99 protein-coding genes are annotated in these 115,343 nt (G+C 43.2%); 55 read left to right on the top strand and 44 right to left on the bottom strand.

Annotated features, from left to right (window positions below):
- The first annotated feature begins 509 nt into the window (after nt 1–509).
- A complete protein-coding gene (locus IQO02_RS17275; protein ID WP_010431397.1) occupies nt 510–773 on the top strand; it encodes a YrhK family protein in 264 nt (87 codons plus the stop codon).
- Between the two features lie 424 nt (nt 774–1,197).
- Here the strand turns inward: IQO02_RS17275 and IQO02_RS17270 are convergent, their stop codons facing one another.
- Nucleotides 1,198–3,291, bottom strand: a complete 2,094-nt coding sequence (locus IQO02_RS17270) for a TonB-dependent siderophore receptor (protein WP_016784301.1) — start codon at nt 3,289–3,291, stop codon at nt 1,198–1,200.
- Between the two features lie 716 nt (nt 3,292–4,007).
- On the opposite strand from IQO02_RS17270, the gene rpiB reads away from it, so the two are divergent.
- The 3 genes from rpiB to IQO02_RS17255 all read left to right on the top strand — a co-directional run bounded on the left by rpiB (nt 4,008) and on the right by IQO02_RS17255 (nt 6,206).
- Nucleotides 4,008–4,469: a ribose 5-phosphate isomerase B gene (gene rpiB / locus IQO02_RS17265; RefSeq protein WP_010431394.1), complete on the top strand. Its 462-nt coding sequence runs from the start codon at nt 4,008–4,010 to the stop codon at nt 4,467–4,469.
- Nucleotides 4,470–4,824: 355 nt separating this feature from the next.
- Complete coding sequence (locus tag IQO02_RS17260) at nt 4,825–5,688, top strand: DMT family transporter (RefSeq protein ID WP_016784300.1); 864 nt, start codon at nt 4,825–4,827, stop codon at nt 5,686–5,688.
- Nucleotides 5,682–6,206 carry a MerR family transcriptional regulator gene (locus IQO02_RS17255; RefSeq protein WP_010431390.1) on the top strand — a complete coding sequence of 175 codons (525 nt, stop codon included), beginning with the start codon at nt 5,682–5,684 and terminating at the stop codon, nt 6,204–6,206. The genes IQO02_RS17260 and IQO02_RS17255 overlap by 7 nt, the downstream gene beginning before the upstream one ends.
- 96 nt (nt 6,207–6,302) lie before the next feature.
- Here the strand turns inward: IQO02_RS17255 and IQO02_RS17250 are convergent, their stop codons facing one another.
- The 4 genes from IQO02_RS17250 to kdgR all read right to left on the bottom strand — a co-directional run bounded on the left by IQO02_RS17250 (nt 6,303) and on the right by kdgR (nt 10,631).
- Entirely contained in the window at nt 6,303–7,088 is a 786-nt protein-coding gene (locus IQO02_RS17250; protein ID WP_016767874.1) for a phytanoyl-CoA dioxygenase family protein, read from the bottom strand.
- A gap of 128 nt (nt 7,089–7,216) precedes the next feature.
- On the bottom strand, nt 7,217–8,098 hold the full coding sequence (locus tag IQO02_RS17245) for a DMT family transporter (RefSeq protein ID WP_010431385.1): 882 nt from the start codon (nt 8,096–8,098) through the stop codon (nt 7,217–7,219).
- Nucleotides 8,099–8,221: 123 nt separating this feature from the next.
- Complete coding sequence (locus tag IQO02_RS17240; RefSeq protein WP_102282487.1) at nt 8,222–9,553, bottom strand: MFS transporter; 1,332 nt, start codon at nt 9,551–9,553, stop codon at nt 8,222–8,224.
- A 292-nt stretch (nt 9,554–9,845) separates the two neighbouring features.
- On the bottom strand, nt 9,846–10,631 hold the full coding sequence (gene kdgR, locus IQO02_RS17235) for a DNA-binding transcriptional regulator KdgR (RefSeq protein ID WP_010431377.1): 786 nt from the start codon (nt 10,629–10,631) through the stop codon (nt 9,846–9,848).
- 246 nt (nt 10,632–10,877) lie between these two features.
- Between kdgR and kduD the strand changes: the two genes are divergently transcribed.
- The 7 genes from kduD (at nt 10,878) to IQO02_RS17200 (ending at nt 18,993) form a co-directional block, all read left to right on the top strand.
- The gene (gene kduD / locus IQO02_RS17230; RefSeq protein ID WP_010431375.1) at nt 10,878–11,639 is read left to right on the top strand and encodes a 2-dehydro-3-deoxy-D-gluconate 5-dehydrogenase KduD; all 762 of its coding nucleotides are present in this window, start codon (nt 10,878–10,880) and stop codon (nt 11,637–11,639) included.
- Nucleotides 11,640–11,657: 18 nt separating this feature from the next.
- The gene (locus tag IQO02_RS17225; protein ID WP_016784296.1) at nt 11,658–12,182 is read left to right on the top strand and encodes a YgjV family protein; all 525 of its coding nucleotides are present in this window, start codon (nt 11,658–11,660) and stop codon (nt 12,180–12,182) included.
- Between the two features lie 7 nt (nt 12,183–12,189).
- A complete protein-coding gene (locus tag IQO02_RS17220; protein WP_016784295.1) occupies nt 12,190–12,510 on the top strand; it encodes a cupin domain-containing protein in 321 nt (106 codons plus the stop codon).
- Nucleotides 12,511–12,582: 72 nt separating this feature from the next.
- The gene (locus IQO02_RS17215; protein ID WP_016789899.1) at nt 12,583–13,221 is read left to right on the top strand and encodes an RpiB/LacA/LacB family sugar-phosphate isomerase; all 639 of its coding nucleotides are present in this window, start codon (nt 12,583–12,585) and stop codon (nt 13,219–13,221) included.
- A 405-nt stretch (nt 13,222–13,626) separates the two neighbouring features.
- Nucleotides 13,627–15,393: a sodium:solute symporter family protein gene (locus IQO02_RS17210; protein ID WP_016791079.1), complete on the top strand. Its 1,767-nt coding sequence runs from the start codon at nt 13,627–13,629 to the stop codon at nt 15,391–15,393.
- Nucleotides 15,394–15,552: 159 nt separating this feature from the next.
- Nucleotides 15,553–16,977: a glucuronate isomerase gene (uxaC, locus tag IQO02_RS17205; protein WP_016767881.1), complete on the top strand. Its 1,425-nt coding sequence runs from the start codon at nt 15,553–15,555 to the stop codon at nt 16,975–16,977.
- Between the two features lie 9 nt (nt 16,978–16,986).
- Complete coding sequence (locus tag IQO02_RS17200) at nt 16,987–18,993, top strand: heparinase II/III domain-containing protein (RefSeq protein WP_016767882.1); 2,007 nt, start codon at nt 16,987–16,989, stop codon at nt 18,991–18,993.
- A gap of 180 nt (nt 18,994–19,173) precedes the next feature.
- Here the strand turns inward: IQO02_RS17200 and IQO02_RS17195 are convergent, their stop codons facing one another.
- Together IQO02_RS17195 and IQO02_RS17190 are read right to left on the bottom strand one after the other, a co-directional pair.
- On the bottom strand, nt 19,174–20,685 hold the full coding sequence (locus tag IQO02_RS17195) for a DUF1214 domain-containing protein (RefSeq protein ID WP_016798917.1): 1,512 nt from the start codon (nt 20,683–20,685) through the stop codon (nt 19,174–19,176).
- 111 nt (nt 20,686–20,796) lie between these two features.
- Nucleotides 20,797–21,585: a hypothetical protein gene (locus IQO02_RS17190; RefSeq protein ID WP_010431353.1), complete on the bottom strand. Its 789-nt coding sequence runs from the start codon at nt 21,583–21,585 to the stop codon at nt 20,797–20,799.
- A 129-nt stretch (nt 21,586–21,714) separates the two neighbouring features.
- Between IQO02_RS17190 and IQO02_RS17185 the strand changes: the two genes are divergently transcribed.
- Entirely contained in the window at nt 21,715–22,641 is a 927-nt protein-coding gene (locus IQO02_RS17185; RefSeq protein WP_016792245.1) for a LysR family transcriptional regulator, read from the top strand.
- A gap of 274 nt (nt 22,642–22,915) precedes the next feature.
- Entirely contained in the window at nt 22,916–23,191 is a 276-nt protein-coding gene (locus tag IQO02_RS17180) for a hypothetical protein (protein WP_010431347.1), read from the top strand.
- A gap of 112 nt (nt 23,192–23,303) precedes the next feature.
- Here IQO02_RS17180 and luxN read toward each other — a convergent pair whose 3' ends face one another.
- Nucleotides 23,304–25,913 (bottom strand): quorum-sensing autoinducer 1 sensor kinase/phosphatase LuxN, encoded by a 2,610-nt coding sequence (gene luxN, locus IQO02_RS17175; protein WP_016799457.1) that lies wholly within the window; start codon nt 25,911–25,913, stop codon nt 23,304–23,306.
- Complete coding sequence (locus IQO02_RS17170) at nt 25,906–27,141, bottom strand: acyl-homoserine-lactone synthase (protein ID WP_016767888.1); 1,236 nt, start codon at nt 27,139–27,141, stop codon at nt 25,906–25,908. The genes luxN and IQO02_RS17170 overlap by 8 nt, the downstream gene beginning before the upstream one ends.
- A 439-nt stretch (nt 27,142–27,580) precedes the next feature.
- Between IQO02_RS17170 and IQO02_RS17165 the strand changes: the two genes are divergently transcribed.
- Both IQO02_RS17165 and IQO02_RS17160 read left to right on the top strand, forming a co-directional pair.
- A complete protein-coding gene (locus IQO02_RS17165; RefSeq protein WP_016792246.1) occupies nt 27,581–30,022 on the top strand; it encodes a M9 family metallopeptidase in 2,442 nt (813 codons plus the stop codon).
- A gap of 297 nt (nt 30,023–30,319) precedes the next feature.
- Entirely contained in the window at nt 30,320–30,694 is a 375-nt protein-coding gene (locus IQO02_RS17160; RefSeq protein WP_010431338.1) for a cystatin domain-containing protein, read from the top strand.
- Nucleotides 30,695–30,858: 164 nt separating this feature from the next.
- Here the strand turns inward: IQO02_RS17160 and IQO02_RS17155 are convergent, their stop codons facing one another.
- Both IQO02_RS17155 and IQO02_RS17150 read right to left on the bottom strand, forming a co-directional pair.
- Nucleotides 30,859–31,437, bottom strand: coding sequence for a hypothetical protein (locus IQO02_RS17155; RefSeq protein ID WP_010431336.1), 579 nt, complete (start codon nt 31,435–31,437; stop codon nt 30,859–30,861).
- Nucleotides 31,438–31,646: 209 nt separating this feature from the next.
- A complete protein-coding gene (locus IQO02_RS17150; protein WP_016799456.1) occupies nt 31,647–33,245 on the bottom strand; it encodes an isocitrate lyase in 1,599 nt (532 codons plus the stop codon).
- 130 nt (nt 33,246–33,375) lie between these two features.
- On the opposite strand from IQO02_RS17150, the gene IQO02_RS17145 reads away from it, so the two are divergent.
- Together IQO02_RS17145 and IQO02_RS17140 are read left to right on the top strand one after the other, a co-directional pair.
- Nucleotides 33,376–34,329 carry a LysR family transcriptional regulator gene (locus IQO02_RS17145; protein WP_010431332.1) on the top strand — a complete coding sequence of 318 codons (954 nt, stop codon included), beginning with the start codon at nt 33,376–33,378 and terminating at the stop codon, nt 34,327–34,329.
- A 155-nt stretch (nt 34,330–34,484) separates the two neighbouring features.
- The gene (locus IQO02_RS17140; RefSeq protein ID WP_010431329.1) at nt 34,485–36,668 is read left to right on the top strand and encodes a malate synthase G; all 2,184 of its coding nucleotides are present in this window, start codon (nt 34,485–34,487) and stop codon (nt 36,666–36,668) included.
- 241 nt (nt 36,669–36,909) lie between these two features.
- Here the strand turns inward: IQO02_RS17140 and IQO02_RS17135 are convergent, their stop codons facing one another.
- Nucleotides 36,910–38,331, bottom strand: coding sequence for an NAD-dependent succinate-semialdehyde dehydrogenase (locus IQO02_RS17135; protein ID WP_016792247.1), 1,422 nt, complete (start codon nt 38,329–38,331; stop codon nt 36,910–36,912).
- Nucleotides 38,332–38,478: 147 nt separating this feature from the next.
- Nucleotides 38,479–39,261: an IclR family transcriptional regulator gene (locus tag IQO02_RS17130; RefSeq protein ID WP_010431325.1), complete on the bottom strand. Its 783-nt coding sequence runs from the start codon at nt 39,259–39,261 to the stop codon at nt 38,479–38,481.
- Nucleotides 39,262–39,414: 153 nt separating this feature from the next.
- Between IQO02_RS17130 and pta the strand changes: the two genes are divergently transcribed.
- Both pta and IQO02_RS17120 read left to right on the top strand, forming a co-directional pair.
- A complete protein-coding gene (pta, locus tag IQO02_RS17125) occupies nt 39,415–40,488 on the top strand; it encodes a phosphate acetyltransferase (RefSeq protein ID WP_016793784.1) in 1,074 nt (357 codons plus the stop codon).
- Nucleotides 40,489–40,554: 66 nt separating this feature from the next.
- Nucleotides 40,555–41,322, top strand: coding sequence for a TSUP family transporter (locus tag IQO02_RS17120; RefSeq protein ID WP_010431321.1), 768 nt, complete (start codon nt 40,555–40,557; stop codon nt 41,320–41,322).
- A 100-nt stretch (nt 41,323–41,422) separates the two neighbouring features.
- Here the strand turns inward: IQO02_RS17120 and IQO02_RS17115 are convergent, their stop codons facing one another.
- Both IQO02_RS17115 and IQO02_RS17110 read right to left on the bottom strand, forming a co-directional pair.
- The gene (locus IQO02_RS17115; protein ID WP_016792250.1) at nt 41,423–43,141 is read right to left on the bottom strand and encodes a cobaltochelatase CobT-related protein; all 1,719 of its coding nucleotides are present in this window, start codon (nt 43,139–43,141) and stop codon (nt 41,423–41,425) included.
- A 3-nt stretch (nt 43,142–43,144) separates the two neighbouring features.
- Entirely contained in the window at nt 43,145–44,128 is a 984-nt protein-coding gene (locus tag IQO02_RS17110) for an AAA family ATPase (RefSeq protein ID WP_193838622.1), read from the bottom strand.
- Nucleotides 44,129–44,390: 262 nt separating this feature from the next.
- Between IQO02_RS17110 and xsc the strand changes: the two genes are divergently transcribed.
- The 10 genes from xsc (at nt 44,391) to IQO02_RS17060 (ending at nt 56,625) form a co-directional block, all read left to right on the top strand.
- A complete protein-coding gene (xsc, locus tag IQO02_RS17105) occupies nt 44,391–46,202 on the top strand; it encodes a sulfoacetaldehyde acetyltransferase (protein ID WP_010431312.1) in 1,812 nt (603 codons plus the stop codon).
- A gap of 354 nt (nt 46,203–46,556) precedes the next feature.
- Nucleotides 46,557–47,372 (top strand): FRG domain-containing protein, encoded by an 816-nt coding sequence (locus tag IQO02_RS17100; protein ID WP_016792251.1) that lies wholly within the window; start codon nt 46,557–46,559, stop codon nt 47,370–47,372.
- Between the two features lie 264 nt (nt 47,373–47,636).
- Complete coding sequence (locus tag IQO02_RS17095; RefSeq protein WP_016793782.1) at nt 47,637–48,074, top strand: nuclear transport factor 2 family protein; 438 nt, start codon at nt 47,637–47,639, stop codon at nt 48,072–48,074.
- A gap of 48 nt (nt 48,075–48,122) precedes the next feature.
- On the top strand, nt 48,123–49,589 hold the full coding sequence (locus IQO02_RS17090; RefSeq protein WP_016767900.1) for an NAD(P)/FAD-dependent oxidoreductase: 1,467 nt from the start codon (nt 48,123–48,125) through the stop codon (nt 49,587–49,589).
- A 117-nt stretch (nt 49,590–49,706) separates the two neighbouring features.
- Nucleotides 49,707–50,708, top strand: coding sequence for a TRAP transporter substrate-binding protein (locus IQO02_RS17085; protein ID WP_016793781.1), 1,002 nt, complete (start codon nt 49,707–49,709; stop codon nt 50,706–50,708).
- A 164-nt stretch (nt 50,709–50,872) separates the two neighbouring features.
- Nucleotides 50,873–51,415 carry a TRAP transporter small permease gene (locus IQO02_RS17080; protein ID WP_009845769.1) on the top strand — a complete coding sequence of 181 codons (543 nt, stop codon included), beginning with the start codon at nt 50,873–50,875 and terminating at the stop codon, nt 51,413–51,415.
- A gap of 37 nt (nt 51,416–51,452) precedes the next feature.
- Entirely contained in the window at nt 51,453–52,793 is a 1,341-nt protein-coding gene (locus IQO02_RS17075; RefSeq protein ID WP_009845768.1) for a TRAP transporter large permease, read from the top strand.
- A gap of 11 nt (nt 52,794–52,804) precedes the next feature.
- The gene (locus IQO02_RS17070) at nt 52,805–53,725 is read left to right on the top strand and encodes a cache domain-containing protein (RefSeq protein WP_102282452.1); all 921 of its coding nucleotides are present in this window, start codon (nt 52,805–52,807) and stop codon (nt 53,723–53,725) included.
- Nucleotides 53,726–53,961: 236 nt separating this feature from the next.
- Nucleotides 53,962–54,534, top strand: a complete 573-nt coding sequence (locus tag IQO02_RS17065) for a malate synthase (protein ID WP_010431291.1) — start codon at nt 53,962–53,964, stop codon at nt 54,532–54,534.
- 483 nt (nt 54,535–55,017) lie between these two features.
- Entirely contained in the window at nt 55,018–56,625 is a 1,608-nt protein-coding gene (locus tag IQO02_RS17060) for a BCCT family transporter (RefSeq protein ID WP_010431283.1), read from the top strand.
- A 249-nt stretch (nt 56,626–56,874) separates the two neighbouring features.
- Here IQO02_RS17060 and IQO02_RS17055 read toward each other — a convergent pair whose 3' ends face one another.
- Nucleotides 56,875–57,801: a M14 family metallocarboxypeptidase gene (locus tag IQO02_RS17055; RefSeq protein WP_016789645.1), complete on the bottom strand. Its 927-nt coding sequence runs from the start codon at nt 57,799–57,801 to the stop codon at nt 56,875–56,877.
- 174 nt (nt 57,802–57,975) lie between these two features.
- Between IQO02_RS17055 and IQO02_RS17050 the strand changes: the two genes are divergently transcribed.
- The gene (locus IQO02_RS17050) at nt 57,976–58,881 is read left to right on the top strand and encodes a DUF808 domain-containing protein (protein ID WP_016789644.1); all 906 of its coding nucleotides are present in this window, start codon (nt 57,976–57,978) and stop codon (nt 58,879–58,881) included.
- Between the two features lie 153 nt (nt 58,882–59,034).
- Here IQO02_RS17050 and pyrC read toward each other — a convergent pair whose 3' ends face one another.
- A complete protein-coding gene (gene pyrC, locus IQO02_RS17045; RefSeq protein ID WP_016788098.1) occupies nt 59,035–60,063 on the bottom strand; it encodes a dihydroorotase in 1,029 nt (342 codons plus the stop codon).
- 190 nt (nt 60,064–60,253) lie between these two features.
- Nucleotides 60,254–60,412, bottom strand: a complete 159-nt coding sequence (locus IQO02_RS17040) for a YqaE/Pmp3 family membrane protein (protein WP_008215717.1) — start codon at nt 60,410–60,412, stop codon at nt 60,254–60,256.
- 217 nt (nt 60,413–60,629) lie between these two features.
- On the opposite strand from IQO02_RS17040, the gene IQO02_RS17035 reads away from it, so the two are divergent.
- On the top strand, nt 60,630–62,486 hold the full coding sequence (locus tag IQO02_RS17035) for a hybrid-cluster NAD(P)-dependent oxidoreductase (RefSeq protein ID WP_016784271.1): 1,857 nt from the start codon (nt 60,630–60,632) through the stop codon (nt 62,484–62,486).
- Between the two features lie 140 nt (nt 62,487–62,626).
- Here IQO02_RS17035 and nadE read toward each other — a convergent pair whose 3' ends face one another.
- On the bottom strand, nt 62,627–63,457 hold the full coding sequence (gene nadE, locus IQO02_RS17030; RefSeq protein ID WP_010431261.1) for an ammonia-dependent NAD(+) synthetase: 831 nt from the start codon (nt 63,455–63,457) through the stop codon (nt 62,627–62,629).
- Nucleotides 63,458–63,566: 109 nt separating this feature from the next.
- On the opposite strand from nadE, the gene IQO02_RS17025 reads away from it, so the two are divergent.
- On the top strand, nt 63,567–64,088 hold the full coding sequence (locus IQO02_RS17025) for a nicotinate-nicotinamide nucleotide adenylyltransferase (RefSeq protein WP_010431259.1): 522 nt from the start codon (nt 63,567–63,569) through the stop codon (nt 64,086–64,088).
- Nucleotides 64,089–64,110: 22 nt separating this feature from the next.
- Entirely contained in the window at nt 64,111–64,602 is a 492-nt protein-coding gene (locus tag IQO02_RS17020; protein ID WP_010431257.1) for a hypothetical protein, read from the top strand.
- A gap of 192 nt (nt 64,603–64,794) precedes the next feature.
- Here the strand turns inward: IQO02_RS17020 and IQO02_RS17015 are convergent, their stop codons facing one another.
- Nucleotides 64,795–65,421, bottom strand: a complete 627-nt coding sequence (locus IQO02_RS17015; RefSeq protein WP_016767905.1) for a hypothetical protein — start codon at nt 65,419–65,421, stop codon at nt 64,795–64,797.
- Between the two features lie 175 nt (nt 65,422–65,596).
- Between IQO02_RS17015 and IQO02_RS17010 the strand changes: the two genes are divergently transcribed.
- Nucleotides 65,597–66,703 (top strand): 1-acyl-sn-glycerol-3-phosphate acyltransferase, encoded by a 1,107-nt coding sequence (locus IQO02_RS17010; RefSeq protein ID WP_010431252.1) that lies wholly within the window; start codon nt 65,597–65,599, stop codon nt 66,701–66,703.
- 162 nt (nt 66,704–66,865) lie between these two features.
- On the opposite strand, the gene IQO02_RS17005 is transcribed toward IQO02_RS17010, so the two are convergent.
- Complete coding sequence (locus IQO02_RS17005; RefSeq protein WP_010431249.1) at nt 66,866–67,465, bottom strand: hypothetical protein; 600 nt, start codon at nt 67,463–67,465, stop codon at nt 66,866–66,868.
- Nucleotides 67,466–67,569: 104 nt separating this feature from the next.
- Here IQO02_RS17005 and IQO02_RS17000 point away from each other — a divergent pair, with 104 nt between their 5' ends.
- Entirely contained in the window at nt 67,570–67,872 is a 303-nt protein-coding gene (locus IQO02_RS17000) for a DUF1496 domain-containing protein (RefSeq protein ID WP_102282451.1), read from the top strand.
- 37 nt (nt 67,873–67,909) lie between these two features.
- Here IQO02_RS17000 and IQO02_RS16995 read toward each other — a convergent pair whose 3' ends face one another.
- Entirely contained in the window at nt 67,910–68,209 is a 300-nt protein-coding gene (locus IQO02_RS16995) for a YfcZ/YiiS family protein (RefSeq protein WP_010431242.1), read from the bottom strand.
- Nucleotides 68,210–68,740: 531 nt separating this feature from the next.
- On the opposite strand from IQO02_RS16995, the gene IQO02_RS16990 reads away from it, so the two are divergent.
- Nucleotides 68,741–69,202, top strand: a complete 462-nt coding sequence (locus IQO02_RS16990; protein ID WP_010431239.1) for a TetR/AcrR family transcriptional regulator — start codon at nt 68,741–68,743, stop codon at nt 69,200–69,202.
- Nucleotides 69,203–69,595: 393 nt separating this feature from the next.
- Here IQO02_RS16990 and IQO02_RS16985 read toward each other — a convergent pair whose 3' ends face one another.
- The 6 genes from IQO02_RS16985 to IQO02_RS16960 all read right to left on the bottom strand — a co-directional run bounded on the left by IQO02_RS16985 (nt 69,596) and on the right by IQO02_RS16960 (nt 74,490).
- Nucleotides 69,596–70,378 carry a heme ABC transporter ATP-binding protein gene (locus IQO02_RS16985; RefSeq protein WP_016768807.1) on the bottom strand — a complete coding sequence of 261 codons (783 nt, stop codon included), beginning with the start codon at nt 70,376–70,378 and terminating at the stop codon, nt 69,596–69,598.
- Nucleotides 70,378–71,415 (bottom strand): FecCD family ABC transporter permease, encoded by a 1,038-nt coding sequence (locus tag IQO02_RS16980; protein ID WP_016768806.1) that lies wholly within the window; start codon nt 71,413–71,415, stop codon nt 70,378–70,380. Before IQO02_RS16980 ends, IQO02_RS16985 begins: the two co-directional genes overlap by 1 nt.
- Nucleotides 71,416–71,540: 125 nt before the next feature.
- On the bottom strand, nt 71,541–72,431 hold the full coding sequence (locus IQO02_RS16975; protein WP_102282450.1) for a heme/hemin ABC transporter substrate-binding protein: 891 nt from the start codon (nt 72,429–72,431) through the stop codon (nt 71,541–71,543).
- Nucleotides 72,432–72,587: 156 nt separating this feature from the next.
- On the bottom strand, nt 72,588–73,001 hold the full coding sequence (locus tag IQO02_RS16970) for an ExbD/TolR family protein (protein WP_010431228.1): 414 nt from the start codon (nt 72,999–73,001) through the stop codon (nt 72,588–72,590).
- On the bottom strand, nt 72,998–73,693 hold the full coding sequence (locus IQO02_RS16965) for a MotA/TolQ/ExbB proton channel family protein (RefSeq protein ID WP_102282449.1): 696 nt from the start codon (nt 73,691–73,693) through the stop codon (nt 72,998–73,000). The genes IQO02_RS16970 and IQO02_RS16965 overlap by 4 nt, the downstream gene beginning before the upstream one ends.
- 2 nt (nt 73,694–73,695) lie before the next feature.
- Nucleotides 73,696–74,490 carry an energy transducer TonB gene (locus IQO02_RS16960; RefSeq protein ID WP_065100048.1) on the bottom strand — a complete coding sequence of 265 codons (795 nt, stop codon included), beginning with the start codon at nt 74,488–74,490 and terminating at the stop codon, nt 73,696–73,698.
- A gap of 160 nt (nt 74,491–74,650) precedes the next feature.
- Here IQO02_RS16960 and hutW point away from each other — a divergent pair, with 160 nt between their 5' ends.
- From hutW to IQO02_RS16940, 4 genes are all read left to right on the top strand, one after another.
- Complete coding sequence (gene hutW / locus IQO02_RS16955; protein WP_016789885.1) at nt 74,651–76,060, top strand: heme anaerobic degradation radical SAM methyltransferase ChuW/HutW; 1,410 nt, start codon at nt 74,651–74,653, stop codon at nt 76,058–76,060.
- A 49-nt stretch (nt 76,061–76,109) separates the two neighbouring features.
- Nucleotides 76,110–76,631: a heme utilization cystosolic carrier protein HutX gene (hutX, locus tag IQO02_RS16950; protein WP_010431218.1), complete on the top strand. Its 522-nt coding sequence runs from the start codon at nt 76,110–76,112 to the stop codon at nt 76,629–76,631.
- Between the two features lie 140 nt (nt 76,632–76,771).
- Nucleotides 76,772–77,302, top strand: a complete 531-nt coding sequence (gene hutZ / locus IQO02_RS16945; protein WP_010431215.1) for a heme utilization protein HutZ — start codon at nt 76,772–76,774, stop codon at nt 77,300–77,302.
- A gap of 114 nt (nt 77,303–77,416) precedes the next feature.
- Complete coding sequence (locus tag IQO02_RS16940; RefSeq protein ID WP_016788095.1) at nt 77,417–77,959, top strand: ATP:cob(I)alamin adenosyltransferase; 543 nt, start codon at nt 77,417–77,419, stop codon at nt 77,957–77,959.
- 85 nt (nt 77,960–78,044) lie between these two features.
- Here IQO02_RS16940 and IQO02_RS16935 read toward each other — a convergent pair whose 3' ends face one another.
- Entirely contained in the window at nt 78,045–78,959 is a 915-nt protein-coding gene (locus tag IQO02_RS16935; protein WP_046209095.1) for a chemotaxis protein, read from the bottom strand.
- Nucleotides 78,960–79,228: 269 nt separating this feature from the next.
- Here IQO02_RS16935 and ppiC point away from each other — a divergent pair, with 269 nt between their 5' ends.
- Together ppiC and IQO02_RS16925 are read left to right on the top strand one after the other, a co-directional pair.
- Nucleotides 79,229–79,507, top strand: coding sequence for a peptidylprolyl isomerase PpiC (ppiC, locus tag IQO02_RS16930; RefSeq protein WP_010431207.1), 279 nt, complete (start codon nt 79,229–79,231; stop codon nt 79,505–79,507).
- A gap of 282 nt (nt 79,508–79,789) precedes the next feature.
- The gene (locus IQO02_RS16925; protein WP_010431206.1) at nt 79,790–81,178 is read left to right on the top strand and encodes an alpha-amylase family glycosyl hydrolase; all 1,389 of its coding nucleotides are present in this window, start codon (nt 79,790–79,792) and stop codon (nt 81,176–81,178) included.
- Between the two features lie 125 nt (nt 81,179–81,303).
- Here the strand turns inward: IQO02_RS16925 and IQO02_RS16920 are convergent, their stop codons facing one another.
- From IQO02_RS16920 to IQO02_RS16905, 4 genes are all read right to left on the bottom strand, one after another.
- Nucleotides 81,304–83,175, bottom strand: a complete 1,872-nt coding sequence (locus IQO02_RS16920) for a methyl-accepting chemotaxis protein (protein WP_010431204.1) — start codon at nt 83,173–83,175, stop codon at nt 81,304–81,306.
- Nucleotides 83,176–83,602: 427 nt separating this feature from the next.
- Nucleotides 83,603–84,973, bottom strand: a complete 1,371-nt coding sequence (locus tag IQO02_RS16915; RefSeq protein WP_010431202.1) for a YjiH family protein — start codon at nt 84,971–84,973, stop codon at nt 83,603–83,605.
- Between the two features lie 228 nt (nt 84,974–85,201).
- Nucleotides 85,202–85,876: a YoaK family protein gene (locus IQO02_RS16910; protein ID WP_010431200.1), complete on the bottom strand. Its 675-nt coding sequence runs from the start codon at nt 85,874–85,876 to the stop codon at nt 85,202–85,204.
- 140 nt (nt 85,877–86,016) lie between these two features.
- A complete protein-coding gene (locus IQO02_RS16905) occupies nt 86,017–86,499 on the bottom strand; it encodes a GFA family protein (RefSeq protein ID WP_171341986.1) in 483 nt (160 codons plus the stop codon).
- Nucleotides 86,500–86,531: 32 nt separating this feature from the next.
- On the opposite strand from IQO02_RS16905, the gene IQO02_RS16900 reads away from it, so the two are divergent.
- From IQO02_RS16900 to IQO02_RS16890, 3 genes are all read left to right on the top strand, one after another.
- A complete protein-coding gene (locus tag IQO02_RS16900) occupies nt 86,532–87,185 on the top strand; it encodes a hypothetical protein (protein WP_010431197.1) in 654 nt (217 codons plus the stop codon).
- 124 nt (nt 87,186–87,309) lie between these two features.
- Nucleotides 87,310–87,609, top strand: a complete 300-nt coding sequence (locus tag IQO02_RS16895; RefSeq protein WP_010431194.1) for an isoamylase early set domain-containing protein — start codon at nt 87,310–87,312, stop codon at nt 87,607–87,609.
- Between the two features lie 334 nt (nt 87,610–87,943).
- Nucleotides 87,944–89,236: a peptidoglycan DD-metalloendopeptidase family protein gene (locus IQO02_RS16890; protein WP_010431192.1), complete on the top strand. Its 1,293-nt coding sequence runs from the start codon at nt 87,944–87,946 to the stop codon at nt 89,234–89,236.
- Nucleotides 89,237–89,402: 166 nt separating this feature from the next.
- On the opposite strand, the gene IQO02_RS16885 is transcribed toward IQO02_RS16890, so the two are convergent.
- Nucleotides 89,403–91,250, bottom strand: a complete 1,848-nt coding sequence (locus IQO02_RS16885; protein ID WP_102282448.1) for a putative bifunctional diguanylate cyclase/phosphodiesterase — start codon at nt 91,248–91,250, stop codon at nt 89,403–89,405.
- 141 nt (nt 91,251–91,391) lie between these two features.
- Entirely contained in the window at nt 91,392–92,306 is a 915-nt protein-coding gene (locus IQO02_RS16880) for a LysR family transcriptional regulator (protein WP_010431185.1), read from the bottom strand.
- 109 nt (nt 92,307–92,415) lie between these two features.
- Between IQO02_RS16880 and IQO02_RS16875 the strand changes: the two genes are divergently transcribed.
- The 3 genes from IQO02_RS16875 (at nt 92,416) to IQO02_RS22390 (ending at nt 94,488) form a co-directional block, all read left to right on the top strand.
- Nucleotides 92,416–93,621 (top strand): multidrug effflux MFS transporter, encoded by a 1,206-nt coding sequence (locus IQO02_RS16875; protein WP_102282447.1) that lies wholly within the window; start codon nt 92,416–92,418, stop codon nt 93,619–93,621.
- Nucleotides 93,622–93,719: 98 nt separating this feature from the next.
- The gene (locus tag IQO02_RS16870; RefSeq protein ID WP_010431179.1) at nt 93,720–94,070 is read left to right on the top strand and encodes a hypothetical protein; all 351 of its coding nucleotides are present in this window, start codon (nt 93,720–93,722) and stop codon (nt 94,068–94,070) included.
- A gap of 283 nt (nt 94,071–94,353) precedes the next feature.
- Nucleotides 94,354–94,488 (top strand): hypothetical protein, encoded by a 135-nt coding sequence (locus tag IQO02_RS22390; protein ID WP_010431176.1) that lies wholly within the window; start codon nt 94,354–94,356, stop codon nt 94,486–94,488.
- A 133-nt stretch (nt 94,489–94,621) separates the two neighbouring features.
- Here the strand turns inward: IQO02_RS22390 and IQO02_RS16865 are convergent, their stop codons facing one another.
- The 3 genes from IQO02_RS16865 to IQO02_RS16855 all read right to left on the bottom strand — a co-directional run bounded on the left by IQO02_RS16865 (nt 94,622) and on the right by IQO02_RS16855 (nt 97,355).
- Complete coding sequence (locus IQO02_RS16865; protein ID WP_016797253.1) at nt 94,622–95,242, bottom strand: glutaredoxin domain-containing protein; 621 nt, start codon at nt 95,240–95,242, stop codon at nt 94,622–94,624.
- Between the two features lie 74 nt (nt 95,243–95,316).
- Nucleotides 95,317–96,201, bottom strand: coding sequence for a DMT family transporter (locus IQO02_RS16860; protein WP_010431171.1), 885 nt, complete (start codon nt 96,199–96,201; stop codon nt 95,317–95,319).
- A gap of 155 nt (nt 96,202–96,356) precedes the next feature.
- Complete coding sequence (locus tag IQO02_RS16855) at nt 96,357–97,355, bottom strand: porin (protein WP_010431169.1); 999 nt, start codon at nt 97,353–97,355, stop codon at nt 96,357–96,359.
- A 373-nt stretch (nt 97,356–97,728) separates the two neighbouring features.
- Here IQO02_RS16855 and IQO02_RS16850 point away from each other — a divergent pair, with 373 nt between their 5' ends.
- Complete coding sequence (locus tag IQO02_RS16850; RefSeq protein ID WP_016793776.1) at nt 97,729–98,745, top strand: succinylglutamate desuccinylase/aspartoacylase family protein; 1,017 nt, start codon at nt 97,729–97,731, stop codon at nt 98,743–98,745.
- A gap of 313 nt (nt 98,746–99,058) precedes the next feature.
- On the opposite strand, the gene IQO02_RS16845 is transcribed toward IQO02_RS16850, so the two are convergent.
- The 4 genes from IQO02_RS16845 to IQO02_RS16830 all read right to left on the bottom strand — a co-directional run bounded on the left by IQO02_RS16845 (nt 99,059) and on the right by IQO02_RS16830 (nt 103,751).
- Nucleotides 99,059–99,778 carry a DsbA family protein gene (locus tag IQO02_RS16845; RefSeq protein ID WP_010431163.1) on the bottom strand — a complete coding sequence of 240 codons (720 nt, stop codon included), beginning with the start codon at nt 99,776–99,778 and terminating at the stop codon, nt 99,059–99,061.
- A gap of 93 nt (nt 99,779–99,871) precedes the next feature.
- Nucleotides 99,872–100,441, bottom strand: coding sequence for a protein disulfide oxidoreductase (locus IQO02_RS16840; protein WP_010431161.1), 570 nt, complete (start codon nt 100,439–100,441; stop codon nt 99,872–99,874).
- Nucleotides 100,442–100,444: 3 nt separating this feature from the next.
- Complete coding sequence (locus tag IQO02_RS16835) at nt 100,445–102,508, bottom strand: protein-disulfide reductase DsbD family protein (protein ID WP_016768793.1); 2,064 nt, start codon at nt 102,506–102,508, stop codon at nt 100,445–100,447.
- A 994-nt stretch (nt 102,509–103,502) separates the two neighbouring features.
- Nucleotides 103,503–103,751 carry a hypothetical protein gene (locus IQO02_RS16830; RefSeq protein ID WP_010431154.1) on the bottom strand — a complete coding sequence of 83 codons (249 nt, stop codon included), beginning with the start codon at nt 103,749–103,751 and terminating at the stop codon, nt 103,503–103,505.
- Between the two features lie 252 nt (nt 103,752–104,003).
- On the opposite strand from IQO02_RS16830, the gene IQO02_RS16825 reads away from it, so the two are divergent.
- The gene (locus IQO02_RS16825) at nt 104,004–105,608 is read left to right on the top strand and encodes a mechanosensitive ion channel family protein (protein WP_016769344.1); all 1,605 of its coding nucleotides are present in this window, start codon (nt 104,004–104,006) and stop codon (nt 105,606–105,608) included.
- A 195-nt stretch (nt 105,609–105,803) separates the two neighbouring features.
- On the top strand, nt 105,804–106,637 hold the full coding sequence (locus tag IQO02_RS16820; RefSeq protein WP_010431150.1) for a RecX family transcriptional regulator: 834 nt from the start codon (nt 105,804–105,806) through the stop codon (nt 106,635–106,637).
- Nucleotides 106,638–106,676: 39 nt separating this feature from the next.
- Here IQO02_RS16820 and IQO02_RS16815 read toward each other — a convergent pair whose 3' ends face one another.
- Nucleotides 106,677–107,471 (bottom strand): response regulator transcription factor, encoded by a 795-nt coding sequence (locus IQO02_RS16815; protein WP_010431147.1) that lies wholly within the window; start codon nt 107,469–107,471, stop codon nt 106,677–106,679.
- A 260-nt stretch (nt 107,472–107,731) separates the two neighbouring features.
- On the opposite strand from IQO02_RS16815, the gene IQO02_RS16810 reads away from it, so the two are divergent.
- The 3 genes from IQO02_RS16810 to IQO02_RS16800 all read left to right on the top strand — a co-directional run bounded on the left by IQO02_RS16810 (nt 107,732) and on the right by IQO02_RS16800 (nt 110,144).
- Nucleotides 107,732–108,490 (top strand): DUF3187 family protein, encoded by a 759-nt coding sequence (locus tag IQO02_RS16810; RefSeq protein ID WP_016784256.1) that lies wholly within the window; start codon nt 107,732–107,734, stop codon nt 108,488–108,490.
- Nucleotides 108,491–108,647: 157 nt separating this feature from the next.
- Nucleotides 108,648–109,682: a porin gene (locus IQO02_RS16805; RefSeq protein ID WP_010431141.1), complete on the top strand. Its 1,035-nt coding sequence runs from the start codon at nt 108,648–108,650 to the stop codon at nt 109,680–109,682.
- Nucleotides 109,683–109,832: 150 nt separating this feature from the next.
- Nucleotides 109,833–110,144: a hypothetical protein gene (locus IQO02_RS16800; protein WP_010431139.1), complete on the top strand. Its 312-nt coding sequence runs from the start codon at nt 109,833–109,835 to the stop codon at nt 110,142–110,144.
- A 92-nt stretch (nt 110,145–110,236) separates the two neighbouring features.
- Here the strand turns inward: IQO02_RS16800 and IQO02_RS16795 are convergent, their stop codons facing one another.
- On the bottom strand, nt 110,237–112,084 hold the full coding sequence (locus IQO02_RS16795) for a M3 family metallopeptidase (RefSeq protein ID WP_102282446.1): 1,848 nt from the start codon (nt 112,082–112,084) through the stop codon (nt 110,237–110,239).
- 254 nt (nt 112,085–112,338) lie between these two features.
- On the opposite strand from IQO02_RS16795, the gene IQO02_RS16790 reads away from it, so the two are divergent.
- The coding region (locus IQO02_RS16790; protein ID WP_228006064.1) for a beta strand repeat-containing protein at nt 112,339–115,343 on the top strand (3,005 nt) is incomplete at its 3' end.

The following is a 115,343-nucleotide window of genomic DNA, read 5'->3' as shown; positions in this document are numbered from 1 at the left end:
ACTTGTACTTCGATTAGGAGAAAATAGATCAATATAAGAAGAGGGGATAACGATTGAAGGGCAATTTGGACGGCTTATAACTTGAGATTCGAGGGCCGTGCTGGCTTGGTGAATGCTTGAACTAGGTTTTTATATCAAGTCATGAGTTAGCTTCTAGCTCAGATCTGCCCCAAAGTTAGCTGAACACTCATAAATGAGTTGAGTTTACCACTGTTGTTATGCCATTGGTGTAGCCAGCACTGTATAAATCAATAGGACATAATAATTTTCAATTACGCCTGGTTTACACTCTGTAATTGTTTATGTAGGCTCTAAAGAGAAGCGTTTATATCGGGTACTACTTGGAAAGGTGAGTGTGTTATTAATGTCGGTAATCTACCGATAATTGATACTCTCTGAATAACTTCCAACACTTGATGGCTTCAATGAAAGTCTTGATAGGGCAATTAACATATTGATGAGCTAATAGCCCTTTGTATCTTTAACTGTAGTTCGATTTAGGAGAGTTTGTGAATCAAGGTGTAGAGTTGGATGTAGATATTGGTAAAAAACATATAGTGATTCAGCGTCGTTATGAGGCTTTAGGAGCATTCAATGATTTATTAATTGCAGTTTGGTTTTTGGTTGGTAGCTTCTTCTTTTTAAATGAGTCTCTGATTGAAAGTGGTACTTGGTTATTTATAGTAGGTAGTGCGCAGCTAATCATCAAACCATCAATTAAGCTAATGAGCTTAGTTCATGTTAGTCGAGTGTCCAAAGCATTGACACAATAGCTATTGTTATGCACCAAGGTTACTGACAAAACCAATTAATAGACTAGATCTAAACTCTTCTACAAATAAAATTGTTCTTCATCGTTTCTTTGTTTTATATCGACTTACGAAAGTCGCTCTGCCAATTCGTTTTAAGAGATATTCTGGGTAGGTATCTGATAGATGGAGTTAAATACTGGCTTCTGATTGCCTCTAGGTGTCGCAGGGGAAAGGAGCACTTAAATCTAGGCAAGTTCTTCCTTGGTAAGAAGCCTAAAAGTAAGGTCGGTATTAAATGAATCCTGATATTATAGCTAAAGCTATAAGCTGAAAGGTAAAAACCAATCAGCTTATAACTTAACCTAAAATCAGAAAAGCCATCGCGAACATCACACCTATTGAAAAACGGTTTTGGTTGCAATGGCTTAAGCTGAGAGCCAGCTAATTAATATTCAAATTGGATGCTAGCCATATAATTTCGACCCTCACCAATATCAACATCCTCACCACCTAATTGAGTGCTTCTTGTATTGCCGCCTCCATCTAGATAATCAGTATCAAATAGATTTTCAATATTGAAGCGAGCTACGATGTTGAGGTCGTTGTACTTCTGAGTGTAAGAGATACCGGTATCAATACGCGTATATGCATCTTTCTTGAAAGTGTTACCTGAGTCACCGTAGCGGCTTCCGACATGGACAACGCCTAGATTTAGATTGGTGTCATCTCTAAGTTTGTAATTTGACCATATTGACGCTGAAAACTCAGGTGTATTCGCTGGTACATTACCCTCGTAAGAAGCGCTGTTTGTTATCTCTGCATCAAGATATGTAGCAGATCCTGAAAGACTTAACTTACTACTAACGAGCCCCTGTGCTGCGAATTCAGCTCCTCGATGAACCTGTTCGCCATCTTGAGTCAAAATATCTTCATCTGCATTATCTGGGTTTTCAACGCTTAGTTGAATGTTCGATAAAGTTGTCTCAAACAAAGCCCCAGTCAAAAATAAGCGACGATCAAATAGCTCCCATTTGGTTCCGACTTCATAAGATTTACCTAATTCAGCGTCGAGTTTTTCACCTTCGTTTATATAAGATGTACCCACTTCACCTTGAGGAATGAAACTTTCTGAGTACTGGACATAAATAGAGCTATTATCTGAAGGGTGGTAAATAACCCCTGCTTTTGGTGAAACTTGGCTTTCAGTAATATCATCATGTTTCTCGTCATAACGAACACCCACTAGAAGATGCCATTGATCATTGAATTTTGTTAAGTTTTGGATGTAAGTACCCCAAAGATCGTAAGAAGACGCTCTTATGCTAGTATTCAACGATTCAGGGAAGTCGACAGACTCTCCAACACTTGCACTAACTACATCACCTGTATGATTTATACGGTCGAAAGAATACCTCAAGTAGTTCGCACCAATTAATAGAGTATTCTCAGTTCCAACTAAATCGAAGTTGTGAGTAAGATCAACATAAGCGGTATCATGGTTCCACTCGTCATACTGTTCACCGGGGGTCAGAGTGACAGTCCCATTTTCTTCATAGTTGCTAAAGTTAGTCCATGTGTAACGATAATCACGTTCATATCTTTGGGCGTTGTATCCCGTCTTGATGTTGGTGTCATAACTTGGTGATAGGAGAAGGTCAAAACCGTAGTTTTGAACTTTAATATCAGTATTAGCCCAATCAGCGTCCCAAATATATTTGCTGCCTGCAACTGGCTTACCATCCACAATGTAAGAGCCAGTATCAACATCACCGTCATAATCAAAATAGTCATAATGCAGAGATAACATCGCTTTTTCATTGATGTCATAATCAACCATTAGTGCACCGATCATGCGTTCTGTTTGAGGGTTGCTTCCATCTGCATATTCGCGCCAAGAGCTGTAGCTATCCTTTACTAGGATAGTTCTTGCGCGCAAAGATTGATCTTCGGTAAGTGAGCCACTGAGATCTATCATAGTTTTAGATTTATCGTTAGAGCCAATGTCTTGGCGCAAAATGAGTTGCGTCTCAGACGTTGGCTTTTTTGTCACCATGTTAATTAGACCGCCAGGCTCTGATTGACCATAAAGTAAACTTGATGGACCTTTTAACACCTCGACTCGTTCTAGTAGCTCGGTCGGTTGTGGGTAATACGACCAGAGTTGATGACCATCTCTCATGATCCCGCTACCACTACCAACATCAAAACCACGCATGGTAAAGTATTCAATGTTGTGCCCTTTGGTATTCCCTGTTGTTACACTTGACTCATACTCTAAAACTTCTCCAAGACTACTTGCCCCTTGCTCTTCGAACATTGAACTGTCTATGACCGTAATTTGCCCCGGAGTTTCTAATTGAGTCATCTCCATACGCATAGCGGTGTTGTTGGTATCATTCTTATAATGAGCAAACTCGCTACCCACAATTGTCATTGTTTCAGCTGGCACCATTGGCTCTTCAGTCGTATGACTTTCTGCAAATGCTTGATTCGCTAATACTGCACTGATTAGTAGCGATACCTTTGTTTTGAAAAACACTGTACTTTTAACTCCTATTTATTATTTTTTATCATCGTTAGATTTTTTTTCGCGTAACCAGTTTCGCCAATACCAAAGATTGACCGTATTGGCTTCCATAGACCCTGTCGTTGTTTAAGCGATGGAAGAAACAAATTATCCGTAACCTGAACCGCGCTCATTCTTTGATGACGTCTAACGAGTCGTTTATTCCTCCGCAAGGTAAATGACAATGATTTACATTTGCATTGAATTTACATTATTTACATTTTCTTACACTTTCCGTGTTTAAATCACAGCTCTCTGGTTGGTGTAAATTTGTCCAAAAAGACATAACAACTAATCAATGGGAAAAGGAACACGTTATTAATGTCGCATGGTTTAGAGGTAAACTAAGTAAGCAAAGGGACCGGAGACAGTAAAAAATGTCGTCGCCTAACGCTCCCAATCATGTTGATGGGCAGTTTGTAATAGCTCAATGAATTGACTACTTGATTGGAGATTTGTAATACTTGAAATTATCCGTGAGATGCTAATTTAGTCCACTCATTGATACGTTGCTGTGCAGAAGAGAGGAGGGGGAACATCGTAACGCAGAAATATTCCGTTCTTTGTTTCGGCTGATTCAATATATGCTTCACTCTGGCATCATTTGGTATATTTTTTCATCGAGCTATGTGGCTAAATTTAATTGTCCACTACATTTATATAAAACCTATGAGGTAGAAAGTAATTGTATGAAAGTTGCAATAGGTAATGACCACGCTGGACTTGAATTAAAGCAGAAGCTTGTCACTCATATTGAAAATAAAGGCCATACCGTTATTGATATGGGTACAGGAAATAAGGAACGTACACATTCAGCGCTCTATGCAGATAAAGTAACCAAATTGGTTAAACTTAAACGCGTAGATATGGGCATATTAATCTGTGGGACAGGTGTAGGAATGAATATTTGTGCTAACAAAGTTAATGGTATAAGAGCTGTGATGGGCTTTGAATCCCATACTGTTGAGCAGGCTAGGCGACATAATGATACTAATGTACTTACTTTGGGAGCCTTGACTATTGAACCGACACTAGCAATAAAACTAGTTGATATTTGGCTGGAAACTGAGTTTGACGATAGTGAAACTAGGCGTTATAGGTTGCATTTAATCGAAAAAATTGAAATCGATCAAAATGAGAGTGACATATAAGAGCTAAGGCTGATAGACAACGGTTTTTAAAGGCCCTGCATAAAATAACGCAAACTACCTCTGTCACTTTGAGTAAGCAATTTGAAAAACAGGACGAGCTATTATTTTGTCCAAAACCTTGTCACTTTAAATCTTAACCAACGTCAATTTTTAACTCAGAATTACCATTTTTCATGTTTCAAAGAGATTACTTTTATCCGTTAACAACTCATATCACTTGACCTGTCTACAGGTAACGACTTTAGAATGATTAGCCTTATACTTATCATGACTAAAGAGGCACATTTCGTTGTACCAATTACGAGACTTACAGCAATCAAAGATACTTCAGCTCTTTAACCACCTTTCATCGACAATGAAAGGGATCACTCTTGCCCTTATATCTACAGCACTGTTTACTATAGTTGGGGTATTTGTTCGACAACTCAGTACAGACTATGACACATTTCAGATCCTGTTCTTTCGCCAGCTCATCTTTATGCTCTTGCTCCTGCCTGCGATCAGAAAAAATATTGGTGTGCTGCTTAAGCCCAACAAAATATCGCTTCACCTACTAAGAATACTAGGCGCTTTTACCGCTCTATATTTTGGCTTTATTTCAGTGAGCAACATTCCATTTTCTGACGCAACAGCACTCGGTTTTCTGCAGGTACTTTTTGTGGCTCTAATCGCTCATTTCGTATTGGTAGAGCAGATCACCAGCAGTCGAATTTTCACGATTGTGGTTGGATTTATCGGGGTAATGACGGTTGTTCGACCGACCTTTGCAAGCCATAACCTTTATGTTTTATCTGGCGTGATTGCCGCACTAGGCGCGTCGGTAGCGGTAGTGTGTGTTAGGAAAGTGGCACAGAGCGAACCAAAGATAACATTGATGGCATACCAAGCTCTGGCAATTGGTTTGATGACATTAATACCAACCCTTTACTTATGGCGCACACCAACAGTCGAAGACTTTATGCTACTGCTGTTAGTTGGCATCATCTCTTCGTTTGCTCAGTATGTTGGTATCTCTGCATATAAATGGGTGCAAGCCAACATCATTGCCAATGTTGAGTATGTAAAGATTATCTATTCACTTATTATTGGCTTAGTTGTCTTTTCTGAAATTCCTGATTTATGGTCAATGATTGGCGCACTGATTATTCTTATCAGTGCATTGATTCCATTGATTTGGTCTCACTATCAAACAACCAAAGAGGATAGCCCTAAGTGTTGAGCATCAAACAATTTTGTGAGCAACTTGAGGTATGTCGAACAACGGTTCTCTACTACGAGCGAAAGGGGCTAATTACTCCCGCAGCTAGAGCATCTAACGGTTATCGCCAATATGGAGAGCGAGAACTTGATAGGTTTAGATCAATACTTGCCTATCGCTCTTATGGTATTCCCGTCAGTGAGATTGAGAGCCTGCTACAGCAATCTCAGGATGAAGACCGAGATGTGGTACTAAGACAACAGTTTGCTGCCCTCGATCTAGAAATTCAAAAATTGCGCCAGCAGCAACAGTCCATAATGGCGTTACTCAAAGACCCTGAACTTCTTAATCAAGGCCTACTCACCAAAGAGCGTTGGACAGAAATACTTAAAGAATCAGGAATGGATGAACAGGGTATGATCAATTGGCACAAACGCTTTGAGCAGATGGAGCCGCTAGGACATCTCAAATTCCTGCAATCTTTAAATATCGATGAAGATGAAATTGCGCAGATAAGGGCGTGGTCTCGCCAATCATAAATCAGCGATCTGGGATTAGATATTTCAACTCTAAGCCGTAATATGTGCGATATTCTCTACTCTAGTTTGTTAAAAATTCGCGATGTTAATTGATTGCTAGCACAGCATCGATTTTAACTGTAGCGTGTTCATAAACAATCTAGGATCGTTAAACTTGTTCAACATTGATGGAGTTGGCAAGCAATCGTCATCGACGTAGTCTACATAATCGGCCGCAGAATCAAAGATCAATATATCCAAAGCCAACCGATCCAGCCCGTATCGGCCTCGATGGATCATATCCGCCGAAAATACCAACAAGTCGCCTGCAGCTAACGGTATTTGCTTCCCGCCAGAGATGTCATCACTGCTCTCTTTACCATTCACTTCTTGGCGAACATTGTATTCCTCTTCATTGTCCCATCGCTTGTGTGTTCCGGGGATGAGCTCCATTCCGGGTTCATCAAATAAGGGGACGCGTAGGTGTAATACTTGCGTTTCTAGTATTACTCTCATCTGGTCATCAATGTCATAATCGTATTGACAGTCACGATGCCAAAAGTCTTTCTGCTCCGGGTTTACAGGGTTGAAGAATAGTTGCGTGTTCATGAATGCAGGGTTGTTCGGAATTACCGCATCAACGACATCCATGACTTTTTTTGAGCTAATGAAATCAAAGAGTGCAGTTCTATCATCAGTAGGTAAATATTGGCTTCCCGTAATTAGAGACGAGTTAAACGCTTCTTCTTGATAGAACTCTTCGTTGTCGGCCTTCCACGATTCATGGAATTTAAGTACGACTTTTCTAAGCGATGCAATTTGAGCTTCATCGAAATAATTTCTGAGAACAAAGTAACCCTGCTCGTCGTATTGGTTACTTAATTGTTGGTTGTTTTCTAACACTGACTACCTTCGTGCTATCTATACCGTGAATGTGCACGGATTTCTCGAGCGCATAATGCCAGACTGTAGTGATTCAACCAAGTAAGGAATGAGGGAATGATTAAACACCACGGTATGACGTAGTTCAACTACTGCCACATTACCAACACAGCTGCGATAGAAAGTAAGATCAGCGCAAGAATGTCTTTGCGAGCAATACTTTGCCCCAACCAGAAGTAAGAGATCAATACCATAAAGACTACTTCGATTTGCCCTAATGTTTTTACATAAGGCACGGCTTGAAGTGACATCGCGCTAAACCAGCCAAGAGAACCAATTACACTTGCTAGGCTTGTCATTACCACCAGTTTCGACTTGGTAAAGATCTGGCGCAATGTGTCGCGTTCTCTGAAAAAAAGATACGTACAGATAATCACTGTCTGAAGGGAAATGACGAGAAACAGCACCCATGCGGCGCTATGAGGGAAGGGCAGGCCAATACTCAAGCTAGCTTCACGTACCCAAAGAGACGTTAAAGCAAAGGCTGTGCTGCAAGCCATACCTAAGAGAAAGACTTTGGGAGAGAGGCTTCGCCAACCGGAAGAGCTGCTCATTATTAGCACGCCTAACGTGCCAATAAGTACTCCTATCCAACCTGTCACCGTTAACGCGGTACCAAAGAACAACACAGAAAGCACTGCCGAAACGGGAGCCTCACACTTAGCGAGTCCGGCTCCAATCGCGTAGTTTTCGAGTTTAAATAGCATCACCATTAAACCGGTCGCGAGGATCTGCATAATGGCTGCTGCAACGATAAAAAAGCCAAACTTGCCGGAAAAACTAGGAACAGCGACTGGCTGCCATTGATAGAGCGCGCATAGGTAAATAAGTGCAATAGGGCCAGCCCAAATAAAGCGAGCCAGCGTCACTCCCGCCACACTCATTGTGCCACTTAATTTGCTTTGAAATGCATTACGCCAAGATTGGCTGAAGGCAGCAAGAAGAGTAAAAGCTATCCAACTAAAAGACATGACGCTTCCATGTGTTATATAAATTAATGATTATACTAACAAACCATACCAATATAAGAAGCGACTTAGTCTTGTTATAGCCAGAGGTGAAGCTTTAATTTCGACAAAATACAGCTAACCCCTTCAAAAAATGGGTCCTTTTTTGTTTTTGAAATAGAACAGTACGCTGATCGAAACGAACAATAAGGTGAAGTAATAGAAGAACGAAGACAGTGAAGCTAAGAAGTCGAGGTTTTGTTCTATCTCTTGTGCGGTGTAGCTCTGAGACACCAATTTATAGTAGTAGGCATACAAAATACCGATCAAGCCATACCCAAGGTTAAACATCAGGCCTTTGAAACTGAGAACGGTCGCTCGGTTGTGTGATTCCGTCTTTTTGTTCAGATGGTAGCTAATGAATATGTTCATCGTCATGATGATAAAGATCAGTACCAACGCGGGAATTACGCCATAAATCGACCAACCTAAACTGATCCAATAGTAGGTCGCCATGCTTGCTAACCCCATGAACACAATAAAGGTTTTGGGCTTGATGCTTTCTGCCAATCTTCGGCTTTGCCCTGCCAATATAATCTTAAGCAAGCTGATACCCGCGCCAATAAAACCAAAGTAGATAATTGGAATATCAATGGCCAGATAGTATTGGCTGTTCATGGTTAGGAACATTCGCGAGGTGTGTTCGAATAGGCTGTAGTAGAGCAAGATGAACAGCACGTAAGGCGTAGCAAATACCCATTTACCTGCATCGATCGTTAACTTGAGGCTTGCGATGGTGGTTGCTAATTTGGTTTGGTCGCTTGGCATCACCTTTTTCTCTTCGCGCATATTAATCGCGGCATAGATGGCGATCGTCGCAACAAATAAGGTGGTGAACACGGGAATACGCATCAGGTCTTTAGTGCTTTCTGGCTCCGCTAGTCCAAAGAAATGAAAGATGTTCGCCATAAAGTTCACATCGTACATCGCCGCACCAATTAGAGTGACAAAGATACCGACAGTTGAGGCGACACGAAGCTGGATTTGCAGCACTCGGGGCCACAACTCTTCATTGCCTTGTTCTTTTAAGGTGTCGTAAGCTAATGCCTCGTCGGCGCCGCTCGCCAGTGCCATCGCTAAGCCACTGAGAATCCGATTAATTAGAAAGACAATGAACACCAAGTTAGGGGTTCCGGTTGGCACTAAGGCGATCATCGCGATCTCAACAAACATCACAATCGAAGATAGCACCACCAGTTTCTTACGGCCTAAGGTATCGGCGAATGCGCCCGACGGTACTTCAGCAAGCACAATGGTGGCTGCCCAGACTACGTTTAGCATGGCAAACTGAGACAGGGTTAAGCCGTAATCTAAATAGAGTAGGGTGAAAATAGGGTAATAAAAACGCGCAAAGTAGCTACTTCGAAACATTAAGAAGTAGCGGACATTGGGAGTTTTAAGGATCTCTGTGAGCGTCATGATATTTTCAGTCATTTAGATAACACATCATTATGTATAACCCTTTTACTCTTTTAAATCATGGGATTGTTTCTAAATCCCTAGAATATCTGGTTTAGGGGATCTTTGAGAACATCGTTCATGGTGGGTTATAGGTTTGCAGGTCTTCGTGCGATCTGATGACGGTGGAAGCTATTTATCTGATCTATAAGTCTTTCTATTTACACATAGCATGGCTTGTCATGATTCTTGGGCTGGTAATCGATGGGACAACGCGTAATAAAAAAGGCAGCAATAATTGCTGCCTTTTTTATTATTTGATTGGGTAATCATTAAACCCTAATTGCTTGGATATATTTCTGCCTGCGTTGTGCAGTAACTCCACATAGTGAGCTTTTTTCTCTTCATCAAATCGAATAGTAGGAAATGAAATTGAGACACCGGCAATTACGGTACCAAAGCGGTCGTAAACTGGAGCTGCGATACAACGTAAGCCTGGCTCTTGTTCTTCATTATCTTCGCCAAAGTGCTGTAGCTTAACCGCTTTAAGTTCATCGACAAGTTGGTCGACATTTTCAAGGGTATTTTTTGTACTTTTCACAAATTCGGCGTCTGCCAACTGAGTGCGAACGAATTCTTCGTCACGTTCTGCCAATAATACTTTACCAATCGCAGTCGTATGCAGAGGATTTCTTCGACCAACGCGTGAGTGCATGCGTAGGGCGAAGCTAGAATCGATTTTGTGTATGTAGATGATAGAGCCATGGTCCAACGCACCTAAGTGAATGGTTTCATTGGTCTCTTCTGAAATCACACGCATCTCTTTCTCGGCGATTGTGATCATATCAACCCATTCGAGTGACTTTGAGCCAAGCTCAAACATCTTTAATGTAAGTGAGTATCTGTCAGCTTCGCCTTGTTGAGATACATAGCCAAGCATTTTCATGGTTTGTAGAAAGCGGTAGGTAGTGGCCTTAGACATCATTAGACGTTGTGAAAGGTCTGATACGCCTATTTCCTTCTGTTCCCCCAGAGATTCAAGAATATTAAAAACTTTTAATACCGATGAAACGGCTTCTGGCTGGGTGGACTTCTCCATTTTTCTTCCTTTGAGCTATCTAATATCAAGACAAAATACCATTTTTCGTAATTTCTAAAAAGCCTTTTCAAAAAAATAAAAAAAGATAACGATCAACTTCAAACTTTTAGGATAAGTAGAAATTATTTTTGAAATGTCGTTTCAAAAATAATTGTCAGCAATGATTTTATGTTTTATTGTATGACTAAATCGAGTGGGCGACATTACAGAAATGCCACAACACTAAACGTAATTGAGGAAGCAAACATGATGTTAGAGTCATTCAATCTGGAAGGTAAAGTAGCGATAGTGACGGGTTGTGATACTGGCCTTGGTCAAGGTATGGCAATTGGTTTGGCTGAAGCTGGATGTAAAGTGGTGGGCGTTAATCGTGTTGAGCCAGTAGATACCATTGAAAAAATGAATAAAGCGGGTCATACGTTTTTAGACGTACGTGCCGACCTTCTAAAGCAAGAAGAGATTCCTGGAATTATAGATAAAGCGCTGACTGAATTTGGTCGCATCGACATCCTTGTTAATAATGCCGGCATCATTCGTCGAGAAGATGCGATTGAGTTTTCTGAGCAAAACTGGGATGACGTAATGAACATCAATACTAAGACTGTTTTCTTTATGTCTCAGTCGGTTGCGAAGCAGTTTAAAGCGCAAGGTACTGGCGGCAAGATCATCAATATCGCATCAATGCTCTCTTTCCAAGGTGGTATTCGTGTTCCTTCGTATACAGCGTCTAAGAGTGCTGTAATGGGTATCACCCGCGCGATGGCGAACGAATGGGCGAGCGATAACATTAATGTCAATGCGATTGCACCTGGATATATGGCAACCAACAATACTCAAGCACTGCGTGAAGATGCTGATCGTAACCAAGCTATTCTTGAGCGCATTCCTGCTGATCGCTGGGGTACACCTAAAGATGTCGCTGGCCCATGTGTGTTCTTAGCATCATCTGCATCGGATTATATTAATGGTTATACCATTGCTGTCGATGGTGGATGGTTAGCACGCTAACGATTTTTGTAATATAAGATGGTTAACGAGATCGTTGCACAAGCTGTAGGGCTACTAAGTTTCCTTCTGGGCCTTTCGACCTTTTACCAGAAGGACGACAAAAAGCTCAAAGTGGTCATGTTGATGTTGAACGTTAACCATCTTATCCACTTTTTATTATTGGGTTCTATTACATCGGCAATCGGTGCTTTGATTTCAGCACTCAGGACTTGCACTGCTATGTACACAAAATCGCTGTGGGCTGCAGGGTTCTTTATTGCCCTCGCAGTTGGTAGCGGAATCGGTTTTGCTCAGTATTGGTATCAACTTCTGCCTTTAGCCGGAACGATTATTGGAACGTACTCAATATTTAGATTGAATGGTATTGCACTAAGAGTCGGCTTTTTATTGGGAGCTGCATGCTGGCTAACTAATAATCTGATTATTGGTTCAATTGGTGGCTCGCTGATGGAAATATCAGTGATAGGGATTAACCTCGTTACTATTTTTCGTCTATACCAAGATAACGCCAAGTGCAAAATTACGCCGCAACAACAGGAATAAAAACGACATGTTTGTGTATAACGAAGACGTGAAAATGGAAGATCTTGGCGCGGGAGTTTCCCGCAAGGTGCTTGCTCATAGCGAGAACGTGATGGCTGTAGAAGTTCATTTCGAAACAGGCGCAGTTGGTGCGTTGCATACCCATCCTCATGAGCAGCTCACATACGTTTTGTCGGGATCCTTTGAGTTCACGATTGGCGATGTAACGAAAGTGGTGCGCGCAGGCGACACTATGTACAAAGAGCCGGGTATCGAACATGGCTGTGTTTGCCTAGAAGCCGGCGTATTAATTGATAACTTTACGCCAATGCGTAAAGACTTTGTTTAAGCTCTAAATTTTTTAGAGCGAACACTTGAGCACTAATTTTTAAATTTGCAGTAATGCTGCGGGAGAAAGTAAATGAAAATCGCATTAATGATGGAAAACAGTCAAGCAGGCAAAAATGCAATGGTATCAGCTGAACTAGAGTCAGTTGCTGGTGGTTTTGGTCACGATGTTTTCAACCTAGGAATGACAGATGAGAACGATCACCACTTAACGTATATTCATCTAGGTATTATGGCGAGCATTCTGATTAACTCAAAGGCTGTTGACTTTGTTGTGACAGGATGTGGCACTGGTCAAGGTGCTTTGATGTCGCTGAACTTACATCCAGGCGTGGTTTGTGGTTACTGTTTAGAACCTTCTGATGCGTTCTTGTTCAACCAAATCAACAACGGCAACGCTATCGCGCTCGCTTTTGCGAAAGGTTTTGGTTGGGCTGGTGAACTGAACGTTCGTTACATCTTTGAAAAAGCTTTCACAGGTGAGCGTGGTCAAGGTTACCCGTTAGAGCGAGCAGAGCCACAACAACGCAATGCCGCGCTTCTTAATGAGGTAAAAGCAGCGGTAGTGAAGGATAATTTTATTGATTCACTGCGCGCTATCGATCAAGATCTAGTGAAGACTGCTGTGGGTAGCCCTCGTTTCCAACAGTGTTTCTTTGATAATTGCCAAAACCAAGCAATTGCTGATTATGTCCGTTCGCTTTTGGACTAATTGAAACGCTTGATTTCAGAGAGCCAGCCCAATGAGGCTGGCTTTTTTATATCAGGAGTTTGGATAACTAATAGCTGATGTTTAGTTAATACAAAAGCAATCGGCGCCTGAGTCATGGCTTGGTATACCTCCTAGACGCGTAATTTGGTCGCTATACCCCTAGGTTACTTGATCTATTTTCGCCCCTTCTCGCCACGATGTATCTAAATATCCATCAATGATCTTTTTAAATTAAAAAGCGCAGAACTCAATAATCCAAACTCGATCTCATTTGTATGACTTTTGCATTGTTTGGATCACAAAAATCACAGGAAACCCTTAAATAAAATATCGTTAATGTAATAATGAAACGGTATTTTAAAAATTAAATCACTTAAACGGAACAATAATGAAAAGGGGTTCGTAATGAATATCGACATGCTCGTTGTTGGTGTCTACTTTATCTTTATGATAGCGATTGGCGTCATCTTCAAACGTTTTGCAGGCAGTTCTACCAGTGATTACTTTCGTGGAGGAGGCAAGATGTTGTGGTGGATGGTTGGCTCTACCGCATTCATGACGCAGTTTAGTGCCTGGACATTTACTGGCGCTGCGGGTAAAGCTTTTACCGATGGTTTCCCAATCATGGTTATTTTTATGGCGAACGCATTTGGCTTTCTACTTTCGTGGTTGTTCTTTTCATACCGCTTTCGACAAATGCGTGTTGTTACACCTATTGAAGGTGTGCGTCGTCGCTTCGGTGCAACGAATGAACAAGTGTTTACGTGGGCAACAATGCCGACAAGCGTGGTCTACACCGGTATTTGGCTAAATGGTCTCGCACTTTTCGTTAGTGCTGTGTTTAAAGTTGATATCGAAACCACGATCGTTGTGACTGGCTTGATTGTTCTCTTCATTTCAGTACTGGGCGGAGCATGGGGGGTTGTTGCTTCAGACTTTGTACAAATGGTTGTGATCATGGCGGTGACGGTGGTTTGTGCTGTGGCTGCATTGGCAAAAATTGGTGGTCCAGCGAATCTTATCGAGCAATTCCCAGCCGACAGTGTCATGGGCTCTGATATGAACTATCCATTGCTGTTCGTATCTTGGTTTATCTTCATGTTCGTTAAGCAGCTGCAAAACATCAACAACATGCAAGATTCATATCGTTTCTTAACGGCGAAAGATTCTGTTAACGCACGTAAAGCGGCACTCCTTGCGTTTGTATTGATGCTGATTGGACCTGCAATTTGGTTCTTACCACCTTGGGTAACGGCAATTATTTATCCTGAAGCGGCAACTGTGCACGCGGCTGAACTTGGTAGTAAAGCAGCGGATGCAGTCTACTTAGTGTTTGTCGAAAACGTCATGCCGGTTGGTATGGTGGGACTGCTTATGTCGGCTGTATTTGCAGCAACAATGTCTTCGATGGATTCAGGTCTAAACCGAAATTCAGGTGTGTTCGTGCGTAACTTTTACGCACCAATCATAGACAAAAACGCGGATGACAAGAAGTTGATGCGAGTGAGTCAATTCATGACTATGGTCTTCGGCATATTGATCATCATGGTGGCTCTGTTCATTAACTCTCTTCGTGGCTTGAGCCTTTTCGACGCAATGATGTACGTAAGTACGCTGTTACAGATGCCGATTCTAGTGCCGTTATTCTTCGGTATGTTTATTAAGAAAACGCCCGACTGGGCAGCCTGGGCGACATTGGCTGTGGGCATGTTGGTGTCTTACATCGTGAGTTTTGTGCTTACAGCAGATGTCGTTGCCAATCTATTAAACCTAGAAGTTCCGTTCACAGGACGTGAAGCGAGTGACCTAAAAGTTCTACTTGGGGTTATTGGTCACCTTGTGATCACGGGTGGTTTCTTCTGTCTAACAACTAAGTTCTACAAAGAGCCAGTGGGTGAACGAAACACAGAACTTAAAGAGTTTTGGAGTGATGTTGCGACTCCTGTTATCGAAGAGGAAGGACAAGATGAAATGGATCGCCAACAACGCGACATGCTAGGCAAACTCATTCTGGTTTTCGGTGCACTTGTAACGGCGATGGTACTAATCCCGAATCCGTTCTGGGGTCGCATGGCCTTTATCTTCTGTGGCGCAGTGATTGTTACTGTGGGTTCTCTGTTATTGAAAAGTGCGAGGAAAACGCCTCGTTTAGAAATGTCTACATCCAAGTAATCGGCAATAGCTAGCCATGTAAAAGTAACAAGGGTATAGGCCAGAGGGGACACTCTCTGGCTTATATGAACCACCTCGTAGAGGGGCTTTAGGAAACAATTTCATGAATGAATTTTTCCCTAAAGTTTATCAATACAGTTTTCTACAAGAGTTTGAATTATGTCTTCATACATACATAAAGATTTTCTATTGCAGGGGGACACTGCCAAGCGTTTATATCACGATTACGCGGCAGGGCTTCCCATTATTGATTATCACAACCACTTAGATGCCAAAGAGATTTATGACAACCATCAATACGACAATATTGCTCAGGCTTGGTTGAGTTGCGATCACTACTTGTGGCGTGCATTACGAAGTAACGGAGTCAATGAGTATTACATCACAGGTGATGCGAGTGATTATGAAAAGTTTCAAAAGTGGTGTGAGACCATGCCGTATCTTATCGGCAATCCGCTGTATCACTGGTGTCATTTGGAGCTTAAGAAATACTTCGGTCTCGATTTACTACTCAACTCAGAGAATTGCGCGGTTATTTGGCAACACTGTAATCAAAAACTCAGCCAAGAGTCTCACCGATTCCAAAGCCTGCTTAAAGAGAGTCGAGTCGATACCTTGTGCACTACGGATGATCCACTTAGCGATTTGAGTTATCACGATAAACTGAATCGTTCAGAATTTTCTGTACAAGTCTTGCCGACATTTCGTGCTGACAGTCTGATTGAAATAGAGAATCAAAGTAATTTTCAAAAGACACTCAATTCACTGGCGTTCATCACTGACATTAATGTCGTCGATTTTGCAAGCTACGCTCAAGCAATAACGTCTCGTGTGGACTATTTTGCCCAGCATAACTGTCGATTATCTGACTTAGGGTTAAAAGTTGTAGATTTTTCACACTATCACCCTGATGTACTTGATCAAGCTATAGCAAAGGTCAAACGTGGTGATGCGCTGAATAGTGAAGAAATCTCGCAGTTTAAGACGGCCGTTTTTGAAGTGCTTGGCAAGGCTTATCATAAGCATGGTTGGTCGATGCAAATTCATATTGGAGTGTTAATTAATGTGAATAAGCGGCGCTTTGATGATCTAGGTGGCGGTACGGGTTTCAGTGTTATCAGTGACAACCCAATTGCAGAAAACCTGAGTCATTTATTGAGTTTGTTAGATCAAGACCGCCAACTCCCTCAGACTATCGTATATAGCCTTAACCCGAAAGATAGCTCAGTGCTTGGGTCAATCATAGGCGCCTTTCAAGACAGTGATGCGCAGCCAGGTAAAGTCCAGCTTGGTTCTGCGTGGTGGTTTAACGATCATAAGGCGGGTATGGAAAAACAACTTCAAGATCTAGCAAATTTAGGGGCTCTAGGACGCTTTGTCGGAATGTTAACCGACTCTCGCAGCGTATTGTCACTCTCTCGTCATGACTATTTTCGTCGCATTTTATGTAACTTACTCGGTAAGTGGGTCGATGACGGGGAATTACCGAATGATGAGCCTTTGCTTAAACAGAGTGTCGAGAATATCTGTTATCAAAATGCCAAACAATACTTCAATTTTCATCCATCTAAAGATTTAGTATAGGTATCCATTATGCTGCAGTTTACCTCTCAGGAAATGGCGGTCATTCGTCAAAATGCCAGCCAAGAGATAATCGAACAAATTATTCAAGATAATCAGGTTGTGCTTACTTCAGACACTCTCGTTCCACCTGATGCCCGCGCAACATGGAATTTATATTATTTTTGCCCCACGCATGGGGTTCGCTTAAGTTGGGATAGAGACCGACCCACTGAACATGTATGCCCTGTTGATGGCGAGGTGCTTACTGGGGAACCTTATGACGGAGCATGGTGGCGTTGGCTTAATGGGCTCAATTCGAAAGCGTGTAATGACCTAGGCTTGCTTTGGCACATTACTCAAGACCGCAAATACTTCGAAAAAGTTCGTGAGATCTTATTAGGTTATGCTGAATACTACCCGAATTACGAAGAACATGGCGGTATTCCATACAATGGTCCAGGCAAAGCAAACGCGCAGACTCTTTGCGAAGCGAATTGCAATATTGATTTTGCCCGAGGCTATGATTTCGTTAAAGATCAGTTGAATACCGAAGAGCAATTGTTTATTGAACAGCGCTTGTTACGCGAAGGCGCTGAATTCCTGATGCAACATCGAGCTGATCAATTGCATAACCATGAAATGAAAATTTCTGCGACTATTGGTGTGATAGGCTTGATACTTGGTGACCGAAAATTCATCGACTTTGCGGTGAGCACGCCTTATGGCTTGAAGTATCAGTTAGAGTATGGTGTAAAGGGGGAGGGCTTATGGTTTGAAGGTTCTATCCATTATCATTACTACGCTTTACAAGCACTTCTGAATTTCGAAAAAATGGCATGTAAAACAGAGTACTCACTACAATCGGTACCAAACTTCCATACCATGTTGGCGTTCCCGCTCAAGCTACTCATCAATACGGGTGACTTTCCACGTCTGAACGACTGTATTGCGGGTCAAGAGAAGTTAACTCATAGCCACTTGTTCGAATTCGGGTATCGTGAGTTCAGAGACCCTTTATTTGCATCGGCGTTGCAGAGCATCTATCAAGATAAGCCACGCAACAATATCGACGCACTGTTGTACGGTGTTGATGCATTACCTGTGGCAGAGCTGCTCATGTGCCAGTCTATTCATGCAGAACAATCAGGCGTCACGATCATGCACGATCGAGAGCACGATAACATGCTATTAATTAAGCACTCTCCGTATGGTGGTGAGCATGATCACTATGATCGACTAGGGATGATCGTTACTCGAAATGGTAAAGAAATTTTGCCTGACTTGGGAACAACAGGGTACGGTGCTGAACTGCATTATGGGTATTATAAAAATACGGTGACGCACAACACCTTGGCGGTGAATCAGAAGAATCAACCGCCAGCCAACCCTCAGGTGAATACGTTTGTAAAAGAACAGTCCTACGAATGGTTAGACACACAAACAGATTGGTGTGGTGAGTTACCGACGGTCGATAGCCATACTATTGTTCAGTGGGATTTAGCCGCGTACAAAGACGTTGTGTTTCGTCGTCAAATTCTGTGGTTAGGGGATGTGGCGATTGAATTCAATACCGCGGAAAATCCTCACCAACAACAGTTGGATTTGGTCTGGCATATCAGAGGACAACACTGTGCTTTGGCAGAGGCACAAGGTTGCGACAATCCACTAGATGGGCCTTTAGCAAGAATGACGAGTTGCCATGAGATGCCTCTTAAAGCGTCCACTAATTTACGTTATTCGATTGATGGACAAACCGAATTTAATCAGCAGCTGATAACGGATAGTTCAGCGACTCTGTTGTTGGGGTATGCGCCAGACAACCCTGCAACCAGTGATTTAGCTTACACGATTTTGCGTAGCCAAGAAGCGGTTCTTAAAGTTGCCACGGTACATAATTTGACGCAAAACGATGAGGTTCGAGTTTCTGATATCGAGTGGTGCTCGGATGTTATCAGTCTAAGGTTGATAAGAAATGGAGTAGCGCAATCCATTTCAATTAACCAAGAAACGGGTGTTACTTTATTCGTCGCTGATTAACTTGTTAGCTACTTTCCATCGACTCTTCACCTTGGGTTAGGTTCCTAAGACGATTCCCTTAGTTTTTACTATTTAGCCAAAGTAAAAAAGAGGAACCCTGAGGCTCCTCTTTTGTTTTGATCTGTAAGCCTGATAGTTATTTGTGGCGTGAACAGATCATATGTGACTCGCTTTTGATGATCAGTTCACACGCTTGAAGTTAGGCAATAAGGTTTCTGGCTGCTGCGTTACAAACGCTTTACTTGGTGAGTAGGCACGGAAGTAAACAAACCAGTTTTCGTCTTCTCGGGTTTGCACCCAGTTAGCCTCATTCACACCTGCTGGTTTAGTTGGCGAGAAGTGGAAGGTGTAATTACCTTGTGCGTCTTTGACCGTTCCTTCGATGTTTGAACCTACATCGGCACGCTCAATGTCGTTGTCGATGATGGCGCGGTTCTCAACGTTATAAACAGTGATCGTCCAGAACAAATCGGCGAAATTAACATCGCCATCCAACGTCAAAGTATAGTGATTGCTGCCATTAAGCCCATTTGCATTGTCATCACGGTAGTTGTCTAGGTAGATCTGACCCCAACCGCCGTTTTCAAAACCGTGCATGGCAATATCGTTGGTCACCGCTTCATAAAACCAAGCCGCACGTCCATCGAGATCCATACCGTAGTCACGATCTTGGTTCGGAGTCGAAGCGGTTGCTATTTCCCACGAATTACCTTCATTACCGTAAGCTGCGTGTGGCAAGCGTTCCGTTTTGTTGAAGTCGATGTTCTTAACCATAGCTTCACCCATGACGACAGCTTGCTCTAAAATGTCACGCTGCTGAGCTGATGGGGCAAATGCTTCGTCTTTCTCAATACCCAGTGGGCGTAGCATGTCGTGCATCATGCGATCACGCTCTGCTACCGGCTCAGCTTGAATGGCTTCATTCAGCGTATTCCAAAATGCCATGCCTCTTGGGTGTTTGGCATCTTCACCACGCTCAGGGAAGTTTACGCCGTTATCACTCAGTGGCTTACCGTTGAGGTCTGTAATTTTGAGAGCCTCTAAGTCTTTCATACGTTGCTTATCTGACTCTGCCATTAAGCGAACACCGAAGAAAACGTAGTTGGTATCCGATTCAAATACCTTAGCGCCTTTTGGCAGATTACTCGGTGTTTCTGCTCCTTTGGCTTTTACCACGTAGACGCCTGGCTCTGTCATCTGAGAAATACCAATTTGCCACATGGTGTGTACTGCGCCGCGCAATTCATCTGTGGGAATTTCTATAACAACGGGCTCTTTCTCTACGTTAAACCAAGTAATCGCGTAAGGCGTAGAGGTGTTGTAAGTTAAGCCTCCTAGCTTAGATTCGTGAGACTCAACATAAGTAATTTGGCCGTCCTCAGCACCCATATCAGCATAGGCTTGTTTCCATGCGTAGTTTGAAACTAAAGGTACCGACCAAATGTAAGCTTGTGACGCACGCTGATAGTCCATCAGTTCAAACAATTGTGCTGAGCTTTCTTGTGTTGGAATACCGTGAAGAAAGTCGGTTTCGAAAGTGAAGTCTCCCGCGCGTGTTTGAAGAGTTTCTGTTGGGTTATCACTTCCTGCAATCGCTGTTGCTGAAAACAAGGCCGTTACAGAAACAAGCATCGCTGTCGATCGTAGTGGGCAAGTGAGAGTGCCGGCTATTGCTTTAGATAAAATGTTCATGTTGTGTCCTCAAAAATTCGAAGCTTGTTTTTTTTATTTGAAGCTTCTCGCTGAATTTGAAACCGTTCGTTAGAAATGCTCAGTTAAAACTGCTTTGTTAGAAATGTTTAGTTAAAACTGATAGTTAAATTCGATGCGGTGATCACCGTCTTCGATACTGGTGTTTTCAGTCCAGTTTGCGAAATAACGAACGTTGGCTCTTGGAGTGATCTGATAGCTCGCTGCAAACTCATGTGCGAGTACAGAATCACTGCCCTCAAAGCCAAAATCTTTGAATGTTGAAGACCCCGACATTGTGCCTAAATACATTGGGTTATAGTTCAGCCAAATCTTGTCAGTCAGTTGCATCTTGGCGTACATACCTGCGACGTAGAAAGTACCGTGCATGTTGTAGCGGTCGCGAAGCTGATCGGCGTCGAGATTGCCTCCAGTGCCTTCAACCAATTCTTCACCTGCAGCAACACCGACACCCGCAAGCGGGTAGAAGTTAAACATGCCCATTTGTGGTAATGCTTGAATAAAGCTGTAAGACGCACTGCCTTGGTTGCTATCGAAATCCCAAGACATATCAACCTGAGTGCCTCGGCCGTTAGTTAGGTCTACACCAAAGTTTCTAAAGCGGATGGAATCAATACTGTCGTCTGCATCTCGACCGTTCCAACCAATAGCCTCACCAGCGATACCTTTGATTTCGAACACATTCATGCCCATGGTTGTATCACTACCAGTGTCGTAGGTTTGTCCAACTTTTAGGTTTAAGCCCTTGTCGGTGTAGCCGAAGCCGGCTTGTGTGTAGACCGCCAATGGGTCTGACATATCTTGAACTTCTGTTTCTTCAGCGATAGCACCGCTAGCCAACAAAAGAGGGGTTAGAGAAAGGATCGAACGTTGTAATAACATAGCTGCCTCATAGAGTTATCTCACTACATCCGTGTACTTCGTGAAGGTGGGATAACTATACAAAGTGGACTTTGTTAAGTTAATTCATATAAACTTAACCATTCGTTAAGTAATGCTTTATGGTGTCTCATGAAACTGAACAATGTCGATCTGAACTTATTGAAAGTGTTTGTGGTGGTGTATCAGGAAAAGAGCTTGAGAAAAGCGGCTGAGAAGTTGTTTGTCTCGACACCTGCAGTTAGCCAAAGCATCAAGAAACTTAAAGAATCCTTAGGTGAAGAATTGTTTGTGCTGTCCCATCAGCAGTTTTTACCCACGCCTTATTCGGACGACCTGTATCGGCGCGTTTTTCCGTTATTGGATGGATTGGTCACGGCGATAGAAGAAGGAAAACAGTTTAATCCCGTGGACCTCAGTGGAGATTTTAAAATTGATGCGAATCCTCATGTTCTGCCTTGGTTGACTCCCGCACTGTTTCATCAGCTATCAGTAGAAAGTCCATTTTCAAGACTGATAAGCCATACTAGCTCCCAAAATTCCCTAGAAAGACTTAAGAGTGATGAGATTGATTTTGTCATTCATTTCGAAGCTGAGAATTTGCCTGCTGAGATCATTGCCGTACCTCTCGTGACCTTAAAGTTTGTACTGGCAGTAAGAGAAGGTCATCCTTTCAAGGCGTCCATCGCAACGATTGATGATTTGTTGGCGTTCCCTTTCGCTCATGTTGACCTCGCTTACTTCGACCAAAACAAGCACTCGCGATTGGAAGAGGAAGTCATAAGCCAAGGTAAATCGATTAACATGGCGCTTCGGACGACTTCTATCGTTGGGTTAATTGAAACGATCAAGCACTCTAATATTATCGCCCCTTGTATGCCTCCTGTGATTGAACAACATAAAGGTGTATTGCGCTCAATCGCGATTGAGGGATTGGAAGAGGGAACCGAGGAGATGGAGGTGTTCGCCTATCTTCATAAGAAAAACCAACATTCAGCTAAATACAAATGGCTGCTGGATTTGATTGAAACGGCGATGGCAGAGGCTAATCACCAGTAAGGGCGAGCTTTGTTTTCTACTTTTTAGAGGCCCTAGCCTCTGAATACCTCTTCGATACATGATTCCAACCAGCGCATTTTCGGTTGATTGCGATGTTTACGCCCGATAGTCATGCCTATGTCGCCATTTGGCATGTTGGGCATGTGAGGAAACTGCACAAAGGAAAATTCATTTGAAAGCGAATTGGCCAGTAGCTTTGAGCATGGGAATAATACGTCGCTCTGTTTCACTATAGACAATAAGCTGCCAAGAATGGAGGATTCCAACACCAAACTTGGACTTTGTAGGGCGTGGTGGTTATTACTCTTTGACAACCTATGGTGCGGACGGTTGGATTGATTCTGAGCATTTCTATGCGTCGGGCGAGTCCATGCGTGATAACGGTGATGGCACGGTGTCAGTGACATTTAACTGTGGCTCAGGTGAAGCTTATGATTTTGAAGTGTCTGAAGGCTGGGCGGGAGTGTTGCACTTATATGAGCCAGTCGATGTGGATGAAACTTTGGAGTACATGGAAACGCTGCGTCAGATCGAGATTAAAGAGCTTTAGTATTTCTTCTAATTCCTGAAATATCCCCAAATAAAAATCCCCTCAAGAACCTTTCTTGAGGGGATTTTTTATCAGTCGTTGATTAACTTGTTAGCCATTAGTCATTAGCCATCTACTCTTCACCTTCGGCTTCTTTGGAAGCATTTGACGCCCAGCCTTTATCAAGCCAGTTATCGAGCACGTGTTGCAGTGCATTCAAAGAGGTTGGTTTCTCTAGGCGACCATCCATCAACTGGCTGATCATATCTAACTCGTTCTGTCCTGATTCGCCGGACAAAGCAATGATTGGCGTTTGAGGAGAGCGTGCCTTGATGATTTGGCTTGCGTCAAAACCATTCATTATCGGCATTTGTACGTCCATTAAGATCAAATCGACCTTGTGTGTTTTGAACAGCTCAACGGCGTTCTCACCGTTTTTGGCTTGTAAGCTATTTACACCAAGTCGACTCAGGTACATCTGAACAAGCGTGCGTTGTACTTCTTTATCATCGACGATAAGCACGGTTGGAGCCAAATGGTTTTCTGGGGTTACTGTACTTGTTGGTTCTGAATGTTGCGTTTCCGCTTGGTTATCTGGCTTAACCTTGGCGTTGGTTTTGTTTTCAGTTGCGGTTTGATTACTTTTCCAATCATTGAAGTAAGGCGTACGAAGCGCATCTGCTTTGGGTGCATTTGGCACCACAGGGAAGTAAAGGTGGAATTCTGTAAACTCACCAAGTTTAGAGTGGCATTCAACTTTGCCGCCAAATGAACGCATCACGCGTTGGCAATAACCTAATCCTAGTCCACTACCTCCACTTTTTTGATAAGAGAAGAAGTCATCAAAGATCTTGTGAGCTATGGTTTCGTCAATGCCCGGGCCTGTATCTCGGAAGATCAGAACGTTCTCGTATGATCCGGCTTTAGTGCTGATCTCTATTTGGCTTTCTGGATAAGAATCAAAGTAATAGATCGCATTCCGTATCAGGTTGAAAATGACAAAATTGAACAAGGTTTCATTGAGTTTTACTACAAAATCAGCATGTTGTGGTAAACGAATTCGCTCAATAATCTTCTCATTCTCGAAACCGTATTGGCTTACCGCCTGATCCACCGCTTTGTGAATAGAGGTCATGGTAACGGGACCGTGCTCCGGAGAACTGTCACTGACTTCGCGTAAGATGATATCAATCAGCTGACGCCCACGCTGAATAGCCGCTTGGCCATTCTCGATATCGAGTAATATCTGTTTAGCCGGTGCTTGGTTATCAATATGCTGCTTTAGCACTTCAAAATGTAATTGTACTTGAGCGAGAGGATTACGCATTTCATGAGCAATCGAGTTAGCTAGTGCTCGGCTTTGGCGAATACGACGATCGGCTTCGATGGTACTTTGCACACGAGTTAATAAGGTTTGCAGTGCTAGGATCTCTTCATTAGAGAACATCTGGTCGTTATTCTTGTGTGACGATATCAATAAGTGCGAAACAGACTGGCCTTTGCCGAATAGAGGCATAACCAAGGCGGTGTTATTCGAGCTCATTTTGTCATAAAGCGCCTTGATAGAGCTTTTCGTAGGCTCTGAGTAATCGAGTTCTTCAGAAAGTTCATCGAATAACAATACGGACTTATTGGTTGAAAGGTACTCTTCGTAAAAAGTCTCGTTGTAGTTGCTATTGACGAGGCGCAGTTTGTCTTCTGGTATCTGCAGCAGGTTACCTAAACGACGCATCGCATCATCAATCGAAAGTTTGAAATCGTCTTCCAAAGCAAGGATTTGTTGTACTGGCGTTTTCTTGTTTCTGTAAACCAAGAGGGAGGCGTAGTGGCTCACGCGTTTGTAGAGTACATGCCAAGTAATGCCTATCAGCGCACAGATAGGAATGGCTACTAGCCACTGATTGTCATCGGTCAGTGGGATGAAGATTGCACCGAAAGGTATCACTAGAATCACGCAGACTAACAGCGCGTTGAGACTCATATAAGCGAGGTATTTCACACTGTAAAAGCGTGAAGTAAGCAGGGCATAACCAACGAACATCATCTCACTAATCGATAAAGCAGGTGGTAGCCAGGTCAGTGAGAAATCACGCATGAAGTAGGTCATGCCAAGGTGAATGGTCGCAGTTGAAAGCATGAAAACTAAGATGCCCGCAATCATGTAATTTGTCTTGGCGAGTATGAGTTTGCTGCTATTGGTTCGCATAGCGACAAGGTTGGTTAAGGTTAGGACAACAAAGCTCACCAGTCCGATAAAGAAGTATGGCGTATGAGGACCAAACTCAATAACGAATTGGCTTGGGCCGGTAATATCGACGTGTTCAACGGTTAATCCTGGACTTAAATTAATAAACAGGGAATAGACAGATGAGCTGACGAAAATGGCTTGTTGCCATAAGTGTACTTTGCCATTGCGTTGCTCGGCTGCGAGCTGACACGAGAAGTAGTAGGCGAAGGCAAACGCAAAGAAAGATGCAAGGTTGGCAAATTTTGCTGCAAACACAGCGGCCGAAGCGCCAAGTTCCGGTAACAACTCAGTATGGAAATAAGCATTGCTACCAATCCAAGCAATGATGCAGACGGAATAAGCAATGTAAGGTACATGATGCGTGCCTGCGATTACTTCTCTTTTTTGTTTAAGGCGATAGCAATAGTAGAGCAACCACATTACGACGATTGCTGCCGTCATTAGGAGCGTTATTGCTTTGGCATAAGCGATCGCCTCTAGGCCGAAATCAAACATGTTCATCTCTTTTTACTGAACTGGATTTATCTACTGAGCTTACTTTTTCTATAGAACTGAGCTTTCTATTGTCCCGCACTGTGCGCTTGTAGCGACGAAAATCGGTGTTATTGAATACTTTGGTCATCACTTCGAAATTCCAGAACCCACGATAAATGGTTGTACCGTCGTCATTCAACTCGCAATATCCAGAATGGAAATACGCTTTGGGATCGGTAGCTTGATAAAATTGGAGCATGAAAGGTTGCTCGATAATAGTGAAGCCGACTTTGTACTCTATTTGATGTAAGGCATTCATCAATTCTTTCTGAGCAAGGTAGAGAAAATAGAGTTTTTGTTGAGTATTGCCACTTACTGTCAAGCGCAACACTTCACACACAGCGTTTTTGTCAGACAATTGTAACTGGAAGTGATTATCAAATTCTACGAGAGAATGACATTTCGGCAGTTTTGGTGGTGTGAAAAGTTGTAATCCTGCTAAATCATCGTAACCCTGCTTAGGTAAACAGTATTGCCATTGTTCATTGCTAAATGGTGGCGCGTAACTTAGCCATGTTTCATTCTTCGACCAATCTTGAATTAAGGCAGATGAGACCAGCGTAGTGTGTACTTCACCAGTTGGATGTTTGAGTAAGACAAAGTGTTTACCTGTTTGTGATAGGTGCAGTAAAGGTAACATTTCAAACCATTTCTCACCTTTGATGAAAACCTCAAGGTTGCATAAAGCAATGGCATCACAGATTGGCATGGCTTGAGGGTGGCTGGGTATTTGTACCACAAGTGAAGAAGCTTCTATCTGTTCAATAATTGCACCGTAATAAGCACTGTCTTTGATAGGTAGTTCTACATGAAGTGTCTCGTTCACATCGATGGGTGCCTTTGCTTTTATCCAGGCAATTTCACATTCACACCAAAAATCTAACCAATGCTTATAACAGTGGCCAACGATGGCTTCCAGCGAAGCCATTTCTATCGACAAAGTGTTTGGATATCGTTGTAGGAGATCGCGGTAGCTCATCAATTCAAATAATACAGATAAGCTTTTGTTTTGATGTTTAGGGAAGAGCGATTCTAATTGGCTTCTGCGATAGTCTGTAATGGTTTGGAAAAGCACAGTACGTTCTTGAGGCAGATAGGCGTTGAGCATGATCTCGATCAGCGTTCGCTGTTTCTTTTCGATAGGCAGACTGCTAGCCAACAGTGAGTCTAAAGACAACTTTAATTTCATGGAGTTAACTTAGCCTAGGTTTATATAATAGTTATTATTTGGTCTGCACGAGTCATGATTTACGAGCACTAATTTTAGTATTGATATGTGGTACGCCACTAACAGGGTAATAGTGACTTTACCTGTGCTCGCACTGTATAAAACATGTTGCACAATTGGGCGCAAGTTTACTACTTGTGCTCGTCCTTAACAATATAGCTTTATCATATCTGTTTTAATTAACATGAAAATAAACTGTCTTACTATCAACAGTTTGTATGTGTTAGTTGTAGTTTTAATATGATCTAATCAGGTGAGCATAAGCTTTTAAATTTATAAAATTATGAAAAATATCTATTTTTTGAACCAATCTCATAAATCATAAGCAACTAGATTCACCTTGATAATCGCAAGGAATATAACGGCGAGCCAAAATATATAATTAACTAATGAGTGTAGTATGTCTCATACCCGTTTATTCCCGCGTCATCGTTTGGCGATCGCTTGCATCCTTGCCAGTGTTTCCAGCTTCTCTTTTGCCGAACATCAATGTGATGTCATTGATCTTCAACAGGCCGCTGATCTTGCTCTTTCTGTCTCTGCTGCAAATAATAGGTGCTATGGATCTTGGTTCTCTGCACCGGAAAATGCATTAAATAATATTTATAGTGAAGCGAGTCTTAGCCGCATTCAAATCGCGCTGAGCTTGGAAGTTGCCGGCTATCGAGGGGAAGAACAACAAGCCCGTAAAATCGAAAACCTTGGTGAGTTTGTTCGTGCCGCTTATTACGTTCGCTATAACGCGCAAGCTGAAGATTTCTCTAAAGCCTTGAGTCAACGTTTTGCTCAATCGACCAATGCTTTTCTTGCGAATACAAATGCATTAGACCAAGGTCGCGAACAAGTCGGGGCAATGAAGAGCCTGACGTTAATGGTCGATAACGTTAAGCAATTGCCACTAACAATGGATGCTCAACTTGCGGCATTACGTCACTTTAATCAAGAAACGGCGCAAGACTCACAATGGGTCGACGGGTTAAACAACCTGTTTCGAGCAATGGCAGGGCACGCAGCTAGAGATGACTTCTACGATTACATGGCGAGCCATACCCAGCACATCGATACGTTGGCGGTATTCGCTCGTGATAACACGTGGGCTTTAGATACTGATGCGAGCTTCCTTGTTTATAACGCCGTGCGTGAAACAGGTCGTTTGCTGGCAAGCCCAGATAAATCAACGAAAGACAAAGCGCTGCGTTTTATGCAGCAAGTGATGGTACAAAACCCACTTGGTAGTGAGCATGACAAGCTTTGGTTAGCGGCGGTTGAGATGATGGGGTATTACGCGCCAGACGGCTTGAATGGATTGGATTTAGAGCAAGCAAAGCGTGATTTATCAATGCGTGTACTTCCCAATCGTCATGAGTGCCAAGGACCTGCGATTATTCGTTCTCAAGATTTAACGCAAGCACAATCACAAGAAGCGTGTGATGTACTCGCGGGGAAAGAGGCGGACTTCCATCAAATAGCGAACACAGGTCAACAACCTGTCGCCGACGATAATAACGAGCGAGTTGAAGTCGCGGTGTTTGGCAGTAAAGGTAGCTACACTGATTACTCTGCATTCTTGTTTGGAAACACCACAGACAACGGTGGTCAGTACTTAGAAGGAAACCCATCAGAAGTGGGTAACGTCGCTCGCTTTGTAGCTTACCGTTACGCTAACGGCGATGACCTTTCAATTCTCAATTTAGAGCATGAGTACACTCACTATCTCGATGCGCGCTTTAACCAATACGGGTCGTTTAACGACAACTTGGCACATGGTTACGTTGTGTGGTGGCTAGAAGGTTTTGCTGAGTTCATGCATTACAAGCAAGGTTACGATGCCGCTGTTGGTTTGATTCGTAGCGGGAAGATGAGTTTGTCGGATGTGCTTGCGACCACTTACTCCCATGATTCTAACCGTATCTACCGATGGGGCTACTTGGCGGTGCGCTTTATGATAGAAGAACATCCTCAAGAGGTACAAAGCTTATTGGCACTGTCTCGTGCTGGCAAATTTTCAGAATGGGCACAACAAGTGAAAGTGCTTGGGCTGCAATACAATGGTGAGTTTGAGCGTTGGCTAGACACTGTTTCAAGTGAACCAACAAAGCCGACTGATCCCACAGAACCGACTGATCCTACAAATCCAACAGACCAAGCCATAGTGCTTGCAGCAAACCAAGGTGTGGTGTTGAGCGGCGAGGCGTACAGTGAGCAGTTGTTCTACGTCGATGTACCAGAGAACACCACGCATTTTGAGGTTTCGATTGAAGGTAGTGCTCTGGGTCAAAGTGATGCAGACCTTTATATGAGTTACAACAAAGAGGCGCATTATTATGATTTCGAGTTCAGCCAATACGGTAACGGCAGTAATGAAGTTGTGACGTTTGAGCCAGAAGCGTCGGGTTACATCCAAACAGGTCGTTACTACATGAGTATCGCAGGGCGCACCGATTTCAATGACGTGAAACTGTTGGCATCGTTAGAAACAGAAACGCTACCACCACCAGCCCAAGAACAAGATGATTTAACACCAATAATCTTCGAGTCAGGTCAGCCACAAATAATTACTGTTCATCAACGCCGCTATGCTGCGGTGTATGTTCCTGAAGGTGTGCAGGAGGTGCGAGTGTGGTTAACGGATAAAAAAGCGACTCAATCAGATACCGGTAATGTCGATCTGTTTGCTAGTCGCTCATATTGGCCAACCGCAGGGAAATACGAGTATACGTCGAACTACACAGGTAGTAATGAATATCTGCAAATTCCGGTGAGCGAGGTGGGTTATTTGCATTTCTTACTCAGCGCAGACTTAGAAGGGGATGATGTTGAGATGTTGGTGTACGTTCACTAAGTAGAGAGCACCAATAAGACGCATTAAGTCAATAGTATTAATAAAAGGGCATCAGCCCAACTAGAAATGACGAAAACGTCCCCCTACCTAAATGGTCTAAATATAAGCTCAATAGCAGAACAAAAAGTCGGGCATAAATGTCCGGCTTTGTTTTTTGACACTGCTCTGTGATTATGGGTTTGGTACACCGTAATTTCTGATGAAGTGATGACATTTGAGGTTTAATCTTGACAGCATATGAAACATTGTTGCGAGTAATTGCTTGTTACTAGAGGCTTGACCTATTAGAGAGGGTTTATGAAAAAAACATTACTGGTTACTTTGGTAGGCGTTGTGGTTTTGGCTGGGTGCAGTCAGAAGGGAGAAGCTATGAACCAATCACAAGAGAATACGAATCCAATCTGTAGCACTCAAAACCTTACCGGTGGTTGGTCGAAAAGTGATATCACGCCTCAGGCAGAGCAAGCTTTAGACGCAGTTCTTGGTCAAATGAACACTGCAGCTGAGCTCAAACAAATTCTGAGTGTTCGTACTCAGGTCGTTGCTGGCTTGAACTATGCTATTGAGTTTGAAATGGATAATGGTGAGGTATGGAATACTATCGTCTATCGTTCGTTACAAGGTGATATCGAGATGATGGAAGTCGCGCAACAAGGCCGTTTGTGCCAATAAACAAGTTTAACAAATTCGGCTGTTAAGTTGGGTTGCACAGCTCAACAAGTGGTTAAAAAAATGGCTCTCAACGGAGCCATTTTTAATGTCAGTAGGAGCGGTTTAAACGTTATTAACTATTAACTAGCTAGTAGTTAATAGTTAGCTGTTATTAGCTAGCTATATTAGTTAGCCAGTTCGGGTTCCGATAACTCTTTCACGCAAGCGCGACTTATGTCTTCATCAATGTATGCCATCCCAAGTTTGTTGAGGTAGTCCATACGATCGGCATTACGTAGTTCTATGTTTGGGCCTTCAATGTTGTTCTCTTGATAGATCTGAGCCAAGTGTTCCATGAACTGCTCTCCAGCACTCATCATTAGTAGGCTCATTGCACCAACGTCAGGCCTTACTTTTTGACGTTGTTTTTCTGGTAGGTTCACTGCTAAAACGACAGGGAGTTCTGTGCCTGCAAAACGAACCGTGCGTTCTCGAACCGTTTGCTGAGCCCAGTAATACGCGAGTTCTTTACTCTGAGTAAGAAAGATAGGTTGAACGGATTCTGTGTAGTCGTTTCCAATAGTCGCCATGGTTTTTAAGGCGGCTTCGGTGAGTGATTTATCGCCAGAGCGTTTTAGCCCTTGACCTTGGATTGAAGCAAGTAAGGCTGAAGATGTACCGTGATACCAAGTATCCCCCGTCGCGAAACCATTTTCTGATAGCAGTGTTTTTGCATCTTGTAAGTGTGTAGGAATTGAAGTCATAGGCACTCTCAATAAATAGGAAAGTCAACGAACGGGAATGTAATTAGCTTAAACAGAAGTTGTTCAGTTAACCGTGGTGTGGAACACAAATCTGAGGCTTTGAGATGAAGCTTATAATAAATACAATCTTCATTTCAAAACCTCCTCCCTCCGAAAACCTAACAGGGAATGGGGAAGGAGGAGATTTTATTGGGGAAAACGGTTAGCGATTAATCAAATTGATTTGATGTATTCGCTTCACCTGCTGCTTTCAATGCATTTTCACCAGCAAAGTATTCTTTGTGGTCATCGCCCATATCTGAACCAGACATATTTTGGTGCTTAACACATGCGATACCTTGGCGAATCTCTTTACGCTGAACATTTGCAACGTAGCCCAACATGCCTTGGTCACCGAAGTACTCTTTTGCAAGGTTGTCGGTAGACAGTGCAGCTGTGTGGTAAGTCGGCAGAGTAATCAAGTGGTGGAAGATACCCGCTTCGCGAGATGCGTCCGCTTGGAATGTACGAATCTTCTCGTCAGCGCTTGCAGACAGTTCCGTTTCGTCGTATTCCGCACTCATTAAGTTTGCACGGTCGTAAGCTGATACATCTTTACCTGCTGCTACCATTGCATCGTACGCTTGCTGACGGAAGTTTAACGTCCAGTTGAATGATGGTGAGTTGTTGTATACCAGTTTAGCGTTAGGATGCACTTCACGTACGCCATCCATCATCTCTTTGATTTGACCTATGTGTGGTTTCTCTGTCTCAATCCAAAGTAGGTCAGCACCCGCGTTGATTGCTTCAATACAATCAAATACACAGCGGTCTTCACCAGTACCTTCACGGAATTGGTACAAGCCAGATGGTAGACGCTTAGGACGAACTAGCTTGCCGTCGCGGTTAAAGCAAACATCACCTTCAGCCATATCTGCAACATCGATCTCTTCAACATCTAGATATGAGTTGTAGATATCGCCTTGGTCGCCTGGCTCTTTCACTACTGCGATTTCTTTTGTCAGACCAGCGCCTTGTGAATCGGTACGAGCAACAATGATGCCGTTGTCGATACCTAGCTCAAGGAATGCGTAACGAAGTGCGCGAAGTTTTGCGTGGAAGTCAGCGTGTGGAACCGTTACTTTACCGTCTTGGTGACCACATTGTTTCTCATCGGCTACTTGGTTTTCGATTTGTAGACAACATGCACCAGCTTCAATCATCTGCTTAGCCATTAGGTAAGTCGCTTCTGCGTTACCGAAACCTGCATCGATATCTGCAATGATTGGTACTACGTGTGTCACGTGGTTGTCGATTTTGTCTTGGATAAGATTCTGTTGATTAACATCGCCGGCTTCACGTGCTGCGTCTAGCTCACGGAATAAACCACCCAGTTCACGTGCATCAGCTTGGCGCAAGAATGTGTATAGTTCTTCTACTAGGCCTGCAACCGATGTTTTCTCATGCATTGATTGGTCTGGAAGTGGACCAAAGTCTGAGCGAAGTGCTGCAACCATCCAACCTGATAAGTATAGGTAGCGTCGGTCTGTTTTACCATCAAAGTGCTTCTTAATAGAAATCAGCTTTTGTTGGCCGATGAAACCATGCCAGCAACCCAGAGACTGAGTGTATTGAGAGCTGTCTTCGTCGTAAGCCGCCATATCCGCACGCATGATATCTGCTGTGTATTGCGCGATATCTAGACCTGTTTTGAATTTGTTTTGAGCTCGCATACGAGCAGCAGATTCAGGGTTAATTGCATCCCATGGTGCACCTGCAGCGCTTTTTGCAACTTCTATCATTTCGATATCTTGTGTAATTTGCGACATAACTATTCCTTAGTTTCACGTGGGGTATGGTTGCCAAATTGGCTTGGATTAAAACTTTGCTATGGACAAAGAATAACCACGCATGTGATAATTTTGTTAATTTATAGTTATTATATTCGGTATTTTTCTTATGAATATTGCTCGTATAGACCTTAATTTACTTGTGTATTTAGACATGTTGCTACGTGAAAGAAACGTAACACGAGCAGCAAATCAATTAGGAATAACTCAGCCAGCCATGAGTAATGGCCTGCGTCGACTACGTGATCTGTTTGAAGACCCACTGCTGGTGAGAACAAGTGAAGGAATGGTTCCTACCGAGCGAGCGCACAAATTACAGCCGCTGATTCGCAACATACTGGCCAATGTAGAGAAGACGCTACAACCGACCACTGAGTTTAGTGCGGAAGACAGTGAACGTGTGTTTCGTATTATGGCGAGTGATTATGCTGAATCGACCATCATTCAACCATTGCTAAAAAAGTTGAGTGAGATCGCGCCGAAAATACGCCTGGATATCATGACGCCAAGTGACGTGAGTTATCAGGATGTAGAGCAAGGAACTGTTGATATTATTATCAATCGTTTTGACGATATTCCACAGTCGTTTCACCAGATGAGCCTTTGGCACGACGGGTTTTCTTGCTTATTTAGCTGTGACAATCCAATAGCCGACAACTTTGATATTTTGTCTTATTTAAAGGCACAACATATTTGGGTGAGTAAAACCGGAATGGGAACCGGAGTCGGGATCAATCCGAGTGAAGCACAAAAGCTGGGTTGGATAGATGAAGCACTAATGCGTATTGGTAAAACACGAAATATTACGGTGTTTACTCGACACTACTTGTCGGCGATTTTGTTCGCTCAACAGAAAAATTTGATTCTTACCATTCCAACCAAAGCTGCACAATTGCAGCGCAATAATCCTAGGTTGTTGATCAAACCTGCGCCATTTGCGATTGAGCCCTTTGAGGTAAAAATGGCGTGGAGTCCATTATTACAAACCAATCCCGACCACCAATGGATGCGCCGCTTAATTAAAAGTGTTGCCAACGAGATAGAGAGTGGAGTGACGGGATAACACAGCTTGTAGGGTATTTTTTATATGAATATCCAGTATAACTGGCATAAATTAGCTAAATTTACGCCCGTTAAGTAAGTTTAAACTAGTTATTTAGATTTAAGTCAGTTAAGTAAATATATTGAGTAGTCATCAGTTAGCTTGAGAGAGATTTTATGAGCAGTCGTATTCAACAGGGAAGCTTGAACATTGATAGCACCCTCTACCAATTAATTAATGATCAGGTCATTCCTGGAACAGGCATTGTCGCTGAAGACTTTTGGCAATCATTTGCAACCATCCTTGAAGACTTGGCTCCAAAGAACCGCGCATTGCTTATTAAGCGCGACGATCTTCAACATCAAATTGACGTTTGGCACCAAGAGCGTGCTGGACAAACGCTAGATGCGGCAGAGTACAAACAGTTCTTGCAACAGATTGGCTACTTAGTGCCTGAGGGCGAAGACTTTCAAGTAACCACCGCAAGCGTTGAGCCTGAAATTGCAACACAAGCGGGCCCGCAGCTTGTTGTACCTATTATGAATGCACGTTTTGCACTTAACGCGGCTAATGCGCGTTGGGGCAGTTTATACGATGCGCTCTACGGAACCGATGTGATCAGCGAAAGTGACGGCGCGGAAAAAGGTGGAAGCTTTAACCCTGTGCGTGGCGCTAAAGTCGTGACTTATGCTCGTGAGTTCCTTGATGATGCTGCGCCACTAAATGGCGTTTCTCATAAAGACGTAACCAAATACAGCATCAGTAACGCTAGTATCGGTAATAAGCTGATAGCGACACTGGATAACGGTGAGGAAGTCACTCTAATTGATAGCGACCAGTTCATTGGCTATCAAGGCGACGCAAGTTCCCCTTCGTGCATTCTGCTTAAACACAATAATCTGCATATCGAAATTCAAATTGACCCGAGCGCACCGATTGGTAGCGTTGATGTTGCTGGTATTAAAGATGTATTAGTCGAAGCTGCCTTGACGACCATTATGGATTGTGAAGACTCGGTTGCTGCGGTTGATGGTGAAGATAAAGCGCTTGCCTATAGCAACTGGTTAGGTTTGATGAAAGGTGACCTGAAAGAGTCGCTAGAGAAAAACGGCAAAACCATCGTTCGTAGTTTGAATCCAGATCGCCAATACACCAGTGTCACTGGCGGTGAGATCTCGCTCAAAGGCCGCAGCATGTTATTTATACGTAACGTGGGTCACCTAATGACCAACCCTGCGATCATTGACGCCGAAGGTAATGAAGTACCTGAAGGCATTATGGATGGTATGATCACCTCGCTAATCGCGATACATGATTTAAAAGGCAATAGCGCTTACCAAAACTCGACCGCAAACAGTATCAACATTGTAAAACCTAAGATGCATGGCCCTGAAGAAGTGGCGTTTACCAATGAGTTGTTTGGTCGCATTGAAGATGCTTTAGGTTTAGACCGCTACACCATCAAAGTTGGCATTATGGATGAAGAGCGTCGTACTTCGGTCAACCTGAAAGAATGTATTCGTGCGGCTAAAGATCGTGTTGTGTTCATTAATACCGGTTTCTTAGACCGAACGGGTGATGAGATTCACACGAGTATGGAAGCTGGGCCATTTGCGCCTAAAACACAGCTGAAAACTATGACTTGGATTGGCGCATACGAAGATCAAAACGTTGATCTTGGCCTAGCTTGTGGCCTGCAAGGTAAAGCTCAAATCGGTAAAGGTATGTGGCCAGAGCCAGATAATATGGCGAAGATGATGGACGCGAAAATCGGACACCCACAAGCTGGCGCGAATACGGCTTGGGTACCTTCTCCAACTGCTGCGACTTTGCATGCTCTGCACTATCACAAAGTGAGTGTACCAAGCCGCCAGAAAGAGCTTCGTGAGCGAGTGAGAGCCAATGTAGACGATATCCTTACTATTCCGCTATTAGGTAATCAAAAGCTAACAGCTCAAGATATCCAAAACGAATTGGATAACAACACGCAAGGTATTCTAGGTTACGTGGTTCGTTGGATTGACCAAGGCGTAGGGTGCTCTAAAGTACCTGATATTAACGATGTAGGTTTGATGGAAGATCGCGCAACACTGCGTATTTCAAGCCAACACATCGCTAACTGGCTACGTCACGGTATTTGCGATGAAGCCCAAGTAATGAAAACTATGAAGCGCATGGCAGCAGTGGTTGATGAGCAAAACGCTGGCGACCCTAGCTACCGTAATATGGCTCCTAACTTTGAAAACAGCATTGCATTTTCAGCAGCTTGTCAGTTGGTATTCGAAGGTTGCGCCCAACCAAGTGGTTACACAGAGCCAGTGCTACATGCGATGCGATTGAAGTTAAAAGCACTTGCATAAAACAAGGTTGCTAAATAGGCCACAGAACAAAATAGCAAAGTAACGTAACTGTGTTACGGAGTAGCTAAATAACAACGTCACTAAATAACAACGTCACTAAATAATAAAACCACTAAGAAAAGAAACACCCATTTAAACCGAGCCCAAGGTGCCGCGCTTTATAGCGCGGCTTTTTTTTGAGGGGTTATAGAAAGAGAATAGCTGAGTCAGTGAGGAAACTTAGTGACTACCAACCCTATTTTCAACCAAAGCAAAGATACTTAATATCCATATACTCATCGATGCCTTCCTTTGCGCCTTCACGGCCAATACCTGATTGCTTAACACCACCGAAAGGGGCGACTTCAGTCGAGATCATACCGTCATTAATGCCGACCATACCGTACTCAAGTGCCTCTGCTATGTTCCATACTCGATGAATGTTCTGACTGTAGAAGTACGACGCTAATCCATAAATGGTGTCATTTGCCATCTCAATAAGCTCTTCGTCTGTCTCGAATCGCATCACAGGAGCGACAGGACCAAAGATCTCTTGCTGAACAATGTCCATGCTGTGTTTTACATCTTTAAGAACAACGGGTTGAAGGAAGAGTCCATCAAGTTGTTGAAGTGGCGTCACAGGTGTCGCGCCTTGTTCAATAGCTCGGTTTATCAATCCTTGGATGTTTTGCTTAGCACCTTCATTGATAACAGGGCCAACCGTTACACCCTCATCTAAGCCGTTTCCAATTTTAAGCAGCTGTACCGCTTGGTCGAATTTAGCCACAAACTCATCGTGTACTTTACTGTGTACGTAGAAACGGTTTGCACAAACACAGGTTTGGCCTGCATTACGGAATTTTGAAGCCATTGCGCCTTGAACGGCCGCGTCGATGTCTGCATCGTCAAACACAATAAAAGGTGCGTTGCCGCCCAGTTCCATTGAAGTGCGCTTAATGCTTTTCGCAGCTTGAGCCATCAAGATACTGCCGACTCGGGTAGACCCAGTAAAAGAGATTTTTTTAATCAGTGGGTGTGAGGTGAAAAGACCACCCACTTGCTCTGGGCTTTCACCGAGTACGACTTGAAGTAGATCTTTAGGAATGCCCGCTTGATATGCCAGCTCAACCACAGCAAACGCAGACAGTGGTGTCTCGTCTGAGGGCTTCACAATAAAACTACAGCCAGCAGCAAGGGCAGGGGCGGCCTTACGAGTGATCATTGCAATCGGAAAGTTCCACGGCGTAATGGCACACGCGACCCCAATCGGCTGCTTGATTGTTACTAAGCGTTTGCCAGCGACTGTGCTAGGAATGGAGTCACCGTAAGTGCGCTTGGCTTCTTCGGCGAACCACTCAATGAAACTCGCGCCATACACCACTTCGCCCGTCGCTTCTGCTAACGGCTTACCTTGTTCGATGGTCATTAGGCGAGCAAGATCTTCTTTGTTTTCAAGGATCAGTTGATGCCAACCACTTAGCAATGCAGCACGGGATTTAGCGGGAATTTTTGCCCACTCTTTCTGCGCAACATGAGCGCGTTCGATAGCGCTCTCTAACTCTGCCTCAGATGAGATTGGTGCATGCCCAATAAGCTCACCCGTTGCTGGGTTTGTGACTGCAACTGCGTTGTTCGCTTCTGTCACCATAAAAGAGAGTAAGTGCTGGTTCTTAATGTTTAGCATCGTGATTCCTTTGTTGTGATTACTTTAGACGTGTTGCTTATGTGCGGGTTGGCGTGTGTTGAAATGACTTCGACCAAATGTTCATTGGTCGAAGGGCATGGATGTTAAGTCGCTAATCTTGGTTATTCTCTGAGATAAATCTTCTCACTAGCCCCAGTTATCAGACTCTATCTTCGCGAGCGCTTTGGCTGCTTTTTGAAGAGCTGGCAGAAACTTGATCGCTTCGTCTGGTTTTACTCGAATCACTGGAGCTTGTATTGCTAAGCCAAGATTGGATTGGCCAGTAGAAGACGGTATTAATACGGCGATACAGACTAACCCTGGTAAGAACTCTTCATCATCAATAGCAAAACCTTGGATCTTCGCTTCTTCGATGTCTTTCTCTAACGTCGAATAGTCAGTAATGGTTTTCACTGTGTACTGAGTCAGTGGCACGTTTTCAATCAGTCTTCTGCGCTGTGATTTCGACATGTGCGCCAAAAACAGTTTGCCTGTAGCTGAGCAATGCACGGGTACGCGAGAGCCTGGCTGTAGATGGAAGCGCAGCGGGGCTTCAGTTTCTGCGCGATCAAGATAGATGATCTCACCGCTCGACAGTGCCGTTAGGTTGCAGCTCTCGCCGACTTCTGCTCGAAGGTTTTCAAGAATAGTGCGTCGTGCGCTGTGCATGGTGCTATTCAACAGCAGATTTTCAGCAAGCTTTCTGAGTCGAATACCAGAGCTGTAATGCTTCTCATCGCCGTCTCGTTGAATGATGCCTGCTGCTTCTAACTGCTGAAGCATTCGGTGCAGGGTCGGTTTTGGTAGTCCAGTTTCTTCGACTAATCCCTGAAGAGAAATAAACTCGTCTTTTTGCGCTATCACCTCTAATAGTGCAAAAAGTCGGAGAGTCGGTGTATCCCCTTGAACTGGTGGTATTTCTGTTTGCATATAATGATCCATCCTTGCGATATGTCTATGCCTAAGAGTGTACATACCAAATCATTATTCTTCAATTATCTGAATAAAATTTGACCTTTTTTATTATTCCAATAATATAAATATAAATTATGGAACAATTAATCTCAATAAGTGGAATTTAAGATGAAGGCGATTGAACGGATTATTGATAAGGCTCACTTAGATCGTAAGCTAGTGGTTTTGAGCGAAGCAGAAGACCCTCGTGTACTCAAAGCGGCGCGATTGGCGATAGATAAACAGCTCGCTTACATCACGCTGGTCGGTGATGAAAAGGCGATTATCGAAGCAGCGCAGTTGAACCACATTAATCTCGCCGGCATTCATATTGTTTCACCTGATGCATCCGCGCTTAAAGAGGTGTTGGCCGAACGGCTTCATCAGTTAAGGAAAGCCAAAGGCATGTCGTACGACGATGCTTTAGAAATGGTCAAAGACCCGCTAATTTTTGCCAACTTGATGGTGAGGGAAGGGTTAGTTGACGGCACGGTTAATGGCGCGGTTTATACCACGTCTGATGTAGTGCGAGCTGCGCTTCAGATTATTGGGCCAGCACCAGACAGTGAATTGGTGTCCAGTTTCTTTCTGATGATGTTGTGTGAGCCTTTCCATAATCTCAAAGGCGGCATGATTTTCAGTGACTGTGGTTTGGTGATTAACCCCAATGAAACCGAGTTGGCATCGATTGCAGTGGCTGCATCAAACAGTGCACAAACGCTGTTGATGGAAGAACCGAAAGTGGCAATGTTGTCGTTTTCGACCAATGGTAGTGCGAAACACGAATCGGTCGATAAGGTTCGTAATGCCGCTCAGTTAGTGAAGCAACGCTGTCCCGGAATCGCCGTCGATCAGGACGTTCAACTCGATGCCGCGATTGTGACTGAAATTGCCGCGAAAAAGCTGCCCGATTCAGAAGTGAAAGGCCAATCTAACGTATTGATATTCCCTAATTTAGAAGCGGGGAACATAGGCTATAAACTTGCAGAAAGGTTAGGAGGCGCGGTCGCGATTGGCCCGTTACTGCAAGGATTGAATCAGCCTGCCAATGACTTATCCAGAGGGTGTAGCGCGCAAGATATCTTTAACGTAATTGCGGTGACTGCCGTACAAGCGCAGCAAGGGAAAGTGTCTAGCTCTAAGGCTGATACTGAAGCTGATGTTGAAGAAAAAGAAGAATCAGAATTTGAGTTCCGGTATTAACATCTAGCTCTCGTATCTAGTACTCAGATTCAAATCAAACCCAAAACAACCTAATTAGGATAGCTAATGGAGTTACCTATTTTACTCGCCATTCTTGCCACCATCGCGGTAGGTACCTATTTCCAAACCGTTACGGGGTTTGGGCTGGGTATCATCGTGATTGGTTTGACGGTCAGCCTTAATCTGGTCTCTTTACCCGTTATAGCCGCTGTGGTCAGTATTGTGACCTTGTTCAATTGCTTGGTCGCTTTGATGGGTAAGCCACTGCTTGGGGAGCTCAAAATTCTGGTGGTGTTAATCATCGGTATTATTCCCGGTGTGTCGATGGGGGTGTTCTTGCTGGACGAGTTGAGTGACTCTGCGACCAATATCCTGCGAGGACTATTGGGTGCGATGGTGCTATTCGCAGGTGTGAGCTTTATGTTCAAACCTAAAACCAGAAAGGATCGTTCGGCAACGGTATCATTCCTTATATCAGGATTTAGCTCTGGTTTAGCGGGCGGGTTATTTGGGATGGCGGGCCCTCCGATTGTTTATCATCTCTATCGGCAACCTTTTACACTCGATCTGGTGCGAAGCACACTGCTGATGGTGTTCGCTTGTACGTCGATGTCGCGTACTGTCAATGTCTACGTTGCAGGCGACATGGAACCGAGCATACTGTGGCTATCCGCTATTGCTGTCCCCTTGGTGGCGCTTGTCACGATGTTTGCTCGACGTTTCCCGCCACCGTTGTCTAATGACCAATTAAGAAAGCTGGTGTTTACGGTACTGATGTTGATTGGTGGGTATCTGATGGCTGTGTCTGCATGGTCGTTGCTTGCTGTCTCTTAGCTACTTGTTATATATCAGCTTCTTGCTACCTATTAAGAACATTCCGATAAAAGGCTAGCGGTCTGCTAGCCGATACTTCACTGCTCACGACTTATATCTCCTAACGCTTTAGCATCTCGAAGATGTTCCTAGATAACCCAAACAAACAGCTCTCCTGCACATCTAAAGTGATATTACTGCGGTAGTACGGGCTTAAATCGACGCCCATTCCTACACCATGAATTTCGATATGGTTTTTGTTTGATTCACGCTCAATCACTTGTTTGAGATGGTTATCCAAATAGAACTGGTCGTTGGCTGTGCTGGTGGCGGTATCCATCGGGCAGCCGTCTGAGAACACGATTAAAACCTTTCTTTTTGCACTGTGCTGTTGCAACCGCTGACTAGCGAACTGCACCGCTTCGCCATCAATCCCTTCTTTAAAGGTGTCTGCTTTACGAAGGCTCGCAATGCCAAGGCGAGAGCGTCTCCAATGTGTATCAAAATCTTTAAACACAATATGTCGAACTTCGTTTAAGCGGCCTGGGTGTTTCGGTTGGCCTTGTTTAAGCCACTGTCGATAAACTTTTCCACCGTTCCAGTTATTGGTAGTGAAGCCAATAATCTCAAATGGAATGTTGGCCAGTCCAACGGATTTGAGAATTGTATCCATCAGTAGGCTTAGCTTGTGACTGTGTTTCTTCATTGAACCTGAACAATCCATCAAAAACGTGATGGCACATTGATGAGACGCGCCGATGTCAGGTTGATAAAAGACAGTACGATCCAATGGCGAAGTGATGAGCTTGGTGATGGTCGTGGCGTTAACAATGCCTTCTTCAAGATGATCCTGACGTCGACTCTTTTGTGGCGTCGCAACAAAGCTGGTGAGCATAGCGGCTAAACGGCGAGTGTTTACTTGTCTCGGCATGATGTCATCGGTGAGCTTTTGCCTCAGTTCGAGTAACAGGGCGCGCCTGACGAGTTTGTCTGCCGCGATGACTTGATCAAATTCTGAATTGAAGACCTGATAATTGGCGCCTGACAGCTCGAATACCTTACTACTGCCCGTTATGTCGCTATCGACGTCTTCATCTTGAATGTCACCATCAACAATCAAGGCTAGCTGCGCAAGGATCTTAATGTCTTCTTCGACCGTTGGAGTGGGCGAGTTATCACTTTCTTGTTCTTGGATGATTAACTTTTGTGCAAGGGCCGCAAACTCATTGGCGCAGTGCGCAAACTGCTCTTGGTCGGCTCGATGTTGCTTTAAGCGTTTAAGGCAGTGACCAAAAGTAGGCACGATGCCGGCGCGAGTCGATTCAATGGTTTCAGCGATAGGCTCCGAAACTGGAACGCCAGTTAAGCGGGTGTGGATGACCTGCATCAGTGTAAACAGCAACATGCCTATTCGTGATTCGGTAAAGCCATTTTGATGATATTGGTCGCTCCAATACGCAAAGTTGAATTGAATACTCTTAGTGACGCCTTTTAGGTAAGACGGGACTTGTGACTCGATTCGTGCCTGTTCGCAGAAATCATATAACAGACGTTCGACTTCGTTTTTCGGTCGCAATGAGTAATGAAGAACAGCATCTGAAAGCAAGAGTCGTAATGCTGATGAATCGATCTTGCCTTGCATCGAAAGCTTGCTGTTTTTCAACTCGTGGCGAGAAACAAAGGTGAGATCGTTAGTATGTGCGGACTGGTAATAACAGGGGCTATTGCCTTTATAGAGACGTTTTCCCCGATAATTCAGACTCAACTCACCGCTGATCGCTCTGGCGACAGACACGCCAAGATCGAGGATCTTTTTCTGCTGGGAAGAAACATTGGCCATGGTTTACGACTCCGAATGCGAATAGTTTTGAGTAGGCGTTTCTAAATCTTCACCAAAGCAACGGAAATAATATTCGCTAACCAGTTCTTTCTCTTCGTCTTCGCAGCGATTTAAGAATGACAGTCTAAATGCCGTTGCTACATCGTCGAATATTTGGATGTTTTCGGCCCAAGTGAGTACCGTTCTCGGAGACATCACCGTCGAAAGGTCACCAGCCCGAAACCCGTTACGCGTTAATCCGGCGGTCGCGATCATTTTCTCAACCAACTGTCGGCCACTCTCATTATTCAGCTCTGGAAGCTTGGATAACACGATCTTAGTTTCATGCTGTGGATCTAAATAGTTAAGCGTGGCGATGATGTTCCATCTATCTAACTGACTGTGGTTAAGCACTTGAGTACCCGAATACAAACCTGAAAAATTACCCAAGCCAAGCGTATTGCAGGTAGCAAACAGGCGGAAAGAAGGGTGAGGAGTGATCACGCGGTTTTGTTCTAAAGAGGTGTATTTACCGTCTTGCTCTAATAGCTGTTGAATCACAAACATCACGTCAGGACGACCAGCGTCGTATTCATCTAATACCAGTGCGATGGGTTGTTGAATGCTCTGAGGAAGAATGCCTTCTTTAAACTCTGTTACTTGCATTCCGTCTCTAATGACGATGCTGTCTTTACCTATGAAATCCAAGCGACTTAAGTGTCCGTCTAGGTTGATCCTCAAACACGGCCAACTCAATCTTGCGGCAATTTGCTCAATGTGAGACGACTTACCCGTTCCGTGTGTGCCTTGTATCAATGTGCGACGATTGGAGGTGAACCCCGCCAATATAGCCAACGTCACTTCAGGATCAAAACAGTAATTTGGATCGACTTTAGGAACATATTCGCCCGCATGTTCAAATGCCATCACGGTTAGGTTGCTGTCGATCCCAAAGCGTTCTCTCACGCTTACTGGTTGCGTTGGTATCAATTCCGCCTCATTCATCATTTTTCCCTCTATATAACTCATCACTTGTCGCTGCTATCGCGATATGTCCTCGATTATTAACAGCTCCGCTTAAGTTAACGGCACTTTTTGTACGAAAAACTACCAATAATGTGATCTGGTTTTATTAATTAGAATGATTTGTTCCAATTTAATATAAAAAGTTGACGCGCAAAAATTCTACTACTAAGGTGAAAATGAATTCGAAAAAGAGACAATTCATTCCGAAAAATGAAATTTTGGTTAACTCAAGGAGAATGGAAGAATGAGCGAGCAAGAAAAACGTACGGTTGTTTCCGGCACAGTAACAATGACACCATCAGAAGCGTTCGTTGAAACTATGGTTGCTAATGATGTTACCGATATGTTCGGCATCATGGGGTCGGCATTTATGGACGCAATGGATATCTTTGCTCCTGCTGGCATTCGATTGGTCCCAGTAGTACACGAGCAAGGCGCTGCTCACATGGCAGATGGTTACTCTCGTGTATCGGGTCGCCATGGCGTGGTTATTGGGCAAAATGGCCCGGGTATTAGTAACTGTGTGACTGCGATTGCAGCGGCGTTCTGGGCACATAGCCCTGTCGTAATTGTGACGCCAGAGACAGGTACAAAAACAATGGGCTTAGGCGGTTTCCAAGAGTGTAACCAGCTTCCAATGTTCCAAGAGTTCACTAAGTATCAAGGACACGTAACGCACCCAGATCGTATGGCTGAATACACAGGTCGATGTTTTGACCGTGCGATGAGCGAAATGGGCCCGACTCAGCTGAACATTCCACGTGACTACTTCTATGGCGAAACTCAAACTGAGATCCCTAAACCCGCGCGTTTAGACCGTGGTCCAGGTGGCGAGAAATCTCTAAATGAAGCGGCAGACCTGATTGCTGAAGCGAAATTCCCAGTCATAATTTCTGGTGGCGGCGTGGTAATGGCAGATGCAGTTCAAGAGTGTGCGGCATTGGCAGAAAGATTAGGCGCACCCGTAGTGAACAGCTACCTACATAATGACTCTTTCCCTGCGAGTCACCCATTATGGTGTGGTCCTTTAGGCTACCAAGGTTCGAAAGCAGCAATGAAATTGATGGCTCAAGCGGACGTGGTTATCGCTTTGGGTACACGTCTCGGTCCATTTGGTACTTTGCCTCAACATGGCATGGACTACTGGCCGAAGAACGCGAAAATCATTCAGATTGATGCCGACAACAAGATGCTAGGTCTGGTTAAGAAGATTTCGGTTGGTATCTGTGGTGATGCGAAAGCCGCTGCGGTTGCTCTATCCGAAAGATTGGAAGGCCGCGCACTGTTGTGTGATGACAACAAAGGCGCTCGTCAGGATACAGTCGCAACAGAGAAAGCACTTTGGGAAAAAGAGCTTGATGAGTGGACACACGAACGTGACTCTTTCAGCTTAGATATGATTGAAGAAAACTCTCAAGAGACTCCGTTCTCTGGCGGTGAATACCTACACCCACGCCAAGTACTGCGTGAGCTAGAAAAAGCGATGCCTGAAGACGTAATGGTCTCGACGGATATCGGTAACATCAACTCAGTGGCAAACAGCTACTTACGCTTTGAAAAACCACGTAGCTTCTTTGCTGCAATGAGTTTCGGTAACTGTGGTTATGCGTTCCCGACCATTATTGGTGCGAAAGCAGCGGCACCTCATCGTCCAGCTATCTCTTATGCAGGCGACGGTGCGTGGGGCATGAGCTTGATGGAAACCATGACATGTGTTCGCCATAACATTCCAGTGACAGCCGTGGTATTCCACAACCGTCAATGGGGTGCTGAGAAGAAGAACCAAGTCGACTTCTACAACCGACGCTTTGTTGCTGGTGAACTTGAGAACCAAAGCTTTGCAGAGATCGCACGAGCAATGGGCGCTGAAGGTATCACAGTTGATAAGCTAGAAGATGTAGGCCCAACTCTGCAAAAAGCTATCGACATGCAAATGAACGAAGGCAAAACAACCATCATTGAAATCATGTGTACTCAGGAATTGGGCGACCCGTTCCGCCGAGATGCACTATCAACACCGGTTCGTTTCCTAGATAAATATAAAGACTACGTATAAGTCATAGGAAGTTTGTCCGGCCACCGCATTATAAAGAACGTGGTCGGGCAATATTAACGGGTATTGGCAAAGTGCTTAAGTGAAGAACGTAAACGCTTAGTTCAATAATTTCTACTTAAACATTAGAACACTAATTAAATGTTCCATCGGTACATAAGTGGTTCTAGCTATATAAATTTTGTCACTCATTATTATTGTTCGATCCGTAACTAATGGATCCATAAATGGTCATCTTTGACGAAGATATATACCTATTATCATTTTTCAATAATTACAACTATACCAATTGAACAATTTATTAACGTGATTATTAATACTTTAACTTTACCGAATATAAACTAAATGACTTATTGTATGAATGTTGTGAAAAATAAACGTTATATAAGCTCACTCGAAGAGCTGTATGAAATAATCGATTCACTCATTGCTGAGTGTAGTGGACATCGTGATTTGATTTATAACGTGTGTGATTATGAAAATAATAACTTGATGCCGAGCTTAGGCCGATCAAATCGAAAGAATATTCGCCGTGTCGAACAAGAGCTTCTCTCGACCGTGAGAGTTTATGGTGGGCATTCGTTGAGTGCACACGAGATAAACGATTGGTTACTGATGTGTTTAGCCAAGAAACAGGGGTTTCCAACCCGTTTACTTGAATGGACAGATAACCTGATTAATGCGCTGTGGTCTGTATGTCATAGCCAAAGTAAAGACTGTATCAATATTATTAAAGCCATTGATTATCATAAAGTTAGTGTTTTCAACTCACCATGTGACCTCAATAGGACTCAGATATTCAATGTGGCTGATTGTGATCAGCAAGAGCAACGAAAAGATAAGTGGTATTCCATTCACCCATTTAAGGAAGGTGGCAATGATGCCATTCAGCCTTTGTACGATGAAAAAGAATATTCAAACGGTCTAGTATCCGTTCATATTCTTCCATCAGCGAAAGTAAACCTGATAAAGGAATTAATCTCCATGAATGTTTTAAATGAACCGACAGAATATATTGAAGAGAAACTGGCTGATTTGAAAAATGAAGCCCATATAGACAGCAATCAAGCAATTAATAAAGGCGAGGGTAATATCGAGTTACAAGTTAATACTCATGATCGCCAGCTTGAGCAGTATGGCCGAAAGTACCATCAAGATTTTGATTTCGACTAAAGTCTAATATTTCTAATGATTTTATTTAGACCTCATATAAATCTAGTGATTACGAGATAAATAAAATCAGAACACTAATTAATTTATAAAAAGATGAAATCTGTGAGCTTAAAGATTGTTTATAAAGTAACTCGAAGTTAGAGTGGCGAATCTTGTTATCAAGTTGTTAAATTTTCACAGATCTAGTTTAAACACTCTAATAAAAAAGTGGCGCAAAGCTACTGAAATTTAAACCAATAACGAAAACATAAAGGATTCTGGAATATGAATATGCAAACCAATGCAGCGACATTCGTGCTGGAAAACCAAGTCGACACCGCCTTTTTACAGTCTTTTAGTGATGCATGGAATAACCATGATATTGAAGCGCTAATGTCGTTTATGACCGAAGACTGTGTCTTCCACACCGTGGCAGGAGAAGGCGAACTTGGAAACACTATCGAAGGGTACGAAGCCGTTCGTAATAGCTTTGAATTGGTTTGGCAGAACTTTCCAGATGCAGCCTGGAGCGACCCTGTCCACTTTGTATGTGGCGACCGCGCGGTAAGCGAATCAACGTTCTCTGCGACTAACCCTGATGGCGCCGTCATCGAAGCTCGTATGGTTGATGTGTTTACCCTGAAAGAGGGAAAAATCAGCGTAAAAAATGCCTTCCGTAAAACACGACCTCTTTTGACTCCTAACAACACTCCCAAGAGCTAGACACGAAACCACAACCCGTTCACGTGTTATGACTAGGAGAGTCGAATTATGAGTTTAGTAATGGAACAACCGGCAGCCGATGTGCCACCAAAGGTGAAAAGCACCCGAGCACAAGAAAGTACCCAAGCAAAAGAAAGATACGATCCAAAATACGACCCACTTAAAGACAAGAGCCCAGGTCACGGCAAGGAATACGCCCCGACTTATTGGGTAGATACCGCAGGCGTGCCACCTGAAGATGATGGCCCAATTACATCGGATATGGATGTCGATGTGGCGATAATCGGTTCAGGCTACACAGGCCTAAGTACTGCGATACACCTTGCTGAAATGTACGGCATTAAAGCGATTGTGATTGAAGCTAACCGTATGAGTTGGGGCTGCAGTACCCGAAATGGTGGTCAGGCTCAGTGTGCGTCAGGACGTTTGAAGCGTTCTCAGTGGATTGAACGCTGGGGATTAGAAACCGCGCTAAAAATGCACCGCGAATGCGTCGATGGCATGAACACATTTAAGTCTCTAATCAAAGACATTGATTGTGACCCGCAGCCGGGTGGCCACTTATATGTTGCTCACCGTCCAAAAGTGATGGCAACACTCGAGAAAGAAGCCAAGTTGCTGCGTGACACGTTTGATTACGATGCGCAGATCTTAGATGCGGAAACCGTAAAGCGTGATTACGTCGGCGACCAAGAAGCAGCAGGCGCAATGCATGAGCCAGAAGGTATTGGCATCCATGCAGGGAAACTGGCGTTTGGTTATCTAAGAAAGGCGCGAGCACTCGGCGTAAAAGTTCACCCAGCAAGCCCTGTGATGGGATGGGAAACTCGCAACGGTGTGCATTACCTGAAAACGCCTGGTGGTGTGGTTAAGGCTCGTTCTGTCGGTGTTTGTACCGGTGGATACACCAGCCAAGGTTTGCATTCAGAGCTTAAGAATCGCTTATTACCCGTACTTTCTAACTCGATGGTGACGCGTCCGTTAACTCAAGACGAAATCGCTGCGTGTAACTTCAAAACTAATCAGGTGATTACTGATACCAGAATTTTGCGTCATTACTACCGTTTGTTACCCGATAACCGAGTGCAGATCGGTACACGCAGTGCCATCAGTGGCAAGAATGCACCTGACAAGAAATACGAAGACATGTTGAGAGCGGATTTAACTCGAAAATTCCCTTCTCTCGATCAGATCAAAATCGATTATTCATGGTGGGGGTGGGTAGATGTTAGCCACGACATGATGCCAAGAATCTATCAGCCGAATCCAAAGCAATCCATATTCTACGCACTAGGGTATGGCGGCAATGGTGTGATGTACTCCGCTCAAGCAGGCAAGCGCCTCGCTCAGTGGATCGCAGGTGAAGGTCATAAGCTTGACTTGCCAATATTTGAATCAAAACTTCCGTTCCCCAACGTGAGGGAAGTGGTGGAATCTGAGATGTTTGCACCATTTCGAAGAGTAGGGCAACAGTTCCTTTATCAGTGGTATTCGCTAAAAGATGAAGTGCTTTAGCTACTCGAACATTGTTTCCAAAATAGGGAAATAGAACTACGACCAGGAAAGTTGTACCAGGTCACCTTGTGAGCAAAGTACAGGCAGGAAGTCTGTATGATATGAAAGGTTAAGACTATGAAATTGATTAAAAATAAAATTATTGCTGGCGTCACAATTGTAGCAACAGCGATGCTATCTCATACCGCGGCAGCAGCAAATTTTAAAATGGCTATCGGAGATGCTGCTGGTGGTACTCAGTGGGAATTAGCGACCTCATTTTCTGAATTGATGGAGCAAAAAACAGACGGCAAAGTCAAAATCGACCTGTTCCCGAATGGTCAATTGGGTAACGAGCAAGACACCGTTAACGACGCGGCAATCGGCCTTCTCGACTTCTCAGTATTGGCGATCAACAACGTGACGCCTTTCTCTCCAACGGTTGGTCTATTGACCATGCCTTATGTCATTCAAAGTGCAGAAGAAGCGGTGCTATTAACTCAAGGCCAAGTGGGTCAAGACCTTGTCGATAACACCATTCGTGATGCTGGCGTTCGTATCGTTGGCTGGGCTTATTCTGGTTTTAGGGTTCTGACTAACTCTAAAAAATCAGTGGCTTCACCAGCGGATCTAAAAGGACTAGTGATTCGTGTTCCTCGTAACGAAATCATGATTGCTTCCTACCAAGCATGGGGCGTAAACCCAACACCAATGGCATGGTCAGAAACATTTACTGGCCTGCAGCAAGGTGTGGTTGATGGACAAGACAACCCATACATCACTGTGCATGCGATGAAGTTCAATGAAGTACAAAAGTACGTCACAAACCTTCGTTATATCTTCTCTCTTGAGCCGCTAATCGTCAGTGAAACAGTCTTCCAACAACAGACGCCTGAAATGCAAAAAATCATTCTTGAAGCGGGTCAGGAAGCGACAGAGCACAGCTTTGCATACTTAGAAAATACTGAAAACAAGATCCGTGAAGAACTGCAAGCAAAAGGCATGGTCTTCACTGACCCTACAGACAACGAGCAAGAGTGGATCAGCAAAGTCACTAAGTCAGTTTGGCCTAAGTTCTATTCAAGCATTGGAGGCAAAGACAAGCTAGACGACGTTCTTGAGTTACTAGGTAGAAAGTAACGATTAGATTCGCCCTATCTGCTGTTCTTCGCGACTTAATCACCTAGCGATAGAACGGTTAGGTAGGGCATTTACATGGCTTTACTCGTTGATCTGTCCAGTACCTGATCTTTTTAGTACCGCGAGCGACTGGTTGTCATGTGGAAATCAACATTGGAGGTTATATGTCAGTCGCTAAAACAATAAAAAAGCACCTTAACAACATTGAGGAATATACATGTTGTTTGTTGCTAGCAAGCTTTGTCCTATTGCTGTTCACACAAATCCTTACTCGTCAGCTTTTCGATTACTCCATACCTTGGGGTGATGAAGTCGCTACTTACATGTTTGTTTGGTTTGCCTATCTAGGGGCTGTTGTTGCGGCCAAGATGTCGGCGCATAACCGAGTCAGTTTTCACTTCAAGTTCTTCCCCCCGATTGTTCAGACCGTCTGTGAAACCATTGCTGACTTCTTATGGCTGCTGTTTAACGGCTACTTTGTTTATCTCAGCTACGATTTCGTGTTCAACAAAATGAATTTGTTCTGGAAGTCTCAGACGACAGGCATCCCAATGAAATACTTCTATATGATTTTGCCAATCGCATTTTCTCTAATGATGCTGCGCATTATCTGGAACAACTACGAGCGCTTATTTAAGGGCGCTAAGAACGAAGATCCTGAAGTCAAAGAACTGCGCAAAATGACGGCACAAAAGTCATCACAGTAGTCGTCACAGAGAATAGCCGTAATAGAGAGATGTAATAATGGAATCCTATTTAACTCTAATTTTATTTGGTGGTTTCTTAACCCTGTTAATTCTGGGTGCACCAATCACAGTATCACTGGCCGGCGCTTCAATGGCGGCCTATATGTTGCTCGACAAAAACCCCATCGCTTTAGTACAAATCGCGTTCACTTCGGTGGGTAACTTCCCATTAATGGCGCTGCCAGCCTTTGTTCTTGCTGGCGCATTAATGGAGGCGGCGGGTATCTCCAAACGTCTGGTGGATATTGCAGAGAGCTTAGCCGGACCCGTGACGGGTGGCCTTGGCGCTGCAACCGTGATGGCGTGTTTGTTTTTTGGTGCTATCTCAGGTTCAGGCCCTGCAACCACAGCAGCGGTAGGCATGCTAATGGTGCCTGCAATGGTTAAGCGAGATTACGATAAGAGTTACGCATCGGCAGTAACGGCTGCATCAGGGGGCTTGGGGATCATTATTCCGCCATCCATCCCGTTAGTTATTTTCGGCATCTCAGCAATGGGATTAATGGCACCGCCTGAAGCCATCGCTCAACACGGGCAATTTGCTTCTTTATCTATTCCTAAATTGTTTGTTGCAGGCGTTGTTCCTGGCTTCATCATGGCATCTACACTCGTTGTCACTAACTACTTCATTGCCAAGCGAGAAGGCTATAAAGGGCTGTCTGAGAATTGGTCATTTGGCGAAGTAAGACATGCTTTACGCCGTGGCATATGGTCGATACTGGCTCCATTTTTGATTCTCGGAGGTATCTACAGCGGTATGTTCACACCAACAGAGTCAGCGGTTGTGGCAATTTTCTATTCGCTGTTTGTCGGTGTGTTTATTCACCGAGAGTTATCGTTTAAAAGCACCATCAAATCATTATCGACAACCACATGGATTACCGGGCGTGTGTTGCTGATTCTATTCGCTGCAACGGTATTTGGTCGCTTGTTAATCGAACAAAAAATTCCGGTCGTGGTGGCTGAGTCATTACTAGGTTTCACTGACAATATGTATATGGTGTGGGCACTGACTATTGTGCTATTGCTTTTCGTCGGCATGTTCATGGAAACGTTAGCCGCGATCATGATTATCGTGCCAGTGCTGTTGCCAATTATGTATATGCTAGGCGCGGATCCAACCCACGTAGGTATTGTGGTGGTGTGTACGTTGTCGATAGGTTTTGCTACGCCTCCGCTCGGTGAGAATATTTTTGTCGCCTCGGGGATAGGCGGGGCCACGGTCGAGCAGATCACCGCGAAGATCCACCCCTTTGTTCTTGCATCCGTAGTGGGCGTGTTCGTTATCGCTTTCTTCCCACAAATTACGCTTTGGCTACCGTCCTTAGTGGGCTATTAGGAGAAGTCACTATGAATATATCAAGAATTATCCTTATTGGTTGTGCCGTATTTGCAGTGATCAGTGGTATTGGATTACGTGCCGAACATTCAGAAACAGCGAAAGAAAATGAGCCAGTCAATGTGCTCGAAATTTCAGAGCCACATGTGGTCAGTGACACTGAAAGAAGAGCCAAAACCCTGCTTGCTAAAGCGGTTGTCCATGTACAAAAAGAAGGCGATGAGAGCGTAAAAGACTTTATGAGTAGCGCCGAATATATAGACGGTGAGCTCTATGTATTTGCGCTTGGTATTGATGGTCAATTCCTTGCCAGTGGTGGCTCTTCAATGGTGTTGGTGGGCGACAGTGTTTTGGATACCCAAGACGTCTACGGTAATCCTTTTTTTAGAGAAATGATCACTAAAGCTGTGCACAACGGGTTTGGCGAAGTTCAGTACCATTGGACTAACCCTACTGATCGCATGGGCGAACCTAAAACGACCTTCTTTGAGCGTGTCGGTGACGTGATTGTTGCCGTGGGGTATTACCCAGAACGCTCCAGTGCAACAGAAGCTAAGCGGTTATTGGCAAGAGCCATGACCGCGATGGTAGAGTCTGAGCAAGACAGCATTGCCGAGTTCAATAATAGTGAAGGCAGCTTTGTTGAAGGAGACCTGTATGTGTTTGTGATAGACATGAACTCCGGGAAACTGCTCGCTCATGGCGTGTCTCCTGAGCTTGTCGGACGGTCACACAATGAAATTCTAAGCCCTGACAATAAGCCAATTCTTACTGAGATGCTGAATCTCGCTAAAGAAAATGGTCGTGGCGTTTACACCTATCAATGGTTAAACCCGCTGTCGAGAAAAGTGGAAACCAAACACACTTACTATCGAGTGATCGACAATAAGCTGATTGGTGTTGGTTACTACACAAATTCAAACAGCACGTAAAAGTGTTTCTACTGAGCCCTCAACCCCATCAGCTAAAGGGCTGAGGACTCGAAATACCGGTTTGTGTAAAAAAGCAATTTAGTAAAATTCACACTGTGAAATTTTTGTTGTGAAATTGTTTAGAAAATACAAGTAGTATGAAATATATGGAAGCAACACAGTAAAGAACAATTTTGAAAAGGGTCAATCAGGATTTTTGACCTACATGAAATTCAAAGCCGTAAGAGGGAAAAACTATGAATATGCTGACACTAGACAAAACAGAACTTCACAGAAACCATTCAACATTTATTGCTGAAGCTGTCTTTGCCGTTGAAATGGTGAAAGCAGACAAGCAACTCGAAAAGCAGAGAATGGCGAAACAGTTGCTTGATACTCTATTTCCTCTTGAGGCGGGTTCACACGAAGACGTGGTGAGCTACGAGATTGATTATCGACATGTTCAGGTTTACTTCAAAAACGGTGAACACACAGGCCTGAAACGCGCTAAACACTTTGTGGCTTACACAGGTGATAAATCTAAGCCTTCAGCAATATTATTCCGTGACGAAAGCGGTACACACGTTGAAGTGACAATCGGTGCTCGTAAAGGTACTGGCCACTTGGAATTGGTTGATATTCAAGATATCCAGCTAGAGACATGTACTACATTTGGCCAAACAGAGGTTAGCCGCTCTTCAGGAATCCGTCACTGGGTGAGCCTGGTGAAAGGCGATGAAAGCGGTCGCTCGAACGCATCGAGCGAAGACAAAGAGTTCACGGCGAAGAATGGCGAAGACTATAACTTAGGTTTTTGCTACGCGCTCTAATACTCTGTAGCGATTTCGTATCTGAGCGCTGCGATACGTGGCGCTAAAATTTCATTATTGATTTCTCTTTTACCTTTGGTAATTTCCCCGCCCCTATAGCGGGGCTTTTTTGTTAGAGCTATAAATAAATTGGGCTGTTGTTAATACTATCTGTCGAAAGTTTGGTTTAGATTTTACGGTGTGCAACTTTGATTTAAGATGCTGTCTTTAAAGGTTTTTATTTCTTTATTTTATTCTGGTTTTATTGGCGTAACTGTCACTATCAACGGTGGTTCGGGTAACTTTTAAGCTGAAACTCCGTCAAAATGCTTCGTGCTGTGCTATAATGCGCGCCTTGGGATTGAGCAAGTAAGTCCAATCATCATCTATTTCGGTGATTTTTATCACGTTTTATTTACGTGGCTCGGCAAGTCAATCAAGTAGTAATTGGATATGGAGAGCGTCCTTATATTCGTTGATTCGGATATGCGAACATCATAATTTATGAGTTTTAAATCAAAAAAATACAGTATCGATTCTACTGACTATCAAGTTGGTCAAGATAACGTCAGTAAATGGGGCATGGATGTCCACAACACAGTTTTTCTAGCCTCAGTTGGCTTATCTCTTCTCTTTATCATCACTCTTCTTGCTCTTCCTCCAGCAGATGCTAAAGCTGCTATTGATTCTATTAAGGGTGCTGTTCTATCAAAGTTTGACTTCCTGTTTATGTGGGGAGCTAACATCATGCTAGCATTTGCTGTTGTTCTTGCTTTCTCACCATTGGGTAAAGTTCGCTTAGGTGGCGAAGATGCGACAGCCGACTATTCAATGTCATCTTGGATTGCGATGTTATTCGCAGCAGGCATGGGTATCGGGCTTATTTTCTGGGGTGTGGCAGAGCCAACCGCGTTCTTCACTAACTGGTTTGGAACCCCACTTAATGCAGAACCTTTTACAGAAGCAGGCCGTGAACTCGCACTAGGTGCAACCGTATTCCACTGGGGCTTTCATGCATGGGCTATCTATGGCATGACGGCACTCTGTCTTGCGTACTTCGTTTATAACAAAGGTTTGCCGCTTTCAATGCGCTCAGTGTTTTATCCAATTCTGGGTGAACGTGTTTGGGGTAAAACCGGTGATGTTATCGACGTACTAACCGTACTGGTTACTTTGTTTGGTCTAGCAACTTCATTAGGCTTAGGCGGTACACAAGCGGCAAGTGGTATTAGCCATGTGTTCGGTTTGGAAAATAACATTTTTCTTCAGCAAGCTATCATTGTTCTAATCATGGGTTTGGCGATCATTTCTGTTCTACGTGGTATGGACGGTGGTGTTAAGTTCCTAAGTAACTTGAACATGGTTATCGCGTTCGTATTCCTTGGTCTTATCGCAGTATTGAACTTCACTACTGTACTTGATTCCGTGGCAACAGCGGTGACGGGCTATGTGAAAAATATCGTAGCTTTAAGCCAAAGTTCTGGTCGTGAAGACACAACATGGCTGCATGGTTGGACTGTGTTCTACTGGGCATGGTGGGTTGCGTATGCACCTTTCTTCGGCATGTTTGTAGCGCGTATTTCTAAAGGTCGCACGGTTCGTGAATTCCTACTTTGCGTACTGATTATCCCAACATTAGTAACTTCAGCTTGGATGTCTATCTTCGGTGGTGTGGCTATCGAACAAGTAATTAATCAGGTAGGGCAACTTGGCCTTGACCAAGGCATTACAGACGTTTCTCTAAGTTTGTTCTACATGCTAGATGCATACCCGTTTGGCAACATTCTATCTGTTATCGCAGTCGCGTTGATCATCGTGTTCTTCGTTACCACGTTGGACTCAGGTTCTATCGTTATCGATGGCATGACGGCAGGTGGTAAGCTTGAAGTGCCAGTGAAACAGAAAGTGGTTTGGGCGGTTATCTCAGGCGCGATCGCAATGGTGATGCTATGGATTGGTGGCACTCAATCTATCCAAGCACTTCAATCGATCACTATCATCGCAGCATTGCCGTTTACGATCATTCTTCTGATTGGCTGTGTCAGCTTGTTGAAAGGTCTACTGACTGAAGTAGATAAAGGACAAGCAAGCGTTAGCGAAACAGCGAAATAAAATAGCTAAGACTCTGAGTAAGTAATTAGGTAAATAACTACTTATTCCGGATGAAGCGTTATTTAAAAGCTCTCTTGTACTGTGCAAGGGAGCTTTTTTATGTCTAAGAAGAAATCAAAGATAAGCAGAAAAGACATAATAAAAGAGCCACAAGTGAATCGTCACTTATGGCTCTTTTTTAGTTTTAGAGATTCGCTTTAGGTAGGGAACTCGCTATTAAGTGCTTGGTGCGAGGTCTTAAGTAGTCGCTTAAGCGTTTAATTCGTGTTGGATTACGTAATCCAAAGCACCGGTTACCGCAGCCACTTGAGCGTCATTGCACTCTTCGTCTGTCACTTTGTCGCTGTCTGGGTAAACTTCTGTGGTTGTGCCGTATTTGCAATCAGTAACGCTGCCACATAAGCCAAGCTTCTTCATTGGGTAGTTGATCACACCGTGCTGAGTGACGTCTGAACCAATGATCTTGCCATCTGCATCTGCTGGAGCAATATGCGTTACTTTTTCTACTGAAGCAATAACCGCTGCTTGGAATTCTGGTTGTGGGTTATCAGTATCGCCAACAGTATAGAAACCGTCTGGGATCATGCCTTCAATGTATTCAAGGCCGTCACGCGCTGCGAGTGCTGGTCGGAATTCAGTTTCATCAGAATCTGTCGTCTCATGCAGGTCAACGTGAACCAGTACTTTTGGCAAAGAAGCCACTAACGCACGTAGGTTTGCTGATTCTTCTGCTGGCGTACCGTCGTAGAAAGAGCGGTTTGGATCGACCGCATTTTGGTTCCAACGGTTGATCACTTCGTAGCCCCAAGGGCTCACACAGGGAGCAACAACAATGTTGAAGTGTGCTGAGTATTGCTCTGCTTGAGTTGCCGCGAACTTAATCGCACCGTGTACACCACTGGTTTCGTAACCGTGTACACCACCTGTTACTAGAACCGTGGGTTTTGATGCATCCCAGTTTTTGCTTTTGATAGCGAAAAGCGGGAAGCGAGCTTCATCGTAGCTCAATGCACCGTATTGTTCGATGTCGAAGCGGTCTGCAAGCGCTTTAATCTTTGTTACAACTTCTTGTTGGTATTCACGCTTAACCGTTCTTTGAGTGAACCACGCTTCACGTTCTGCTTGTTGCCACTTTTGTCCTGGCTGACCGATTGGGTAGAAGTATTCACTTTTCATCTATACTTTTTCTTTTATGTTCATGAAAGATGAAGACAGACTAGTCCTGTCTAACTGCGACAGCAATAGAAAACACAGTTTGTGACTTTATTTATTACAGACTCATAACTTTGATGAGTGGATTGATAGTGTTACATTCCATTTGTTGTTCAATCCTTTGAAAGAGAATAAAAAATGGCTGGAGCAAGTTTACTCACATTGCTAGATGACATAGCAACAGTGCTAGACGATGTCGCGCTAATGTCTAAAGTTGCGGCGAAAAAAACCGCAGGTGTATTAGGTGATGATTTAGCTCTGAATGCCCAACAGGTATCAGGTGTTGCTGCTGAAAGAGAGATCCCAGTGGTATGGGCGGTTGCAAAAGGCTCATTTAAAAACAAGCTGATCTTAGTGCCTGCAGCATTATTGATCGGCGCGTTTATTCCTTGGCTGATCATGCCATTACTCTTGATTGGTGGCTTGTTTCTTTGTTTTGAAGGGGCAGAAAAAGTATTAGAGAAGATCTTCCCTCATGCTCATCCACATGAAGAAAAAAGTGCAGAAAATGACACTAATGAATCCTTAGAAGAGTATGAGAAGAGAAAGGTAGCGGGTGCGATTCGGACCGACTTCATCTTGTCTGCAGAGATCATAGTGATTGCGCTGGGTACTGTAACGGGGACAAGTATTGTGACTCAAATTCTTGTTGTGAGTTTAATTGCAGTTGTGATGACGATGGGTGTTTATGGCTTGGTTGCAGGAATCGTGAAGCTAGACGATTTAGGTTTTTATCTCCAGCGTACATCGAGTGGTAATGCCATTAAAACCAAGTTGGGGAATGGGTTAGTTGCATTTGCCCCAAAACTAATGAAGTTACTTGCTGTTGTTGGTACGGCTGCGATGTTCTTAGTTGGTGGCGGTATTGTGGTACACAGCGTGCCAGTTATCCACCATTTAATCGAACCGATCATTATGGATTTTAGTGGTCATACGATTGCGACAGCGATTATTCCAACTCTGTTGAATGCCGTGATTGGTGTTCTTGCTGGATTGTTTGTCGTAATCGTTTGGGGTGCAATAGAGAAAGTTCGTGGTAAATAAGTGATAAATTGTGTTCGGTGAAAGGATGCCTGTCATCAGAACAAAAAGGGGAACCATAATCATTATGGTGCCCCTTTTAATCTAATGGGTCGTGTTTAATTAACACCACGCTCTTATTTTTCAATATAAGCGCTTATTTTTACGACCAAGTGTTTACTTTACAGACCAAGCAATCGTCTCGCCTCCACGGATTGGCACTATGATGTCTGAACCGAAAGGCATGGTTTCAGCAACGTTCCACTCTTCTTTAACAAGAGTGATGGTGTCTGTGTTACGCGGCATACCGTAGAAGTCAGGGCCGTTGTGGCTTGCAAACGCTTCTAGGTTCTCAATTTTACCTTCTAAGTCGAACACTTCTGCGTACAGTTCAACGGCAGCGTGCGCTGTGTAAGAACCTGCACAGCCACATGCTGACTCTTTTGCGCCTTTTGCGTGTGGTGCAGAGTCTGTACCCAAGAAGAACTTCTTGCTACCACTTGTTGCAGCCTCGATTAGCGCTAATTGGTGAGTGTTGCGCTTTAGGATAGGTAGGCAGTAGAAATGTGGCTTAATGCCACCAACCAACATGTGGTTGCGGTTGTAAAGTAAGTGGTGAGCTGTAATTGTTGCGGCTACGTTGTCGTTTGCGTTTTTCACGAAGTTTGCAGCATCAGCGGTTGTGATGTGCTCTAGAACAATCTTCAAGTTAGGGAAGTCGTTTACAATTGGAGCGAGTACTGTGTCTAGGAACTGCTTCTCACGGTCGAAGATATCAACATCGTGAGTGGTTACTTCGCCGTGAACCAGAAGCAACATATCCACTTCTTGCATTGCTTCTAACACGTGGTAAATCTTTTGAGCCGAAGTTACGCCTGAATCCGAGTTTGTCGTCGCGCCTGCTGGGTAAAGCTTCGCTGCAACAACTGCACCAGACTCTTTCGCTTTGCGAATTTCATCAGGAGTCGTGTTATCTGTTAGGTAAAGTGCCATTAAAGGCTGGAACTGTTCACTTGGCTGCTCTGCCATGATGCGTTCACGGTAAGCTAAAGCCATTTCGGTATCGGTTACCGGTGGGATGGTGTTTGGCATGATTAACGCTCGACCATTGTAGCGGCTGATATCGCGCACTGTATCTTTTAATACGTCGCCATCGCGTAGATGAACGTGCCAGTCGTCAGGACGAGTAATCGTAAGTTGTGTCATTGAAGGCTCCCACCAATTGAAGTGTTATGTAGTTGGAGCCTAAACTCGGCGAAATCTGTGAAAGCAATCGCTTACGTTTAGGCGACAGGATGATAGTGGAAAAGCACTTTCATTTCATCCTATTTTTAACTCTTCAGGGTTAGGAGCCTGTTTTTATAGGTATTTATTCTGTATTAGATTAGTCGAAGGGCTAGCGAGTAGCGACCCATAGCCCGTGAATCATTCCTGGCACCCAGAAAAAGAAAGTGAGGACGATGTTAATCAGTAAATCTTTACCTGCGCCGCGAGCGAAGAACACCCCAACAGGCGGGAGCAGGACACATAAGATGATAATGACGAGTTTGTTCATGATAAATCCTTTTTATTCAATGAAAGTTTAATGCGATACCGTGTTCAAATTATAGAACGTATGGAGAGTGTTAATACATTGCTGTTTTTATGTATATGGGATACTAGGATAAACATCTCAAGATAATAGCTTGGTATCAAGTGTTTAGTGCTTGTCAGTTTATCTATTTATAACCATTTGTTAGCATTAGGACAAATAACAAAACATTGGAATCGTTATGTCGCAGCTACCGTCAGATCAAAAGGCTTCAGAGCAAGTGCCTTCTCTATCTCAAATCAATGTGTTTCCGGTTAAATCAGTAGGTGGGATTTCACTCTCTTCTGCTTGGGTCGAAAAACAAGGTCTCACCTTCGACAGACGTTTTATGTTAGCGCTAGCTGACGGTTCAATGGTGACGGCCCGTAAGTATCCGAAAATGGTCAAGGTATCTTCAAGTTTGCAGCCTGATGGTTTGATTTTTACTTATGAAGGTAAAGAGCCGCTGCGTTTAAAGTACACAAGCTTTAAGATGCAAGAGGCGCCAGCAACGGTCTGGAAAGACAGTTTCACGGCGTATACGACCAACGACGAAGCTGACGATTGGTTCAGTGAAGTGTTGGGGGTTCGAGTTGAGCTTCTGTTCTCTGGAGATCAATCGAATCGTGTTCGTGAAAAGCTCGGTCACAATGTGAGCTTTGCCGACGGTTACCCAATGTTAGTGATTAGCCAAGCCTCTCTTGATGAACTCAATCGTCGTAGTCCTGAAACTCATTCGATGGATCAGTTCCGCACCAACTTTGTTGTTTCTAATACCGAAGCATTTGCTGAAGACGGCTGGAAGCGTATACGAATTGGTGAGGTTGAATTTGAATCCGTTAAGCCTTGTGAACGGTGCATTCTCACAACGGTTGACGTTGAACGTGGTGAGTTTAGAGAAACAAAAGAGCCGCTTAACACTTTTTCTAAATTTAGAGCCAACGAGCGTGGTGGCGTTTTCTTTGGTCAAAACCTAGTTGCTAAAAATGAAGGTTTAGTCAAAGCAGGTGATGTCGTTGAAGTATTAGAAACTAAAGAGAAAGAGCACTACGAAGATACTTGGATAGAGTCGTTACATTTAACCTGTGTTGAGCGTGAAGAGATTGCACGTGATTTTACAACTTTTTGGTTAGAGCCTGCGAAAGAGAATCACGCATTACCAAGTTATCAACCTGGTCAGCATTTGCCGATTGAAATGGTTATTGATGGCGAGACGGTTTCACGTCGTTACACACTGTCTTCAAGCCCATCACGATTGGGCCGTTTAGCTATATCAGTTAAGCGTGTAGATGATGGTCAAATTTCTAACTGGCTCAATGATCACTTTCACGTAGGCGATACCTTAGTCGCGAAAAATCCAGATGGTGCATTTTATTTAGAAGAAAATCCAACGCACCCGTTACTGCTTTTGTCTGCCGGTAGCGGTGTAACCCCAATGTTGTCGATGCTTCGTTATTTAGCTGATCATGGTCAAATCGATGATGTGGTTTTCTATCACCAATGCAGCAGCGAAGAGGATATTCCTTATCAAGCTGAGATTGATAAGATTGCCAGCGAGCATACCGGTCTGCGTGTGATTTATTCTTTGAGTCAGCCAACCAAAGAATGGGATGGTTTGTCTGGGCGCTTGAGTGTGTCGCATATCGCTAAAATTGAAGAACTGCACAAGCGCCAAGCGTTTGTGTGTGGCCCTGATGGTTTTATGAATAACGCAAAAAAATTGTTAATTCAAATGGGGCTTAACCCTCAGCATTACCATCAAGAAGCATTTGGTGTTGCCCAATCCACTGAAGAAACTGTGAAGCAACTACAGTTGAGTGTAAACGGCTACTTGTTTGAAGGTAATAACCAATCAACGCTTCTAGAACAGGCAGAGTCGGCGGGTGTGCCTATTGCTTCTAGCTGTCGTGCTGGTTTTTGTGGCGCGTGTAAAGTGACACTTGAATCAGGGCAGGTTCACCAACCTGACGTACCAGCACTGCAAGAGCATGAACGTAACATGGGCCAGATACTGGCGTGTTGCAGTGTTCCGCAAACGGATATCGAAGTTGTGGATTAGCGACTCGTTAGACCATAAAAAAGTGCCTCAAGTAGAAAAGGCCTGAAGTTCGTCTAGATGAACTTCCGGCCTTTTTGGTTCTTACTGCGTTGCTAGTTGTATAATCCCACTAGCTTTACGTTATCACTAATTAACTAAAATTAATCGTAGATCGTTGGGATAGGTTGACGCTTGTGCTGTGTTGCTTTGTAGATACTAACTAAGCGATCTGATACATCTTGAGACACTTCTTTGCCTTCAAGGAAATCGTCGATCTGATCGTAAGAAAGGTTCAATGCTGCTTCATCAGCTTTCTGTGGGTCCAGTTCTTCTAGGTCAGCGGTTGGGGTTTTCTTCACCAGCAATTCTGGGGCACCTAATGTTGCAGCCAGTTCACGAACTTGTCGTTTGTTCAAACCGAACAGAGGAGCCAAATCACATGCGCCATCGCCGTGCTTAGTGTAGAAACCAGTGATGTTTTCTGCTGAGTGATCGGTACCAATAACAAGACCACCGACGTAACCTGCGATTTCGTATTGTGCGATCATGCGAGCTCGAGCTTTCACATTGCCTTTTACAAAGTCGATTTTCGCCGAATCTGTTGGTAATAAGCCTGTGCTTTCTAAAGCAACATGAGATGCTGCGTGAAGCCCATCAACGCCCGCCTTAATGTTTACAGAAACGGACTGAGAAGGCTGGATGAAAGACAGAGCAAGCTGTGCTTCATCTTCATCTTTTTGCTCGCCATAAGGTAAGCGAACAGCAATGAATTGATAGTCGTTACTGCCAGAGCTTTCATTCAGGCTATCAATTGCCATTTGTGCTAAACGGCCACAGGTTGTTGAGTCTACACCGCCGCTGATACCAAGGATCAGAGACTTGCAGCCTGACTGTTGTAGTTTCGTTTTAATAAAGTCCACACGACGAGTCACTTCGAAGTGAGGGTCAATTGAAGGTAGTACGCGCATTTCATCACGAATTAACTGTTCCATTCGTATTCCTTTCCTGCAAGCAAATTAAAAATCTAGTGTTATCATACCTAAATCATTCGATTTAAAAACCTCTTTGCACAAGCTTAGAAAGAGAAGGCAGTAATTAATAATGGAAAAAATAGCCATTTTCGGTAGTGCGTTTAATCCACCGAGCTTAGGGCATAAAAGTGTGATTGATTCGTTGGCTCACTTTGACAAGATTCTACTGGTACCAAGCATTGCCCATGCTTGGGGAAAAGAGATGCTAGACTTTGATACGAGATGTCAGCTTGTCGAGGCGTTTATCTCTGATTTATTGCTGGATCAAGTTGAACTGTCATTAGTTGAGAAAGGACTATTTACTCCTGGTGAAAGTGTCACGACCTATGCCGTCCTTAGTCAGCTTCAAAAGCAGCATCCAGAGGCCGAACTGACCTTTGTCATCGGGCCTGATAATTTCTTTAAGTTTTCATCGTTTTATAAATCAGATGAAATAACAGAACGCTGGTCTGTTATGGCTTGCCCCGAAAAAGTAAAGATTCGAAGCACTGATATTCGCCACGCTTTGCAAAATGGGAGCAATGTAGCAAAACTGAGTACAAAGTCAGTTACAAGAATATTGCAAGACAGTGAACTGTATACAATAATATAGATTCACTATTTTAAGAGGTCTGATGACTATGCTGAAGGGCGCGATACCAGCGACGTTAATTATTGCTGCATGCAGTATGCCTGCGTACGCTGATTGTGATTTTTTTAGTTTAGATTCGATCATGCTGACTTCTGGTGATGAAAATAGTTGTCTAAATTTTTCTACTAGCATCGAATCTTTTGGTCAGCGTATGCTAGAAATCAGTGGATTTTCAGGCGGAGACTCAGAGAGTAAACCTGACTATTGGTCCGATTGGGTTATCCAAAGTAAAGATTCCCCTCTGTTAACACAAAGCCTTGAATCAAACTATGTTGGCTTGGGGATGTGGTTCCCTGAAGATCTGGAAGACGAGCAATATGACATGTCTACAGAAGAATGGTTAATGAACCATGGTCTTCAGTTGAGTATCGGTTTTGGTGAGAAAGTAGAAGGGCAACCTCGTATGCGCTTTGATTACCGTTGGCATGACTCACGAGACGCAGACTTGATGATGCAGGTTGAATTGCCATTCTAGACCGAAAGGCCATTAGTCGATGTTGAGATGCGAAGAATTCAAAGTTGAAATGTTAAGAATTAAAAAAGCCGCAAAAACTGAGTTTTTGCGGCTTTTTAGTATCTAGTGTTTTTGGCTTGGTTTAATAGTTAGCTCATAGACTGGTTTACGTCTGAATTTAGTGAGTAAAGAACGGGGACCGGACTCTTTTGTCTAGAGTTCTTCACCGAAAACTAGCATACACAGTTGCTCAAACTCCTCTTCCTTACCTGAGAACAAGTCATCAATCACCAACGCACGCTTTTGACCTGATTGCATGCGTTTCTTTGCTTCCCTCATTACCATCACCAAGGTGTGTTCTTGTGGCAGGTTAGAGTCATCAATATTCCATTGATTGAATCGCTGAGACAGGGCGCTTTCGCAAAGTAATGGTTTGAACGCTAACACTTCTTGTTTAAGCACAGAAAGCATATCTTTGAATGCTTGCTCGGTATTATTAGCATTTGAAGCGCGAGCTTTGGTTATCTCTAGTTTTTCTAATAGCGCCGAAGACAGGTTCGTTTGAGTGATGTAACCCGCTTGTCTTGGGAAAGAATCCGTTAAACGCACAGAAAAATCGACACGATTAATTTGGGTATTTGGAAAGTAGGTCAGTGACGTTAAGCAGTCATAGGGAATCCAGATACTTTGACCTGGCTCAACGGCATACTCTTGTTTACCTAGCTTTATCAAAACCAAGCCACTTTGAACCGATACAAGGCTATGTTTAAGTACTTTCTTGCGTGGTGTGATCACCAAGTGTGAAAAGTAAGCCGATGTATATTCAATAGCGAAGTTCATAGATAGTACCTTAATTTTGGGGCGTCAAGATTACCGTTAATCTGTAAGAATGCCAACAATAACAGGGGATTTTCAATGTTTCTGGTCTGACCTTGTCAAAAGTATGGGCTCTGTAGCTGCGAGAAGTCAAAACAACGCGTAGAATGAGCCAGCTTTTTATTATATGAATTAAAAAATGACCTCTCCAAGCGATCCATATGTTGATATTCGTCCTTACGGCGATGATGAAATTCCTGCGGCACTAAACCGTCTTATTAATGATGAAGAATTTATCAGTGCGATTTTGCACTACCGTTTTTCAAACCATGCGTCTTGGTTCAAAACGTTAATGAGTCCAATTCTACGCGTTTACTTAAAAATGAAGTGGAGCAAGCTGACTAGCGTCGAATCCATTCAGATTGAAGTGAAAAAATACTTACGTGACACGCTAGCTAAAACCACCAATGGTGTGACATACACTGGCTTAGAGTCATTGGATACTGATCAAGCTTACCTGTTTGTATCAAACCATCGTGACATTGCTATGGATCCTGCGCTAGTTAATTACGCTTTGCATCAAAAGAACCATCAGACTTGTCGTATTGCTATTGGTGACAACCTATTGAAGAAGCCATGTGCGACTGAATTGATGCGTCTAAACAAGAGTTTCATCGTAAAACGTTCTCTGAAAGGGCCGCGTGAAATGATGAAAGCGTTAAGCCAGCTTTCTTCTTACATTAAGCACTCTTTAGAAACGGGTAACTCTATCTGGATCGCTCAAAAAGAAGGCCGAGCTAAAGATGGTAATGATTTCACTGAGCCAGCAATTCTAAAAATGTTCCACGTAGAAGGACGTAAGCAAAAAATCGCATTCCCTGAATATGTGAAGTCGTTGAAGATCGTGCCTGTTGCTATTTCATACGAAAACGATCCGTGTGACACCGCGAAAGCGATAGAACTTTTTGAGAAAGACGTAAACGGCAGTTATGAAAAGGGTGAATTTGAAGATATCGAAAGTATCATTCAAGGCATTATCGGTAACAAAGGGCGCGTGCACGTTGGTTTTGGTCAGGTTATTGACCAAGACTTTGATACGCCTGAAGCGCTTGCCGAAGAAATCGATCGTCAAATACACGATAACTACAAACTGTTCCCAGTAAACTTATTAGCAGCCGAAAAAGAAGATGACTCAATTACAGATTCGGTTAAAAAAGAGTTTGAAGAAAAGTTATCGAGCTTGCCACAAGGTGCTCGTCAGTACTTGATTGATAGCTATGCGAACCCTGTGAAGAACATTGGTTAGTTCGCGTTCACTTATGGCTAGTTTGCTTATGATGATTAGGCGAACGAGCGCATTAGCTAACTAACAAGTGAATGAATTAAAAAAAGGAGCCTTGGGCTCCTTTTTTGTGTCTGGTTTTGGTCTTTTATTGCCCATAAGAACAAAAAACGAACTTCGTCTAAACTAGCGAGCAACAGCACCGCCGAGTTCTAAATTGGTTGGCCATGTCGTCACGGCGTTACCACCTAGATAGATATTGCCTTTGACCGTCATGGTGTCTGGAAACTCGGTAATGGCAGAGCCGCCAATATACAAATCACCGTCAATGACGATACCGTTTGGAAGTTCCGTCAAAGGAGTTCGAATGACGCTTAAGTCACCTTTTACTCTAAAGCCATTTGGAAGCCTCTGTAGTGGAGTATCTGTGAGATTAATAAATCCACCGACGCGCACACCTCTTGGCCAACTGGTGATTTGGCTGCCAATCAAGTCGGCGTAGCCCTTTATCTTAATGCCTGTAGGAACTCTTGTCAGTTGGCTGTTAGACGCTTTAAGACTGCCGTTCACTTCTAAACCTTTCGGTAAACGGGTAATTGCGGTGTTCTCTATATTTAGATTACCATCAACAATCAGGCCGCTAGGAAGTGATGTGTACGGCTTATTACGTAAATATAAGTTTCCGTAATTATCCAAATGGTTCAATATTTGATACTGATCGAGGGGTTCTGCTGCCACATTTGTTATGGTTAAATAACCAATAATAAGTGCAATTATTCGGATCATAACAAGCTTCTTTATTACGATAAACGATAACACTATAATGAAAAAATTATTCTCGCCTAGTGTTTTACTCATTTATTGGTAGGTAAAAAAGGAATAGAACGACAATGATAGGTAAATTTTGGGTTGGAACAAAGCGTCAAACTTTACAGGCTTTTATGCTTCTAACTTCTATGTGTTGTTCAATATCAGCGAATGCTAATAAAATAATATCAACGTCCGCAAAAGCAGCTGTGGTCGTCACTCAGAGTAGTTCACAGCAACGAGTTTGTTATTACAATGATAAGGCTTATAGCATAGGTGCTGTCGTTGAGGTTTCAGGAGTGGTGATTAAATGTACAGCGGAAAATGATTTTGAAACTAATGGGGCACTTGGTTGGGTTGAAATGATAAAAAAAGACGAGCAGTAAGCTCGCCTTTTTATTTGTATGAATATTGATGCTTATATTAACGCGCTAGAGAGCGAGTTTTAAGTTCAAAAATAATTTTTTCAGCGCTGACTTCAAATTTAAAGCGCGCTTGCAATTCAGTGCTATCTTCTGTCATCTCTGACGTTTCAAACTCAACATTGCTAGACACTTGTTTTGCTAACTCAACGTACTTAGCAAACTCAGCTTCAATAAGGGCTTTAGAGCTACCGTAAACCTTTACTTCAGCAACTTCGTCGCCTTCTTTAATGATAAAGCCGATTTCACCTGCACAACCGCAGGCTTCGCATACATCATTGTTACCGTTATCTTGGCTCATAAATAATCCTCTTACAAAATCTGAGGTTATTCTAACGAGCAATTTGAACGGTATCTACAAAAATTAAAATCTTTGAACTAATTTATACTGGTATGCTATGTTGTTTGTTTAGAGGTGAAATGAATATCAACATTCGCGACGCAAAATATGTATGTGATCTCCATCATGTTTTGTCGAAGATTAATGTTATTAATTTGTCAGAATATCATTCACTTAGTTGCACCAGGAATGATTTTATAAGACTATCTATCGCTTGATAGGTATTTATACAATGAATTTTTCGTTGGGTATTTCATATTCTAAGTAGTTATTTAAAATTGTAGACTTAGGATCGTAAGGTGATTATTCGAAGAATAATTAGACAAAGCGTCCAGAGAGGCGTCACTGTAGAATTATTCGTACATAGTATTTGTGTGAAATTAGTTATAAATACTTGCGAAAAAATACCTTGCTCACATAATGCTGATAACGATTTGCATTCTGACTTCATTTGATTGAGTTAGATGGATTTACAAAGAGAAGAGCCTGAATATGCCAAAGCGTAGTAAAGAAGATACAGAAATCACTATCCAGAAGATCATGGATGCCGTTGTAGACCAGTTGCTAAGGTTGGGTTACGACAAGATGTCATACACGACGTTGAGTCAGCAAACGGGCGTTTCTCGTACAGGTATAAGCCACCATTTTCCAAAGAAAACTGACTTTACAGCTGCACTAGACGGTCGTATTTTTAAGATGTTCATGGAACACATTGACTTTGAAAATGGTCTTGACGCATTTTCGGCTAGCTGGGTTAGCGCACTTGAAGACGCTGAATTCCTGGCTATCTTACGTCTACTTTTCCATCATATCGTTACAGCTGAAAGCGCGCACGAATTTGCTGCAAACGGTATTGATCGTCTATACAAACTGACGGAAACTCAGTTTGGTGAGACTAGCGGTAAAGAACTAGAGTGGTTGATTGGCAAGTCATTAATTCGTATGAGCCAATAATCAACACGCCATAAAAAAAGCTCCTGAGGGGGCTTTTTTTATGGCTGTAATTTCACTTTTCATTACTCTCCTCTAATGTATTGGTCTTGTTTTCGTCGGTTTACTTCCGTCTTGATAGCGTTTATTTCTTTTCTTTTTATATGCTTACGTTTTCCATGCCTTTACTAATAATGGTCAAATCTCCGTACCACCAACGGCTATGGTTCATATTTAGAGCCTCAAACGCTTAGGATGAGACGTTTTGGACTTTATTGCTATAGTTGCTAATAAAGTTGAGTTTGAGACGCGAGAGAGGCTATGAGCCAATAAAAAAGCCTCGAAAAAATCGAGGCTTAGTATGACTTAGTTGTTATTAAGAACGAATACTTGAAATGAGTAGGCCTTAAACCGAGCTTATTGAGCGGGGTGAACTTGAGGAAAACTCATGGTTGGGTGCTTTTCTACGATACTCTTATAGCCATATACATCCTCAATCATCGAAGGTCTAAGTGCCTCCCAAGGACTACCATCGCAAATCAAGTTCCCGTTTTTTAAGACTACCAATCTATCTGAGTATTGTGCGGCTAAGTTAAGATCATGTAGCACGACGATAACAGCAGCATTGTGATTGTCGGCTAACTCTCTCGCGATCTTTAAGGTGTTGTGCTGGTGGGCGAGATCCAGTGCAGACGTAGGCTCATCCAGCATTAATATGCATTGATCACCAGAATAGTGAAGCTGAGTTAACACTCGAGCCAAGTGAACTCGTTGTTTTTCACCGCCAGATAGAGAAGGGTAGAGCCTTTCACTTAAGTGAGTCACATCGGCAACATCCATTTTTTTGCTAGCAATGCTTTTGAGGTTTTTGTGGGATTCTTGCAGAGGGATTCCACCAAGTTCAACAACTTCATGTGCTAGGAAGGGGAAGGTTAACGTACTGTGTTGAGGAAGCATAGCCAGATGCTTTGCAAGCTTATGAGAAGGCCACTTGTCTTTAGTGTGTCCAAAATATTGGATATCACCGTTGCTTGATATTTCTTGGCACAAGGCTTTGAGTAGTGTACTTTTACCCGCGCCATTTGGCCCAAGCAGTGTGGTTACCTTTCCCGCTTCAACCTCAATAGAAACGCCATCTAATATCACTTTATTGCCGAACTTCACTTCGATATCGGTCGCTTTTAACGCTGAAGGAAACATTAAAGGATTCTCCCTTTCTGTTGAAATAGTAGGTACAGGAAGAACGGTGCGCCGATTATTGCGGTGACAATACCTACAGGTAGCTCTGCTGGAGCAAGTATCACGCGTGAGAACATGTCTGCGGCGGTTAACAGCAATGCACCTAAAACGGCAGATAAGGGCAGAAGAACTCGGTGATCGGGCCCTGCTAACATACGACCCAAGTGCGGGATTACTAATCCTATGAAACCGATCATCCCAGACAAACTAACCGTGATTCCTACGCCTGCGGCGGTCAGTAGAATCAACTTTCGTTTAAGTTTTTGTACTGGGATACCAAGGTGTTGCGCTTCTGACTCACCTAAGAGCAGGGCGTTCAGTGACATCGCTTGGCGGTAGAAAATAATAAACAATCCAACGAGCGTGACAGCAGCAAGTAAAATGCCAGACCACTTAGCACCCGCTAATGAACCCATTGACCATAATGAAAGGTCACGCAGCATTTGGTCATCAGCAATGAAATTCAAAAAGCCAATACCTGCGCCAGATAGTGCACTGATCGCTACACCCGCTAACAGCATGATGGTGACTGAAGTGCCAAATTTGCCTGTACCCAGCTTATACACCAATAGCGTAGTTAATGCGCCACCAAGAAAGGCGAAGACAGGGACCGCAGCAAAATTCATAAATGCTGGGTATTGGACGGAAATTTTTGAAAAAAGGACAATAGCTAATGCGGCACCCAATGCAGATCCGGCTGACACGCCAATGATTCCAGGCTCGGCAAGCGGGTTTCGAAATAAGCCCTGCATGACTGCGCCACATAAAGCGAGTATTGCGCCGATTAGCATGCACAATATCGTTCTGGGTAAGCGAATTTCTTGAATCACCAAATTGATGTGAGGTGCTAAGTCATTGTTTAGTTGGAGCAGGCTGGCTGCGCTGTCAGCCAAGCTAATGTTCATTGGCCCAACAGTGATCGAGTACAGCGCGACGAAGACTAAGGCAGTTCCTAGGCCTAACATCGATGTTTTCAGTGGGACGGATCGTAGCAACATAAAGGGCCTCAATGTCTATCACTAGCTTCAATACTGATCACCGACTTCGCAAAAAGCGAGACGGTGATGAGCATTAAGCAAGCAACAGTAGAAATAGGGTAGTCTAGTTATAGCGGGTAGATAAGTTATAACGGATAGATAAGTGCGTTTAATCGCTTCGCTTCAGAAAGGCTTTCAAGGCCAAGCCCTCCAACTAAAGCGCTGCCCTTCACAGTAATAATTTGCTTGTTCATGCCTGCTGGCGTCGCCGCTAGCATAGGTAACGATTTAAGAATGGCATCAGCGCCGCCAATTTTCTGGTAGCTACGTCCGCTCACTAAGATGACATCTGGCTGCATTTCTATCAGAGATTCCATCGACAATGGCTTGTAAGACGTTAGGCTTTTAGCTGCAGGGTTAACACCGCCAGCCAATTCAATGATCGCGTTTGGTGAAGTCTCACCACCGGCAACGTTCGCAGGGCGACCTTCATGCAACAACAGGAAAAGCACCTTCTTCGCTTCGTTGCTTGGTACTTGGTTTGCTTTCAGTGCTGCAATCTTCTGATTGACTTCGGCTTTAACTTTCTGTGAGTGTGCTTCGGTATGGGTAATCTTGGCGATTTGGTCTATTCGCTTTAATAGCCCTTCAACATTCGCTTCGGTATTGACGATCTCTACATCGACGCCCGCAGATTTCAATTGAGATATTGCGTTATCTGGCCCCATTTCATCTGAGCCAACCAGTGTTGTTGGCTGTAATGCTATCAAGCCTTCTGCTGACAGGTTTCGGTGATAACCAATCTTCGGCAGGTTCTCTGCTTGAGGGAAATGGCTTGTTACATCAATCGCCACTAACTGATCTTGAGCACCCAGCGCTAAAACTAATTCGGTAACAGCACTGCCCGCGCTGATGATTCGAGGTTGTTCTGTATCGTTGGCCATTGCTGCTGGCGCGGTCAGAGCCAAGCTCATCGCAGCGATTGATAGTAAATGCTTGTTGGTCTTTAATTTGTTGAACACGTTTAAGTCTTTCATAATAATTTCTTTATACTTTCTTTTGATGGAGAGTAATCGCGAAGACACTCGGTGAGCAGTCCGTTCGCATTGTGAGTCCGTATCGATAGAGAGGTTTAGCTCTGCTTCTTTGGTGTTAGTAATCAAGAGCCAAACCTCAAGAAGATTGAGTGTTGTCTAGCCATCTTCGGTGAGCAATTGGGTTGCAGGTATTCCATTCTCTTGAAGGAATGACAGCAACTTCACTAGGTTTTCAACGTTGGCTGCTTTATCTGCACCAATGATGATCGGCTTTTTATCCGCTGACCCCGTCTCTTCGAGTAAGGCAATTTTGAAGTTTTCCCAGTCGATGTACTCTCTGCCGTTAATCGCCCAGTAAGGTTCGTGGTCTAAGATATTGACGCTTATCGAATCTTTATGAACTTCAGAAACGTTCTTAATATCAGAGCTTGGTAGTTCGACTTCTAATGACTCCAACTTCACCGATGCTGTCAGAAGCAGGAAAACCATCACGATAAAAATGATGTCGAGCAGCGGTGTTAAATCTGGCGCTAAACTTTGTGTTTGAGATGAGTGGGGCGTTTTAATCATGCTTGGCTCACATCACCGACAGTGTTTACTGATGAGCCTTTAGTCTCGTCAGAGTGATTGGTTTGAATCGACATGCCTTCTAGCCACACATTCACATAGTTCAGAGTATGTTCTAGTTGAGCGAGCACTCGGTCGGCCCATAGCCCAAGTAGTTGAGCGCCAGAGATCGCAGGAAGCGCAATCATCAAGCCTGCCGCTGTGGTTCTCATTGCTAAGCCAAGGCCGTCAGCTAGATCGTTCGGTGTAATACTTCCTGTCGTAGCTGCTACACCTTTGAACATCTCAATAAGCCCAAGCACCGTACCAAGTAGGCCAATTAGCGGGCTAATTACGCCGATCAAACCAAGCAGCCTCAATCCAGCATGAAGCTGGTGGCGTTTTTCTTGAAGCCAAATCCCGGCCGCATCTTCACGTAATCCTTTTGAGAAAGAGTGGTGAGCAAGCAACATCGACACGCCCTTGTACAGTAGCGGTCGTTTACCTGAAATCGAATGAGCGAGTGCTTCAATCTCTTTACTGTTGGTTGGTGAGATCTGGTTGAGCTCGCGACGAATGACGCGTTTGCCAACACCAATGCTTAACATCACTTGGAAGACACGTTCAGCGATGATCATTGCTGTTAGTGCTGAACAGATGAGAAGAGGCCAAGTCATTAAGCCAAGTTGCTCTTGTAAGTAACTGATTTGTTGCATGATTAATCCAACCTAAAACGAACAGGTATTTGTACACGGTGAGCAATAGCTCGACCATTGACAGTGTGAGGTGAGAATTTCCATTGTTTAATGGCATCTAATGCGGCGTTGTCGAGCATTAGTGCGCCTGATGAATTTACTAATGCTTGTTTAATTTGTTTGCCTTCAGCGTCTAACCAGACCTCATAAGTTGCGACACCTTCAACGCCACGACGTCTCGCTTGGCGTGGGTAATTCGGTGGTGTCGGGCGTGAAGAAAAAGAGGGCTTAGTCACTAATACGGGCTCTTGGTTTGATACGCCTTGGTTTACTTCCTGAGGCTGGTTGGCAGATTCGTCCATATTCTTATCGACTTTCTTGTCGGCCAACTTTTCTGGTTGAGGCGTTGGTTTGGACTTTGGCTCTAGTTCTGGGCGTTTTTTCTTAACGACCTTTTTTTCTGTCACCGGTTTCTTTTCAACAACCTTTTTTTCTACCTTCTTGGATTGAGGCTTATTGGTGATCGCTTTTTTCTTCGGTGTCGGTTTGGCTTGCTTTGGTTCGACTGCCTTAGGTTCGACAGGCTTAGGTTCTGCTTGTGAGACGGTTTCTTTGATTGGCTCTGGTTCAACCGGGTCTGTGATGGTTTTTTGTTGAGCTTGAGAAGGCGTGCTCTTAGGCGTGAAGTTGATCGATACCGTGTTCGATTGGCTACCTGCAGGCATCGCGAATACTTTGGATTCTTGAGCGACAAACAATAGCGCTGCATGAATCACTAACGATGCACCGCCTGCAATAACATATCTAGGAACGTTCACTTTCAATCCTTTACCAAATCTAAAATCTGTACCGGATTATTGCTCAGAATCTAAATAAGATCAATTATCAATTGCATTATCATTTGCGTCTATTTATGATTCTCTCAGTTTTAGCGAATAGTCTTCCAGACTTTGCTATGTAAGTGTTTAGAGAGATTATATGAGTCTTGATATTTATAAATTTGACGAATCAATTCTGGGTGTTTCTAGCCCAGATCCGCTTCGTTTTGCGTTTGCGAAAAAGCATTCTGCACATGCCGGAGGAAGTTCAATTCCGGTCGACCCGAGCAAGAAGTTGGAGCTCTTTGATGAACTGATGCTAAGCGAAGGGAAAAAACAGGATAAGCGTTGCTTGTATATCCATATTCCTTTCTGTCGTGTGCGTTGTACGTTTTGTAACTTTTTCCAAAACGCCGCGAGCCGTAAATTAGTCGATGAGTACTTCGATGCATTGATGATTGAGTTAAAGCAAAAAGCCAAAACCCCTTGGGCTCAGTCTGGATTATTTCATGCCGTCTACATTGGTGGCGGAACACCTACTGATTTATCGCCTCAACAAGTAGAGCAATTAGGTAAGGCTATTCGCCAATATTTCCCACTAGCAAACGATGTTGAGATGACATTGGAAGGGCGCATCAATCGATTTGGCGACGAGATGTTTGATCGTGCGCTTGAAGGTGGCTTCAACCGTTTCTCATTCGGTATTCAAAGTTTTAATACTCAAGTGCGACGCAGTGCTAAGCGCCTAGATGACCGTGAGGTTGTGCTAGAACGTATCAGTGCTTTGAGTCGTACCGAGCAAGCGCCAATCGTTCTTGATCTGTTATACGGATTGCCATACCAGTCAATGGAAGTGTTCCAACAAGATTTAGAAGACTACATGTCTACTGGTGCACACGGTATTGATCTCTACCAACTGATTGTTGGGGGTAATGCTCCTATGCTTAATCTCGTTGAGAAAGGAAAAATTCCACCACCAGCGAATACGCCAGATAAAGCGAGCATGTACTTGGCGGGTGTCGAGTTCATGACAAAAAATAAGGTCAAGCAACTGAGTGTGAATCACTGGACTCGTGATAACCGCGAACGCAGCATTTACAACAGCTTAGCGAAAACCTATGCCGAGGTTCTTCCAATTGGTTGTGGTGCTGGTGGCAACATCGGTGGTCATGGAGTGATGCAACATCGAACTTTAGACAGCTACATGGAGTCTATAAAGCAAGGTCAATTACCTATTGCCATGATGACGAAGCAAAGCTCACTAGAGCCAATCTTCTCGACATTAAAGGCCGGTTTTGATTCTGGTGTTGTTAGAAGAAGTACGTTGCCGACCTTTATGGGACAAGACACTTTCGATTACTTGAAGCCTCTGTTCTCACATTGGGAGAAGAATGGTTTGGTTGAACTTTCAGAGAATTACCTGAGCCTGACTATTGCTGGTAGCTTCTGGGCAGTAAGCTTAGCTCAGAGTGTGATTCAAGTGCTTAACGCTGAATATCAAGCGATGCACCCTGCACCGAAAGCATCAGGTTCAGGCGTTCACCCGCATGCAAGTTTGAAGCACGCTTAATATCGAATTTTTAGTTTATAACTTACTCGTTTATACGGACACATATTCAATGACAGATACAACATTAGAAATGACACAAACCCTAGAACAACGTGTCGCACGTATTCTAGAAGAAGAACCAAAACTGCTTCCTACTGCGATTGCTGAGAAGCTAGGTGTTTCAGAAGTTGAAGTGGTTGCTGCTTTTCCAAACGACATGGCGGTAATGCTAGATGGCAGCCGTGCTCAAGAGATTCTAGAAGGTTTGGTTGGTTGGGGCCCTGTGACCACAATTATGCATTCATTCGGTTCAATCTTCGAAGTAAAAGCGCCTTTCCCTAAAGGTAAAGTCGCGCGTGGTTACTACAACTTGATGGGCAAAGAGGGCGAGCTTCATGGCCACCTGAAACTCGACAACATCAAACATGTTGGTTTGGTGAGCAAAGCGTTCATGGGTCGTGAAAGTCATTACTTCGGTTTCTTCAGTGAAACGGGCGAGAACATTTTTAAGATCTACCTAGGTCGCAATGAAAAGCGTGAGCTTATTGCCGACCAAGTAGAACGCTTCAAAGCACTAAAAGAACAAGCTTAAGCAGACTTAACGGCAAGCTTAAATAAGGTTGCCAACTCGTTTAAACAGAACATCAATGCTCGAGGATCGTTTAGTTCGCTAATGATCGCTCAACCTCGAGAAAAATAATAAATCAGAGAAAGTGAATAAAGGAATTACCCATGGAACAGCAAGTAAAACAAGAACGTCTACAAGGTCGCCTAGGTCCAGAAATTAAAGAATTTCGCCAAGAGCGCCGTACCCTTCAACTTGCAACGGTTGATGAAGAAGGTCGCCCGAACGTAAGTTACGCGCCTTTCGTTCAGAACCAAGAAGGTTACTTTATTCTAATTTCTGATATTGCTCGTCATGCTCGTAACTTGAAAGCAAACCCTCAAGTCTCTTTGATGATGATTGAAGACGAAGAGAGCTCGAAGCAGCTTTACGCACGTAAGCGTTTAACGTTTGATGCTCAGGCAAGTGTTGTAGAGCGTGAAACGGAGCTTTGGACTCAAGTGATCTGCCAGATGCAAGAGCGTTTCGGCGAGATCATCGATGGTCTGAGCCAGCTTCAAGATTTCTCTCTGTTCAACCTTAAAGCAGAGAACGGTCTGTTCGTTAAAGGCTTTGGTCAGGCATACCAAGTGTCAGGTGACGATCTGGTGGATTTCGTTCACCTACAAGAAGGCCACAAAAAAGTGTCTAACGAGTAACTTAGCTTAAGCTATTGTTTTAAGAGCCCTCTAATGTGAGGGCTTTTTTATGTCTAAATCAAAGAGTTTGCTATATTGGCATCTGATTAATATTTTGTGTGTAAGGATCGATACGTGAAACCAGTAAGTCGAGATTGGGATGAGTTCTGTTACCCATTTATTTATGAAGACAGTCCTATCTGTGATTTTGAAATTTTGTCGGATGAACTTTGTTGTCGTATTGGATTAGTACTGTCTTTAGACCTAGAGCCTCAGGTTCGTGAGATCTTGCAACGCTTGCAGCCGAACATTTATCACTTGAATGGTTCTGTGCGCGGTAAGCTCGCCATCACCGAATCTGAATTGGTCGATCTCAAGCAAGATTATCATCACATTCGCGATCAGCTAGAAGGTGGTTTCAAAGGGTTTGTCTTACCGGGCGGGCACCGAGTGTCCAGCGAGCTTCACTTATGTCGTTGTCAGGCTAAAAAAGTCGTGCGAGCCTTGGTGAGTATTGAGCATCATGAAAGTAAAAAATCGCCAGATCCGATTCTTTTTAAATACGCTAACTTAGTCGCGAACACACTCTATGCATTGGCGTCTTTTACCAATCATGTCAATGAAGTTGAAGAAGTGGAATTTGTGAGTAAGAGCTATTCTATGCCAAAGAAATCTTAAGGAAGAGTTCTACACTGATTTATCTCTGATGCTTAAGAAGCTAAACCATTAAGCATGATGCTAGGTTTAGCTTCTAAAATAGCGTCTAAGCAGCCGAAGATGCTTGGTTTAAAACTTTTGCACCGCGTAGCATGGCTTCGATTAATTCACCTGCATTGAACTTCTCAAGTGCTTCATGAGCCCCTACCTGATTGGCACGGTCGACACAGATCTCACTCGATAGTGAAGTATGCAAAATACAGTAAGCATGCCTCAGTGCGTTGTCGTTTTGTACTTCAAACGCAAGCTCATAACCATCGAGCCCCGGCATTTCGATATCGCTTACAAGAAGATCAATCGCATTACCTTTGCTAGCCTCTCGTCGCATCAGGTCGATTGCGTCTAACCCGTTGTTACAAATGCTATATGGGATGTTGATACTGTCTAAGGCATCAGACAGCTGCTTTCGCGCGATCAAAGAATCATCAACCAACAAGATATTCAGCGCTTTGAGGCGCTCTCTCTCGACATCGGTAAGCATCGGAATATGCGCATTTTCGTAATGTGGGTAGATTTTAGAAAGCAATAACTCCACATCGAGCATCTGCACGATACGATCTTCAAAACGTGTAATACCCGTAACAAATACATTGCGACCAACGCTGGTGGGCGGCGATTCAATGCTCTTCCAGTCACACTCAATGATCTTATCAATCGAACGAACCAAGAATGCAACAACGGTTCTTAAACAATCGGTGACGATGAGTACACAGCTTTGGTATTCAGCAGGGGTGATAGGACGAAAGCCAATCGCCGCAGACATATCAATGACAGGAACCGTAAGATCACGGATAGTGACGGTGCCAATGACGTGGTGATGAGAGTAGGGGATTTGGGTCATTGGTTGGAAAGGAACGATTTCTCTAACTTTAAGCGTGCCAATCGCAAAACTTTGAGTGAGGGATAACTTGAACATCAACATTCCCTGTGACTGACTCGCTTTACTGATTGTTTTAGCCATATGTGGCTCCTACTTAATACGCGCTTAACTTATAAGGATTAATTTAAAGGGAAATGGAAGCAGGGGCAAGTGACTAACCCGTTTTTAAGGGCCTTTAAGAGGGTTGTTTTCGGTTATAGAGTGAAGAATAGTGGTTCTTGGGTTAAAATCACGCTAAATGCGAGTTGCTGAACAATTTCTGTCGATGAAGCTAGTCGACGGGCAAATCGCGATAAACTGATCGTTAGAACTAGCAGTAACGAACTGACAGAAACAAACTGAGAATTATCATGGCAAGAAAAGCAGCAGCGCTTCACATTTTAGTGAAGCATAAAGAACAAGCAGAAGACATCATTAAACAGCTTAAGAAAGGCGCTAAGTTTCAAACACTAGCGAAGAAGCACTCTACTTGCCCATCGGGTAAAAAGGGAGGTGACTTAGGCGAGTTCCAAAAAGGTCAAATGGTGCCTCAGTTCGATAAGGTTTGTTTCTCTGGTGAGACGTTGGTACCACATCTGGTAAAAACAAAATTTGGTTGGCACGTGGTTAAGGTTCTTTACAGAACCTAGTGTAAGATATGTGTGCAATGGAATAAAAGGAGCGTATGTACGCTCCTTTTTTGTCACTTTTTGGCGTATTTAAAAGCATGATGGCTGAGTGTTCATCCCAGACGTTATGCGATAATTGGTGCTACGCCCTCAACTATCCGCCGTGACTAATTGATAGGAGGAGGAGGGGTTTTAATGAGTAAGTCATATAATAAATGCCATTCTTAAGGAAATTTATGCAGCTTTGCCTTTTAGCCTTGTCTTTATCTAGAAAGCTGTAAACAAGTTTGGTAGGAGAACAACATGGAGAGTTCAGCTATGTTAAGCAACCCAGCGACAGATGTCATATTGCATGCCTTTGACTGGTGTTACGCTGACGTAATGAAGAACGCCCCACTGATTCAAGAGTTGGGTTATAAATCGGTTTTAGTTTCACCAGCAATGAAGTCGTTACGCGGCCCCAAAGGTTGTGACCGAGAGTCTGGTACCGAATGGTGGCAACGTTATCAGCCACAAGACTATCGTGTGATTGATAATCAACTTGGCGACACGCAAGATTTCATCACGATGGTGAACACGTTAAAACAACATGGGCTTCGTACCTATGTGGACGTCGTGTTCAATCACATGGCCAACGAATCTGGCATCCGAGGTGATTTAACGTATCCCAATCAACAAGATATGGCATCCTACCAGCAAGATTCTGAGTATTACGAATCCATACGTTTGTTTGGTGATCTTTCTGAAACTCTGTTTGATGAAAACGACTTTGTAGAAGCGTTTGGTATTAAGAATTGGAAAGATACTTGGGAAGTACAAAATGGACGTATTACCGGTGGAGCGAGCGATCCCGGCTTACCAACGCTATTAGATAATGACAATGTGGTCGCGCAGCAAAGAGCTTATCTCAAAGCCTTGAAAGCTATTGGCGTGAAAGGTTTCCGTATTGATGCCGCAAAGCACATGACACTGTCACATCTGCGTAAGGTGTGGACTGATGACATCTGCGAAGAAATGCACATCTTTGGCGAGATCATTACTGATGGTGGTGCGACGGAAGAAGAGTATGAGTTGTTCCTTGAGCCATACCTCAAACACACTCGCTTAGGCGCTTATGATTTCCCGCTGTTCAATACCATTTTCAAAGCCTTTGAAGAGCAGGGCAGCTTTAAGTCTCTTATCAATCCGTACTGTTTTGGTCAGGCGCTATCGAACATGCGAGCCATTACGTTTGCTGTGACTCATGATATTCCAAACAACGAGGTGTTTTTGGAACATGTGATGGATGAAGTGGACGAACGATTGGCACATGCTTTCATTCTGGGTCGAGATGGCGGTGTACCGCTTGTTTACAGTGAGTTGAGCACAAGCGGTATTCTGGATCAGAACGGCCAGCCTCGATGGCTTAACGACTGGCAAGCGCCTTACATGAAAAATATGATTCAATTTCATAATCATGTTCATGGCGAAGCAATGCGTGTGGTTGAAGCGAATGATGATTTGTTGGTGTTTGTTCGTGGAGACAAAGGCATTGTGGTGATTAATAAATCTAAGCGATGTAAAACGGCATCACTAACTTGGACGGGTGATGTGACGGATTTATTGTCCGGTAACGTGTTTGAATGTGCAGACAAGGCTTTAACCATTAAGGTTGAACCTAACCAATGTATGATGTTGATTACTAATAGCTGATGGTTGCATTTAGGCTAAAATAGTTAGGAAATCAGAGGTTTGTAATTACTGATTCGCAAAAGAAAAGGCATGCTCAAATAATGATTGAGCATGCCTTTTTTGTTGGTTTCATCTTAGATGCAATCTTACACGGTAAATTTATTCAACAGTTCATCCTGCGCACGAACATTATCAGTTTGCACTTGCATTGCCGTATTCGCTTCTTGAGCTGAGTTTGATACTTGTGTTGAAAGGTCTTTGATCTTAACCGTGTTGTTATTGATCTCTTCCGCTACCAAGCTCTGTTCTTCTGCTGCTGAAGCAATCTGAATATTCATATCAGAGATACGCTGAATCGCGTCACGGATACGGTCAAGTGAAGAGTTCGCTTGCTGCGCGCGTTCAACGGCGTCAGTCGCAGTGTCTTTACTTTGGTTCATCGCGTTAGATACTGAGCTTGCGCCAGCTTGGAGCTGCTCGATCATGTTGCGGATTTCAGTTGTCGACTCTTGAGTACGTTGCGCCAGAGTACGAACTTCGTCGGCTACAACTGCGAAACCACGACCTGATTCACCCGCACGCGCGGCTTCAATCGCAGCGTTCAATGCCAGTAGGTTAGTTTGGTCAGCAATGTCGTTGATTACTTTAAGAATCGTTTCAATGTTTGCTGTTGCTGATTCAAGTACTTGTACTTCTGCAACGGCTTGGTCGATACGAGCTGAGAGGTTATCAATGGCTTGCGTGGTGTCACTTACTACTGAAGTACCGTCTAGTGTTGCTTCGTCAGCTTCACGAGCTGCTGCAGCCGCCCCTTGAGCGTTGTTTGCTACTTCTGTTGCAGTCACTGCCATTTCGTTCATTGCGGTTGCTAGCTGTTCAAGTTCTTGCAATTGCGTATTCATTGCGTTTGCTGATTCACCTGCACCTCTAACTGTGATTTCAGTACCACGCTTAATCTCAACGCCAATTGCTTTAGATTGAATGATTTGGCTTTGTAGGTTTTCGGTAAAGGTGTTGAAGCCTTTCGCTAGGTCAGAGAACTCTTTGTCTGTGTTGGTATCTAGGCGCTTAGTTAAGTCACCTTGTCCGCTTGCTACGTCCTGAATTGCTTCGTTAAGTGCATCAAGTGGGCGCATTAATACACGAATCAGAACCGTTAGTGCAATGATGCTGAGAATTACGGCAATCAACGAGTAAATCATCGAGCTGTTTTTCAGGTCTTCAACGGTTTGGAAAGCTATTGCTTCATCAACGATTGCCCCAATATACCAATCTTCACTTGGAATGTGAGTGAAGTTTACTAGGAACGTTTTGTCATCGACTTCAATTTCTTGAGAGCCTTCACGAATCGTAGCTTGTGGCATGTAGCTTGAGAGCATTTCACCATTGTTCTTTGCATTTGGGTGGGCGATGGTCGTACCGTCGGCTGTTACTAGGAATAGGTAACCTGCATCAAACAAGTTTACTTGATTTACTAGGGTCGCTAGGTTAGTCAGCTCTAAGTCGTAGAACATGCCAGCAGTGAAGCGGCCGTTGTCTTTTACGGGTGTACCTACTGAGATGATGACCTTTTTGCTTGATGCATCCACATAAGGAGCGGTAACTACTAAACTGTTTTTGGATTTAGCATCAATATACCAAGGGCGAATTCGTGGGTCGTAATCTGGGCCGGCTTCCCATCCGTCATCATTTTCAATGACGAAACCGTTTGCCTCATAGCCAAAACCAACTGCGAGAAAGCTATTTTTAAGCTTAGGCTTTTCTAGGATAGTTTTTACATAAGCATGATCTTGAGGAGCGATCTCGATGACTTCAGTTGTTGATTGAGCCAATGCTTTCTTGGCGTTCATTTCAGATACTACGGTGTTCTTAACACCTGAGACCATCTCATTAACGCTCGCACTGACGTGGTTTTCTACCGCACTTCTCACGGTGTAAAGTTGTTGTATTGAAAGCAATGATACTGTCACTAGCAGCAAGGCTGATGATGCAGCAACCACCTTATGGCTAAATTTCATTGAATTTTCCCCTTCTCACTGTCTTTGCGAAGATTAAAGTAAATATTGTTTCTGTGATTATATATATCGACGAGACTTGGATTTACTTGAATGTAATTTCACAAATCAGACCACAAAATACAACAACTCATACGATGTAAAATTCACTCTATTGCAAAATTACGAGTTTTAGTATTTTGTTCAATGAGTTGAAAACTTAAGCAAGCTTGAGTCTTTGGGAATTAATAATTTATTAATGAGGCGTTTATGAATATGGTTTTCTATTCAAATGAGAGGAGGGCAATAATGAATATGAAATTAAATGATATGCCGAATTTTATATATTGTTCAGATTATAACTTAAAAGACTAAGTATATTAATTATAAATAAAAAAGCCTCACAACAGTAAGGCTTTATAAATTACATATTTATCGTGCTACATCTAATTTAGAATATTAGATGGGCTACACCAGCAATGACCGGAAGCGTAATTAGAGTACGCAGAATAAAGATAATAAATAGCTCTAAGATGTTCACTGGGATCTTACTGCCTAGAAGTAAAGCACCTACTTCAGACATGTAAATCAGCTGAGTCACCGACATGGCTGCAATAACAAAGCGAGTCATCTCGTTGTCGATAGAGGCTGCAAGGATTGCTGGAATGAACATATCCGCAAAGCCAACAACGATCGTTTCAGAGGCTGCTACCGCTTCAGGCACACCAAGTAGCTCAAGGAAAGGAATGAAAGGCTGACCTAAAAATGAGAATACAGAGGTGTATTCAGCAATAACCAGTGCCATCGTACCTAAGCCCATAACAACAGGTAGTACACCAAAGACCATATCTACTGCGTTACGAACGCCTTCGCCAAATACAGACTTAGCCGACTTCACTTGTGATGCTTTGTTTACCGCTAGTTTAAGACCCCAAGAGAATGTTGAGTAACCAGCAGGAATTGCATCAGCGTCTTTGTGCGGCTTGCTACCATCGATGAAGGTGTCTTTCTTCATGCTTAGTGGTGGAAGGCGGGGGATGATTACCGCAGCCACAATACCCGCTAGACAGATAGCTGCATAGAAAGGTAGGAACAAGTGCTCTAACTCGACCTGAGCAATAACCACAAGGCTAAACGTGATAGAGACTGCAGAGAACGTCGTACCAACAACAGCCGCTTCACGCTGAGTATAGAATTTCTTCTCGTACTGCTTACTCGTTAGTAGGATACCAACACTGCCGTCACCTAACCAAGAAGCCATACAGTCGATAGCACTACGGCCTGGTAGGTTAAAGATTGGACGCATGATTTTACTTAATAATGTGCCAAAAAGTTCTAGTAAACCGAAGTTAAGTAGAAGAGGTAGTAGCAAACCTGCAAAGATAAATACCGAGAACAGGGTTGGAAGTAGGCCTTCTAGCACTAAGCCGCCAGTGTTCTCTTCCCAAATAAACTCAGGACCGATTTGGAAAAATGCCATGAATGCGGCAGCACCACCAATCATACGAACCAGCAACCAAAGTGGAGATGGGTTGAAAAGGCCGTTTAAAAATGAACTTGATGTGATGAATGCTGGCTTGAAAATGGAGCTTAAAACGGAAGCTACAGACATGAAAGCAACGATTGCAGTGATAATTGCTACTAGAGACTCACCGAAAACCGCTTGAATTGACTTGGCTAAGATAGCAACAGGGATGGTTAGATCGCCTTGGTAGCTAATTGGTGCCATGAAAAGGAATAAACCAATCAATGATGGGATTAAGAAAACCCAGAAACTGCCTTTAGATTTCTCTGGTTGAGCAGTATTCGTGTTGTTAGACATGTTAATTGTTCTCGTATTTCTACATGTAAAAAAGCCATATCCTTGGCATTTTATTCTCTAAACATCCGTATTTTCTCATTGGCTGCAAGATTACCCAGTATTGATAGTTCTTGCAATACTATTCATCAAATACCGCTAAATATTCAAACTGGATATTCTGAAACTCATTAATAGTTTAGAATAAAGTGTTGCGGATGTTACGTAGTTTAAGAATATATTGCCAGATATTTATAAGTTGGCCTGTGTTTCAGTTCGATAGGTAAGATAGAGCCAATAGATAAACGCAATAATGAAAGCAAAAGAGGCAGGGAAAGCCAGTGCCAAAATTTCAAAGCGCTGGAATAGACAAGCTCCGGTTAAGCCACCAAATAAAAAGCCAACCACAATGAACATCAGTAGCTTGCCTTTGCGACGGTCAAAAGGCACTCCCTTTAAGCCTGCCCCTATCATTATCCCGAGATCTGTGATGATACCGCTCATGTGCGTTGTTCTAATGATCGCGCCACTGTAGGTCGTGATCATAGCGTTCTGCAAGCCACATGCTGCTGAAGCGAAGTATTGGCCTGACGTGTAGCCTTGTAACAGTGCCCATAGTGATAAGAATAGCAATCCGCCTTCGATACACAGAGCGACACCATAGCGACGTCCTAGTTTCAATGCTTGATTCTCAATAAAGAACCCACTGAACGCGGCACCCAACATAAAGCTCATAACAACCAACAAAAGATGTATAGATGCAGACGTTGGGGTGAGTAAGCTACTGCCCAACAAAGACATGGTGCCCGATATGTGTGAGATGGCTTGGTGTTGGAAGCCGAGCAGCCCAATAGCGTTAACGCTGCCAGCAAGGCCCGCTAACAGTAAAGCGCCGTATTCAACCCAGCGAGGTAGCTTTGAAATCATGTGGTTCATTCCGGGTTAAAAGAGGAGCAAGATTATAACGCTAGCAAAAAGATACGCTAGCGTTGTCTAGCCATCATATTTGATCTTAGGCAACAGTATTGCATTTGCTTCTAGCATAGCAGTTTGTCGAAACATTACTGTTAGCTGTACTGGTTCATTTGATGTTCAAACTTAACCCAGCCATGTTTTCTTTCCTCGTAAACTGAAAAGCTCGGTAGCGGGAAATCTTGTTCTTTAAATAATCCTAGCGGGACGATGTAAAAATCGGCGGCGGCAACGGATTGTAAAAGCATGGTAGTGCCGCACTTAGGGCAAAATTGATAGGTGACTTCATTACCAGTGTCACTTATGCGAGAAAAACGAGTCACCTCTCCGTTTAATGTCACTTGATCTAATGGGTATCGAGCTTGAACTCCAAATACACTTCCAGTTCGTTTCTGGCATTCGTAGCAGTGACAAATAGAGGTTTTTTGAGGTTCACCTCTGCATACTAGGTTGACTGCTCCACAGCGGCATTCGCAACTTCTGATATTTCTATTTTTAATATGATTGATATCCATCCATGCTCCACTTCTGGTTAACCCTGTATTGATAATTATACTAAAGCCATTTATGGTCTGCACAACTGGATGAAAACAAAAGAATATAATTGCTCATGAAAAAGAAAATCTTACCAATACCTCTGATTTTACTGATTCCCATTGTCATGCTAGTAGTGGTGATCTTGGCGGGTATTTATCGCTTTAGCTTAAGTGATGAAGAGATCTTGGCGAAGTTTCCTTCATCTCAAGTCACTTATGACTCTTTGGTTGAAGAAGTTTTTGATTTGAAGACGACCAATCCATGGACAATTAAAGTGCCTGAAACCAACGCATTTGCTTTTATCAAGGAATTGGATACAACAAGATCAATTGCTTTTGGTCGTTACGATTCGGGAGCAGAACGTGGTGTGGTGACGGTCGACACTAAAAATCTTTCAGGTGTTACGTTAGGGCAGGCGAACTTCTTTGTTTCACCTATGTGGGTGTCGAATCAAGGTAGCGGCGTATTTTACTACCTAGGTCTGTTTAAACACGATAAACAACGAAGCCGAGTTGTGTTGGTCGATCAACTTTTTTTGGGTGATCGCATACAGATTCAAACTTTAGAAGTGACGAATGCACAAAATCTTCAAACGGAAAATAAACTCACTGGGGAAGGTTTTATCGGCTTTACTCAGCATTCTTTGGAACAATCATTTACAGAACCACCTTCTGAAAAGGTATTAATGAGCTTTTCTTTTGATACGCAATCAATTGGTAAGCAATAAGGTTTTTGTTCGCGCAAGGATCTGTTGTTTATGTGAGCCAAATTACATATTATCTTAAATAGATGAATGAAATTTAGACACACTTTGCTTTGTGTCTGCTTATTTTTACAAATGGAGCTTGCGAATGATTAATAAACGTTTTTTTAAGACGAAAGATGAAGTGGAAGTGACTTTTGAGCTAGAAGCTCAAGAAGCGAATTCAGTATCCATCGTTGCCGACTTTCTTGATTGGAAGGCGACGCCAATGAAAAAATTGGCAAAAGGTAAAGTTTACAAATTTAAAACTCGTTTGCCTAAAAATGGTGAATTTCAATTCCGTTACCTAGTTGATGACCAACAATGGGTGAATGATGCGGATGCAGATCGCTATATTGCGAATGAGTTTGGTGAAGATAATTGTCTAGTTTCGACAGTTAACGCCTAACGACGGCATCTTACGTTTTGCTTATTTTTCGGGAAGGAGGCGTTGTTGTTCTAGGTACTTCTTTTACTTAAATAAACAACTAATTCGCTTCGGTTATTAATCAAGCGAAACGGAATAACGTAAATCAATAAAAAGCAGAAGCTAGCCGTTTCTGCTTTTTTGTTTCCAAAATCAGCGGTTAATTTTTTCATAAAAATGTCTTTCCTCATTAACGGTAACTCAATGACTTAGCGATACAGAGTAAGATTCGCATCATATTATGACAATGCATTGATGATTTATGCGTTTGAAAAGCATATCCTAGCCTTTTATATCGTAGAAAGACCTGTTTACCGTGTATTCAAAAATATTTTCCTCTCCGTTTGCTGAGCTTTCACCTGTAAAAAAAGTAGCGATTTTAGGACTGCCACTTATTGCAGCGATTGGTGTTGCTTTGCAATCTTCGCCATCGGATCTGACGAAAACCGTCGATCTGAATTTACCGGACTCAACGGTTATTGAGTCAATTCTGTCATCTTCTTCTGTTACTGCTATTGAACCGCCGACGTTTGAGTATCAAATACAAACTGGTGATAACTTGAGTAGCATTTTCACTCAGCTTGGATTTTCATATAAATCGATGATGAGTGTGATGGAAACCGATCTAAACTTCCTTGCGTTGGATACGCTTCGTCCTGGTAATACATTGCGCTTTTGGCGTAATGAGGCGACAGGTGATCTTTCAAAAATGGAACTTCAATTTAGTGTTGCTGATAAAGTGGTTTATCGACGACTTGAAGATGGCAACTATGAATTCGAAGATATCTCTATTCCTGGTGAATGGAAACAAAAGCCTCTAGTCGGCGATATTCAAGGTAGTTTCTCGATGTCGGCGAATAAAGTCGGTTTGAGCAGCATAGAGATCGACCATATTGTGACTCTTCTTAAAGACAAGCTGAACTTTAGCCGAGACTTACGCGCTGGCGATCAGTTTGAAGTGCTTCAGAAAGCTCAATTTGTTGATGGTGTTGCTACCGGAAAACGTGAAATTGAAGCAATCAAGATCATCAACAGAAACCGTGTTGTATCTGCTTATCTTCATACCGATGGCCAATATTATGATGCGGACGGTGATAGCCTACAGCGTGCTTTCCAACGTTATCCCGTGAGTAGCGGCTGGCGTCAAAGTTCTCAATTCAACCCGAAACGTCTACATCCTGTGACAGGCCGAATCTCACCACATAACGGTACCGACTTCGCGACGCCAATTGGTACGCCAGTTCAAGCAACGGGTGACGGCAAAGTGATCATGACCCGTAAACACCCTTACGCGGGTAACTACGTGGTGATTCAGCACGGCAGCACTTATAAAACGCGTTACCTGCATTTAAGTAAGATTCTCGTGCGTAAAGGACAAACGGTATCGCGTGGCCAACGTATTGGTTTATCGGGTAAAACGGGCCGAGTGACGGGTGCGCATTTGCACTATGAACTTATCGAGCGCGGTCGCCCTGTTAACGCGATGACTGCGAATATTCCGATGGCAGATTCAGTGCCTAAAAAGGAAAAAGCAACCTTCATTGCCGCTCGAGATGAAGCCGACAAGCTGTTAAAGAAAGCCCTAGAAACGCAATCTAACAATAGTTAACGTTAACTGGTTTACTTGTCGATATCGTTGAATGAAGCTACTTAATAAAGCCGTGAGTAATATGCTAAACAGCTAAATGGTTTAGTTGATATACCGCGGCTTTTTTGATTATTGGTTGCGCTGAGGTCCACTTGTTGTTGATTTCTTGGAGTATGAACGCTTACGGTTACTCCGCAAGAGATTCTGAGTGAGTCACATAGCTGACTATCGCTTCTGGTCGCATAGGCGGCGAGTAGAGATACCCTTGGATTTTGTTACATCCCATTGCGTGCAACTTTTCTAATTGTTCACGCTTCTCAACACCCTCGGCAACCAATGATACGTCTAGCCTGTGAGCCAGCTGAATGATCAACCATACGACGCTTTCTGAGGTCGAGTTAGTGAGTAAGTTTTGAATGAAAGTGGCATCAATTTTAATGCAATCGATAGGGTAGCTGTGAATGTAATTTAAGCTTGAATAACCTGTGCCAAAATCGTCGAGTGCAATGGTAAAACCTTGCCCTCTTAGGAAGTTTAGCGCTGATTTCGTCTCTTGTGTCGGAGACAGAAGCACGGTTTCTGTCAACTCAATAACAAATTCATCAGCCTTAAAATGGTGCTGTTCAATAGTCCGAGTTAGGTAGGAGATATAGCGCTTAGAGTCGGTAAGTTCATGTGCTGAACAATTTATCCCAAGTTTAACTTTGTAGCCTAATCCTTGCTCCAATATCGTTTTCGCATGGCATACTAGTTCTATAATACGTTCACCCAGTTCAACAATTTGACCTGATTCTTCCGCGACTCGAATGAACTCTACCGGAGAGATATCTCCGTGTTTGGCGGTCTTCCAGCGAGTAAGTACCTCAAAATATCCCCATTGTGTTTCGCCTTGATCAACGATTGGTTGCACCACCACGTACATTCCATTGTTGCTAGGGTGAAGGCTCTGTGAAATCGGGTTCGCAAGCTCACTTCGTAATGCTGCGATCAACTCTGTTTTTCTTTGATAGCGAACTCTCAGGTGAGTGTCATAACACTGAATGTGGACATCTTGGTTTCGTTTGCACTCTTTTAGCGCCAAACTGGTGTTGAATATTATCTGTTCTACATCTTTATTATCGCCGTCTGAGCTAGCAATACCGATGCTAACGTCGAATTCAATCTTGATGTCGACGCTACTGTATCCTTGCTTTATCTTAGCTAACACCTCTTCGCATACGGCTATGGGATCGGAATGATATGTGATAAAAGCAAACTCATTTCCGGCTGTTCGAAACGTTAAGTTGCTCTCCGGCAATGTTCGGCGCAAGATCTCGGCGAGGTGCTGCAGCACTTTATCGCCAATATAATTGCCGTGAATATCATTAATTGCTTTAAAGCTGTTGATATCTAGCAGCGCTAATGTGAATGGTGTGACGCTTTGTTGAGTGATCGACTCTAAGGTATCAGATAAGCAACTGCGGTTTTGTAAGCCAGTAAGACTGTCGTGTGAGACTTCATAACTCAGTTGATTGACGAGTTGTTCAGAACGATCGTTAAACCACATTTCTCTCAGTGTATGTATGATGATGTTTGCAAACAGTTGATGATATTTAATTGCATCTTGTTGTTGATCCGGAGTTAGAGGGGAAGTGAATGTTGAAAATAACACCCCCATCACTTCACCACTCTGAGTACGAGTGGGAATCGCGATTGAATTCTGTGATGTTATTTCTTGTCTAAATGCCGATGTTGGTAGCGACTGAACGATGTGTTGAGCGAATGAGCAGTCTGGGTGTTTTTGATTAACTGCTTGCTGATAGATATGCCCATGACGTGCGTTGATTTTGTCACGCAAGACATGGTCAGAATGGGCTATGACTAAGGGAACCGTTTGATCCGGAAAGTACTTTTTCTCTATGATACTGGTGTATTGAGTACCAAATGTTTGATGCAAAGTAAGCACGGCCGACTCTAAAAGGTCGATACCTTCCAATTTAAGTAAACGTCCGATACGCTCGGTATCTATCATTCTGTTGTGTGCATGTTGAGTCATAGTCATCATCCGTAGCTAACCAGAATCAGTATATAAACTGTGTTTGTACAAGCCATATCGTTAAATCTTGAATATGTCTAATTTATATGCGTCTAGTTTATTATCGGCCGTGTTATATAATTTTTCAAACTCAGTTGCGACTTATTTCACAGAATCTAATTCAAAAATCTGATTACTACGCTCTTTGTTTAGCCTGTCTTTAAGATGATCCAAAAATAGCTTTGTTCGTGTATGTGAGTAATCAAGCTTAGGATAGTACGCGTAAACCATCACCTCATCCGCCGTTATATTCGGTAATACTGGAACTAATGTCCCTTGTTTCAGATCCTCTTTTATCATTGCCTTAATGGTTAAAAGTACGCCCATCCCTCTCTTGGCTGCATGAAATAAGGCCTCTGGGTTTGTGGTGGCAAAATTCCCTTTGAGAGTAATGCGTTGGCCTTTGGTTAGTGTTACTTCTCGAATAGGGCGTTCTCCCCATATTAGCGAATTGTGCTGCTCTAAATCTTGCTCGCATGTTGGGTAGCCATGTTGGGCTAAGTAACTTGGCGCGGCGTAGAATCCAGTTTTGTGCTCAAACAAAGCGCTTTTTTTAAAGCTTAAGGAATTGAGTTGTTCCAGTTCACGACTGATCACGAGGTCCAAACCCAGTTCGGGTAATTGACCCGGTGTAGTAGTGATGAGCTGCACCTTAATATCTGGGTACTTTTCCAAAAAGTCATCCAGATATTGCACGAGAAATTTAGACCCGACAGCAATGGTTGCTCCTATCTTTAACAAGCCAGCAGGGGTTTGGTTGACCGAACGAGTTTCATCGATAATTGACTGCCAACTATCGAGTTGATCTTTAGCTCTTTGATAAAAGAGTGCCCCGGCTTCAGTTTGGCTAATTGAGCGGGTAGTGCGTTTGAGTAATTGAGTACCAATACGTTCTTCTAACCAATTAACCCGTTTGCTAATCGCTGAACTGGTGGTATTCAGCTTACGTGCAGCACCATTGAAGCTGCCTTCTTCAACGACCCTTACATAGCTTTGTACGTTAAGAATCCAATCCATATTGTTTCCTGTCAAGACCTAATCAAATTCCAATTAGGTCAATTATCAATTATTGGTTTTGAATGTAAACTCATTTCTACGAGTGAAAATCAAACAATGAGGAAAGTTTTTGAGCCAATCGACCTTTAAAAAAACACCATTACTTCTCGCAATGATGATCATCGCGACGGGCCAGGTGGGCGTGAGTATTTATCTTCCGTCATTACCATTAATTGCCACAGACCTCAGTGTTACTCAAGTGGACGTTCAGTTACTAGTTACGCTGTTCCTTGTCGGATTTGGATTGTCTCAGCTTTTTTATGGGCCTATGTCTGATGCTGTAGGAAGAAGGCCGATTTTTTTATTGGGTCAAGGTATTTACTTGGTTGGCACAATCGTTTGTTTTGCTTTTTCTGACAATATGACAGCGTTGGAAGTCGGGCGGTTACTTCAAGGCTTAGGGGCGGGCAGTGCGTCCGTATTAGGGCGTAGTGTTCTTAGAGACAGTTATGATGGCCCTCAGTTAACCAAAGCTTTATCTTACATTTCAATGACCGCGTCTATCATGCCAATTATTGCGCCAGTATTTGGTGGTTGGATTTCATTTCATCTAGGTTGGCAGGCGGTATTCCTATTCGTTTTACTGTATTTGTTAGCCATATTTATCTTGGGCTACTTTGTGTTACCCGAGACTCTTCCTTATGGAAAAAGTCGTTTTGATGCGACTCAAGTTATTAAGAACTATGGACGTTTTCTGACCAATCGACAAGTAATCAGTAGTGCGAGTTACAACTGGATGAGTTATCTGGCGAGTTTGGTGTCGCTTTCGTTATTCCCATTTTTAATGCAAGAACAATTGGGATTGACGGCTGCTGAATATGGCTCTTTGATGATCGTCCCCTCGGCTGGATTGTTGATTGGTAGTGTTACGTTAAATTTGCTCAATCGTAGGTTCAGTACGCCGCAATTGATGAGCCTTGCGATTTTGATTATTTTGGCTTCTGGAGGTTGGCTGCTTACGCACGAGCTAACCATTTTTAACCTCGTGTGGGCTTTTACTTTGTTAGCGATAGCTCAGGGGATCTCTTTTCCTCTATCGATTAGTATGTTGTTGGAACCCCACAAGAAGCAAGCTGGTGCCGTGTCGGCTTTATCGGGCTCTATTCAAATGTGCTTGGCTGGCTTATTCGGTGGGTACTTGGTCGAAAGGTGGGTGACAACTCACCTGCAACTTGGTGTGTTTTACCTGGTCATTGGTGTAGGGATGGGTTGGGTTCTTTGGTCTTCAACGAGATTGAATAAGAAACTCGACGTGACTGAAGTGGAGTACAGTTAAGCACTTAGCTTACTATGCTCTAACGTAATATCGTTAGGCGTTGTATTTGTGCTGCTGGTTTCCTACAATGCTCCGGTCCATTTAATAGGTAAAACAACATGCAGCAAAATGAATTTGAAGTATTGGTAAAAGCTATCTGCGCACTAGATAGCCTGCCTCAAGCACTTGAGCTATTGAAATCCAATGAGGATACAGAAGTCGCTGAGGCTGCTGCATCACTAACTGGTCAATTTTCGCTAGCTGAAGTTGAAGGCGAAAAGCGTATTTACCACGTGACGCTTCAAGAAAATGAACTAGGCGAAGAGCAAGAGTACATCGAACATGTCATGAATGAAGGCGATGACTTAATTAAATTTGCAGCTTGGTTCTTTGAAACTATGTTTGAATTGAAACAAAAAGATACTTACCAAATTGCTGGAAAAACTTACAGACAGCCAAAGCGTAGCTAGGGTTTCTAAGTGAAATATTTTAAAAGCAGCTCAAATGAGCTGCTTTTTTTATAAATTTCGAATCCACCTCTTTAACTTCAATAGACTTAATGCGCTAGGTTTAGTATGAATTGTATTAACTCGTTAGTATAAAATTGATGATGTTGATGAAAGCTGCGGTGGGAACCTGTTGGTTGCAATGTCATTAGTAATTTTGCATTAAAGTGTGATTTGGATCTTGTTTTGGGGGGTTTTACGTGTAGAATCCGCACACAAGAAAAGTAGATGATGTGCGGAGATAAGCATGAATTACGAATTGGGCCACGCATACCTTGGCCAAATGGCAGCAAAAAACATGATGCATGAAGCATTGTATGGTACATCAAAGCCAAAGAAGCCATCATTCTTTAAGCGAATGATGAAGAAAATGGCTAAATAAGCATTTTCAGAAACGGAATTTTAAAAGGCCTTAAACTCGATGAAGTTTAAGGCCTTTTTCGTTTTAGCGATGGATGAATGTCATCGCCGAGCTTTTTTGTGGATGGACACAAAAAACTTATATGTTAATCATCTTATTCGTTAACCGATTGGCTGGATAAGTCGACAACGTTGTTAGGAATGGTGTCTAAACCATTTTCTTTCATCCATGCTTCCAAGTTGTCGGCACCGCCGATGTATTTTCCATCAAGCCAGATTTGAGGTACGGTGACGGGTGTTTTCTCACCAATGTGCGCTTTCACTTCAGGGATCATTCGATATAAGGCTGCGCTATCTTTTACAACATCGTGGTATGTGTATTCGACGCCGGCTTCATCAAGCATTTTTTTTGCTTTGACGCAGAATGGACAGGTCGCTTTGCCGTAAACAATGTTGCCTTTCAAGCTGTCTCGCTTAGTCCACTCTTTAATGACCGACTGAACTAACACGCCGCGGTTAAGTGCTTCACCTTGACTAACAACTTTACCTTCTACAACTAGGATTGGAGCATGCCAAGAACCCAGTTTTAAAGGTTCCCACCAGTGAGATAACCAATCTTTCACTTCCAGCTCTACATCAACGCCTGCTAACTCATTCTCAAAAGTATCCTTCAGAATGTCTTTGGTGAGGGTACATTCTCCACATGGGATGTTTACTTTAAATGGACCCCAGCTGCCTGCCCAACGGTATAGTGTGATCTTGACTGGTTTCTTCATGGCTACGACCTCGTTTAAATTCTCTTATCAATATAGAACGGACAGCAGAACTATTTATTTCATTGGTCCTAAATTTACTTTATTTTCGCCGGCTTTTTTGTTTCCCAATGGGTAATAAACGCGACTGATGCAATAATAATAGCGGCTCCTAGCCATAAACGACCAGGTGGAACCCAACTAAACACGATCCAACCTGCTAATACATTGAGTGGAAGCTTAGCGTGGTCAAATGGTTGAACAAAAGAGGCATCGGCCACGGAGTAAGCTTTCACGATTGCCCATTGTGCAAGCGCAGTCATTATGCCAATGATAATTAATATTCCCCAGATAGTGCCTCCGCTTGGAGTTTGCCAATCAGGCACAGCAAGAAGAAGGTTAAAGGGTGTAATCAAGAGAAGCAGGTAAACCACCATGGTTGAAGGACTATCTTGTGACGAAAGTTTCTTCACCATCAGAGAGTAGCAAGCCCAGAAAAAAGCGGCGCCAACGGGTAATAGTGTTGCCCAACTAAAGTCTTCGCCCCATGGTTCAAGGATGACCATCGCACCAACGAAACCGGCTAAAGTTGCCCCCCAACGAGCTGCCCCCACTTTTTCTTTCAGGAAAAGGCCAGAACCTATAGTTGCAAACAGTGGTGAGGTCATGAGCAGGGCTATGCCTTGCCAAATGGGTACAGGGTAAGCAAGTGCCCAGATCCAGAGTTGGATACCAATAACTGATAAGAAAACACGGAAGACGTGCATTTTTAGGTTGTCGGTTCTGAGTGCACGGCGAATCCCCAGTGTTTTTAGGTATGGGAGAATGGCGCACAATGCAATGGCATATTGGATAACGGCGACGGTGGTAGAAGTAAGTCCGAAATGAATACTGGCGATCTGGGTTAAGCTATTAATAACGGCAAAGGCTAAGCCTGCGGTTAGCATCCAGCTAGCGCCTTGGATCGGATGATGTTGTGACATGATGCTTCTAATTCTTTGATGTGGTCTGCGTATGATACGGATTTAGCACCACTTAACCAGAAAAAGCATTGATGAAGTTCGTCAGAATATTTGAATATGAAAAAAGGTTGAGCGATTGCCCAACCTTTTTACTTTCAATCTAAAGTCGATTTAGGTTAGAAGTCGTAACGTAGACCTAGGCGCAGAGAATCTTCGCTTTGTGTTTCTAGGCCTGAAACCTTCACATCGTCTAGGTTGTTTAGTTGGTAAGCAACGTATGTACGGATAGATTTGTTGAATTTATAAGTCCCCGTTAGTTCAAAGAAGTCAGCTGTGTCTACAGTTAAGTTCTGTGTCGCGTCTTCTTCTTGTTTTTGGTACAAACCAGCCAGTTCAAATTGGTCTGTTAGCTTGTACTTAACAGCAACTTCCACACCTGAGAACTCAGTTTTTGATTTGTCGTCTAGGTCGCCCATTGTATATGTCGCACCTAGGTATAAAGCATCCATTTTGTAATTAATACCAGCGATTACAGCCGTTGCTGAACCATTACCAGTACCGTTGTCATTTCCTGAGTAGCCAAGACCAAAGCCTAAACCCATTGGTAGTGTGTAAATACCAGAGATGCCGTAACCGTCAGTGTCTTTATCTTCACCTGCGATAAAACTTGCTTTCAAAGAAAGCGCGTCAGCGTCGTAAGCGTATACAAACGTGTTGTTTATCTGTTCGTCGCCAGCGTTGATGAATGCTTTTTGGTCACCAGAGTAGATAGTAACATCTGACATTTCCGAAATTTGAGCAGCAGCTGTATCTTGACGGCCTACCGAAACAGCACCAAAATTACCTTCTAGGCCTGCGTACATATAACGTTGTTTGAAGTTATCTGTCTTATCGTTATCAGCTGAAGATTTCACGCTTTGTTCTGCTTCGTAGAAACCAAAACCTGAGAGGTCACTATTGATTTCTGTAGTACCGCCAACGTTCAAACGAAAACGGCTTTTATTTTCCATTGTACCTTCGATTTCTTCACCGCCTGAACCAATGAAATCACCACGGAATTCTGCGCGACCGCCAATTTTAAGTTCAGTACCATCAGAGCTGTAAACTGTTGCTGCTAGAGACGAACCTGAAACTAGTGCCGCTACGACTGCAGAAGCTAAAACTGCCTTATTCATAATCACTTACCTTGTATTTTAAAATCCGTGAGCAATGTGCTCTCCGTTTCGATATGAAGCTAATTTAGAGCAGCTAAATTACGCTTTCATTTCTATAAAATTACATTTTCGTGAATGGGGAACTTTTTACGTTTTGATTTTATTGCACTTTTATTTCCAATACCTAAACGGTTTGTGAATGGTACGGTCAATCATGTGGGTTTGAGTGCTGACTTTCGAAAAGACGTTTTTGGATCAGTGGTGACAGGATGAGTGATTTTTACGCTCAGATTCGGGTTTGCTCATCCGATTAACTGTTTGTGCTGGTTAATATATCCTCTATGATGCAACAACTTAGAAAGAATAGTTTTGCTCAACAAGATGGAGACGTTGGATGAAAACAGAGTACTTAGGCGATGTTTTACAAGGTAGGCAGGTTATTGGATCCTTGAATGTTGAAGACTTACCCGCTGGAGAGCATCAGTTTTGGTTTCAAGTAACCAGTGATGGGTTAGGGCAACCTAAGAATATGCCTGTTTCTGTTTTTAAAGGCAGTCAAGAAGGCCCTAAGCTGATGATTACTGCTGGTATTCACGGTGATGAGCTAAATGGTGTGTTGGCTGCTCAGCAAATTATCAGAGACTTAGTAGGTAAAACTCTCAAAGGTACGGTAACGATTGTGCCTACTGTGAATTTGTCTGGTTTGCTGAACCATAGCCGTGATTTTATATCTTCGGATCCGGGTTCTTGCCCGGCCAACCTCAATCGGCTCTTTCCGGGGGATGCGAATGGCCTAGCTGCGGAGCGCTTTGTTGCGTCTTTGTGGGAGCGTTTGCTTAAGCATAATGCTACCTTCGCCGTCGACCTCCATACTCAAACTCGTGGTGCAGTCTACCCGCTTTATGTGTTTGCTGATTACCGAGTCGAACAATGTTTGGAGATGGCGAGACTGATGCAACCCGATTGCGTTCTGAATGACCCTGGCGACCCCGGTATTTTAGAAACGGTTTGGAATCGAAGTGGAATTCCGAGTGTCACGGTGGAAGTGGGTATGGGGAAATTTACTCAACCTGACATGATTCAACGAGCAGTAGGCGGTGTTTTTAACATGCTGTCTTATTATGAAATGTTCGAGATAGACCGACATAACCCAGACAAAATACAATTGCCGAGCATAGATTGGGTAGAGGGTAATGACGTAGTTTCTATCCGCGCTGATATTGGTGGCTTCGTATTGCCACAGGTTGAACTTCTACAGAGCGTAGAACAAGATGATTTGTTGGCCATCCAGTATGATGCTTTCGGCAATGAATGTCGTCGTTATCGCGCGCCATCTTCTGGCCGTGTACTCAGCTATAATGTCGATGCGTTAAGGGAGCCGGGTGCGCTTGTTTGCCGCTTGTTAAGTTAGGATTATATCTATTGGATGTTTCCGTGTTAACGCGATGTGTCGCTATTTAAACACGCAAAAAAAGACCGAGCGAGGCTCGGTCAAAGGACAGTTGTCTAGAGTTAACACGTCTTTGACTCTTCGACAGAACTACTTTTAGGGTAGCGAGGCTAGATTAAGAACCCATTGCAAGATAGTGACACTTCGACTGCTTTTCTGTTTCAAATATAATACTGAAAACATTATCTTAAGCTCATCAAAAAGCCGACTGCGAGTTACGCTAGTCGGCTTTTTATTTACTTCTCTTTTGAGTCTTTGTCTCTATTAGGCTCGATTAAAAAGCGTCATCTACAATATCTTTAAGTCGGTCGTAAGGCACATAACCCGGTAATACTTGCCCATCTATCATTAAAGTCGGTGTCCCTGTTAAACCAAGAGCGCTAAAAGTTTGGTGGTTTGTCATTAGCGTTTGGTTCTGTTCAGCAGTTGTGTTTAATTGGTCTTCAGTTCCTGTTCTTTTAGCGACTGCTTGTAGTGAGTTCTTAGTGTGACTACCGCTTTTGGCCATAAGTAACCGACTGACCTCTTGGAATTTCTCCGGTTGTTCTTTCCATACTTTCATCGAATACAGAGCTGCATTTGTGTCGAGACCATTAACTTGTTGCTGCTTAAAAGACAGGAACACATTGATGATCTTAATATCACTATTTTCAGCTGTGAGTTGAGATAGGCCTTTTTCTAAGCGTTTGCAATATGGACAGTTATAGTCTGTAAAGTTAATGATAATCGATTTGCCTTTTGGATTACCTGATACTGGGTGAGCGTCATTGTTGTATAGCCAGTCATGACTGGTTTCCTGGGCTTTTTTAGCTTGCTCTTGGCCTGCAACATATCGTTGTAGGCTGGTATGTAGGCCTGAAATGGTCGCAGGGTTGTCTTTTAGAAATTGGTTAATTTCTTCAAGTTGTTGAGTTTGTTCTTTATTTAATTCGGCAAAAGCGCTGGCGCTCATCAGTGAGCCAATAATCAACGTGCTTATAATGTGCTTTTTCATTTCAATTCTCTAATTTTGGTGACCGCTAGAGGTTCGTTTGTGCCTATAGCGATTTAATTCTAGTTATAAGTGGGTTAACTTTTACCTTTTTTATTAGGAAAAGTAGGCTCTTAGCCAAAGCCCAATAGGGGAAGTAACACCTGTTGCGATACTGCTTATTTTTCCATCTTTGATGATGACAATGCTTGGAGTGACATTGATTCTCCAATCTCTACTGATCGAACCTGAGACATCGTTGATGGTCGGAAATTGATATTCTTTGGCATCTAAAAACCGCTGAACACGTTCGTCTTGCCCAGATGACAAGGCGACTGACACTATTTGATGGGTGTCGCTGAAACTGTTGACGGTTGGACTCACAAATTTGCAGGCACCACACCATGTTGCCCAAAAGTAGACAATCACGGGTTTACCATTTTTGCTTAGTTCGATAACGTCAATATCTTCGCCTTGGAGCGATTTCCCCACGATTGGAACGGCGTTGCCCTGAGGCATACTTCTGCTATGATAAAAATCCATCGCAAATGAAACTACGCCAACGATCAGTATCATTGAAACCAGTTCCTTTCCCCACTTCTTAAGGCTACTAGACTTCTTGGCTTTACCCTTTACAGCGTAGTTTTCAGTCGTGCGAGATTTCTCTTCATTGTTGGGAGTCTTCATTACTTACCTCGCAGCATCGAGAGTTTGAACGACAGTATCGCTGTCTAGAATGATAGGTAATGGGATACCGCTTTTATAGCTTGGCCCGTAGACGATATTAAATGGCACACCAAATCGCCCATTACTTTGTAGATATTGAGTGACACTCTCACTAGGTGTTGTCCAGTCGCCTTTCATCAAGACAATGTCTTCTTGTTGTAGGTGGTTGTAGACAGGATTTTGAAGAATGACGCCGATCTTGTTGGCTTTACAGGTGATACACCATTCTGCTGTTACATCAACAAATACCGTTTTGCCTTGCTCAACGAGCTGAGGGATTTGTTTCGAGTCAAGCTTCTGCCAAGCAAGGTCATCAACAATTGGCGTTGCCCAATTATCAGCGGTGACACTGCCTATGATTAAAGCCGCACCAAACACAAGAGTAGTGGTAGCCACTATAGGGATAAGGACCTTGCGACCTAACTTACGGCCAATCCAAATCAATACTGAAATCACGATGGACAGTGACATTAATATTGTTGAAAACTTGCCAATAAACGGCGTCATCAAGCTGGCTAACCATAAGCTGGTGGCAAACATCATCAAACCAAAGATCAGTTTGACCTTGAACATCCACGCTCCAGGTTTTGGTAGTAGCTTAGTCAAATTAGGGAAAGTTGCGAAGATTAACCAAGGCGCACTCATGCCTATGCCTAAAGCAATGAAGATCGCCCACAGTTCTTGATAGCTCGCACCTAGTGCATAAGCCACAGCCGTACCTAAGAATGGTGCGCTACATGGTGTTGCTAACAACGTCGCAAACATGCCTTGAACAAAGTGGCCTGAATGTGAGTCATCGCCTTTGGTTGCTATCCAAGTGTTTAAACCCGATGGTAGTCTGAATTCGACTAACCCAAGTAAGTTAACCGAGAACAGCAAAGTGATGATCAGCATGAATGCAATGAACCAGACGTTTTGGAATTGGATTCCCCAACCAATCGCGTTGCCACCCATTTTTAGAACGGTCATGCCAAAGGCCAACAATGCAAACGAGGTAATCACCCCCATAGCCGAGGCTAAGAATGAGATTCGGATATGACGATTTGATGCGCCTTGGTTGTGAATGATGCTGTTTAATTTCATTCCTAATACTGGCAGTACACACGGCATAATATTGAGTATCAAACCACCAATTAGGGCAAATCCAAGCATTACCCCTAAGCCATTATTGCTCTCTTGGTAAGTGATTGGGGTAGATCCAACCGGTGCAATCATCTCTTCCGCTAAGTTGGTGTCAGAAACGGTGATGCTCACCCTGCGACTGGTTAAGTCGACCTCTCCAAGCCAGTTGCTAACATCGTAGACAGCGGTCAACGTATTACCTGTAATATAGATCGCTGGTTGAGCGAAGAAGTCATCGATTACTTCTTGGCCGTCGATCAGCACCTGGGGCTTATCCCAACCTTTTTTACTCGTTAACTGGGTCACCAGTTGTTGCTTACTCTTGTCCCAGAACAGTCCGTTAACTGAGGTGCGATTCGCTTCTCTTGGAGATTGGCTCATGCCTTGATTGAAGAGGAACATTGCTTCCTCATCGAGCTGCAATGTTTGCGTGTCGATAGGGAGTTCGATGTCATAGTCAGTCAAAACACAGATATTCGTACAAGATGGAAACGAGAGAGAGGCTCTGAATACCGCAGGTTGCGTGTTGTCTTTTAGCGTTAAGGTAACCGGAAAGCTGACGTGTTTTTTGTAACCTAACGTCATCACACCGAGCTGCTCGTAGTACTTAGGAATAGGCCAGTGCCAGTTTACAGACTCTATATTCGTTGAATCAGACCAGTCCCAGCTTGGTGGGATTCCGCCTTCACCGGGGCTACGCCAATAGGTTTTCCAGTCGCCGTCTAGCTCAACATCCAATATCGTCTGAACTGTTGAACCGTCATCTGACTGTTCACCCGTCGACATCATTCGTATTTTTACAGGTGGATGCTCTGGCGCACTTATCCAGCCCGTAGTTTGCGCTAAAGCAGTAAATGACGCCATAGCCAAAATGGCAACGACGATAGTTTTCGTGCATGCACGCATGCAGAGTGCCAACGAATCGACAAACTTAGTTAGTAGTGTGTTGTACACAAATGTATCTCCAAAAAATAAATAAAAGGGTGGAATAGCCCGGTTATTTATTCTCTAAATATACAGTGCTTTAGATGTAACCGAAGTTTTGTAGGTCGAGAAGAGCGATGGTTGTCTCTGGATAATCTAGAGATGTGAGGTGGCAAGTTGAATGCGACAGCGAGAAGTAGGATAAAAGGGGTCAGCCAGCCCGTTTTAGGAGTGGCGAAAGTTAGCATTTTTGAACTTAGACTGCAGGAACTTGAATTTGGTGTTGTCAGTGTTTTAGACGCTTCAGCACCAAAAAAATTGGCGTATAGCGTTGCCATGTTGTCTGAAAATGTAACTTGAGTTTTAGAGGCGTTGGTTTCTGCGTGAGCCGGCTTTTCTCCCAGAATCTTAGTTTCCGTGAGGGCCTGTGTTTTTGTGCTAATTAGGATTGATTGATCACCAGCCGATGAAGGTAGCATTACTTTTTTTGAAGACAGCGTACTCGCCAGACAGGTTACGATAACCAGTCCAGTAAGGAGGAGCGCCCAGAGTGAATGCTGTTGCCGGCGGTTCTGTTGGGATAAAAAACGTAGTGGTGTGCTTTGCAAATCAGTCAGTAATCAAATCAGTAATTGAAATAGCCAGTAATTGACATAGTTAGCAAGCTAGTCGAGTTGCTGCTAGCTTAGATAACTTTTATACGTGCCACAAGTTATAAAATTGTCAAAGTAAAAGGGCTGCATAAACGTCAGCTCTAACAACTCAGGCATCGAGGTCTGACTTAAGTTCACAATAATCTTCTCTTTTTCCCTTTTCGCTGATTTTTTCAGCAAAGGAGGGGTGCCGGGGAGTAGCGTGAGCAAGCCGCTAATAGCTGGCACAAAAAAGTCCAACCATTCGTTAGGAATTAAGTTGGACTTACTTTATTCGGCTTTGTCATCTAATGCTTTGAACTACGAAGCATTACGAGAGTGTCTTAGTGATTGCGACGTGGGCCGTTACGAACTAACTCTTTGCCATTGTCAAAAACTTCTTTGGTGATCCAACGAGCAAGCAGAACTTTATGGCTGCTGTTGAATACGGCAACGAAGTGGCGACCATCAGCGTTATTGGTTGCCATGCCCACGCCTTCAACACCTTCTAGGCCGAGACCGCCAGCTTCAACTGAAATTAGGAATTGTTCTAGCTCTTCTAGAGACTCAATAATATCAAGTTCGTTGTTCATTTTTATGCTCTCTTACTGTGAGCCAATATCGTATTTAGAGGCGTTTTAGTGCTGCGCCTGAGTGAAGATATTGGTCGTTGTTCTTTGTTGGATGCGTACTCTACAGGTCATAAAGATGGATTGGAACTGTCAAATATTAGATGCGGGTTTATTTTTTGCTAATTTTTAGCACAACATACGTTTAAATGCTTGTTATCCATCTTCTTTTTACTACTATTTATAAGGTCAATTTAGACATTAATAGGAATTAATATGATGAAGGTTTGGCGTTGTCTATTGTTGATGTTGACGCTTGTCGCATTTGGAAGTTTTGCACAAGGCGTTGATAAAATTGCAGAAGCACAAGATCAGCTAATGCTGGATCTAACAACATTAGAAACCGCGCATGATGCTGAGAAGCCGTTTCTAGAAGATATATTAAGACGAAAGAACCAAGCACTTCGTGAGGAGATTTTTTCCCAGTTATCCTCCGATAAAGAGGAAGGGTTAGATACCGTTCTTGCTCAGCAGGTTGAACTTTTACAACATTTACTGTCATTGAACGAAGTTAAGATTGTCTCGATGAGTAAAGAGAATCGTTCGGCTGAAGGGGATGCTAAAAAGCGTCTTGAGCTGCTGATTCAAAAACGAATTGGGATGATGGATGTCTACTATCAACAACTCTCTAAAACTTTAAGTTGGTCGAAAGAAAGAGGCGTCGATGTAACGGCCGCGGAAAGCCAGTTAAAAGCGGCATTGCTTTCTCGTTCTCAATATCTCACTAATGCGATTCTTTACACAGACACTCAGCGTCAAGATCTAGAACGCCGCTTGTCTTTTGTTAGTGAAGAAGAAAAAGCGACGATCAAAACTGAACTAGTACGCTTTAGCGAACGAACCAGTGTCATGGTCGCCAGTTTAGAGAAAAACATCTCTATGATGGCGCCATTTGGTGTGGATGTGACGTCTTACAAGCGCATCCTATTGGCGACGACAGGGGACATTAATGCTGACGTACTGGATGTTGATGTCGCATTAGATCTATTGGATAGCTGGTTGCGTTCGTTTAGTTCATGGGCATTTGAAAATACTCCTTCTTTTGTCGTCAAGCTTGCACTGTTCTTGGGTATTTTGTACGTAACTCGGCTTGTTGCCAATGTTGCTCGTAAGACGGTCCGTAAGAGTGTTTCGCATTCAAAAATGGATTTCAGCGTATTGATGCAAGAATTTTTTGTATCCATCGCCTCTAAAGCTGTTGTGTTTATTGGTTTGCTTATTGCCCTATCTCAGATAGGAATAGAGCTTGCACCATTACTTACTGGTTTTGGTGTTGCGGGTGTCATCATTGGTTTTGCGTTACAAGATACTTTGTCTAACTTTGCATCAGGTTTGATGATCTTAATCTATCGTCCTTACGATGTTGGTGACATGGTTAAAGTGGCTGGCGTGCAAGGAACGGTAAAGGACATGAGTTTAGTGTCAACCACGATTCAAACTATCGATAACCAACGCTTGGTGATCCCTAACAATAAGATCTGGGGTGATGTGATCAATAACATTACTGCAGAGCGTGTTAGACGTGTTGACATGGTTTTTGGTATTGGTTATTCCGATGATATCGATAAAGCAAAAGGTGTGTTAAATGACATCATTCTTGCGCATCCTTTAGTGCTTAAAACACCAGAACACATGATCAAGCTTCACACCTTGAATACGTCTTCGGTTGATTTTGTAGTGAGACCTTGGGTTAAGACTGAGGATTACTGGGATGTATATTGGGATGTGACGGAAACTGTAAAGAAACGCTTTGATGAAGAAGGCATCACGATTCCATTCCCACAACGCGATGTACATATTTACAATCACGAAGAGAATTAGCCGGAAGAGCCAAAGAGTGGTTTGGAGGCCGTATTCTTAATGCTATATCAAATGGACGCTGAATAGCGTCCATTTTTATTGGGTACTATTGTTACTGAGTTTCCGCTTATCTTGAGCGGCATTTCTGTATCTAGCTTCACCCGCCTGAGAATTAAGTTATGATGGGGTAGGCTTAGTTTGGACAGTTGAAACCGAATGGATGATTTACAGCAAAAAACGAATACTAGAAATACAACGGTAAGAAAAGCGATACGAATCGAAAGTGTTATGAACTCTGCGATGTGGCATTTAACTCAGAGAGATATGACAGAAAGCGAGCTGATTGCAAAGCTCAAAGTGAAAACCGACAATCAAGAATGGATCGATGAAACTTTGGGCACCTTGAAAGGCTTTGGGTATCTCAAGTCTGACCAAGTGTTTGCAGAACAATTTGTGGAGCAAGCTTTTTCTGGTGAATTTGGCTCTCGATATATTGTTGAAAAATTGAAGAAGAAGGGCCTAAAGGACTCTGTGATTTCTGATGCCATCCATAAGGTGTCCTTTGAGAAATCAATTGATGAACAAAACATCTTAATAGATCGAATTAACCACTATTACACAAGCTTTACCATGAGCCGTGAAAAGCTTGTGGCGACACTGCAAAAGCGCGGCTTTAGCTATCAACAAGTTAAAGTGGCGATTGATCAGCACCCGCAAGCCCATGAACTTATGAGTAACATGCAAATTAAAGCAGAGAAGGCTGACTTAGAGAAAGAAGTGCTTAAGTATGCTCGTAAGGGTAAAGGCTTGACTGCTATCCAGCAAGAGTTGAGACAAAGACAAATCGATACCAGTGAACTGCCATCGTTAATCGACCGATTGATTAATGAAGAGCAACTGGATTTCTACTCTTCTTGTTTAGAGCAGTTACAGAAAAAATCCTATGATCTTAATGACCATAAAGAACGCTCTAAAGCTTATGCAATGTTGAGTCGAAAAGGTTTCTCTTCTGATGAGATCAAATTTGCTCTGAGTGAAGGTAACGAGTAACAGGCGGTATCGAGCTTAAGACATATCTAGTGCCTTATTTTAACGTGTCGTGTGTATGTTTTCTGTAAGACCTAGGCCATTACGTAAGGCGAATTGAATGAGCTCGTTATGGTTATTTAAATTGAGCAGTCCAAGCATTCTATACTTATGAGATTCTATGGTTCTTGAACTTAAGTGAAGTTGCTCTGCGCAATCTTTTGCGCTAAACCCTTGAGCAATCAGCGCTAAAACTTTGGTCTGCTTTTTTGTCAGTAATAGTAGCTTATCACTGTCGTCTTCTAGTCGGTTCTCATTCTGTTTTAGCGTTCTAGCTAGTGTGGAATGTTGCCAGTAACAAAGCCAAACTTCACAGACTAACTTTAAGCGTTTGATGTCTTCTAAGTCGAAATTGGTGTCGGCATCGTGAAAATTAGTAAAAGACAATGCTCCCCAACGTTGATTAAATAGCTGTAGTGGTATGATACAGTGCCAACGTCCCCCTTCTTTGTACAACTGCTTTAATACATAGTTATTGCTGTTTATGAGCTCATCTTTTGAGAAGGTTAGATAGGTCTCGTTAGTCTTCAAAAGCTTTAAGTAATCAAGATAATTACCACCAATGAGGTTCTTCTTGTTAACTGGAGGAATGTGTTTTTTGGAGACTGAGCACGTTTTGCCATCTTCTAATAAGACCATTGAATTTGGATAAAGTGTAAGACGATCAATACCAAACCAATCAAGTACGTCAAAGCTCGCTTGCGACCAAGTTGTTTGAAAGTTGTTTGGGTCACTATTGATCAAAGTTGCAGATTGCTTCATTAATAATTGTTCAAAGCTATAGTTAGAAGCGCTCACATTTTTTCCTTATCAATCGTTCGGCTACTCATTCACGCGCTGAAGATATTCGCTAAAGCACGACAGCGCAAGTTAACATTACAAGATCGCGAAGGTGTTCTAAGTTCTCTTTTTTTATAACGCTTTATTATATGAGGCATGGCGAAAAGCCGTACTTTTACTGCAGCAATTGAACGGTGTTTTTTATAGGCTCAAGAATTTTAATTCTGCCATATAACCCTGTGATTATTTTAAGAACACTACTGACCTTATCATTGTTGATGCTAACTTTTCGTACAGCACTAGCGTCTCCTCTGTTTGTTTATGCACAATCTCCAATACATTCAAATGTGCTTTCAACTCAGCTTCGTTCGGCTCAACCTAACAGAGCAGGCACTATTGAATTCAAGTCCTCTTATACTCAGGCGAGTATATGGGCTCATACGGGTACTTATTCACTCGATTATTATCAGAATCAATCCACCATGGATTTTAACAATGCGGGTGTTCATGTGTCTGACTTTGAAAGTGATGATTTAACTAATGCGCTGACTTTTTACAATGAACTACTGCTGTATTCTAGAGGGCCAATGTCGCTCTCGGCTGGTGGTTCGCTGTTTTATAACAATGTAAAAAATGGGCTGTTTGCGAGAACAAGCTTCGAGCAAGGTATTCAACTCAACTACAGCTATATCACGCCAAGGCATAGCATATTCTCCACCCTCGGGCTCGTACATCGAAACAGCGATGGCTCTTCTGTGAGAGATGAAAACCTAAGCCCTGAAAACCTAAGTACAAGTTGGGCGATAGGGTATGAATACCGGCTTAACCAACAACACAGTTTGGTTATAGAGTCTCTCAACTATCAAGGTTGGGCGAGTAATGATCCTGATTTTTCAGAAACCTCTAACGAAGTGGTCGTTGGGTATCGATATCGTTTGTATCGACTCGCGGTTGAAACCTTGATAGTCGAAAACATCCGTAACATGGATAACAGCACGGACATCGGCTTTACACTCGGATTGCGTTTTTCTATATAAACGACACATTAATATATTCTTATTTCATGAAATTCACCAAAGCTATAAAATTTCAGTAAATTTACGGTATATCAATAACATAATTTTTTGAACAATAGCGCCACTCCAAAAGGCCGGACTAACAAGGCCGAATCAATATATACAGGTAGTGGTTATCATGAAAAAGACATTAGTAGCACTTGCGATTGCGAGTATTTCAAGCTCAGCTTTCGCTGTAAACACAAGCAGCCAAAACAGCCAGAACGAAGATATGTTTGCATTTGATTCAATGCATAAAGATCAATTCTCAGTATCAGGCTCTTTTGGTGTTGGTGGTTACTACGACACGGGCTCTAAAGCGTTTTATGATGACTGGGCGACAGGCCTTACGCTTGCAGTAAACTACCGCAACAACCGTGTTGTCGGTTACTTCGAAACTGACTTAATGGTGAATTACACGACAGACAACAACGTTTCTGCAAATGACGCAGCAACGGCGGGTTGGACAAACGGTATCGATACAGGTCCAGCAACTGACGTAGATAAAGCGTGGCTTGGTTTTGATACTGGTTTCGGTATCGCTTCATTCGGTTGGGAAAACGATACTGCATTAGACAAAGTAGATGGCGCTGGTGATACAACATACGAGTTTGGGGCTTCTGCTGGCGACGCTTCTGATGCGTTTAACGTTATCAAGTTCCAAGGTGCAACCAATGGCTTTGCTTACGGCGTTTCTTACTTTGAAACTGACGATGATCATAACGATGCTGACAAAGGTATTAACGGTTACATCGGTTTAGAGCAAGAAGTGTTCAATATTTACGCTGGTTATGAATCGCGTGATAACGATGCTGATTACGAAGTATATACGGTGTCAGGTAATGTAAAAGTTGGCGACCTTACGCTAGGTATGAACTCTTGGATTGATGAAAGTGACTCTAAGAAAGACACTGGTTACTACGTTTCAGGTGGTTACGCGGTTTCTGCCGATCTAACAATTGCAGCGGGTTACGCATTTAACAGTAATGAATTAGATGGTCAATCTGACGTAGATTCTTCTTACATCAATATTGCGGCAATGTACCGTATCGCTGATAACGCTGACATGGGTATCGATATCAAGCAAGATTTAGACGGTTACCGTGTTGGCGAGGCTAGCGCGCAATACGATGAAGAGACACACGTATTCGCAGCCGCTTACTACTACTTCTAAGATTTCAAATACTGAAACTGAACACTATGGTGTAATCGCTTGCCTGGTCGTTATACCGTATTCTCTTCTTTATGCAGTTTAAGCATCCACAAATCGACATGTGGTATGCCACTCAATACCACGAGTGGAATTATTATTTGGAGAAATGTAATGGTTAAGAGCATTACGGCTAAGGGTATTATTTATGGAAATGATACCCTATTTACGTGTAAGCCTAATCGAAATGGATTCTTCGAGTTAGCACGTAAACATGGAAGAGTTGCAGGTACTCGCCCACAAGATCTCAAGAATAAGGTTTATGCCGAAACTCTTGATGAAGCTTGGCATTTACTCAAAACAGAAAAGTTTTATATTGTTTTGACGGGACAAGTATTTGGTATTCACAGAAAGTCTTTACGCAGTGTTGATTCTGTCGATATTGATTTCGAGAATGACATTCAACCTGTATGTGCCACGATGTAGACTCGGGTACAAAGCAAAAAAGGACGCTCATTGATCGTCCTTTTTTCGTTTGGTCTTTTGGTTCAACCTAGGTTAAAGGTGCTTAGCACCTGCTATCGACCGTATTGCCCAACGATGAATTGCTCAAACTCATCACACATCTGATGGTTTGAGCTATTATTATTCGCTAGCTCGGCTGCCCCATCAACGATCGAAATCTTAGCATTCAAATCAGCAATTGGTGCACGTTCTCTTGTCGACAGCTGCTTTATTTTTTGCTCTTCAATCGCCCAAGCTTGCTCTGGCGATAAGTTGCACTCGTCGGCGAGGTATTTGGCGTTAAAACCTTCTCCTGTCAGGCTTTCGATTGTCCCATTATGATTCACGCTATTTCCCTTGTACCAGTAGTGCTTAGCCAACAAAGGGCCGATTTCTGGGTTATCGGTTAAATAACCAAACTTGTCAGTGAAATAGGCACGAGTTTGGTAAACCGCCATATGAGCCAATAGATAGCCTTGGTAAGCACAAGAAGCTTCATCGGACAGCAAATGTGGAATCGCCATTAATGGGCGTGGACTGCAAGATAATCCAAGAATCGTTTTCTCACTATGACGTGCGAGCTCCGTGATTTTTTCAGGTGTCAGATCTTCATCCGCCAATTCGTATAGCGCTCGTTCAAAGTAAGGAACCACAAGAATGCTGCGTTCTTCATAGGCTTTGAATGGTTGTTTGTTATCAATGATAGCTTTAATCAATTCATCTGGTATAGGTTGGCCTTCTGAATTCAGCGCATACTGTTTTAGCCAATCGGCATCTGTCAGCAGACTGTCGCAGAACATCGATTGGGTTTCGGCATAAGCCATCGAGGTTGGTGCAAATTCCTGAGAGAAACAAGGCGCATTCATTTTCACATTGGCAAAGTGTGCGGCGTGTCCACCTTCGTGAAACAGCGTATTAATACCATCATAACCACTGCCAATTTGATCGGGTTTGGCATTGCTAGTGAAGTTTACTTTAGCAGCAACCCAAGCACCTTGATCATAGAAAGAAGGAATAGGCCCATGACAGAACCCATTTGGGTATTTACCTTTACGATCAAGGAGATCCAGTTTCAGTGTTGCTTGAGAATATTCGATGTTGAGACGGCCAAAAGACTCTATCCAGCGTCTGAGTGACTTTGAGAATGGAACATAAGGGTCCAAGTCATTCATAACATCACCAGCAAAAGAGTAGATAAAGTTATGCGCTTCCAGTGCATTCTGGCCTTTTTTCTCAGCTAAGTTAGTTAGGCTTTTTAGATTGTTATCGCGCGTGCGTGCTTCGAAGTCATCCAATATCGTGAACAATTGTTGTGTCGTCATTTGCTCAGTTTTAACCACTGAGTAATCAAAGAAGGTTTTGAAACCAAGCGATTGAGCAAACTGATTGCGCTTTTTGATAAGTTCGATGAAGCCGTTAGCTAATAGCCATTGTTCTAAATCTAATAGTGCTTGGTGTGCAAAAAGTCTTACCTGTTCATTGCCATTACTTCTGACGGCTGAACCTAGAACCGGCAATGATCCTTCGGTCTCTTCACCCGCTTCATTTACGTAAGTCATGACATGGTTTTGTTTTTTCTCAAATAATTCGGCCTCAAATTTGATGAGTTCGGCTTTCAACTTCTGAGATGGTTCTGATTCGATCGAGTGAGATCTAAAGGTCGCTAGCCAACCATTTAATCCGGTTAGTGTGCTCTTCCTTTCTTCAAGATCTTGAATCTCGCCGATTGCATCAATGTGTTTTTGGATAGCAGTAATTTGCTCGGCAGAACTAAGAAACTCGGTCCACTGGGTTTGTGCAGATGTTGACCCATCGTGGTCATCACTTATTCCCATGTAAGTATCCCAAAAGAAGTCTTCTTTTGCTTTGTGAGTCGCAAGATAATCTTGATTTAATTGGTTGAGATAGTTCGTTGCAGTCATGATGTTCCTTGAAAAATAACGCCTGAGTTTCAAGATTATGACACATTCATAGGACGTATTTTGTGACGTTGCATATAACGGAATGTAAGTCACAGGATCTCGGTTTACATTACGGCGTATGTGTGTAAATTAATTAACTGTTAACGTTTTGTTTTTTGCTAGTATTATTTAAAGAATATCCGCTGATTTTTTCGCCTTTTATTGAGCAAATGGATGTCCTCAATGTCAGCGTTTTTGTAAGGAAGAGGTTTAGGATGGATCCTATTTTATATATCGAAGTTGGTGGTGTCGTATGGCAGGTATTTGCTGATGGTACATGGCTTCAAGTGCCCGCATCACAGCCTAAAGTTGAAGGTGTGCAAGTTGTTAGTATTGAGTCTCAGAATTTAGATCAGACTCAATCGATCACTGAGCCACAAATAGCGGCTGTCGAACAACAACTCGAAGAGGTCGTGACTCAGCTCGTCAACAATATCGAAAGTGCGCCTCAACAACCGAGTTCTGCCAATGATCAACCCAGCTCCAGTGCCTCTTTTATTGCATATGTTCGCTCTACATTAGATGAAACTCTTGCAGAAGCAGGTTTTGACACTCGACCGACCGAATATGAAGAGGAAGACACCACTTCAAACGATGGGAATCTAGATGCGCTGTTACCTAGTGCAGAACTGACCGTAGATATACTTGATGGCGGCGACGGTTACGAAAACCAGTTTGAAGTACCAGGTGTCACTATTAAGGGTACGGCTGTGGATGTTCGTGATGGACGAACAGTTGCAATTACCATCACCGATGTTAACGGCAACACATTAACTACCACCGCGATCACAACGAACGAAACTTATGTTGTGAATGGTGTCGATCTTACTTCTCTGGCTGAAGGCGATCTCCAAGTTGATGCGATCATTGCCGATGATTTTGGTAATAGTATCACTGCCAATGACTCCACAATCAAAGATACGCTAGCGACAATCGATGTCGACTTTGATGGCTTTGGTGATGAGTTTTATAACAAATTCGAAGTCAATAACGGTGCCTTAGTAGGTACAGTAACTAATGTTGAAGATGGTCAAACTATCTCCATCACGATTACGGATAGTAAAGGCCTGTCTGTGAGTTACTCAACAATAGTGTCTGGAAATAGCTGGACGCTCGAAAACCAAGATTATTCCAATTTCGCCGAAGGTGAACTCACGGTTGTTGCAAGTACCATCGATATTGCCGGAAACCCAACGTCAGCTAGCGATACCATTGTTAAAGATACGATTGACCGAATCCTTGTCAGATTCGATGGATTTGGCGATAACTATTATAACGAAAATGAAGTTAGCAAAGGCGCACTGATTGGTGCGATCTTCAATGTCGAAGATGGGCAAGCTATTGATATTACGATTACAGATAGTAATGGTTTGTCTGTTGACTACACCACAGTTGTTTTTGGCAATTTTTGGAGTCTGAAAGACCAAGATTACTCTGGCTTCGCGGAAGGTGAGTTGACGGTTGTCGCTAGCACGACGGATGTAGCTGGCAATACGATTTCGTCTACCGACACAATTATTAAAGATACCTTAGTGAACATTGGTGTTGATTTCTCTGCATCTGATGATGAGTTTTATAATCAAGCAGAAGTCTCCAATGGGGCGTTGGTTGGTACTGTGGCAAATGTGGAAGACGGTCAAACTATATCTATCACGATCACAGATGCTAATGGCAAGTCGGTTGATTATTCAACTGCGGTATCTGGTGGTAACTGGACTCTGACTGGCCAAGATTACTCAGGTTTTGCAGACGGCGAGCTAACGGTTGAAGCTACGGTTACGGACATTGCCGGTAATACTGCTACTTCTAGCGATACTATCGTCAAAGATACACTGGCGGATATCAGTGTCGATTTTGATGGCTTTGGTGATGAGTATTACAACTCTGCCGAGGTTAGTAATGGCGCATTAGTTGGCACGGTGACCAATGTTGAAGATGGCCAGACAGTATCAATCACCATCACCGATGTTGATGGTAAATCAGAAAATTATACAGCGATAGTTTCCGGTGGCGAATGGACTCTAACTGGCCAAGATTACTCTGCTTTCGCAGAAGGCACGCTAACAGTAGAAGCAACGGTTACGGACGTTGCGGGTAATACAGCAACTTCTAGCGATACCATAGTTAAAGATACGTTGGCGGACATCAGTGTCAATTTCGATGGTTTTGGTGATGAGTACTACAACTCTGCCGAGGTGAGTAATGGCGCATTAGTTGGCACGGTGACCAATGTTGAAGATGGCCAAACAGTGTCAATCACCATCACCGATGTTGATGGTAAGTCAGAAAATTATACCGCGATAGTATCTGGTGGCGAGTGGACATTAGTCGGCCAAGACTATTCGGGTTTTGCAGAAGGTATCATGACTGTAGAGGCTACAGTTACTGACGTTGCAGGCAATACTACAACTTCTAGCGATACTATCGTCAAAGATACGTTAGCAGACATCAGTGTCGATTTTGATGGCTTTGGTGATGAGTATTACAACTCCGCCGAAGTGAGTAATGGCACTTTGGTCGGAACTGTGACCAATGTTGAAGATGGCCAGACAGTATCAATCACTATCACCGATGTCGATGGCAAGTCAGAAAATTATACCGCGATAGTTTCCGGTGGCGAATGGACTCTCATTGGTCAAGATTATTCAGCTTTCGCTGAAGGTACGTTAACAGTTGAAGCTACGGTTTCAGACGTTGCAGGCAACACTGCTACTTCTAGCGATACGATCTTCAAAGATACGCTGGCGGATATTAGTGTCGATTTTGATGGTTTTGGTGATGAGTATTACAACTCTGCCGAGGTCAGTAATGGCGCATTGGTCGGCACGGTGACCAATGTTGAAGATGGCCAGACAGTATCAATCACTATCACCGATGCCGATGGTAAGTCAGAAAATTATACCGCGATAGTTTCTGGTGGCGAATGGAGTCTCATTGGTCAAGATTATTCAGCCTTCGCTGAAGGCACGCTAACAGTAGAAGCTACGGTTGCGGACATTGCGGGTAATACGGCAACTTCTAGCGATACGATCGTCAAAGATACGTTAGCGGACATCAGTGTCGATTTTGATGGTTTTGGTGATGAGTATTACAACTCTGCCGAGGTCAGTAATGGCGCATTGGTCGGCACGGTGACCAATGTTGAGGATGGCCAAACAGTATCAATCACTATTACGGATATTGATGGCAAGTCAGAAAATTATACCGCGACAGTGACTGC

Origin of the sequence: Vibrio sp. OPT24, from assembly GCF_015163545.1 — a bacterium.
In the GTDB taxonomy this organism is placed as follows: domain Bacteria; phylum Pseudomonadota; class Gammaproteobacteria; order Enterobacterales; family Vibrionaceae; genus Vibrio; species Vibrio cyclitrophicus.
The sequence above is the reverse complement of the archived record's forward strand: the minus strand, read 5'-3'. Positions and strand labels throughout refer to the sequence as shown.

What these genes read in the sequence shown, in the direction of transcription:
- uxaC (WP_016767881.1), top strand. Translation starts at nt 15,553, where the DNA reads ATGTCTTCATACATACATAAAGATTTTCTATTGCAGGGGGACACTGCC.
- xsc (WP_010431312.1), top strand. Translation starts at nt 44,391, where the DNA reads ATGAGCGAGCAAGAAAAACGTACGGTTGTTTCCGGCACAGTAACAATG.
- IQO02_RS16915 (WP_010431202.1), bottom strand. Translation starts at nt 84,973, where the DNA reads ATGTCTAACAACACGAATACTGCTCAACCAGAGAAATCTAAAGGCAGT.
- IQO02_RS17135 (WP_016792247.1), bottom strand. Translation starts at nt 38,331, where the DNA reads ATGCTAAACATTAAGAACCAGCACTTACTCTCTTTTATGGTGACAGAA.
- IQO02_RS16975 (WP_102282450.1), bottom strand. Translation starts at nt 72,431, where the DNA reads ATGAAAGACTTAAACGTGTTCAACAAATTAAAGACCAACAAGCATTTA.
- IQO02_RS17200 (WP_016767882.1), top strand. Translation starts at nt 16,987, where the DNA reads ATGCTGCAGTTTACCTCTCAGGAAATGGCGGTCATTCGTCAAAATGCC.
- IQO02_RS17025 (WP_010431259.1), top strand. Translation starts at nt 63,567, where the DNA reads ATGGAAAAAATAGCCATTTTCGGTAGTGCGTTTAATCCACCGAGCTTA.
- IQO02_RS17215 (WP_016789899.1), top strand. Translation starts at nt 12,583, where the DNA reads ATGAAAATCGCATTAATGATGGAAAACAGTCAAGCAGGCAAAAATGCA.
- IQO02_RS17110 (WP_193838622.1), bottom strand. Translation starts at nt 44,128, where the DNA reads ATGATGAATGAGGCGGAATTGATACCAACGCAACCAGTAAGCGTGAGA.
- IQO02_RS16935 (WP_046209095.1), bottom strand. Translation starts at nt 78,959, where the DNA reads ATGGCTAAAACAATCAGTAAAGCGAGTCAGTCACAGGGAATGTTGATG.
- IQO02_RS17100 (WP_016792251.1), top strand. Translation starts at nt 46,557, where the DNA reads ATGAATGTTGTGAAAAATAAACGTTATATAAGCTCACTCGAAGAGCTG.
- IQO02_RS17050 (WP_016789644.1), top strand. Translation starts at nt 57,976, where the DNA reads ATGGCTGGAGCAAGTTTACTCACATTGCTAGATGACATAGCAACAGTG.
- IQO02_RS17220 (WP_016784295.1), top strand. Translation starts at nt 12,190, where the DNA reads ATGTTTGTGTATAACGAAGACGTGAAAATGGAAGATCTTGGCGCGGGA.
- pyrC (WP_016788098.1), bottom strand. Translation starts at nt 60,063, where the DNA reads ATGACACAACTTACGATTACTCGTCCTGACGACTGGCACGTTCATCTA.
- IQO02_RS17005 (WP_010431249.1), bottom strand. Translation starts at nt 67,465, where the DNA reads ATGATCCGAATAATTGCACTTATTATTGGTTATTTAACCATAACAAAT.
- IQO02_RS17240 (WP_102282487.1), bottom strand. Translation starts at nt 9,553, where the DNA reads ATGACGCTCACAGAGATCCTTAAAACTCCCAATGTCCGCTACTTCTTA.
- IQO02_RS16840 (WP_010431161.1), bottom strand. Translation starts at nt 100,441, where the DNA reads ATGAAGACTCCCAACAATGAAGAGAAATCTCGCACGACTGAAAACTAC.
- IQO02_RS17060 (WP_010431283.1), top strand. Translation starts at nt 55,018, where the DNA reads ATGAGTTTTAAATCAAAAAAATACAGTATCGATTCTACTGACTATCAA.
- IQO02_RS16825 (WP_016769344.1), top strand. Translation starts at nt 104,004, where the DNA reads ATGATGAAGGTTTGGCGTTGTCTATTGTTGATGTTGACGCTTGTCGCA.
- IQO02_RS16985 (WP_016768807.1), bottom strand. Translation starts at nt 70,378, where the DNA reads ATGTTTCCTTCAGCGTTAAAAGCGACCGATATCGAAGTGAAGTTCGGC.
- IQO02_RS17210 (WP_016791079.1), top strand. Translation starts at nt 13,627, where the DNA reads ATGAATATCGACATGCTCGTTGTTGGTGTCTACTTTATCTTTATGATA.
- IQO02_RS17195 (WP_016798917.1), bottom strand. Translation starts at nt 20,685, where the DNA reads ATGAACATTTTATCTAAAGCAATAGCCGGCACTCTCACTTGCCCACTA.
- IQO02_RS17120 (WP_010431321.1), top strand. Translation starts at nt 40,555, where the DNA reads ATGGAGTTACCTATTTTACTCGCCATTCTTGCCACCATCGCGGTAGGT.
- IQO02_RS16810 (WP_016784256.1), top strand. Translation starts at nt 107,732, where the DNA reads ATGCTAACTTTTCGTACAGCACTAGCGTCTCCTCTGTTTGTTTATGCA.
- IQO02_RS16995 (WP_010431242.1), bottom strand. Translation starts at nt 68,209, where the DNA reads ATGAGCCAAGATAACGGTAACAATGATGTATGCGAAGCCTGCGGTTGT.
- IQO02_RS16800 (WP_010431139.1), top strand. Translation starts at nt 109,833, where the DNA reads ATGGTTAAGAGCATTACGGCTAAGGGTATTATTTATGGAAATGATACC.
- IQO02_RS16885 (WP_102282448.1), bottom strand. Translation starts at nt 91,250, where the DNA reads ATGACTCAACATGCACACAACAGAATGATAGATACCGAGCGTATCGGA.
- IQO02_RS16830 (WP_010431154.1), bottom strand. Translation starts at nt 103,751, where the DNA reads ATGAACAACGAACTTGATATTATTGAGTCTCTAGAAGAGCTAGAACAA.
- IQO02_RS17020 (WP_010431257.1), top strand. Translation starts at nt 64,111, where the DNA reads ATGACTATGCTGAAGGGCGCGATACCAGCGACGTTAATTATTGCTGCA.
- IQO02_RS17145 (WP_010431332.1), top strand. Translation starts at nt 33,376, where the DNA reads ATGAATATTGCTCGTATAGACCTTAATTTACTTGTGTATTTAGACATG.
- IQO02_RS17140 (WP_010431329.1), top strand. Translation starts at nt 34,485, where the DNA reads ATGAGCAGTCGTATTCAACAGGGAAGCTTGAACATTGATAGCACCCTC.
- kduD (WP_010431375.1), top strand. Translation starts at nt 10,878, where the DNA reads ATGATGTTAGAGTCATTCAATCTGGAAGGTAAAGTAGCGATAGTGACG.
- IQO02_RS16855 (WP_010431169.1), bottom strand. Translation starts at nt 97,355, where the DNA reads ATGAATAAGGCAGTTTTAGCTTCTGCAGTCGTAGCGGCACTAGTTTCA.
- IQO02_RS16820 (WP_010431150.1), top strand. Translation starts at nt 105,804, where the DNA reads ATGGATGATTTACAGCAAAAAACGAATACTAGAAATACAACGGTAAGA.
- IQO02_RS16910 (WP_010431200.1), bottom strand. Translation starts at nt 85,876, where the DNA reads ATGATTTCAAAGCTACCTCGCTGGGTTGAATACGGCGCTTTACTGTTA.
- IQO02_RS16850 (WP_016793776.1), top strand. Translation starts at nt 97,729, where the DNA reads ATGAAAACAGAGTACTTAGGCGATGTTTTACAAGGTAGGCAGGTTATT.
- IQO02_RS17260 (WP_016784300.1), top strand. Translation starts at nt 4,825, where the DNA reads ATGAAAGGGATCACTCTTGCCCTTATATCTACAGCACTGTTTACTATA.
- IQO02_RS16920 (WP_010431204.1), bottom strand. Translation starts at nt 83,175, where the DNA reads ATGAAATTTAGCCATAAGGTGGTTGCTGCATCATCAGCCTTGCTGCTA.
- IQO02_RS16845 (WP_010431163.1), bottom strand. Translation starts at nt 99,778, where the DNA reads ATGAAAAAGCACATTATAAGCACGTTGATTATTGGCTCACTGATGAGC.
- IQO02_RS17055 (WP_016789645.1), bottom strand. Translation starts at nt 57,801, where the DNA reads ATGAAAAGTGAATACTTCTACCCAATCGGTCAGCCAGGACAAAAGTGG.
- IQO02_RS17155 (WP_010431336.1), bottom strand. Translation starts at nt 31,437, where the DNA reads ATGACTTCAATTCCTACACACTTACAAGATGCAAAAACACTGCTATCA.
- IQO02_RS17090 (WP_016767900.1), top strand. Translation starts at nt 48,123, where the DNA reads ATGAGTTTAGTAATGGAACAACCGGCAGCCGATGTGCCACCAAAGGTG.
- rpiB (WP_010431394.1), top strand. Translation starts at nt 4,008, where the DNA reads ATGAAAGTTGCAATAGGTAATGACCACGCTGGACTTGAATTAAAGCAG.
- IQO02_RS16865 (WP_016797253.1), bottom strand. Translation starts at nt 95,242, where the DNA reads ATGAAGAAACCAGTCAAGATCACACTATACCGTTGGGCAGGCAGCTGG.
- IQO02_RS16965 (WP_102282449.1), bottom strand. Translation starts at nt 73,693, where the DNA reads ATGCAACAAATCAGTTACTTACAAGAGCAACTTGGCTTAATGACTTGG.
- IQO02_RS16795 (WP_102282446.1), bottom strand. Translation starts at nt 112,084, where the DNA reads ATGACTGCAACGAACTATCTCAACCAATTAAATCAAGATTATCTTGCG.
- IQO02_RS17080 (WP_009845769.1), top strand. Translation starts at nt 50,873, where the DNA reads ATGTCAGTCGCTAAAACAATAAAAAAGCACCTTAACAACATTGAGGAA.
- IQO02_RS17015 (WP_016767905.1), bottom strand. Translation starts at nt 65,421, where the DNA reads ATGAACTTCGCTATTGAATATACATCGGCTTACTTTTCACACTTGGTG.
- IQO02_RS17165 (WP_016792246.1), top strand. Translation starts at nt 27,581, where the DNA reads ATGTCTCATACCCGTTTATTCCCGCGTCATCGTTTGGCGATCGCTTGC.
- IQO02_RS17115 (WP_016792250.1), bottom strand. Translation starts at nt 43,141, where the DNA reads ATGGCCAATGTTTCTTCCCAGCAGAAAAAGATCCTCGATCTTGGCGTG.
- IQO02_RS17225 (WP_016784296.1), top strand. Translation starts at nt 11,658, where the DNA reads ATGGTTAACGAGATCGTTGCACAAGCTGTAGGGCTACTAAGTTTCCTT.
- IQO02_RS16835 (WP_016768793.1), bottom strand. Translation starts at nt 102,508, where the DNA reads ATGCGTGCATGCACGAAAACTATCGTCGTTGCCATTTTGGCTATGGCG.
- luxN (WP_016799457.1), bottom strand. Translation starts at nt 25,913, where the DNA reads ATGTTTGATTTCGGCCTAGAGGCGATCGCTTATGCCAAAGCAATAACG.
- IQO02_RS17065 (WP_010431291.1), top strand. Translation starts at nt 53,962, where the DNA reads ATGAATATGCTGACACTAGACAAAACAGAACTTCACAGAAACCATTCA.
- IQO02_RS22390 (WP_010431176.1), top strand. Translation starts at nt 94,354, where the DNA reads ATGAATTACGAATTGGGCCACGCATACCTTGGCCAAATGGCAGCAAAA.
- IQO02_RS17075 (WP_009845768.1), top strand. Translation starts at nt 51,453, where the DNA reads ATGGAATCCTATTTAACTCTAATTTTATTTGGTGGTTTCTTAACCCTG.
- IQO02_RS17150 (WP_016799456.1), bottom strand. Translation starts at nt 33,245, where the DNA reads ATGTCGCAAATTACACAAGATATCGAAATGATAGAAGTTGCAAAAAGC.
- IQO02_RS17085 (WP_016793781.1), top strand. Translation starts at nt 49,707, where the DNA reads ATGAAATTGATTAAAAATAAAATTATTGCTGGCGTCACAATTGTAGCA.
- IQO02_RS17070 (WP_102282452.1), top strand. Translation starts at nt 52,805, where the DNA reads ATGAATATATCAAGAATTATCCTTATTGGTTGTGCCGTATTTGCAGTG.
- IQO02_RS16990 (WP_010431239.1), top strand. Translation starts at nt 68,741, where the DNA reads ATGCCAAAGCGTAGTAAAGAAGATACAGAAATCACTATCCAGAAGATC.
- IQO02_RS17185 (WP_016792245.1), top strand. Translation starts at nt 21,715, where the DNA reads ATGAAACTGAACAATGTCGATCTGAACTTATTGAAAGTGTTTGTGGTG.
- nadE (WP_010431261.1), bottom strand. Translation starts at nt 63,457, where the DNA reads ATGGAACAGTTAATTCGTGATGAAATGCGCGTACTACCTTCAATTGAC.
- ppiC (WP_010431207.1), top strand. Translation starts at nt 79,229, where the DNA reads ATGGCAAGAAAAGCAGCAGCGCTTCACATTTTAGTGAAGCATAAAGAA.
- IQO02_RS16880 (WP_010431185.1), bottom strand. Translation starts at nt 92,306, where the DNA reads ATGGATTGGATTCTTAACGTACAAAGCTATGTAAGGGTCGTTGAAGAA.
- kdgR (WP_010431377.1), bottom strand. Translation starts at nt 10,631, where the DNA reads ATGGAGAAGTCCACCCAGCCAGAAGCCGTTTCATCGGTATTAAAAGTT.
- IQO02_RS17000 (WP_102282451.1), top strand. Translation starts at nt 67,570, where the DNA reads ATGATAGGTAAATTTTGGGTTGGAACAAAGCGTCAAACTTTACAGGCT.
- IQO02_RS16860 (WP_010431171.1), bottom strand. Translation starts at nt 96,201, where the DNA reads ATGTCACAACATCATCCGATCCAAGGCGCTAGCTGGATGCTAACCGCA.
- IQO02_RS17170 (WP_016767888.1), bottom strand. Translation starts at nt 27,141, where the DNA reads ATGAAATTAAAGTTGTCTTTAGACTCACTGTTGGCTAGCAGTCTGCCT.
- IQO02_RS16980 (WP_016768806.1), bottom strand. Translation starts at nt 71,415, where the DNA reads ATGTTGCTACGATCCGTCCCACTGAAAACATCGATGTTAGGCCTAGGA.
- hutW (WP_016789885.1), top strand. Translation starts at nt 74,651, where the DNA reads ATGAGTCTTGATATTTATAAATTTGACGAATCAATTCTGGGTGTTTCT.
- IQO02_RS17160 (WP_010431338.1), top strand. Translation starts at nt 30,320, where the DNA reads ATGAAAAAAACATTACTGGTTACTTTGGTAGGCGTTGTGGTTTTGGCT.
- IQO02_RS17095 (WP_016793782.1), top strand. Translation starts at nt 47,637, where the DNA reads ATGAATATGCAAACCAATGCAGCGACATTCGTGCTGGAAAACCAAGTC.
- IQO02_RS17010 (WP_010431252.1), top strand. Translation starts at nt 65,597, where the DNA reads ATGACCTCTCCAAGCGATCCATATGTTGATATTCGTCCTTACGGCGAT.
- IQO02_RS16900 (WP_010431197.1), top strand. Translation starts at nt 86,532, where the DNA reads ATGAAAAAGAAAATCTTACCAATACCTCTGATTTTACTGATTCCCATT.
- IQO02_RS17035 (WP_016784271.1), top strand. Translation starts at nt 60,630, where the DNA reads ATGTCGCAGCTACCGTCAGATCAAAAGGCTTCAGAGCAAGTGCCTTCT.
- IQO02_RS17245 (WP_010431385.1), bottom strand. Translation starts at nt 8,098, where the DNA reads ATGTCTTTTAGTTGGATAGCTTTTACTCTTCTTGCTGCCTTCAGCCAA.
- IQO02_RS17130 (WP_010431325.1), bottom strand. Translation starts at nt 39,261, where the DNA reads ATGCAAACAGAAATACCACCAGTTCAAGGGGATACACCGACTCTCCGA.
- hutX (WP_010431218.1), top strand. Translation starts at nt 76,110, where the DNA reads ATGACAGATACAACATTAGAAATGACACAAACCCTAGAACAACGTGTC.
- pta (WP_016793784.1), top strand. Translation starts at nt 39,415, where the DNA reads ATGAAGGCGATTGAACGGATTATTGATAAGGCTCACTTAGATCGTAAG.
- IQO02_RS17040 (WP_008215717.1), bottom strand. Translation starts at nt 60,412, where the DNA reads ATGAACAAACTCGTCATTATCATCTTATGTGTCCTGCTCCCGCCTGTT.
- IQO02_RS16805 (WP_010431141.1), top strand. Translation starts at nt 108,648, where the DNA reads ATGAAAAAGACATTAGTAGCACTTGCGATTGCGAGTATTTCAAGCTCA.
- IQO02_RS17190 (WP_010431353.1), bottom strand. Translation starts at nt 21,585, where the DNA reads ATGTTATTACAACGTTCGATCCTTTCTCTAACCCCTCTTTTGTTGGCT.
- IQO02_RS16925 (WP_010431206.1), top strand. Translation starts at nt 79,790, where the DNA reads ATGGAGAGTTCAGCTATGTTAAGCAACCCAGCGACAGATGTCATATTG.
- IQO02_RS16870 (WP_010431179.1), top strand. Translation starts at nt 93,720, where the DNA reads ATGCAGCAAAATGAATTTGAAGTATTGGTAAAAGCTATCTGCGCACTA.
- IQO02_RS16970 (WP_010431228.1), bottom strand. Translation starts at nt 73,001, where the DNA reads ATGATTAAAACGCCCCACTCATCTCAAACACAAAGTTTAGCGCCAGAT.
- hutZ (WP_010431215.1), top strand. Translation starts at nt 76,772, where the DNA reads ATGGAACAGCAAGTAAAACAAGAACGTCTACAAGGTCGCCTAGGTCCA.
- IQO02_RS16895 (WP_010431194.1), top strand. Translation starts at nt 87,310, where the DNA reads ATGATTAATAAACGTTTTTTTAAGACGAAAGATGAAGTGGAAGTGACT.